This window comes from Roseateles sp. UC29_93 (assembly GCF_042695725.1).
GTDB classification, from domain to species: domain Bacteria; phylum Pseudomonadota; class Gammaproteobacteria; order Burkholderiales; family Burkholderiaceae_C; genus Roseateles; species Roseateles noduli_A.
The window spans coordinates 3,914,461-4,029,803 of record NZ_CP170545.1; the positions used below are offsets into that span (position 1 = coordinate 3,914,461).

88 protein-coding genes, 1 tRNA gene and 5 pseudogenes (2 of these 94 only partly in view) are annotated in these 115,343 nt (G+C 69.4%); 40 read left to right on the forward strand and 54 right to left on the reverse strand.

The annotated features are described in order from the left end of the window. The 9 genes in view from ACFJIX_RS18215 to ACFJIX_RS18255 are tightly spaced (at most 39 nt apart) and all read right to left on the reverse strand, a layout consistent with a single transcriptional unit that may run on beyond the window. Positions 1-211: the 5' end (the start) of a 3-deoxy-D-manno-octulosonic acid transferase gene (locus ACFJIX_RS18215; protein WP_377153436.1), read on the reverse strand. Its footprint begins 1,133 nt before the window's first position; 211 of the gene's 1,344 nt are visible here — the first part of the coding sequence; its start codon is at positions 209-211; its stop codon lies beyond the left edge, outside the window. Continuing rightward, positions 204-1,658, reverse strand: coding sequence for a lipopolysaccharide biosynthesis protein (locus ACFJIX_RS18220; RefSeq protein WP_377153438.1), 1,455 nt, complete (start codon positions 1,656-1,658; stop codon positions 204-206). The genes ACFJIX_RS18215 and ACFJIX_RS18220 overlap by 8 nt, the downstream gene beginning before the upstream one ends. A 10-nt stretch (positions 1,659-1,668) precedes the next feature. Continuing rightward, the gene (locus tag ACFJIX_RS18225; protein ID WP_377153440.1) at positions 1,669-2,943 is read right to left on the reverse strand and encodes a GNAT family N-acetyltransferase; all 1,275 of its coding nucleotides are present in this window, start codon (positions 2,941-2,943) and stop codon (positions 1,669-1,671) included. Further along, entirely contained in the window at positions 2,940-3,629 is a 690-nt protein-coding gene (locus ACFJIX_RS18230) for a hypothetical protein (protein ID WP_377153442.1), read from the reverse strand. Before ACFJIX_RS18230 ends, ACFJIX_RS18225 begins: the two co-directional genes overlap by 4 nt. Beyond that, positions 3,586-4,227 (reverse strand): glycosyltransferase, encoded by a 642-nt coding sequence (locus tag ACFJIX_RS18235; RefSeq protein ID WP_377153444.1) that lies wholly within the window; start codon positions 4,225-4,227, stop codon positions 3,586-3,588. The genes ACFJIX_RS18230 and ACFJIX_RS18235 overlap by 44 nt, the downstream gene beginning before the upstream one ends. Positions 4,228-4,237: 10 nt before the next feature. Next, positions 4,238-5,446, reverse strand: a complete 1,209-nt coding sequence (locus ACFJIX_RS18240; RefSeq protein WP_377153446.1) for a DegT/DnrJ/EryC1/StrS family aminotransferase — start codon at positions 5,444-5,446, stop codon at positions 4,238-4,240. Between the two features lie 16 nt (positions 5,447-5,462). Beyond that, entirely contained in the window at positions 5,463-6,308 is an 846-nt protein-coding gene (locus tag ACFJIX_RS18245; protein ID WP_377153448.1) for a tetratricopeptide repeat protein, read from the reverse strand. A gap of 39 nt (positions 6,309-6,347) precedes the next feature. Further along, positions 6,348-8,207: a hydrolase 1, exosortase A system-associated gene (locus tag ACFJIX_RS18250; protein ID WP_377153450.1), complete on the reverse strand. Its 1,860-nt coding sequence runs from the start codon at positions 8,205-8,207 to the stop codon at positions 6,348-6,350. A 30-nt stretch (positions 8,208-8,237) separates the two neighbouring features. After that, positions 8,238-8,489 (reverse strand): acyl carrier protein, encoded by a 252-nt coding sequence (locus tag ACFJIX_RS18255; protein ID WP_067274648.1) that lies wholly within the window; start codon positions 8,487-8,489, stop codon positions 8,238-8,240. A gap of 120 nt (positions 8,490-8,609) precedes the next feature. Between ACFJIX_RS18255 and ACFJIX_RS18260 the strand changes: the two genes are divergently transcribed. From ACFJIX_RS18260 to ACFJIX_RS18280, 5 genes are all read left to right on the forward strand, one after another. Next, the gene (locus ACFJIX_RS18260; RefSeq protein ID WP_377153452.1) at positions 8,610-10,250 is read left to right on the forward strand and encodes an acyl-CoA ligase (AMP-forming), exosortase A system-associated; all 1,641 of its coding nucleotides are present in this window, start codon (positions 8,610-8,612) and stop codon (positions 10,248-10,250) included. 82 nt (positions 10,251-10,332) lie between these two features. Continuing rightward, positions 10,333-11,538 (forward strand): pyridoxal-dependent decarboxylase, exosortase A system-associated, encoded by a 1,206-nt coding sequence (locus ACFJIX_RS18265; RefSeq protein ID WP_377161841.1) that lies wholly within the window; start codon positions 10,333-10,335, stop codon positions 11,536-11,538. Next, entirely contained in the window at positions 11,535-12,569 is a 1,035-nt protein-coding gene (locus ACFJIX_RS18270; protein WP_377153454.1) for an acyltransferase family protein, read from the forward strand. Before ACFJIX_RS18265 ends, ACFJIX_RS18270 begins: the two co-directional genes overlap by 4 nt. A gap of 168 nt (positions 12,570-12,737) precedes the next feature. After that, on the forward strand, positions 12,738-13,625 hold the full coding sequence (locus ACFJIX_RS18275) for a sialate O-acetylesterase (protein WP_377153456.1): 888 nt from the start codon (positions 12,738-12,740) through the stop codon (positions 13,623-13,625). 137 nt (positions 13,626-13,762) lie between these two features. Next, positions 13,763-15,550: a retroviral-like aspartic protease family protein gene (locus tag ACFJIX_RS18280; protein ID WP_377153458.1), complete on the forward strand. Its 1,788-nt coding sequence runs from the start codon at positions 13,763-13,765 to the stop codon at positions 15,548-15,550. Positions 15,551-15,613: 63 nt separating this feature from the next. Here the strand turns inward: ACFJIX_RS18280 and ACFJIX_RS18285 are convergent, their stop codons facing one another. From ACFJIX_RS18285 to ACFJIX_RS18300, 4 genes and pseudogenes are all read right to left on the reverse strand, one after another. Then, on the reverse strand, positions 15,614-16,084 hold the full coding sequence (locus tag ACFJIX_RS18285) for a DUF1203 domain-containing protein (RefSeq protein WP_377153460.1): 471 nt from the start codon (positions 16,082-16,084) through the stop codon (positions 15,614-15,616). 227 nt (positions 16,085-16,311) lie between these two features. Continuing rightward, on the reverse strand, positions 16,312-16,890 hold the full coding sequence (locus ACFJIX_RS18290) for a nucleotidyltransferase family protein (protein ID WP_377153462.1): 579 nt from the start codon (positions 16,888-16,890) through the stop codon (positions 16,312-16,314). Between the two features lie 166 nt (positions 16,891-17,056). Then, positions 17,057-21,178 (reverse strand): GH36-type glycosyl hydrolase domain-containing protein, encoded by a 4,122-nt coding sequence (locus ACFJIX_RS18295; RefSeq protein WP_377153464.1) that lies wholly within the window; start codon positions 21,176-21,178, stop codon positions 17,057-17,059. A 261-nt stretch (positions 21,179-21,439) separates the two neighbouring features. After that, positions 21,440-22,153 (reverse strand): annotated as a pseudogene (locus ACFJIX_RS18300) (glucoamylase family protein); the annotation flags it as partial. A 3,097-nt stretch (positions 22,154-25,250) separates the two neighbouring features. Here ACFJIX_RS18300 and ACFJIX_RS18305 point away from each other — a divergent pair. The 5 genes from ACFJIX_RS18305 (at position 25,251) to ACFJIX_RS18325 (ending at position 30,437) form a co-directional block, all read left to right on the forward strand. After that, positions 25,251-26,225 carry a hypothetical protein gene (locus tag ACFJIX_RS18305; protein WP_377153466.1) on the forward strand — a complete coding sequence of 325 codons (975 nt, stop codon included), beginning with the start codon at positions 25,251-25,253 and terminating at the stop codon, positions 26,223-26,225. A 526-nt stretch (positions 26,226-26,751) separates the two neighbouring features. Further along, entirely contained in the window at positions 26,752-27,285 is a 534-nt protein-coding gene (locus ACFJIX_RS18310; RefSeq protein ID WP_377153469.1) for a hypothetical protein, read from the forward strand. A gap of 141 nt (positions 27,286-27,426) precedes the next feature. Continuing rightward, a complete protein-coding gene (locus tag ACFJIX_RS18315) occupies positions 27,427-28,170 on the forward strand; it encodes a hypothetical protein (RefSeq protein ID WP_377153471.1) in 744 nt (247 codons plus the stop codon). A 23-nt stretch (positions 28,171-28,193) separates the two neighbouring features. Beyond that, positions 28,194-29,261, forward strand: coding sequence for a hypothetical protein (locus ACFJIX_RS18320; protein ID WP_377153473.1), 1,068 nt, complete (start codon positions 28,194-28,196; stop codon positions 29,259-29,261). Between the two features lie 90 nt (positions 29,262-29,351). After that, on the forward strand, positions 29,352-30,437 hold the full coding sequence (locus tag ACFJIX_RS18325; RefSeq protein WP_377153475.1) for a MauE/DoxX family redox-associated membrane protein: 1,086 nt from the start codon (positions 29,352-29,354) through the stop codon (positions 30,435-30,437). Between the two features lie 106 nt (positions 30,438-30,543). On the opposite strand, the gene ACFJIX_RS18330 is transcribed toward ACFJIX_RS18325, so the two are convergent. The 4 genes and pseudogenes from ACFJIX_RS18330 to ACFJIX_RS18345 form a co-directional block, all read right to left on the reverse strand. After that, on the reverse strand, positions 30,544-31,170 hold the full coding sequence (locus ACFJIX_RS18330) for a LysE family translocator (RefSeq protein ID WP_377153477.1): 627 nt from the start codon (positions 31,168-31,170) through the stop codon (positions 30,544-30,546). 131 nt (positions 31,171-31,301) lie between these two features. Continuing rightward, positions 31,302-31,392 (reverse strand) — tRNA-Ser (locus ACFJIX_RS18335). A gap of 124 nt (positions 31,393-31,516) precedes the next feature. Then, positions 31,517-32,444 (reverse strand): annotated as a pseudogene (locus ACFJIX_RS18340) (SPFH domain-containing protein). Between the two features lie 49 nt (positions 32,445-32,493). After that, positions 32,494-32,925, reverse strand: a complete 432-nt coding sequence (locus ACFJIX_RS18345) for an NfeD family protein (protein ID WP_377153479.1) — start codon at positions 32,923-32,925, stop codon at positions 32,494-32,496. Between the two features lie 300 nt (positions 32,926-33,225). On the opposite strand from ACFJIX_RS18345, the gene ACFJIX_RS18350 reads away from it, so the two are divergent. Beyond that, positions 33,226-35,505, forward strand: coding sequence for an Orn/Lys/Arg decarboxylase N-terminal domain-containing protein (locus tag ACFJIX_RS18350; protein WP_377153481.1), 2,280 nt, complete (start codon positions 33,226-33,228; stop codon positions 35,503-35,505). Positions 35,506-35,555: 50 nt separating this feature from the next. Here the strand turns inward: ACFJIX_RS18350 and fabI are convergent, their stop codons facing one another. Continuing rightward, on the reverse strand, positions 35,556-36,338 hold the full coding sequence (gene fabI / locus ACFJIX_RS18355; RefSeq protein WP_377153483.1) for an enoyl-ACP reductase FabI: 783 nt from the start codon (positions 36,336-36,338) through the stop codon (positions 35,556-35,558). 128 nt (positions 36,339-36,466) lie between these two features. On the opposite strand from fabI, the gene rimP reads away from it, so the two are divergent. From rimP to typA, 6 genes and pseudogenes are all read left to right on the forward strand, one after another. Beyond that, entirely contained in the window at positions 36,467-37,309 is an 843-nt protein-coding gene (gene rimP, locus ACFJIX_RS18360) for a ribosome maturation factor RimP (protein ID WP_377153485.1), read from the forward strand. After that, positions 37,227-38,705: a transcription termination factor NusA gene (nusA, locus tag ACFJIX_RS18365; protein ID WP_377153487.1), complete on the forward strand. Its 1,479-nt coding sequence runs from the start codon at positions 37,227-37,229 to the stop codon at positions 38,703-38,705. The genes rimP and nusA overlap by 83 nt, the downstream gene beginning before the upstream one ends. Positions 38,706-38,785: 80 nt before the next feature. After that, complete coding sequence (gene infB, locus ACFJIX_RS18370) at positions 38,786-41,749, forward strand: translation initiation factor IF-2 (RefSeq protein ID WP_377153489.1); 2,964 nt, start codon at positions 38,786-38,788, stop codon at positions 41,747-41,749. 75 nt (positions 41,750-41,824) lie between these two features. Continuing rightward, entirely contained in the window at positions 41,825-42,205 is a 381-nt protein-coding gene (gene rbfA, locus ACFJIX_RS18375; RefSeq protein WP_377153491.1) for a 30S ribosome-binding factor RbfA, read from the forward strand. A 49-nt stretch (positions 42,206-42,254) separates the two neighbouring features. Continuing rightward, positions 42,255-43,215 (forward strand): annotated as a pseudogene (truB, locus tag ACFJIX_RS18380) (tRNA pseudouridine(55) synthase TruB). Positions 43,216-43,300: 85 nt separating this feature from the next. Beyond that, complete coding sequence (typA, locus tag ACFJIX_RS18385; RefSeq protein WP_297528746.1) at positions 43,301-45,124, forward strand: translational GTPase TypA; 1,824 nt, start codon at positions 43,301-43,303, stop codon at positions 45,122-45,124. A 255-nt stretch (positions 45,125-45,379) separates the two neighbouring features. On the opposite strand, the gene xdp1 is transcribed toward typA, so the two are convergent. The 4 genes and pseudogenes from xdp1 to ACFJIX_RS18405 form a co-directional block, all read right to left on the reverse strand. Next, a complete protein-coding gene (xdp1, locus tag ACFJIX_RS18390; protein WP_377153494.1) occupies positions 45,380-46,213 on the reverse strand; it encodes an exosortase-dependent surface protein XDP1 in 834 nt (277 codons plus the stop codon). Between the two features lie 189 nt (positions 46,214-46,402). Continuing rightward, a complete protein-coding gene (prsT, locus tag ACFJIX_RS18395) occupies positions 46,403-48,145 on the reverse strand; it encodes an XrtA/PEP-CTERM system TPR-repeat protein PrsT (RefSeq protein WP_377153496.1) in 1,743 nt (580 codons plus the stop codon). 247 nt (positions 48,146-48,392) lie between these two features. After that, positions 48,393-49,229: pseudogene (locus ACFJIX_RS18400) on the reverse strand (tetratricopeptide repeat protein); the annotation flags it as partial. Positions 49,230-49,350: 121 nt separating this feature from the next. Beyond that, positions 49,351-49,845: a YajQ family cyclic di-GMP-binding protein gene (locus ACFJIX_RS18405; RefSeq protein ID WP_297528740.1), complete on the reverse strand. Its 495-nt coding sequence runs from the start codon at positions 49,843-49,845 to the stop codon at positions 49,351-49,353. 143 nt (positions 49,846-49,988) lie between these two features. On the opposite strand from ACFJIX_RS18405, the pseudogene murB reads away from it, so the two are divergent. After that, a pseudogene (gene murB / locus ACFJIX_RS18410) lies at positions 49,989-51,007 on the forward strand (UDP-N-acetylmuramate dehydrogenase). On the opposite strand, the gene ACFJIX_RS18415 reads toward murB, so the two are convergent. From ACFJIX_RS18415 to ACFJIX_RS18435, 5 genes are all read right to left on the reverse strand, one after another. Beyond that, positions 51,008-51,352 (reverse strand): hypothetical protein, encoded by a 345-nt coding sequence (locus ACFJIX_RS18415; protein WP_377153498.1) that lies wholly within the window; start codon positions 51,350-51,352, stop codon positions 51,008-51,010. Between the two features lie 118 nt (positions 51,353-51,470). After that, entirely contained in the window at positions 51,471-52,310 is an 840-nt protein-coding gene (locus ACFJIX_RS18420; RefSeq protein ID WP_377153500.1) for a hypothetical protein, read from the reverse strand. Further along, positions 52,307-53,758 carry an AAA family ATPase gene (locus tag ACFJIX_RS18425; protein ID WP_377153502.1) on the reverse strand — a complete coding sequence of 484 codons (1,452 nt, stop codon included), beginning with the start codon at positions 53,756-53,758 and terminating at the stop codon, positions 52,307-52,309. Before ACFJIX_RS18425 ends, ACFJIX_RS18420 begins: the two co-directional genes overlap by 4 nt. Before the next feature lie 128 nt (positions 53,759-53,886). Continuing rightward, entirely contained in the window at positions 53,887-55,812 is a 1,926-nt protein-coding gene (locus ACFJIX_RS18430) for an ATP-binding protein (protein WP_377153504.1), read from the reverse strand. 2 nt (positions 55,813-55,814) lie between these two features. After that, on the reverse strand, positions 55,815-56,360 hold the full coding sequence (locus ACFJIX_RS18435) for a molybdopterin-dependent oxidoreductase (protein ID WP_377153506.1): 546 nt from the start codon (positions 56,358-56,360) through the stop codon (positions 55,815-55,817). A gap of 361 nt (positions 56,361-56,721) precedes the next feature. Between ACFJIX_RS18435 and ACFJIX_RS18440 the strand changes: the two genes are divergently transcribed. Then, complete coding sequence (locus ACFJIX_RS18440) at positions 56,722-58,434, forward strand: long-chain fatty acid--CoA ligase (protein ID WP_377153508.1); 1,713 nt, start codon at positions 56,722-56,724, stop codon at positions 58,432-58,434. A 169-nt stretch (positions 58,435-58,603) separates the two neighbouring features. Here the strand turns inward: ACFJIX_RS18440 and ACFJIX_RS18445 are convergent, their stop codons facing one another. The 3 genes from ACFJIX_RS18445 to ACFJIX_RS18455 all read right to left on the reverse strand — a co-directional run bounded on the left by ACFJIX_RS18445 (position 58,604) and on the right by ACFJIX_RS18455 (position 62,290). Then, positions 58,604-59,452 (reverse strand): DUF924 family protein, encoded by an 849-nt coding sequence (locus ACFJIX_RS18445; protein WP_377153510.1) that lies wholly within the window; start codon positions 59,450-59,452, stop codon positions 58,604-58,606. Beyond that, positions 59,449-61,614 (reverse strand): prolyl oligopeptidase family protein, encoded by a 2,166-nt coding sequence (locus ACFJIX_RS18450; protein WP_377153512.1) that lies wholly within the window; start codon positions 61,612-61,614, stop codon positions 59,449-59,451. Before ACFJIX_RS18450 ends, ACFJIX_RS18445 begins: the two co-directional genes overlap by 4 nt. A 115-nt stretch (positions 61,615-61,729) precedes the next feature. Next, positions 61,730-62,290 carry a YaeQ family protein gene (locus tag ACFJIX_RS18455; protein WP_377153514.1) on the reverse strand — a complete coding sequence of 187 codons (561 nt, stop codon included), beginning with the start codon at positions 62,288-62,290 and terminating at the stop codon, positions 61,730-61,732. A 197-nt stretch (positions 62,291-62,487) separates the two neighbouring features. Between ACFJIX_RS18455 and ACFJIX_RS18460 the strand changes: the two genes are divergently transcribed. The 5 genes from ACFJIX_RS18460 (at position 62,488) to ACFJIX_RS18480 (ending at position 67,140) form a co-directional block, all read left to right on the forward strand. Beyond that, a complete protein-coding gene (locus tag ACFJIX_RS18460; protein ID WP_377153516.1) occupies positions 62,488-63,171 on the forward strand; it encodes a hypothetical protein in 684 nt (227 codons plus the stop codon). 19 nt (positions 63,172-63,190) lie between these two features. Continuing rightward, the gene (locus ACFJIX_RS18465) at positions 63,191-65,242 is read left to right on the forward strand and encodes a M3 family metallopeptidase (RefSeq protein ID WP_377153518.1); all 2,052 of its coding nucleotides are present in this window, start codon (positions 63,191-63,193) and stop codon (positions 65,240-65,242) included. A gap of 254 nt (positions 65,243-65,496) precedes the next feature. Further along, positions 65,497-65,772, forward strand: a complete 276-nt coding sequence (locus ACFJIX_RS18470; protein ID WP_377153520.1) for a hypothetical protein — start codon at positions 65,497-65,499, stop codon at positions 65,770-65,772. Between the two features lie 157 nt (positions 65,773-65,929). Continuing rightward, positions 65,930-66,760, forward strand: coding sequence for an SDR family oxidoreductase (locus ACFJIX_RS18475; protein ID WP_377153522.1), 831 nt, complete (start codon positions 65,930-65,932; stop codon positions 66,758-66,760). Between the two features lie 71 nt (positions 66,761-66,831). After that, entirely contained in the window at positions 66,832-67,140 is a 309-nt protein-coding gene (locus ACFJIX_RS18480) for a hypothetical protein (protein WP_377153524.1), read from the forward strand. A gap of 14 nt (positions 67,141-67,154) precedes the next feature. Here ACFJIX_RS18480 and rsgA read toward each other — a convergent pair whose 3' ends face one another. Next, the gene (gene rsgA, locus ACFJIX_RS18485) at positions 67,155-68,072 is read right to left on the reverse strand and encodes a ribosome small subunit-dependent GTPase A (protein ID WP_377153526.1); all 918 of its coding nucleotides are present in this window, start codon (positions 68,070-68,072) and stop codon (positions 67,155-67,157) included. Further along, on the reverse strand, positions 68,069-69,379 hold the full coding sequence (locus ACFJIX_RS18490; protein WP_377161843.1) for a M48 family metallopeptidase: 1,311 nt from the start codon (positions 69,377-69,379) through the stop codon (positions 68,069-68,071). Before ACFJIX_RS18490 ends, rsgA begins: the two co-directional genes overlap by 4 nt. 112 nt (positions 69,380-69,491) lie before the next feature. Here ACFJIX_RS18490 and orn point away from each other — a divergent pair, with 112 nt between their 5' ends. The 11 genes from orn to ACFJIX_RS18545 all read left to right on the forward strand — a co-directional run bounded on the left by orn (position 69,492) and on the right by ACFJIX_RS18545 (position 84,306). Beyond that, complete coding sequence (orn, locus tag ACFJIX_RS18495; RefSeq protein WP_377153528.1) at positions 69,492-70,094, forward strand: oligoribonuclease; 603 nt, start codon at positions 69,492-69,494, stop codon at positions 70,092-70,094. Positions 70,095-70,180: 86 nt separating this feature from the next. Continuing rightward, positions 70,181-72,142 carry a chorismate-binding protein gene (locus ACFJIX_RS18500; protein WP_377153530.1) on the forward strand — a complete coding sequence of 654 codons (1,962 nt, stop codon included), beginning with the start codon at positions 70,181-70,183 and terminating at the stop codon, positions 72,140-72,142. Next, positions 72,084-74,432, forward strand: coding sequence for a hypothetical protein (locus ACFJIX_RS18505; RefSeq protein ID WP_377153532.1), 2,349 nt, complete (start codon positions 72,084-72,086; stop codon positions 74,430-74,432). Before ACFJIX_RS18500 ends, ACFJIX_RS18505 begins: the two co-directional genes overlap by 59 nt. 498 nt (positions 74,433-74,930) lie before the next feature. After that, on the forward strand, positions 74,931-76,895 hold the full coding sequence (locus tag ACFJIX_RS18510; protein WP_377153534.1) for a DEAD/DEAH box helicase: 1,965 nt from the start codon (positions 74,931-74,933) through the stop codon (positions 76,893-76,895). A 34-nt stretch (positions 76,896-76,929) separates the two neighbouring features. After that, positions 76,930-77,682, forward strand: a complete 753-nt coding sequence (locus ACFJIX_RS18515; RefSeq protein WP_377153536.1) for a DUF1294 domain-containing protein — start codon at positions 76,930-76,932, stop codon at positions 77,680-77,682. Beyond that, a complete protein-coding gene (locus ACFJIX_RS18520) occupies positions 77,682-78,200 on the forward strand; it encodes a GNAT family N-acetyltransferase (protein ID WP_377153538.1) in 519 nt (172 codons plus the stop codon). The genes ACFJIX_RS18515 and ACFJIX_RS18520 overlap by 1 nt, the downstream gene beginning before the upstream one ends. A 122-nt stretch (positions 78,201-78,322) precedes the next feature. Then, on the forward strand, positions 78,323-79,912 hold the full coding sequence (locus ACFJIX_RS18525; RefSeq protein ID WP_377153540.1) for a hypothetical protein: 1,590 nt from the start codon (positions 78,323-78,325) through the stop codon (positions 79,910-79,912). Continuing rightward, positions 79,909-80,622 carry a hypothetical protein gene (locus ACFJIX_RS18530; RefSeq protein ID WP_297529563.1) on the forward strand — a complete coding sequence of 238 codons (714 nt, stop codon included), beginning with the start codon at positions 79,909-79,911 and terminating at the stop codon, positions 80,620-80,622. The genes ACFJIX_RS18525 and ACFJIX_RS18530 overlap by 4 nt, the downstream gene beginning before the upstream one ends. After that, the gene (locus tag ACFJIX_RS18535) at positions 80,622-83,441 is read left to right on the forward strand and encodes an ATP-binding protein (protein WP_377153542.1); all 2,820 of its coding nucleotides are present in this window, start codon (positions 80,622-80,624) and stop codon (positions 83,439-83,441) included. The genes ACFJIX_RS18530 and ACFJIX_RS18535 overlap by 1 nt, the downstream gene beginning before the upstream one ends. Before the next feature lie 174 nt (positions 83,442-83,615). After that, entirely contained in the window at positions 83,616-84,002 is a 387-nt protein-coding gene (locus ACFJIX_RS18540) for a type II toxin-antitoxin system RelE/ParE family toxin (RefSeq protein ID WP_377161845.1), read from the forward strand. 82 nt (positions 84,003-84,084) lie between these two features. Further along, a complete protein-coding gene (locus ACFJIX_RS18545) occupies positions 84,085-84,306 on the forward strand; it encodes a helix-turn-helix domain-containing protein (RefSeq protein WP_377153544.1) in 222 nt (73 codons plus the stop codon). 63 nt (positions 84,307-84,369) lie between these two features. Here the strand turns inward: ACFJIX_RS18545 and ACFJIX_RS18550 are convergent, their stop codons facing one another. The 8 genes from ACFJIX_RS18550 to ACFJIX_RS18585 all read right to left on the reverse strand — a co-directional run bounded on the left by ACFJIX_RS18550 (position 84,370) and on the right by ACFJIX_RS18585 (position 91,822). Continuing rightward, positions 84,370-85,140: an ABC transporter ATP-binding protein gene (locus ACFJIX_RS18550; protein WP_377153546.1), complete on the reverse strand. Its 771-nt coding sequence runs from the start codon at positions 85,138-85,140 to the stop codon at positions 84,370-84,372. Continuing rightward, positions 85,140-86,276, reverse strand: coding sequence for a succinylglutamate desuccinylase/aspartoacylase family protein (locus ACFJIX_RS18555; protein WP_377153549.1), 1,137 nt, complete (start codon positions 86,274-86,276; stop codon positions 85,140-85,142). Before ACFJIX_RS18555 ends, ACFJIX_RS18550 begins: the two co-directional genes overlap by 1 nt. Positions 86,277-86,353: 77 nt before the next feature. Continuing rightward, positions 86,354-87,040 (reverse strand): ABC transporter permease, encoded by a 687-nt coding sequence (locus ACFJIX_RS18560; protein WP_377153551.1) that lies wholly within the window; start codon positions 87,038-87,040, stop codon positions 86,354-86,356. Between the two features lie 12 nt (positions 87,041-87,052). Then, positions 87,053-87,745, reverse strand: coding sequence for an ABC transporter permease (locus ACFJIX_RS18565; protein WP_377153553.1), 693 nt, complete (start codon positions 87,743-87,745; stop codon positions 87,053-87,055). 98 nt (positions 87,746-87,843) lie between these two features. Continuing rightward, positions 87,844-88,650: an ABC transporter substrate-binding protein gene (locus ACFJIX_RS18570; protein WP_377153555.1), complete on the reverse strand. Its 807-nt coding sequence runs from the start codon at positions 88,648-88,650 to the stop codon at positions 87,844-87,846. Between the two features lie 148 nt (positions 88,651-88,798). Further along, positions 88,799-89,773, reverse strand: coding sequence for an alpha/beta fold hydrolase (locus ACFJIX_RS18575; RefSeq protein ID WP_377153557.1), 975 nt, complete (start codon positions 89,771-89,773; stop codon positions 88,799-88,801). An 8-nt stretch (positions 89,774-89,781) separates the two neighbouring features. Continuing rightward, positions 89,782-90,579 (reverse strand): sulfurtransferase, encoded by a 798-nt coding sequence (locus ACFJIX_RS18580; protein WP_377153559.1) that lies wholly within the window; start codon positions 90,577-90,579, stop codon positions 89,782-89,784. A gap of 226 nt (positions 90,580-90,805) precedes the next feature. Then, positions 90,806-91,822: a peptidylprolyl isomerase gene (locus tag ACFJIX_RS18585; protein WP_377153561.1), complete on the reverse strand. Its 1,017-nt coding sequence runs from the start codon at positions 91,820-91,822 to the stop codon at positions 90,806-90,808. Positions 91,823-91,902: 80 nt separating this feature from the next. Between ACFJIX_RS18585 and dnaE the strand changes: the two genes are divergently transcribed. From dnaE to ACFJIX_RS18605, 4 genes are all read left to right on the forward strand, one after another. After that, positions 91,903-95,466, forward strand: a complete 3,564-nt coding sequence (gene dnaE / locus ACFJIX_RS18590) for a DNA polymerase III subunit alpha (protein ID WP_377153563.1) — start codon at positions 91,903-91,905, stop codon at positions 95,464-95,466. Positions 95,467-95,530: 64 nt separating this feature from the next. Continuing rightward, positions 95,531-95,851, forward strand: coding sequence for an XRE family transcriptional regulator (locus tag ACFJIX_RS18595; protein WP_331614439.1), 321 nt, complete (start codon positions 95,531-95,533; stop codon positions 95,849-95,851). After that, positions 95,848-97,119, forward strand: a complete 1,272-nt coding sequence (locus tag ACFJIX_RS18600; RefSeq protein WP_377153566.1) for a type II toxin-antitoxin system HipA family toxin — start codon at positions 95,848-95,850, stop codon at positions 97,117-97,119. Before ACFJIX_RS18595 ends, ACFJIX_RS18600 begins: the two co-directional genes overlap by 4 nt. Before the next feature lie 105 nt (positions 97,120-97,224). After that, positions 97,225-98,535 (forward strand): patatin-like phospholipase family protein, encoded by a 1,311-nt coding sequence (locus tag ACFJIX_RS18605; RefSeq protein ID WP_377153568.1) that lies wholly within the window; start codon positions 97,225-97,227, stop codon positions 98,533-98,535. A 126-nt stretch (positions 98,536-98,661) separates the two neighbouring features. On the opposite strand, the gene ACFJIX_RS18610 is transcribed toward ACFJIX_RS18605, so the two are convergent. The 6 genes from ACFJIX_RS18610 to glf form a co-directional block, all read right to left on the reverse strand. After that, a complete protein-coding gene (locus tag ACFJIX_RS18610) occupies positions 98,662-100,050 on the reverse strand; it encodes an ATP-binding protein (RefSeq protein ID WP_377153570.1) in 1,389 nt (462 codons plus the stop codon). A 26-nt stretch (positions 100,051-100,076) separates the two neighbouring features. Then, positions 100,077-100,883 carry a response regulator transcription factor gene (locus ACFJIX_RS18615; RefSeq protein WP_377153572.1) on the reverse strand — a complete coding sequence of 269 codons (807 nt, stop codon included), beginning with the start codon at positions 100,881-100,883 and terminating at the stop codon, positions 100,077-100,079. A gap of 11 nt (positions 100,884-100,894) precedes the next feature. After that, complete coding sequence (locus tag ACFJIX_RS18620; RefSeq protein WP_377153574.1) at positions 100,895-101,782, reverse strand: intradiol ring-cleavage dioxygenase; 888 nt, start codon at positions 101,780-101,782, stop codon at positions 100,895-100,897. A 126-nt stretch (positions 101,783-101,908) separates the two neighbouring features. Further along, complete coding sequence (msbA, locus tag ACFJIX_RS18625; protein ID WP_377153577.1) at positions 101,909-103,714, reverse strand: lipid A export permease/ATP-binding protein MsbA; 1,806 nt, start codon at positions 103,712-103,714, stop codon at positions 101,909-101,911. 84 nt (positions 103,715-103,798) lie between these two features. After that, complete coding sequence (locus ACFJIX_RS18630) at positions 103,799-104,671, reverse strand: hypothetical protein (RefSeq protein ID WP_377153580.1); 873 nt, start codon at positions 104,669-104,671, stop codon at positions 103,799-103,801. A gap of 7 nt (positions 104,672-104,678) precedes the next feature. Further along, positions 104,679-105,782 carry a UDP-galactopyranose mutase gene (gene glf, locus ACFJIX_RS18635; RefSeq protein ID WP_377153582.1) on the reverse strand — a complete coding sequence of 368 codons (1,104 nt, stop codon included), beginning with the start codon at positions 105,780-105,782 and terminating at the stop codon, positions 104,679-104,681. Between the two features lie 187 nt (positions 105,783-105,969). Between glf and ACFJIX_RS18640 the strand changes: the two genes are divergently transcribed. Then, entirely contained in the window at positions 105,970-107,103 is a 1,134-nt protein-coding gene (locus tag ACFJIX_RS18640) for a glycosyltransferase (protein WP_377153585.1), read from the forward strand. A 58-nt stretch (positions 107,104-107,161) separates the two neighbouring features. Here the strand turns inward: ACFJIX_RS18640 and ACFJIX_RS18645 are convergent, their stop codons facing one another. From ACFJIX_RS18645 to ACFJIX_RS18680, 8 genes are all read right to left on the reverse strand, one after another. Next, positions 107,162-108,190 carry a glycosyltransferase family 2 protein gene (locus tag ACFJIX_RS18645; protein ID WP_377153587.1) on the reverse strand — a complete coding sequence of 343 codons (1,029 nt, stop codon included), beginning with the start codon at positions 108,188-108,190 and terminating at the stop codon, positions 107,162-107,164. Between the two features lie 77 nt (positions 108,191-108,267). Continuing rightward, positions 108,268-108,981 carry a glycosyltransferase gene (locus tag ACFJIX_RS18650; RefSeq protein WP_377161847.1) on the reverse strand — a complete coding sequence of 238 codons (714 nt, stop codon included), beginning with the start codon at positions 108,979-108,981 and terminating at the stop codon, positions 108,268-108,270. Between the two features lie 119 nt (positions 108,982-109,100). After that, positions 109,101-110,258, reverse strand: a complete 1,158-nt coding sequence (lapB, locus tag ACFJIX_RS18655) for a lipopolysaccharide assembly protein LapB (RefSeq protein ID WP_377153589.1) — start codon at positions 110,256-110,258, stop codon at positions 109,101-109,103. Further along, a complete protein-coding gene (locus tag ACFJIX_RS18660; RefSeq protein ID WP_377153591.1) occupies positions 110,248-110,547 on the reverse strand; it encodes a lipopolysaccharide assembly LapA domain-containing protein in 300 nt (99 codons plus the stop codon). The genes lapB and ACFJIX_RS18660 overlap by 11 nt, the downstream gene beginning before the upstream one ends. 182 nt (positions 110,548-110,729) lie before the next feature. Continuing rightward, positions 110,730-111,305 carry an O-acetyl-ADP-ribose deacetylase gene (locus ACFJIX_RS18665; protein ID WP_377161849.1) on the reverse strand — a complete coding sequence of 192 codons (576 nt, stop codon included), beginning with the start codon at positions 111,303-111,305 and terminating at the stop codon, positions 110,730-110,732. 1,083 nt (positions 111,306-112,388) lie between these two features. Further along, entirely contained in the window at positions 112,389-112,703 is a 315-nt protein-coding gene (locus tag ACFJIX_RS18670; protein WP_067282544.1) for an integration host factor subunit beta, read from the reverse strand. Between the two features lie 173 nt (positions 112,704-112,876). Continuing rightward, a complete protein-coding gene (rpsA, locus tag ACFJIX_RS18675; protein ID WP_377161851.1) occupies positions 112,877-114,562 on the reverse strand; it encodes a 30S ribosomal protein S1 in 1,686 nt (561 codons plus the stop codon). A gap of 208 nt (positions 114,563-114,770) precedes the next feature. Continuing rightward, a protein-coding gene (locus ACFJIX_RS18680; protein WP_377153594.1) for a bifunctional 3-phosphoshikimate 1-carboxyvinyltransferase/cytidylate kinase crosses the window boundary here: on the reverse strand, positions 114,771-115,343 show its final stretch. Its footprint extends 1,449 nt past the window's final position; the window shows 573 of its 2,022 coding nt (coding positions 1,450-2,022); its start codon lies beyond the right edge, outside the window; its stop codon occupies positions 114,771-114,773.

Here is a 115,343-nt window from a genome sequence, read left to right on the forward strand (position 1 = left end):
CCGCGTTGAGCTCGCCGATCGTCGTCACGTAGAACCACAGCGCCGGACCCGACGCGTCGGCCGGCGTCACCGAGAACGCGCCCAGCGTGTTGTTGCCGCGCAGGTCGCTGAGGCGCTCCAGCGCGCGGAACATCGCCCAGCGCAGCGCCTCGCCGGGGCGGATCGGCGCGGCGGTGGCGGGCACGGCCAGGGACGGTGTCAGCTCAGGCATGGCGGCTCCGCAGATGGGTCAGGGCGCGACGGACCTCGGTCATCGCCGGATGCCGCAGCAGCGCGGCGCAGGCCAGCCACGCACCGGCGCCGGCGACGACGCACAGGACGATGCGCGGGATCAACGGCAGGCTCAACTCATGGCTGGCCAGTTGCGCCAGCCCGAGGCCGGCACAGCAGCCCAAGGTCAGTTGCACGCTGACCCAGCTGGGCGCGAACAGCTCGCGCGGCGTGGCCTTCAGCACTTCGGTCAGGTGGCGCGTGTACATCGCGACCTGCACCAGGTTGCCGATGACGAACACCGCCGCCACCGCGTGCAGGTTCCAGAACGCGGCCAGCCCGACGCAGGCCAGGTGCGTCGGTCCGTACCAGAGCGCCACCGACAGCCGGCGGCGGATCTGGCCGGTGGCCGCCAGCGCGTTGGGCGCCAGCATCGTCAGCGCGTAGGGCAGGCCGGCCAGCGCGAGCAGCGTGGCCAGCGGCGCGGCCTCGTGCCATTGCGGGCCGAACAGCAGCGCGATGATGTCGCCCGACATCAGCGCCACGCCGCCCATGAAGGGCCAGGCGATGCCGGTGAAGATGGCCGTGCCCTTCGCGTACGGTCCGACCAGGCTGTGTCCGGCGCGGTGGTCCGCCGCCAGCGCGGGCGTCGCGACGCGCAGGATGGCCGAGCTCACCGTCTGCCCGAGCAGGTCGATCAGCCCCGTCGCGCGGCTGAACAGCCCCAGCGAGGTGAAGCCGAAGACCTTGCCGATGATCAGTTCATGGCCGTTGCGCGAGCCCGATTCCACCAGCCGCGAGCCGGTGAACATCGCGCCGAAGCGCAACTGCCGGCCCGCGCCACGCAGACGCGGCATCAGCAGCGCGTCGCGCGGCCGCAGCCAGACGAGGATCGCCACCTGCACGGCGATGCCGACCACCGGGCCCCAGGCCAGGCTCATCGCGCCATGGCCGCTCCAGGCCAGCGCGATGCTGGTGGCCGAGTTGGCGGCGTTGGCGCTGACCTGCACGAGGAAGACCTGGTGGAAGGCCATCTCGCGGTTGAGCAGCGCGAAGGAGGGCGACGCCAGCGGCAGCATCACGAAGTTGAGGCTCAGCACCAGCAGCAGGTCCGCCAGCAGCGGCTCGTGGTACCAGTCGGCCAGCAGGAAGCGGCCGCCCAGGATCACCAGCGCGATGCTCCAGGCCATCAGCAGCGTGATGGTGAAGGCGCTGCGCAGCTTCTCGCGGTCGAGCTCGCGCTCCTGGATGAGGTACTCGCTGACGCCGAAGTCGCGCAGGATGGACGCCAGGTTCGTGACCACCGCGCACAGCGAATAGACGCCCACCTGCGTCGGCGTCAGCAGCCGCGCCAGGATCATCGTGGTCGGCACGGTGATCAGCAGGCTCAGGTAGCGCTCGCCGAAGGACCAGGCCAGCGCGCCACGCACGGACGGGGTCTTGCTCATGAACCGGCCTTCACGACGCGGACTCCGCGCGCGCCGGGGGAGGCGTCGGCGATGTCGATGCCATCGCCGTAGCGGGCGTTGCTGCTGAAGCCGCCTCCGGCATTGCCGCAGAAGCCGCCTCAGGCATTCCTGCCGAAGCCGCCTCCGACGTCTTGGCCGCACTCTCCTGCGTCGCATCAGCGCCGGGTTCGGCGCCGCCGCGATGCAGCAGGCGCTTGAGCGCCGGCACCCAGCCCCAGCGGTACAGCGTGGCGTGATAGACCGGACGCGCGTCGGCGGTCCAGCGCGTGTGCCACTCCATGACCTTGCCGTAGAACTCGATGCGGCGGATCGGACCGCCGGCCGCGGCCGCGTCGAACAGCTGCTGGAACTGCAGCTGGCGCATCAGCGTCGACGGCGACACGGCCTTGTGCGCCTCGTCGTAGGCGGTCTTGAGGATCACGATCTTGCCGCCCGACTCGATGCACAGGTCCATCGCGACGACGGCGTCGTCGAACCAGTACTGGTAGAGCCGGACCCGGCCGGCGCGCGCGAAGGCTTCCAGCATCGCGCGATAGAACTCGTACTGCGGATGCCCCGGCGCGATCGCCGTGCCTTCGGAACCCTTCCAGCCGCTGGCCTCGAGCCGGCCATAGTGGGCCAACGCGGGGGCCACGTCCTCGGGCCGCGTCAGGCACTCCAGTCGCGTGATGGTGCCCGCCGTATCCAGCTTCTTCTGCTGCTTCTTCAGGTTCTGTCGCAGGTTCTTGCCGCGCGCTTCCCAGTAGGTCGCGAAATCGCCGGTCAGGTCGACCCAGGCGGTTTCGATGTAGTCCTGTCCGCGCCAGCGCGTGCCGTCGGCGGGGCGAGGGTGGAACAGGCTGTCGATCTGCGTCAGGCCCAGCGCGAGCGCGGGCAGCGGCAGCGCGCGCAGCAGGCCGTCCGCCAAGGGCTCGAGGGCTTCGCCGGCGGCGCTCAACCAGGCGCCCAGCGGCAGCTGCGAGGGCTGGAAGGTGGTCCATTGCGCGGTGCCGGCCGGCGTCACGATCGCCGCGGCCCGCGGGGCCTTCGGATCGCCGAGCAGCGCCAGCCGTTCGCGGCCGGTGCCGAAGACGCTCAGCAGCGGCGCGAGGAAGGCGCTCTCCAGGAACGGCAGGCCCGCAACGCGCGCCTGTAGCGCGTCCCATGCGGCGGCATGCGGCGCGAAGGCGGCCGCCGCGTCGGGCTGCGGCAGCGGGATCAGGGTCCAGCGCAGGGCGGCAGTGGCCGTCGAGGCAGTCGGGGAAGTCGGTGTCGTCGGGGTCATGGGCGGGCCTCGGCGGTAGGCATCTGGGGGGCGCAGGCCTCGTCGAGCACGCGGGCGAGTTCGCCGCTGCGGGACTCGCGCGAGGCTGCGGCGATGGCCGGCGCCGCGGGCAGCGCGGCATGGCCGTGGAACAGGTCGTCGAGGAAGCGGTCGAGCACGGCGGCCACGCCGGGACCGTCTTCCAGCGCCGCGTTGTGCGGCAGGCCGGCGCGGCGCATCAGCTGCGCGGTGTCGCCGGCCGGATCGGCCAGCGTCAGCACCGGCCGGCGCGCGCGCAGGTATTCGTAGGCCTTGGCGGGGATCTGGTCGTTGCAGTCGTTCGACTGCAGCAGCAGCAGGCCGTCGGCGCGCAGCATCTCGGCGAGCGCGTCGGCATAGGGGATTGGGGGCGCGAGTTCGACCAGATCGGCCACGTCCAGGCGCTGCGCGAGCTCGCGGACGAAGTCGTCGTGCGCGGTCGCGCGCAGGCGCAACTTCAGGCGCGAGGCATCGATGCGGCCCGCGGCTTTCGCGGCGGCCAGCGCCTCGAACAGCCGCACCGGACTGCGCCAGTCGGGATAGACGACGCCGCTGTGCAGCAGCACGCGCGGGCCGGTGCCGCCCACGCTCACGCCCACGCCCACGCCCACGCCCACTGTCTGTTCAGCCTGCCGGAACGCGTCCTCGCTGTAGCCGTTCTCGATCACGCGGATGCGGTCGGCGGCGGCGGGGAAGCGCTTCGCATAAAGGCGCGCAGCACCCGGTGTCGTGAAGGTGAATCGTGTGCGCGCGCGCGAAGACCTTGCGCTCGACCGCCGCGAAGCGCTGCCACAGCACCGGGTCGGCGGGATACCCGTCGTGGGCCATCGGATCGCGGAAGTCGGCGACCCAGGGCAGGCCGCTGAGGCGGGACAGCCAGTCACCGACCAGATGCGCGGTCGGGATCGGATAGGTGCTCCAGATCGCGTCGGGGCGGGTCTCGCGGATCAGCTTCAGACCGGCCGGCACGGCGCCGAGCAGCCAGCTGTGCCAACGGTCCGGGCGCGCCAGGAAACCGGGATAACGGCCCGCGATCGACAGGTGCCGCGCGGCGTCCAGCGCGAAGGCGCGGCGCACGATCAGGTCGGCCGGGATCTCCTCGACAAGGTCGGTGCCGGTCTGCGCATGCACGCGGGGATGCGCGGTCAGCACGCTCGGTGTCCAGCCCGACGCGGGCAGCTGCTGCGCGAAGCGCAACGCGCGCTGCACGCCGCTGGTCCCCGCCATCGGCGGGAACTGGAAGGAGACCATGAGCACGCGCCGCATTGCCTGGCTCTCAGCGCGCGGGCGCGATGAAGAGGCGCTCGACCTGCTCGACGATGCGGCGCAGGTCGGCGTCGCTGAGGTCCTGGTGGCAGGCGAGCTGCAGCACGTGGTGCGACCACGACTTGCCGGCGTCGCCGGGCAGCGCCGGCACGCCGGGCCAGAGCCGGTCCCAGCGCGACACCGGCACGCCGAGCTTGCGCATCTCGGCATAGCCCGGATCGGGCGTGCGCACCCACAGCGGGAAGACGTAGGGCGCGCAGTCCGCCGGCAGCGTCGGCAGCAGCGGATACACGCCCTCGCGCCGCAGGAAGGCTTCGGTGAAGAACGCGTAGTGGTGCCGGCGCGCCTCGACGATGCGACGCCGCGGCACGCGCCGCGAGATCCATCCGCTGGCGCGCGTCAACGCGCGGTGCGAGAGCGGCAGGTCGATCAGCGCCATGTTGGCGTCGATCTCCTCGGCCTCGTCGAGTTCGCCATGGCGGCTCGGCGTCGCGTCCGCGCCGCCCGGCCGGCCCTTCACCAGATGGCGCAGGGCGCTCTTGAGCGCGAACGCGCCGCGGATCAGCCGGTTCAGGCCGGTCAGCCGGTCGTGCGCGGCGCCCATGTGGAGGATGTCGGAGCCGGCCTTGACCTGGTCGATCCGCGAGGCCGGCGTCAGCGCCGGCATCGTCAGGTCGGCGCGGTTGAGCGCGAGGATGCCGCCCTCGGGGGTCGGGAAGAACTTGGTCAGGCTGGCGATGGCGACGTCGCCCCAGGAGCCGATCGGCCGCGTGCCGGCGCGACCGAACATCGCGTGCGCGCAGTCCTCGATCAGCGCGATGCCGCGCGCGTCGCACCAGGCGCGGACCGCTTCCATCGGCTGCGGCAGCCCGAAGTAATGCGGCACCAGCAGCGCCTTGGTGGCGGGCGGCACGTGGGCCGAGAGCCAGTCCAGTCGCGGCGCGCCGTGCTCGTCGATCGGATAGAAGGCGGCGTCGGCGCCGAGCGTCTTCACCGGCGAGACCATCGTCGGGCAGTGGTAGGTCGGCAGCAGCACCAGGTCGCCGGGACCGACGTCCAGGCATTCCAGGGCCAGCAGGATCGCCGCGCGGCCGCTGGTGGTCGACAGGTGGCGCGGATGGTCGAGCAGGCTGTGCTGGTCGATGTGCGCGGCGCCGGCGAAGGTGCGCCAGCCGATGACAGGCAGTCGCGGCGCGAGCATGGTGGGCGGCGGGCTCAAGTCGGCGGCCTCCCGGTCAGCGGGCGGTGGCCGGCGCGGCGGACTCTGGCGCCGACGCGGCGGACGCCGCGGCCGCGGCCGCCGGTGATGATGCGGGCGAGGACTCCGGCGCGAAGGCCGCTTCGCCGGGCAGCACGATGTCCGTGGGCCAGCGATTGATCGCCATCAGCCGCTGGCGCAGCACCGGGTGCGTCATGCCGGCGCCGTAGGCCTTGCGGGCGGACTCGACCGCCAGGTCGACCTGGTTGAGGTCCAGCGCGACCATGCCCACGTTGTAGACCGAGAAGGCGTTGTCGCCGGTCAGCTTGGACGCCGCTTCCAGCTGTTCCTTGGCGGGCGCGGGCTTGCCCTTGCCGTTCAGGTAGCCGGCGTAGATCAGGCGCACGATGACGTCGTCCGACTTCCAGGCCAGCGCGCGCTTGAAGTAGCAGTCGACGGTGAACAACGCGTCCGGCGGCTGGTCGCGCTTGGTGCGATCGCCGTAGAGCATCATCGCGACCAGCGCGCGATGGTGGTTGGGGAAGGCGCGCAGCGTGTAGTCGATGTCGCTGCCGATGGTGCCGCGCTTGCACTTGACCAGCGCCTCGCAGGTGTCGATGAAGTGGGCGCCCTCGACCATCTGCAGCGGCGACATCTGCCTGGTCACCGGGTCGATCTCGGGCGCGTCCTTGTACTGGCGGTAGTCGTACGGGCCGTAGTTGTTGGCCAGTCCGCCGCAGCCCGTGCCCTGCGCGACGGCGGCGTGGGCGGCAACGACGCCGGCCAGCGCCAGCACGAGGGTGCGCCAGCGGGCGCGAGGCGCTTGAGAAGCGCCAGGGGCACGGGGGGCACGAGGGGCGCCGGGGGTAGCAGGGACGGACATGGCGGGGCTCCGGTGGGGCCGGGTGTACCGGTCAGGCGGTCAGGCGGCGGCGGGCACGCCGCGCACGAAGGCGGCGGTCAGCCGTTCGACGTGGGCGCGCCAGGCGGCGGTCGAGAAGGTGTGGTCCGCGTCGGGCAGGTCCTCGCGGCGCAGGCCGGGGCGGGTCAGCAGGCCCTGCCAGGCGGGGCCGCCGTCGCGGCAACGGTCCAGGAATTCATTGGCGCAGACATCGTCGCCCGAGAGGATCAGCAGCACCGGGCCGCCGAACGCGCGCAGGCCGTCGGCCATCTGCTCGGTGTAGTGGCGGGTGTCGACCAGACTTGTCGCGCTCGACGAGCCGGCGGCGTGTGCCGGCGCGCGGCTCTGCGCGAGCTTGCCCAGCAACTCGCGCACGGCGCCCAGGCCCACGCGGCCGCTCAGCAGCTTGCGCCAGAACGCCGGCTGGCGCAGGCGGTCCAGGTAGTAGTGCTTGACCTGCGCGCGGGCCAGGCTGGTCGCGGTGCGGACCCAGGGATTGGCCAGGCACAGCCCGGCGACACGCGGGTCGCGACGGCGATGCACGTAGAGCAGGGCGGCGGAGGCGGCGTCGCACAGGCCCCAGAGCACCACGCGCTTCAGCGACGGGTGTTCGCGCTGCCAGGCATCGATGGCGGCGGCGATGTCGGCGTCGAGCTGTTCGAAGTCGCGTTGCTCGCCTTGCGCGTCGCCCATGCCGCGGTGGTCCAGCCGCAGGCAGGGCACGCCGGCGCCGGCCAGCGCGCGGCCGAGCAGCGTGAACTGGCGATGGCTGCCCACGCGGTACTGCGGGCCGCCGACGATCAGCAGCACGCCGGTGTCGGGAGCGGCCGCGTTCATCGACGCGGACGCTGAAGCGGATGCGGCGTTCGACGCGGCGGAGATCGCGACGACGGGCTCGCTCAGCAGTCCGACGAGCGCCTGGCCGTCGCAGTCGATGCGCAGCACGCTGTCGCGATGGGCGGGTGCGGCGGTCGCGTTCATGCGGGCACCGCCTCGACCGGGCGAGTCGCGAAGTCCGCGTCGGCGCTCAGCGCGGCGAGGCTGGCTTCGATCAGGCGCGGCGCTTCCTCGATCTCGGTGGCCGCCCAGAACGACGGGCCCTGGCAGACGGCGGCGCGCACCTCGGCGCCTTGCGCGGTCCAGGCGTCGACGGCCATCGCCGCGGCGGGCGTGAGCGTCGCGTCTTCGCGCGGCGAGAGCTCCAGCCACGCGACGCGGCGCACACGCGCCGACGGCTTCAACTGGGCGGATCGAGGCCTTCGGCCAGCGCGGGCGCGAGCAGGTAGCCGCGATCTCGACCGGCTCGCCACGCGCGAGCTGGTCGCGCATCGCCTGGACAGCGCCCTTGGCCTGGCCACCGATGAGGTCGGCCGCGACGCGCAGGCGCATGAATTGTTGGAGCTGGAGCTTGCCGGCCGCCAGCGGCTGCCAGAGCAGCAGATGCAGCGGCCGATCGGCCAACGCGTCGAAGGCCGCGGGCGCCAGCAGCGCGCCGGCGCGCAGGCCCCACAGCCACAGCGGCGGCTTCACGCCGTCGGGACCGGGGGGACCGGGCAAGGCGCGTGCATCCAGCCAGTCGACCGCCAGCCGCACATCGTCCTGCCAGTGCGACCAACTGGCGTCGCCGAAGTCGCCGCTGCTGTCGCCGCAGCCGAGCAGGTCGATCGTCAGCACCTCGAAGCCGGCGGCGGCGAACGCGCGCGCGGCGAGGGCGATCATGCGGCGGGACTTGTTCATCTCCTCCGCGAAGGGCGGCAGGAGCAGGATCTGGCCGCGCGCGGCGCCGGTCGCGGGGTAGTGGACGCACAGCCGCTGTCCGCCCGCGCCGTCATCCAGGAAGAACGGCGTGGATGGGGTGGGCGGCGTGGTGGCGGCGGCCATGGGCAGGTGGCGCGGCGGTCGCGGCGCCCGTCAGGCGGCGAGCTTGCCGTTCACGAAGTCGAGCAGCGCGCCGACGGTGGCGAAGGTGGCGCCGTCGATCTCGTCGTCGTCGACGACGATGCCGAACTGTTCCTCGAGCGCGGTGATCAGGCTGACGACCGCCATGGAGTCGAGCTCCGGGATCGCGCCCAGCAGCGCGGTGTCGACGGTGAAGTCCTTCGCCCGGCCTTCCAGGCTGAGGACGTCGTCGAGGATGGCGAGCAGGTGTTGTTGGCTGTTCATGGTCGGGGAGGATCTTAACTGTCGCCCTCTGGGGGGAACCCCCGGGGCGCCCCCTCATCCCAAGGGGATCCGGCGGGCTTCGTGCGGGATTGCCAGGGGACCGCGTGAGATACTTTTTTCATGACCGCCGCCACCGACAGCCACCTGCTTCCGCACCTGATCTGGCACAGCGCCGAGCGCGATCCGGCGGCCCCGGCGCTGCGCGACGGCGCCCGCGCGCTGGACTACGCCGGACTCGCCGCGCAGGTCCGCGCGCTGGCCAACGGACTGCTGTCGCTGGGCCTGCAACGGGCCGAGCGTGTCGGCATCTACCTCGACAAGCGGCTGGAGACGGTGGTGGCCAGTTTCGCGGCGCCGGCCGCGGGCGGCGTGTTCGTGCCGGTCAACCCCATCCTCAAGCCGGAGCAGGTCGGCTTCATCGTGCGCGACTGCGACGTGCGCGTGCTGATCACCTCGCGCGACCGCTTCTCGTCGCTGCGGACGGTGCTGGCCGAATGCCCGTCGGTGCGGCATGTCGTCGTGGTCGATCCCGCGCCGAATGCGTCGTCTGCGGCGTCGTCTGCGGCGGCGTCCGATGCGTCGCCGGACGGCGGGGTCCGCTACAGCGACCTGCTGGACGCACCGGCGCAGACCGCGCATCGCGTCATCGACACCGACATGGTGGCCATCCTCTACACCTCCGGATCGACCGGCCGGCCCAAGGGCGTGGTGCTGTCGCACCGCAACATGGTGGCCGGGGCGAAGAGCGTCGCGAGCTACCTCCGCAACCGACCCGAGGATCGCCTGCTGGCCGCGCTGCCGCTGTCCTTCGACGCCGGCTTCAGCCAGCTGACGACGGCCTTCCACGCGGGCGCGTCGGTGTCGCTGCTGAACTACCTGATGCCGCGCGACGTGCTCAAGGCGCTGGAGCGCGACCGCATCACCGGCCTGACAGCCGTGCCGCCGCTGTACATCCAGCTCGCACAGCTGGAGTGGCCGGCGGCGATCGACCAGCAGCTGCGCTACTTCGCCAACACCGGCGGGCGCATGCCGCGCGAGACGCTGAACCTGCTGCGCCAGCGCGCGCCGTCGGCGCAGCCCTTCCTGATGTACGGCCTGACCGAGGCCTTCCGCTCGACCTACCTGCCGCCGGAGGAGGTCGACCGCCGGCCCGATTCGATCGGCAAGGCGATCCCGAACGCCGAGATCCTGGTGCTGCGCGAGGACGGCTCGCCCTGCGCGCCGGACGAGCCCGGCGAACTGGTGCACCGCGGCGCGCTGGTCGGGATGGGCTACTGGAACGACGCCGAGAAGACGGCGGAGCGCTACAAGCTGCTGCCGCCCGGCGCGGCGGGCCGCGAGGCCGGACTGCAACTGCCGGAGTACGCCGTCTTCTCCGGCGACAACGTGCGCATGGACGCCGAAGGCTTCCTGTACTTCATCGGCCGGCGCGACGAGATGATCAAGACCTCCGGCTACCGCGTCAGCCCGACCGAGGTCGAGGAGATCCTGTACGCGACGCAACTGGTGGGCGAATGCGTGGCCTTCGGCGTGGACCACGCGACGCTGGGCCAGACGATCCAGGTGATCGCGACGCCGCCGGCCGGTGCCGACACCCTCGACAGCGCCGCGCTGCTGGCGCTGTGCAAGGCGCGCATGCCGGCCTACATGATTCCCGCCGGCGTCGAGCAGAAGACCGGCCCGCTGCCGCGCAACCCCAACGGCAAGATCGATCGCAAGCTGCTGAGCACCGAATGGGTGGCGAAGCAGGAAGCCCAGTGAGAACCTCGTGACGACTGCCGTGAACAACGACGACAAGACCTCTCCCGCCGCGCCTGCCAAGGCCGCGCCGCAACACGCGACGATGGACCAGTTCGTCGCGCGCGACGGCGTGCTTCAGATCGGCGGCCAGCCGCTGACGCGGCTCGCGGACCGCGTGGGCCGCACGCCGTTCTACGCGTATGACCGCGCGCTGCTGACGCGTCGCGTCGAGGAGCTCCGCGCCGCGATGCCCGCGAAGCTGGAGTTGCACTTCGCGATGAAGGCCAACCCGATGCCGGCGCTGGTCGCGCACCTCGCGACGCTGGTGGACGGCATCGACGTCGCCTCGGCCGGCGAGCTGCAGGTCGCGCTGGACGCCGGCGCCGACCCGCGCGAGATCAGTTTCGCCGGTCCCGGCAAGAGCGCGCTGGAACTGAAGCAGGCGCTGGCTGCCGGCATCCTGATCAACCTGGAATCGTTCCGCGAGGTCGAGCTGCTGCGCACGCTGTGCGCGGAGACCGGCTACGCGGCGCGCGTCGCCGTGCGCGTGAACCCGGACTTCGAGCTGAAGTCCTCGGGCATGAAGATGGGCGGCGGTCCGAAGCAGTTCGGCGTCGACGCCGAGTTGGTGCCGGAACTGCTCGCGCGCATCGGCGAGGCGGGCCTCGGTTTCGAAGGCTTCCATCTCTTTGCCGGCTCGCAGAACCTGAAGCCGGAGGCGATCGTCGAGGCGCAGCTCAAGAGCTTCGAGCTCGCGCTGCGGCTGGCGAAGGATGCACCGGCGCCGGTGAAGGTGCTGAACCTCGGCGGCGGCTTCGGCATCCCGTACTTCCCCGGCGAGCAGCGCCTGGACCTGACGACCATCGGCGCCAACCTCGCGGCGCTGATCGAGCGGGCCGCGGTCGAGCTGCCGCAGGCGAAGCTGGTCGTCGAGCTCGGCCGCTACCTGGTCGGCGAGGCCGGTGTCTACGTGTGCCGCGTCGTGGACCGCAAGGTCTCGCGGGGTCAGGTCTTTCTCGTCACCGATGGCGGCCTGCATCACCACCTGGCGGCCTCGGGCAACTTCGGCCAGGTGATCCGCAAGAACTATCCGGTCGCCATCGGCAACCGCGTCGGCGGCGAGGCCGAGCCGGGCGTGTCCGTGGTCGGGCCGCTGTGCACGCCGTTGGACCTGCTGGGCGAGCGCATGACACTGGCGCACGCCGAGCCGGGGGATCTGGTGGTCGTCTTCCAGTCCGGTGCCTACGGCATCACGGCGAGCCCGCAAGGCTTCCTGAGCCATCCCGGCGCGGCCGAGGTCCTGGTGTGAGTTCCGCTCCACGCCTGGCGCAGCTCGATGCCCTGCGTGGCATCGCGGCGCTGGCGGTGGTGCTGTTCCACTACACGACGCGCTATGACCAGCTCTTCGGTCACGCGCAGGCGCCGGTGGTCTCGTTCCCGTACGGGTACCTGGGCGTCAACCTGTTCTTCATGATCAGCGGCTTCGTCATCTTCATGACGCTGGAGCGCACCGCGCGGCCGATGAACTTCGTCGTCTCGCGTTTCAGCCGGCTATATCCGGCGTACTGGGGCGCGATCCTGCTGACCTTCGCGCTGACCCACGCGATCGGCCTGCCCGGCAAGACCGTGGGCTGGGACGTGCTGCTGGTCAACGTGACGATGGTGCAGGGCTTCTTCGGCGTGGCGCATGTCGACGGCGTGTACTGGACGCTGGAAGTGGAGCTGCTCTTCTACGGCTGGGCGCTGCTGAGCTTCCGCTTCGGCGGCGCGGCGGGCCTGCGGAACTTCCTCTTCGCGTGTCTGGCGCTGCGGCTGGTCTATGCGGCGGCCAAGACCTTCTGGGGCGTCGACCTGCCCTGGGTCGGGCAGCGATGGCTGCTGCTGCCCTACATCTGCTGGTTCGCGCTCGGCGTGACGGTCTACCGCTTGAGTCGCAGGGGCGCCGGGTCCGCCTGGGACTGGGCCCTGGCGGCGGCGGCGATCCTCGTGATCGGGCTGGTCGAGGACTGGGGCCTCGCGGCACTCGCGGCGGTGTTCTACGCGGTGCTGTTCGGCGCGGCGCGCGGGCGCTGGATCTGGCTGGAGCATCGGGTGCTGCTGTGGCTGGGGGCGATCTCGTACACGCTGTACCTGCTGCACGAGAACATCGGCTGGTCGGTGTTGCGGCGGCTCGAGTCCTGGGGCGTCGAGGTGCACCTCGCCATCGCGCTGACGATGGCCCTGTCGATGGCCCTCGCCCATGGGCTGACGACGTTGGTGGAACAGCCTGGGATGCGCTGGATCCGCGACCGCTATCGCGCGCGGCGGCAGACGTCGACACCCGCACCCGCCGGGGGCTGAGGCGCACTGCGCACGTCGCACCCCGCCCGCTTGGGGGCGCCGGTACCCCTCTCCGCTCAATCGCCTCCTCACGCTCGGCATTCGCTTCGAGGGGCACCGGCGCCCCCAAGCTCGAAGCGAGGCATGCGGAGACAATGCGCGTTCACTCTCCTCAGCACGACGCTCCTGATGACCGAAGAACGGAAGAATTCCCTGATCCCGCTGGCGATCGGCGCCGTGGCGCTGCTGTCCTGCGGCGGCATGATCGCGGCGGGCGTGGCGATGCTGCGCAACGGCAAGCCCTCGACGCCCGCCGACGATCTCGCGGCACGGATCGCCGCGATCCACGACATGCCGGTGACGGCACCCGACTGCGGCACGGTGTTCAAGAACGAGGAGCCCGTGGTGATCGTGGTGATGGGGCAGTCCAACGCCGCGAATCACGCCGACCCGATCCCGCCGGCCGCCGCACCGGTGCCGCCGATGCCGGTGCTGCATCTGGGTGGCTGCGGACTGGCGAGTTCACCGGTGCCGGGCGCGACCGGCACCGGCGGCAGCATCTGGCCGGCGGTGAATCAGGCCCTGGGCGGGCGATGGAAGGGCCATCCGATCGTGTGGGCGGTGGTGGCCGTGGACGGCAGTTCCATCGCCGAATGGACCGAGCCGAACAGCGCGCTGCGCAGCTACTGGCAGACGCAGATGGACCGCATCAAGGGCACGCGTTGGCCGGTGGCCGCGGTGCTGTGGCAGCAGGGCGAAGTCGATGCACGCGACCGCACGGCGATGGCCGACTACCGCGACGCACTGGCGGCGCTGCGCGCCGGCGTGGCCCTGCGGGGCATCGACGCGCCGTGGTGGATCGCGCGTTCGACCTATTGCCCGCCGCACGACGGCGGCCAGGTGCGCGAGGCCGTGCGCGAGCTGCTCGCCATTCCCGACAGCGGCTTCCGCGCGGGGCCGGACACGGACACGCTCAGCCTGCCGCTGCGCAACGGGTGCCACTTCACGGTGGACGGCACGGCCCGCGCGGCGGCGTTGTGGGCCGAGACGCTGAAGCCGGCGGCGGCCGGGCAATAAGGCCGCGTTGAGAAGTCGTTGAGAACGCGTTTGCCCCGCCGCCATCGTGTGGCGCGGACGTCGACACCCCCTTCGGAAGGAGCGTTTCCGGCGCTCGGGACGGGTATCGTCAGCCTCCTGAACCCAGGGAGGGAACATTGAACGCACGCCGACTTGCGCCGTTGCTGGCGCTGATCCTCGCGGCCACGGGGGCCGCCGCCGCGGACGAACCGGGCAAGGCCCGGTGCAGCATCGAGACGATGAACATCCCGGTGCGGCTGGTCGAGCACCGGCCGGTCGCCACCGTGCAGCTCAACGGGGTCGAGGTGCCCATGCTGGTCGACAGCGGCGCCTTCTACAGCATGATGAGCGCGGCCACGGCGGCGCAGCTCAACCTGAAGCTGCGTCGCCCGCCGCCCAACTTCACCATCAACGGACAGGCCGGCTCGGTCGAGTCGCTGCGGGTCACGACGGTGGACGAGGTCGGGCTGCAGCTGGCGACGCTCAAGCGGGTGGACTTCTTCGTCGGCGGCAACGAGCTCAACGCCGGGATCATGGGCATCCTGGGCCGCAACTTCCTGTCCGCGGCGGACACCGAATACGACCTCGCGCACGGCATGCTGCGCCTGGTCTTTCCCAAGGGCGATTGCGAGAAGGTGAACCTCGCCTACTGGGCCGGCGACGCGCCGGTGATCGAGGCGCCCATCGAGAACAACGGCCGCCGCAACGACACGGCGGTGCGCGTCCTCACCAAGATCAACGGGGAGCGCGTGACGGCGCTGATGGACACGGGGGCGCCGGGAACGTCGCTGTCGTTGAAGGCGGCGCGGCGGGCCGGGATCAAGCAGGAAGACATGAAGCCCTTCGGCCGGACCAGCGGGATCGGCAGCGGCTATGCGGAGCGCTGGATCGCCGACGTCGAGACCTTCGAACTGGCCGGCGAGAAGATCACCCGGAACCGGCTGCCGATCAACGACGTGGACACCTATGACCACGGGATGCTGCTGGGGCTGGACTACTTCCTGTCGCACCGGGTTTATGTGTCGCGGTTGCAGGGCAAGGTGTACGCGACCTGGAACGGTGGGCCGATCTTCGCGCAGGGGCGCGCCGATGCGACCCAGTACGACCAGCGATACGCCGCGAAGGCGGAGGAAATCGCTGCTGACGATGCCGACGGCTTGCTGCGGCGCGGTGCGGCGGCGCTGACGGCCGGCGATCCGAAGCGGGCGCTGGAGGACCTGAATCGCGCGTGTGAACTCAAGCCCGAGGTCGCGAGCTGTTTCGACGCGCGTTCGCGCGTGCACCAGGCGATGAAGCAACCCAAGCTGGCGCTGGCGGACCTGGACACGGCGCTGACGCTGGACCCCTCGCTGGCCGAGGCGCGCCTGCGCCGCGTGCCGCTGCGCGTGGGCGCCGGCGACCGGGATGGCGCGAAAGCGGATCTGGCGGCGCTCGATGCGGCACTGCCGACGGCGTCGAACCTGCGCGTCACGATGGCGGAATTCCACGCCCGCTTCAACCAGGTGCCCGACGCGCTCAGGCAGTACGAGCTCTGGATCAAGAGCCACCCGAACGACCTGCGACTGGCCGAGGCCTACAACGGCCGCTGCTGGTTGCGGGCGCGGATGAACGTCGACGTGGCGCAGGGGCTGGACGACTGCAAGGAAGCGGTCGACCTGGACGGCGACACGCCGGCGTACCGCGACAGCCTGGGCTGGACCTACCTGCGCCTGGGCGACGCGTCCCGGGCGAAAAAGGCTTTCGACAAGACGATCGAGCTGAGATCCTGGGCCTGGCCGCTGTACGGCCGCGGCCTGGCGCAGCTCAAGCTCAACGAGGCGGAGAAGGGCCGTCAGGACCTGGAGGCCGCGCGCAAGCTGATGCCGACGATCGATGAGGCGGTGAAGAAGGCCGGGTTCGACGCATTGGCGGAGGCCGTGCATTGAATTCGATACATCGCGCGGGGAAAGCATCGAATTCGATACTTTGCTCGCGCGCTGGATGTCGGGTCAGGTGGACCGCTCCACCCGCGCCGCGTAGCACCCCCGCTTTGCGAAATGCACCTGGAGGTAAGTGGTCTCGGGGTGGGCAAAGAGCCGCTCGATGAGGGGTTCGACCTGGTCGCCGTCGACGAGGTCCGCGTCGACCATCATCCCCGCCGTGTCGAACGCCCGGACCGACAGCATCCGGCCGCGCAGCGCCTTCGGCACCTCGTTGACGCGATCGAAGCGCTCGGCGTCGGCCTCGCGAATGTAGATCGCATGCGTGCCGCGGTACGGCGTGTCGACGTCCAGGTAGACGTAGTTGAGCAGCAGCACCGTTTCGCCGGGCGCGGCGTCGTCCAGCGTGACCCGGTCCGGCGCCGAGCGCGGGCTGTCGATGCGCACGCGCAGCACGCCGTGCTCGCGCAACGTCGCGTCGGTCATGCTGAACATCGGGCGGAACGGGGCAGGGTCGAGACCCAGGATGCGGAAATCCATGTGAGCGCGGCGCGGTGGCCGTCCGAGTGGTGGATGTACCCACGATAGGGACGCGAGCCGCGACGGTCGCGCCGTTTCCGGACATGGAATTGCAGGGCCGACATGCAGGGTTGGGCATCCTGCGGCGAGGCGAGGCGAGGCGAGGGCGCCGGAAGTGCTCGGCTTCAGCGCCGACGATCTGGAGGACCATCAGCGGCTGGCGCAATTGGCCCAACCGGGACCAGTGCCTATGCCGGCAACTTGATCGTCAGCCACGGCCAGCGCCGCTGGTACGACGCGGCCTTGCCCTCGAAGAGCTGGCGGTGCGGCACCAGCGGATTCATCGCGAGCACGCCCCGATACAGCCCTTCCAGGCCATACGGCGCGTAGACCTCGCCGGGTCGCACGCCCACGCAGGTCGACGGCACCAGGAAGCGTTCGATGCCGTCGCGCGAACTGCGCAGCGGCTCATAGGGTTCGCCGAAATCCGCTTCGTACCAGAGGTGCACGCGCGCCTGGTTCGCGACCTCGGTCGTGATGCCGAGATCCCCCAGCACCGCATCCACGCGGGCCTGGACGCGACGCTCGGCCTCGGCGCTCAGGTCGTCCGGATCGAAGTAGAAGAGGTCGTAGTCCTTGATGTCCGCCGTCGGCGGCCTGTCGTCCCGCAGGTTCCAGACGGTCTGGAACAGGCAGCCGGCGACCAGCCAGCCGTCGGGCAGCGCGAGCGCCTCCCAGCGCGCCAGGATCGCGCGGTTGTTCGGGTTGGTCAGCAGGTCCGCGACGAAGCGGTCCTGCAGGTTCGGCGACAGGGGTTCGAAGGACATCGTGCCATTCTGGCCGTACCGCCTGAGGCGCTCCGGTCAGTGGAATCCCTCTCTGGTGCCACTCTCTCTGCTGGCTCCCCCTCTCCGTGGGAATCCCTCTCCCGCTTGCGGGAGAGGGAAGGGGTGAGGGCCAGCAGCGGTGGAAAAGCTGGAGCCCTCTTGCGCCTCAACGTCCTGTCGTGCGCAGCTCCGGTGCCTCGGGCAAGCGCACCATCTCCGGCACGCTGACGACCACCAGCGTCTGGTCCGGCGACAGCGAGGACAGCTCGATCGATTCCCCCGCGTTCTCGCGCCGGGCGCCGGGCTCGCGCGTCTGCGCGGCGCGGCAGGCCGTCTCGTTGGCGCAGACGATCACGCGCAGCCAGCGGTCCTGGTGGCGGATGCGCACCTCCGCCTGGTCCCAGTGCACCGGCAGGCAGGCGGTGACGCGCAGCCGGCCCTGCTCGACGACGACGCCGCAGATCGACTCCAGCGACGCCCGCAGCAGCCACCCCGCCGAGCCGCTGTACCAGCTCCAGCCGCCGCGGCCGACCCAGGGCGCGTGCGAGTAGATGTCGCCGGCCATCACGTAGGGCTCGATCGCGTAGATTGGTCCCAGCCGCGGATCGGCCCATCGGTGCGCGGGGCTCAGCCCGGTGTAGACCTGCCACATCGTGTCGCGCTGCCCCAGCCGCGCCAGCGCCATCAGCGCCCACACCGCCGCGTGGTTGTACTGGCCGCCGTTTTCGCGCACGCCCGGCGCATAGGACTGGATGTAGCCCGCGCTCGGCTGCGCCATCGCCAGCGGCGGATGCAGCAGCCGCGCCAGCTTCGCCACCGGATCGAGCAGGTGCGCGCAGGCGCTCGACATCGCCTGCCGCGCATGCGCCGGATCGGCCGCCGAGGTCAGCACCGCCCAGCTCTGCGCGATCAGGTCGATCTTGCACTCCGCGTTCTCCGACGAGCCCAGCGGCGAGCCGTCGTCGAAGAAGCCGCGCCGGTACCACTGGCCGTCCCAGCCGGGACCGTCCAGCGCCGCCACCCAGCCGTCGCGCGCCGCCTTCCAGCGCTGCACGCGTTCATGCTCGCCGCGCGCGGTCGCGACCGGCGCGAAGTCCTCGATCACCTGCGCCAGGAACCAGGCCATCCACACCGATTCGCCCTTGCCCTCGTGGCCGACGCGGTTCATGCCGTCGTTCCAGTCGCCGGTGCCGAACAGCGGCAGGCCGTGCTGCCCGCTGCCCAGGCTGCGGTCGATCGCGCGGGCCGCGTGCTCGTAGACCGTGGCCATGGGACCATCGGTGCGGGGACTCTCGTAGATGTCCTCGGCGCCCTCGGGCACCTGCTGCCCGTTGAGGAAGGGCACCGCGTCCTCCAGCAGCGTCAGGTCGCCGGTCCGGACCAGGTAGTGCGCCAGCGCGTACGGCAGCCACAGCCGGTCGTCCGAGAAATGCGTCCGCACGCCCGCGCCGCCGGGTTCGTGCCACCAGTGCTGCACGTCGCCCTCGGGGAACTGCCGCGCCGCGCTGCGGCGGATCTGGTCGGCCAGCAGTTGCGGCGCGACGTCCGTCAGCGCCATCGCGTCCTGCAACTGGTCGCGGTAACCGAAGGCACCGCCCGCCTGGTAGAAGCCGGCTCGCGCCCACATGCGGCAGACCAGCGTCTGGTACGGCAGCCAGTGGTTGGTCAGCGCGTCGAAGCGCGGATCCGGCGTCGACACTTGCAGGCCGCCCAGCAGCTCCGGCCATTGCCGCCGCTGACGGTCCAGCCGGGTGGCCGGATCGAGCCTCCAGGCCGCTTCCATCAGCGCGTGCGCGGCCTCCGGCGTCGGGGCGTGACCCAGCAGGACAGTCAGTTCCGCGGGCTGCGTGCCGTCGAGTTCGAGGCGGGCGGCCAGCGCCGCGCAGGCGTCGAGCCCGCCGCCGCTGCGACGGCCCAGCGCCTTGGGCAGCACCATGCGGCCGGCGCTGTCGAAGAACTCCCGGCGATCGCAGGTCCAGTCCTGCTGGTCGAGTCGCACGCGAGTCGTGCCGGCATCGGCACCGCCGCGCGCAATCCCGCCGTCGGTCGGTTGTCGCGCGCGGATGCACAGCGCCGCCGTCGCGTCGCCGAATCCGCCGAGGTGGTCGAGCTGCGTCGCCTGCAACGCGAGCGCGCGTTCCGGCTGCGGCAGTCCGGCGCCGAGTTCACCGACCGTCAGCCAGTCGTTGTGCGTCGTCACCGACAGGCGCTCGCCGCGCGCGCTGCCGAGTTGCCACTCGGCCAGCGCCACGAGCCGCAGTCGGCGGCGTGATCGAGCCCCGGAATCGATGCGCACCTGCACCTGCTTCACCGAGGCGTCGCGGTCCACGCACCAGCACAGGTCCACCTGGAGATCGCCCAGCCGCTGCCGGCTGCGCGAGTAGCCGATGCCGTGCTCGATCGACAGCGGCGCCTCGCGGCGCAGTTGCCGGCCCAGCGGCCAAACGCGGTCGTTGTCCAGGTCGTGGAGCAGCAGCCACTCGCCGGGCGGATCGATCAGCGGATCGTTGGACCACGGCGTGACCTGGTGCATCCGGCTGTTGCCGGCCCAGGTGTAGCCCGCCGCGATCTCGGTGACCTGGCAGCCGAAGTCGCGGTTCGCGAGCACGTTGACCCAGGGCTTGGACGGATGACGGTCCGGCGACACCTCGAAGGAGAAGCCGCCGTGTTCCGGGTCGAAGCGGCCTTCCGGCGGCCGCGGCGTGGCTTCCGGTCTTGGCCGCTCGGCCAGCGCATGCGCCACCGGCAAAAGCGCCGAGTCGTTCGCCGGCGCGGTGTCCTCGATCCAGCGCTCGAGCTGCTGGGAGAGCGAGCGGCCATCGGCCTGCAGCCGCAGGCGCGTGAGCGTCTGCAGCGTGAAGCGCTCGTCGGGGTGCAGGTCGCCTTCGCGCAGCACATGCAGCGCCGAGCAGAGGTGGCCCGGCTTGCCCTGCGCCTGGCCCTGGAGCCGCGCCTGCAAGGCCTGCAGTGCCTGCTGCACCGGCGCGTTGTACGACGAAGGTTCCTCGTTGAGCACGACGAGGTCGACGCCCACCGCGTGCGTGGTCCACATGCGCAGCGCCTTCTTCAGCGCGCGGATCAGGTCGATGCCTTCCTCGCCGGTGACCGTGACCATCAGGATCGGCCGGTCCCCGGAGATGCCGAAGCGGTACAGCGCGCGCCGGTCGCAGCGGCCGCGCGGTTCGCGGACATGCGCGGGCTCACGCACCGCCTGGCCGGTGACCAGCGTGTTGAGCTGCAGCAGCGCGCCCCAGGTGGCCGTGTCGAACTGCAGTTCGCGCAGCCGGATGCCGCCCATCGTGTGCGACATCGAGGCGGAGCGCTCCACGTGCGCCGCCTGCCGGTACTTGTCGACCAGCGCGCGCAACAGGTCGCCATCGCGCGAGGCCGCCGTGCAAAAGGTCAGCCGCACGGTGGCGCCTGGCGCGATCTCCAGCCCGACGCGCAGGCCGGCGATCGGATCCAGGCCGGTGTCGAGCAGCCGGCCCGGTTCGCCGGCGGCGGTCACGTCGGCCTCGTCGTCGACGAACTCCGGCCGCGCATCGCCGACGGGCCGCGTCGTGCTGCCGTAGCGACCCAGCCAGCGCCCGCGATCGGCGATCGGCAACACCTCGCGCACCGTGTAGCCGTCGGCACCGATGTCGAGGCCGTCACGCCCGCCAGCGTCACGCGCTTCGCGGCTGTCGCGGCTGTCGCGGCTGTCGGCCGCGCGGACGTCGTCGCGGCGCGCGGCCTTGCCGCAGGCTGCGCCGCCGTCGACGCCGGCCAGGAAGAACACCGCGCGCATCGCCGCTTCGTCGAACAGCCGCGGCCGGCGACGCAGGTGCAGCGCGTGTTCCGCCTCGTCCCAGCGGGCCTGGATGAACAGGTTGGAGAAGGCCGGGTGCGCCTCGTCGCCGCGCTGCGGCGCGAGCGTGGCCTCGAAGGAGGACACCAGGTCCATCGACAGCGGCGTCGTGCCGCGGTTCGTGAGCTCGACCTGGCGCAGTTCGCAGTCGTCCTCGGGACTCACCCACACCGTGGTGCAGCTGTGCAGGTCCGGCCAGCCGGCCTCGAAGATCACGCGCTCGGCCTGCATGCGGGCCGCATAACGGGCGCGCGGATCGGGCGTCGGGCGGGCGGTGTTGCTGAACCAGTCGTCCTCGCCGGCGCGGCGCAGCATCGTGAAGCTGCCGTGCTGGTCGCGCAGCAGGTCGTCGCGCCAGCGCGTGACCGCGACGCCGTCCCAGTTGCTGTAGCCGCCGCCATGACTGCGCAGCACCACCGAATAGCGCCCGTTGGTCAGCATGTGCGTCAGCGGCAGCGTCTCGCTCAGCGGCTCGCTCTCGCGCACCATGCGCGTCTTGCGTACCTGGCGCGTGCGCAGCGTCGGATCCACGACCGCCGTCGACAGCGGCGCGACTTCGCGCGGTGCGCGCTCGTGCAGCAGCGTGGCGACGGCCTTCACGTGCGGATCGCTCATCAGCCAGCGGCGCGGCGCGTCGTCGGCCAGCAGGTTGGTCAGCGCGACGAATCCCATCGCCTGATGGTGGGCCATGTAGGTCTGCACCAGCGTGAATCCCGCGCCGGCGGTCTGCCGCTGCGGCGTGTAGTCGACGGCCTCGATGAAGCCGAACGCGCCGCGCGCGCCCAGCCGTTCGAAGGCCTGCAGGTTGGACACGACGCGCACCGGCGCCACGATCGCGGCCATCACGGCCGCATACGGCGCCAGCACGCGCTCGTCGACGGCCAGCCGCGCCAGCGCCAGCGTCTGCACGCCCTGCGGGCCGTACTGGTAGGCGAGGGTGTGGTCCTGTCCGGCGATCGCCGATTCCGAGATGCCCCACGGCGTGCCCTTGCCGCGGGCCTCGAAGCGCTGCTCGGCCACCGCCGTGCGGATGGCGCGGCCCAGCGCGCTGTTGGCCGGCTCGCGCAGCACCAGCGAGGGCATGAGGTACTCGAACATCGAGCCCGTCCAGGACTTCAGCCCCAGCGAGTCGCCGGCCGCTTCGCGCGAGAAGAACGGCCGCCCCAGCGAGCGCCAGTGCTCCGGCGGCAGATCGCCCTTGGCGATCGCGATCAGGCTGGTGAGCCGGGCCTCGCTGGCGAGCAGGTCGTAGTGGTTGTCGTCCAGCTGCTGCGCGTCGCCGCGCCAGCCGATGCGCAGCAGGCGCCGCTCGGGGATCGAACAGCGGGCGGTAGTCGGCCTCCAGGCCGAGGCGCCGCGCGCGCTGGGCGAGCTCGCGCAGGCGCTGCCGCGATTCGGCGAGGCCCGCGCCGTGATCGCGCCAGAACGACTCCAGCTGCGCGATCAGGTCGCGCAGCAGCCAATGCGCCGCCGTCGCCTCGTAGTGCTCGGCGGTGGCGAGGCCGTCGAGCTCCGCGCGCGCCGCCGCGACCTGCACGCGCAGCACGGCCTGCTGTTCCTCGGCGCCGGCGCCGGCGTTCTCGGGATCGATCAACGCGGCCACCAGCGAGGCGCCCGCGCCCAGCACGCCGTCATTGGCCAGCGGCGGCTGCATCACGCGCAGCCGGTGCAGCGTCTTCATCAACGCCTCGCGCGGGGCCGCGGCGAGCTGGTCCGGCGTCATCTCCGCCGCCAGCTCGCAGGCTCGCGCCACCGTCAGCAGGTGCGCCGAGCAGTTGCCGCTGTCGACCGCCGACACGTAGCCCGGCGCCAGCACGACCAGCGACTCCGTGTCGTACCAGTTGTAGAAATGGCCGTGCCAGCGGGGCAGGCGCTCGAGCGTGTCCAGCGTCGCCGACAGCCGCTCCGACATCGTCACGACGCCGATGAAGCCCATCTCGCGTGCGCAGGCCACGGCCAGCAGGTAGAGGCCGATGTTGGTCGGCGAGGTGCGGTGCGCGATGAGCAGGTGCGGCGTCAGCTGCACGTTGTCCGGCGGCAGGTGGTTGTCGGCCGCGCCGACGTGCGTGTCGTAGAAGCGCCAGGTGTCGCGCGCGAGCTGCCAGAGGTAGTCGCGGCCCTGCGGATCGAGCTCGGCCTCCCGGTTCAGCAGCGGCGCCCGCGGCGCGCTGGCCCACCAGATCCACAGCGGCGAGAGCGCCCAGACCATCAGCAGCACGACCGCCGCCGTGCCCTCGACCGGCGCGCCGGACAGGGCGGCGGCGGCCAGCACGCCGCCGAGCACCGCGGCCGCGATGGGCACGCGCAGATGCTGACGGACCAGGGCCGGCAGCTCGCGCCGCGCGGCGGCCTGCGCGGCCGCGGCCGTCGTCCATTCGAGCAGCCGGCGTCCCGACACGGTCTGCCGCCACAGGGCCCGGCCGATCGCGTCGAGGTACAGCAGCGACAGGTGCAGCAGCAGCGCGACATGCCAGGCCGCGAGGCCCAGCGCACGGCGCAGGTCGAGCGCGGTCTCGCGGTAGAAGTGCCGCCGCGCCAGGCCGTCGCGGCTGGGCACCAGCCCGGCCAGCGCGCCCACCAGCGGCCCGACCGCGAAAGCGCCGGCGACCACCGCCAGCGTCAGCCAGAAGGGCAGCACCTCGGTGCCCAGCACCAGCAGCATCAAGCCGAGCGACATGGGCGCGACCAGCGAGCGGCGCAGGTTGTCGATCAGTTTCCAGCGGTTGATCGGCGCGATGCCGTAGCGGCCCGCGCGCGCGATGAAGGGCAGCAGCTGCCAGTCGCCGCGTGTCCACCGATGCAGCCGCGCATGCGCGACGTCCGCGTGCATCGGCGAGTCCTCGACCAGCGTGATGTCGGAGATGCCGGCGCAGCGCGCGATGCTGCCTTCCAGCAGGTCGTGGCTCAACACCTGACCCTCGGGCAGCCGCGCATCGAGCACCGCATGGCAGGCCCGCACGTCGAGCAGGCCCTTGCCGGTGAAACTGCCTTCACCGAACAGGTCCTGGAAGATCTCCGAGCTGACCGCGCTGTACGGGTCGATGCCGAACTGGCCGACGAACAGGCGGTGGTACGGTGTGCTCTCCTTGTCGTCGGGCATGGGCGCGAGCACGCGCGGTTGCAGGATGGCGTAGCCCTCGACGACGCGACGCCGATCGGCGTCCACGCGGGGACGGTTCATCGGGTGGGCGGCGGTGCCGACCAGCGCGCGCAGGCGGCCCGGCGGCATGTCGGTGTCCGCGTCCAGCGTGATCAGGTGGCGCACGCCGTCGGCGGGCCGCGACATCGGGCCGAAGTCGACGAAGGGCGACGTCCCCGCGGAGGTCGCCAGCGTGCGCAGCAGCAGCTCGATCTTGCCGCGCTTGCGTTCCCAGCCGATCCAGCGGCGCTCGGTCGCGGACCACTCGCGCTGGCGGTGCAGCAGCAGGAAACGCGGCTGTCCGTCAGCCAGCGGGCCGTGGCGCTCGTTGAGCGCCGAGATCGCGTCCGCCGCGGTGACGACGATCATCGTGTCGCCGGGCTGGTGTTCCTCATAGGCATCGGCGTGATCGCTGAGCAGCGCGAACTGCACCAGGCGCTCGGGATTGGCGAGGTGGTGCTGCTCCAGCTGCGCGATCAAGGGCGCGATGGCGTCCTCGTTGGGCAGCAGCACCGGCATCACGACCAGCGTGCGTTCCGCGTCGGGCAGGCCGGCGGAGAAGTCCAGCCGCGGCAGGCGCGCGGGGCGGGCGAGCTCGCTGACCCAGCGGTTGGTCAAGGCCACGACGGCTTCGCTGATCGGTCCTGCGGCCAGCACGGCGGCGGTCCACAGCAGCCAGGTCGCCGCGCCGGGATGGGCCTGGCTCATCAGCCAGTACAGGCCGAGCAGGCCCAGCAGCGCGAGACCGCCGAGGTAGGCCACCGCCGCCCAGCGTTGGCCGGGCGCCGTGTCGTGCGGCGGCCAGCGGCGCTCCTGCAGGCCCAGCGCCGCCAGCAGCGTGGGCCGGCCGGCGCCGCGCCACCAGTAGACCGGCGCGCTGCGGCGGTCGGGCTCGCCGTCCTCCGGCGGGCTGGCGCGCTGCGTCAGTTCCAGCAACTGCCGGGCGATGTCGAGTTCGCTTTTGTCGCACTTGCGCGCGAGCGCTTCGATCTCGTGCAGCGTCATGTCCTGCGTGTCGGGCGCCTCGGCGGCGAACACCGGCGAACGGCCCAACGTCTGCATGACGGGACTGACGGTCTGGATCAGCCGGCGCCAGTCCGTCTGGTCGATGCGCCGCAGCGCGGTGATGGCATTGCGGATGCTCTGCAGGTCGCGGATCGATTCGTCCTGTTGCCGCGCGAGCGCTTGCGCGGGCGCGGGCAGGCGCGTGCTGAGCCAGGCGGCCAGTTCGCCCATCAGCGGCTGCGGCAATTCCTCGAGGCGATGATCGACCTGGAGCCAGAACGCTTCGAGCACGCCGCGTTCTTTCATGCGCGGCTCCAGCCGCGTGATCGCCTCGATGCCGGTCTCCGCGGGGCGGCCGTCGTACCAGTGATGGACGACGTCGCGCGCCGCCTGCAGCGTCGCGAAACGCTCGGCCAGCCGGCGCAGGTTCTCGACCAGCACGACGCGCAGCGTCGTCGGCAGCGCCCACAGCTCGGCCAGCGAGAGCGCGCGTTCCTCCTGGTACGCACGCAGGTAGGCGGCCAGCAGCTCGGTGTCGAAGCCGCCGTCGGTGTGCGCGACCCAGGCCCAGGCGATGCCGTAGATGCGGGGCAGGCCGGCCAGCGGTTCGTCGCGCAGTCGCGGCAGCAGCCGGAAGAAACCGCGCGGCAGGCCGCGCCGCACCTGATGGGTTTGTTCGTCGATCAGCGCGGCGTTGTCCAGCAGCCATTTGCCGGCGGCGCCGAGGTGGCGGAAGTCGCGATGGCGCTTCTCGATCAGGCGCCGCGCCTGCTGCAGCATCGCGACGTTGTCGTCGAGACGCGGGAAGAACTGGCCGGCGCCGGCCGTGCCCTGGACCGCCTGCGCCTGCGCGAGGCTGCGCCCGTGCTGCTCGAAGCGCGCCAGACCGAACAGCACGGCCCGGACCGGCGGCTCGATCGTGCCGAGTGCCGGGTCGAGCAGCGCAAGTTCTTCCGCAATTTCCGGGGAGGGGTCCGTCCCCGGCTCGGAGGAGCGGTCCGACGGTCCCTCCGACGGGGGCGCCGGAGGTCGATGTGGGTCGTTCGCGCTCCGGACTTCGGTCATAGCCAGTGGGCAAACAGGCCGAAGGTGATGGCGCTGAGGGCGGCCGTCGTGGCCAGCCGGGGCAGCACCAGCCCCCGTGCACGTTCGGCGAACAATGCGACGCCGAACCATCGCCCTCGGGCCTTCGCGCACTGCATCAGGTGGCGCTGCAGCGCTTTGGCCTGGTCGTTGATGTGCGGGACGGCGGTGCCGACCGGACCGACCTGGACGATCGGGCTGAGCGGGCCGACTGGGCTGTTCATGGTGGGAACCTCTCTGCAAGTGGATGAAGCGGTCTGAAACCGGACGTTTCAGCTTGGCAAGCCCCATGCCTGCGCAAGCATTCGGTCCGGGTGCCGCGGCTGGCCATCCACATACCCATGCCAAGGCATGAATTCGAGCGCGATGTCAAGCGCGCGGGAAGACCACGTCTGTCCCTGCTTTGTCCCTGGCTTGTCCCGTCCGCAAACCCCGACTGTCCCTTGCCTGTCACCGGGGTGGTGGTCGCGTGTGTCCCTCGCCCGGCCCCGTCGTGCCGGGGCGGGACACCCACCCGGCGAGGGGGACGATGCAGGGCTACAGAGGCGCGGGGATGTCTTGCAACCCCGATGAACACGGACCTTTCCGGCAGGCTGCCTCAAATGAGGGGGGCTGTCCCCGCTTAAGGAGTAGGGGGTGCGCGGGCCGCGGGTCGCCTCCTAGACTTCGCAGCAATCGCATCGCAACAGGGGCGCCATCGGCGCACGGGAGGGTGATCATGCTCGCGACAGCCTGGTTCCAGAGAAGTCGATACGCCTGTGCTGGCTTGTTGGCGAAAGGGCTCCTGATGGCGGCCTCCGCGGCCGGCCTGCTGGGCCTGTCCGCGGCGCCCGCCGCCGCCGCGCCGATCACGCTCACGACGACCCAGACCTCGGTGGTGCTGGATGCCGGTGACAACTTCGTGATCACCGGCCAGATCACCAACGTCAGCGGCGGTCCGCTGCTGACCACCGACTTCTTCCTCTCCCTCAGCGGCTATCCGTTCCCGTATGTCGACGTCACGCCGCTGCTGGGCGATCCCGAGGTGCTGATCCCGGACCGCACCATCAGTCCGGTGCTGGATTTGCTGATGATCGCGACGCTGCCCGACATCCTCGCGGACCTGAACTTCAACCTCTTCATCCTGCTGCAGGACATCAACGGCAACTTCGCCGACGAGGTGTCCGTGGCGGTGACGGTGCGCGCCGCGGCGGCGAGCGAGGTGCCGGAACCCGGCACGCTCGCGCTGGCGCTGATCGCGCTCGCGCCGCTGGTCGTCCGACGCGCCAGCCGCGCGTCGGGCCCGTCGGCGCCGACCGCGACGCTGCCCGCCGGCACCTGAAAACGGATGGCCGGCGGATCGCGCCGCCGGCCGGTTTCCTCTCCCGTCTCCAGCAGCGGACCGGCCCTCGGGCATCAGGCGGTCGCGGTCGGGCACGACGGGTCCACATCGACTCTCTTCGAGACATCACAAGGGGCAGGCATGGCCACAGTCGTCTCCGCGCGCGTGACCCTCGGCGCGCCATTCATCCAGCGCTTCGCCGGTCAGGTGAGGTTGAACATCCCGTTGATGAACATCGGTGAGTCGGCGCTCCAGGGCGTGCAGATCACCAGCATCACCTACGGCAGCGCCACGCGGCAGAGTCCGCCCAACGCGCCCATCGTGCTGGGCACGCTCGGGGCGTCGTCGTCGACAACCTTCGCCGGCCGCTTCTCCGATGCGGGGTTGGCCGACAACGCCAACCTGTTGCTGACGGTGCGCGGGTCCTACCTGGTCGCCGGGGTGGCCTACGGCCTGACGGTCAGCCGCTACGTGCGGGTGCCGGCCGCGGGGAGCTTCCCGGCCGACGAACTGCGCGCCTCGCTCGCGGTCACGACCACGCCCAACTACTGGAGCTACACGCTGACCAACAACGAGTCGGCGGGCAGCCCGCAGCGCATCGCGACGCTGTCGTTGACGGTCAACGCGCCGGTGACGGTGACGGGCACGCCGGCGGGATGGGAAGCGGACACCGACGGCATGACCTACGTGACCTGGGTCGCCTCCGACCTGCTGCCGCCGTATCCGAATCACGTGGCGCCCGGGGCGTCGTTGTCCGGTTTCCAGCTGATGAGCCCGCGCACGAGCTCCGAATCGACCGGCGCGAGCCTGGTCGCCTGGAACCACGCGGCCGACGACGCCGGCAAGGTGGCCGCCGACTACACGCTGACGCCGTCGCGGGCCTAAGCCGCGCCGGCAAGGAGTGATCCATGACAGAACGCACCTTCGGTTTCGGGCAACGCGTCGCCGCGCTCTTGCGGCGCGGCATGGGCGGTTTCTCCGCCAGCGACTCGCCCGCCTTGCGCTCGGATGACGCCATCGATCTCCAGGGACACCTGGCCGACAACGCCTTCGACAACTTCACCCGCTCGCTGGGCAGCCAGGGCTCGCGCCGCGACGTGCTGAAGGTGTCGGTGCTGGGGATGTTCTCGACGCTGGCTGGCGGTCTGCTGCCGCGACCGGCTCAGGCGGCGGCGGACTGCCTGTGCGGTCGCCAGCTCTACGACCCGGCGCTGCAGTGCTGCCTGCCCAGCGGCGCCATCGCCAACAAGCATCCGGTGGCGGATCTCGCGGCCTGTCCCAACCGGGTCGCGCATCCCGGCTACAGCTGCACGCCCAACGGCTGCGGCGCGGCGGGCGGCACGCAGTTCCCGTCGCAATACGGCGCGGCGAGCTTCCTGGGCTGCTGCAACGGCCACGATTGCTGCTACGGCGAGTGCAACCAGGCCAAGGCCGGTTGCGACAACACCTTCTACAGCTGCATGACGGGCTCCTGCGATGCGGCCTACCCGGTCAACCTGGTGCAGGTCGGACCGATCACGGTGGACAGCAACAAGATCAAGCGCGGCGCCTGCAAGGCGGCTGCGGGAGCCTATTACCAGGCGGTCAACAACGCGGGCGGCGATGCCTTCACCGCCGCGCAGCAAGCCGGTTGCGATTGCTGCGGCACGCAGCCTTGCCCGACCTGCCCCGGCGGCACCTGCGGCGCGTTGCCGAGTTGCCAGGACCCGGGCTGCGTCTGCTTCCAGACCATCGAGGGCCGCGGCTTCTGCCACCTGCCGCAGTCGTGCGCGGGATTGCCGACCTGCTCGTCGTCCGCCGGTTGCCCGTCGGGATGGGCCTGCGTGAGCGTGACCTGCTGCGGATCGACGCCGATCTGCATCCGGCCTTGCTTCGTCGTGGGATCGAGTCTGGCGAGCCGCTCGGCATCGGTGCCCAGCTTCGGCATGACGACGGCGGGTCCGGCATCCGGCTCGGAAGAAATGCGGGCGAAATAACGCAGCGCGCTGTCATGTCGCCCGGCCTCTCGGCCGGGCGCAACCATTGGTGGCGACACCGGACAAACGGAACGGGAAGGGAGACGTATCGTGGACATCCTGATCGTGTTGGGGGGTTGGTTCCTGGCGGGCGTGTTCGCGCTCGCGGCGTGGTCCAAGCTCTCGGAGCCGGACGCGACCGCGCAGGCGCTGCGCAGCTTCGGCGCGCCCGCGGCGCTGGCGCGCTCGGGCGCCTGGCTGCTGCCGCTGCTGGAATTCGCGGTCGCGCTGCTGGTGGTGCTGCCGTGGGCGCCGGCCCTGGGCATCGCATCGGCCGCCGGCCTGCTGGCCGTCTTCGCCGCGGCGATGGCGGTGCAGCTGGCGCAGGGCAACAAGCCCTCGTGCAACTGCTTCGGACAGACGCGCTCGCAGCCGATCTCGTGGGCCAGCGTGGTCCGCAACGGCCTGCTGGTGGCGTTGGCGGCCTGGTTGCTGTCCAGCGCGCTGGCGGGCGAGGGCGCGGCATCGTTGACCGGCACGCTGGTCTCCGGCGGACGGGGTCAGGTCTTGCTCTCGACGGTGCTGGTGCTGGCGGTGGGATTGCTGGGTTGGCTGGTGCTGCATTTGGCGCGCCAGCAGGGTCGACTGCTGCTGAAGATCGACCACCTGGAGCTGCGGCTGCAGTCGCTGGGCATCGAACCCGCGGGCGGCGTGCCCAGCCTGGAGACGCTGGTGTCCAACCAGGTGCTGCATGTCGGTCAGGCGGCGCCGGCCTTCGCCGCGCCAACGGTGGCGGGGAACACGCGCACGCTGGCGGACTACGTCGCGCAGTCGGGGTCGCAGCTGCTGGTCTTCGTCGGACCGCAGTGCGCGCCGTGCCACGAGGTCATGAAGGAGATGGCGTCCTGGCGCCGTCAGGACGGCGAGCCTGTGCACTGGCTGACCATCAGCAGCGGCAGCGCGGAGTCGAACCGCACGACCTTCAACAACCTCGCGCCGGATCGCGTGGTGCTGCAGTCGGGTCAGGACATCAACCAGCTCTTCGGCGTGATCGCCACGCCGAGCGCGCTGTGGGTGGGCGCCGACGGACGCATCCTGAGCACGGTGGCGGTGGGGCGCGACGCGATCCGCGCTTTGTACGACGCGCCGGTGCTGGCGCAGGGGGACGGGCACGCGCTGCCGTTGGCCTCGGCATGAAGGGCCAGCCCCGGCTCAGGCTGGGGCAGGCCGCTGGACGTCAGCAGCTTCAGGTGCGGCGCCAGGCTGCCTGGTGTCGCTTTCCCCGTTGGGTCTGCAGGCGCGCTCAGCGCGCCACGATGAGCCGCAGGCCCAACGCGACGAACACGGCGCCGGCGACGCGATCCAGCCACAGCCCCGCGCGCGGCTTGCGCTGCAGCCATTGGCCGATCGCGCCGGCGAAGTAGCCGAGCAGGCCGAACAGCACCGCCGCCTGCAGCGTGAAGGTCAGGCCGAGCAAGGCCGTCTGCGCCGCCACGTGGCCCTGCGCCGGCACGACGAACTGCGGCAGGAAGGACAGGAAGAACAGCACGACCTTCGGGTTGATCGCGTTGGCGAAAACGCCCTTGAAGAACAGGCGCGAGAGCGAGTCCTCCACCTGCGACGCATCGCCGACCGTCGCGCCGCCGCGGCTGCGCAGCGCCTTGATGCCGAGCCAGATCAGGTACAGCCCGCCGCAGACCTTCAGCGCGGTGAAGGCCACCGGCGACGCCGCGATCAATGCGCTGACGCCGATCGCCGCCAGCACCGTGTGGCTCAGGCAACCCAGCGCACAGCCCAGGCCGAAGGCCATGCCGTGTCGGCGGCCCTTCGACACGCCCATGCCCAGCACCATCAGGTTGTCGGGGCCGGGCGATGCGGTGATCAACGTGGCGGCGAGCAGGAAACCGAAGAATTGTTCGAAGGTCAGCATGGGGCGGGATGATAGATCGCACCGGAAGCCGACCGGGACAGTGCCCGAAGTGACGCCCTCAGTGACGCCCGACATTGCGCCCTGAAAAGCAAACGGGCCTCGATCACTCGAGGCCCGTTGTACTGGATGTCTGGCGGAGAGAGAGGGATTCGAACCCTCGGTAGGCTATTAACCTACACACGCTTTCCAGGCGTGCGACTTAAACCGCTCATCCATCTCTCCGAAGCCCGCCATCATAGCGCAGATTTTTGGCCCCGAATCAAACTTGCGGGTGTGAGTTGCCGAGCAACTTCCGGCGCAGCTTGCAGAGCGTTCGCGCTCAGGGCGGAGGAGGGGGGTCGAGTCCTCAGCGGCCCGGCTGGATCACCTTGTCGCTCTTGATCAGCGCCATCGCGGTGCCGATCAGGCCCGAGACCTCGCTCATGTTGGCCGGCACGATCATCGTGTTGTTCTTCTGGGCCAGTTGCGAGAAGGCCTCGACCGCCTTCTCCGCGACCTTCAGCTGCACCGCGTCGCTGCCGCCCGGCTGCTGGATCGCCGCGGCGACCTTGCGGATCGCCTCGGCGCTCGCCTCCGCCACCGACAGGATGGCGGCGGCCTCGCCCTGAGCCTTGTTGATCTCGGCCTGCTTCTCGCCCTCGGAACGCGCGATCGCCGCCTCGCGCTCGCCGGTGGCGATGTTGATCTGCTCCTGGCGGCGGCCTTCCGAGGCCGCGATCAGCGCGCGCTTTTCGCGCTCCGCGGTGATCTGCGCCTGCATCGAGCGCAGGATCTCCGCCGGCGGCGTCAGGTCCTTGATCTCGTAGCGCAGCACCTTCACGCCCCAGTTCAGCGCGGCCTCGTCGAGCGCCTGCACGACGGAGCTGTTGATCACGTCGCGTTCCTCGAAGGTCCGGTCCAGTTCCATGCGGCCGATCACCGAGCGCAGCGTCGTCTGCGCCAGCTGCGTGATCGCGATGATGTAGTTGCTCGAGCCGTAGCTGGCCCGCATCGCGTCGGTGACCTGGAAGTACAGGATGCCGTCCACCGTCAGCTGGGTGTTGTCCCGCGTGATGCAGACCTGGCTGGGCACGTCCAGCGGGATCTCCTTGAGCGAGTGCTTGTAGGCCAGCCGGTCCACGAAAGGCACCAGGATGTTCAGGCCGGGCGTCAGCGTGCCGTGGTACTTGCCCAGGCGTTCCACGACCCAGGCGTTCTGCTGGGGGGACCACCTTCACCGACTGGATGACGAAGACGATGGCGACGATCAAGATGACCAGGGCGATGATTTCCATGAGCGGGGTTCTCTCTCGGGAAGGGAATTGAAACGGAGGGGGCGGCGGATCAGCCGGCTTCGACGAGCAGGCAGCTGCCCTCGACCGCGCGGATGACATGGCGCCCGATGGCCGGGGTGCCGGTGCCGACGAAGCGGGCCTGCCAGGCGGCGCCGCGATACCGGACCTCGGCGGTGCCGTCAGCGCGCCAGTGCGCGACCTCCAGGCTCTGGCCGATGTCGAGGTTCACGTTGGGGTTCTCTGCAGCCGGCAGTCTTGGATGGCGACGCAGGCGCAGATGCCACCAGGTCACCGCGCCGCCGCCGATCAGCGCGGCGAGGACCAGCTGCGCCGAGAACGGTCCGCCGACATGGGCGGTCAATGCCGCCGCGGCGGCGCCCAGCGCCAGCATCAAGAGATAGAACGTCGTGCCGGTCGCGAGCTCCGCCGCCACCAGTACGCCGCAGATCACCCACCACCAGGTGGCGAGACTCCAGTCCATCGATTCCTCCTAGCTGATTGCCGGGCGATCCGTGATTCGCCCGGTCCTTCGAGTCGGGTCAGTGTACGCCCCGGGCCGGTGCTTGCCAGGGCGCTCCAAAGGGGGCTTGCCTCCTGCTTTTCCGGGCCGTCGGCCAGTGGGCGAGGGGTGATCGACGGCCCGTCGGCAGGTCGTCGGCAGGCGGTCGGCGGCATGGCCGTTCTGTTTCTGCGACAACCCCCGATCAACACTTGCGTGACACGGCTCTAGCCCTACACTTCGCGCCTTTCTTGTTTGACCTGCCCCGATCCGGAGGCTTCCATGACGCCGCGTTTCCGCTTTCCCATCGTCATCATCGACGAGGACTATCGCTCCGAGAACACCTCGGGTTTGGGCATCCGCGCGCTCGCGGAGGCCATACAGAAAGAGGGCTTCGAAGTCCTGGGCGTCACGAGCTACGGCGACCTGAGCCAGTTCGCGCAGCAGCAGAGCCGCGCCAGCGCCTTCATCCTGTCGATCGACGACGAGGAGTTCTCCGGCAACGGCGACGGCGCGGAACTCGACCCGGCCGTCCTGAACCTGCGCAAGTTCATCCAGGAGATCCGCTTCAAGAATGCGGACATCCCCATCTACGTGTACGGCGAGACGCGGACCTCGCAGCATCTGCCCAACGACGTGCTGCGTGAACTGCATGGCTTCATCCACATGTTCGAGGACACGCCGGAATTCGTGGCGCGTCACATCATCCGTGAATCGAGGAGCTACCTCGACGGTCTGGCGCCGCCGTTCTTCAAGGCGCTGATGGCCTACGCGCAGGATGGCTCGTACTCGTGGCACTGCCCGGGGCACTCCGGCGGCGTGGCCTTCCTGAAGAGCCCGGTCGGACAGATGTTCCACCAGTTCTTCGGCGAGAACATGCTGCGCGCCGACGTGTGCAATGCCGTCGAGGAACTCGGCCAGCTGCTGGACCACACCGGCCCGGTCGCCGAGAGCGAGAAGAACGCCGCCCGCATCTTCAATGCGGACCACTGCTTCTTCGTCACCAACGGCACGTCGACGTCCAACAAGATGGTCTGGCACCACACGGTGGCGCCGGGCGACATCGTGGTCGTGGACCGCAACTGCCACAAGTCCATCCTGCACAGCATCATCATGACCGGCGCGGTGCCGGTCTTCATGACGCCCACGCGCAACCACTACGGCATCATCGGCCCGATCCCGGAGAGCGAGTTCTCGCCCGAGACCATCCGCAAGAAGATCGCCAAGAATCCGCTGCTCAAGGGCGTGGACGCGAAGAAGGCCAAGCCGCGGATCATGACGCTGACGCAGAGCACCTACGACGGCGTGCTCTACAACACCGAGACCATCAAGTCGAAGCTGGACGGCTGGATCGACACGCTGCACTTCGACGAGGCGTGGCTGCCGCACGCGGCGTTCCACAACTTCTACGGCTCGTACCACGCGATGGGCAAGCACCGTCCGCGTCCGAAGACCGCGATGGTCTACGCCACGCAGTCGACGCACAAGCTGCTGGCGGGCATCTCGCAGGCCTCGCAGGTGCTGGTGCAGGACTCGCAGAACGTGAAGCTGGACAAGCACCTGTTCAACGAGGCGTACCTGATGCACACCTCGACCAGCCCGCAGTACTCGATCATCGCCAGCTGCGACGTCGCGGCCGCGATGATGGAGCCCCCGGGCGGCACGGCTCTGGTGGAGGAATCCATCAGCGAGGCGCTGGACTTCCGCCGCGCGATGCGCAAGGTCGAGAAGGACTACGGCAAGGACTGGTGGTTCAAGGTCTGGGGGCCGGACAAGCTCGCCAACGACGGCATCGGCAAGGCGGCCGACTGGATGCTCAAGGCCAACGAGAAGTGGCACGGCTTCGGGCCGATCGAGGCCGGCTTCAACATGCTGGATCCGATCAAGTCCACGGTCATCACGCCGGGGCTGGACATGAGCGGCAAGTTCGCCAAGACCGGCATCCCGGCCAGCATCGTCACCAAGTTCCTGGCCGAGCACGGCGTGGTGGTGGAGAAGACGGGGCTGTACTCGTTCTTCATCATGTTCACCATCGGCATCACCAAGGGCCGCTGGAACACGCTGCTGACCGCGCTGCAGCAGTTCAAGGACGACTACGACCGCAACGCGCCGATCTGGCGCATCCTGCCGGACTTCGTGGCGGCGTTCCCGCGCTATGAGCGCATGGGCCTGCGCGATTTGAGCCAGAGCGTGCACGAGGCCTATGCGTCGGGTGACATCGCGCGCCTGACGACCGAGGTCTACCTGTCCGAGCTGGAGCCGGCGATGAAGCCGTCGGATGCGTATGCGCACATCGCGCATCGCAAGACGGAGCGCGTCGAGATCGACAAGCTGGAAGGTCGTGTCACCACCGCATTGCTGACGCCGTATCCCCCGGGCATCCCGCTGCTGATCCCGGGCGAGCGCTTCAACAAGCGGATCGTGGACTACCTGAAGTTCACCAGAGACTTCAACGCCAAGTTCCCGGGCTTCGCCACCGACGTCCACGGACTGGTGGCGGAAAAGGGAGAGGACGGCGTGACGCGCTACTACGTGGACTGCGTGATCGACACCAAGAAGTAATCCCAAAAGAAACAGGCCCCTCGGGGCCTGTTTTCATGGGGTTGGGAGATTCACTCCGTGCCGGCCATCGCCCCGTGGCTGAACCCGCCGTCCACGTAGACGATCTCCGAGCTGATCCCGCCCGCCAGGTCCGACAGCAGGAAGGCGGCCGTGTTGCCGACGTCCTCGATCGTGACGTTGCGCTTGATGGCGGCGCTGTCGGCGAACTGCTTGAGCAGCTTGCCGAAGTCCTTGATGCCCGAGGCGGCCAGCGTCTTGATCGGACCGGCGGAGATGCCGTTCACGCGGATGCCCTTGCCGCCCAGACCGTAGGCGAGGTAGCGCACGCTGGCTTCCAGCGAGGCCTTGGCCAGGCCCATCGTGTTGTAGTTGGGAACGAAGCGGTCCGCCCCCAGATAGGACAGCGTCAGCAGTGCCGAGCCCGCGCGCAGGCGCGGCTGGGCGGCCTTGGCCATCGCCGGGAAGCTGTACGCCGAAATGTCGTGCGCGATGCGGAAGTTCTCGCGCGTCATGCCGTCCAGGAATTCACCGGCGATCGCCTCGCGCGGCGCGAATCCGATCGAATGGACGAAGCCGTCGAATTCCGGCCAGTGCTGACCGAGGTCCGCGAACAGGCGATCGATCTGGGCGTCGTCGCTCACGTCGCAGTCGAACACCAGTTTGGAGTCGAATTCGGCGGCGAATTCGGTGATGCGATCCTTGAAGCGCTCGCCCTGGTAGCTGAAGGCCAGTTCAGCGCCCTCGCGGTGGCAGGCCTTGGCGATGCCGTAGGCGATCGAACGGTTGGACAGCACGCCCGTGATCAGCAGTCGCTTGCCGGCGAGAAATCCCATGTCTGCTCCTGGTATTCATAGATTCAAGGAAGGCAGGGATTCTCGCACGTCATGCCGTGAAGGATGACGCAGCCTTGTCGGCACGCTGTTTGCATAGTACACTTCTAGCTTCGCTGAAAAAGTGAACGGTGGGCGGATTCATCCAGCCCATTTTTTTTGGCTGTACCTACGTGCCTGTCACAGGGCAAATACTTTCGTCGATGAATTTGAGCTGGCAAGCCGTTGTTGAAAAAACCGTGACCGGACTCGGTTACGAGGTGGTGGGCTGCGAACGCAGCGCCGGGGGCTTGCTGCGCGTGTACATCGACAAGGCGCTCGTGAACGGTCAGGAGCCGGAGCAGCCGGTCAACGTCGAGGACTGCGAGCGCGTCACGCGCCAGTTGCGCTACGTGATGGAAGTCGAGGAAGTCGACTACACGCGCCTGGAAGTGTCGACCCCCGGCCTGGACCGTCCGCTGAACAATGCCGGCGACTACGCCCGGTTCCGCGGTCACGAAGTGGAAATCACATTGCGCGAGGCTTTCCAGGGTCGCAAGAAGTACCGGGGTGTCCTGGTCGCGGCCGAAGGCGTGGCGCAGGACGACTGGAACGCGCTGGCGCAGAACACCGCCTGGCGCGTGATCTTCATGGACGGCAAGACCGAGCAGGTGCTGGACTTCGCGCTGGACGAAGTGCGCTCGGCCAAGCTGGTGCCGGAGATCGTTTTCAAGGGTCGCCCGCCGAAGCCGGCGGGCGGCGCTGCCGCGGATGACGCGGCGAAAAGAACACGGGCTTGGCGCCCGGATCGGAATCTGCTGACGGAGCGGCTGCGAAGCCCAAGGCGTCGAAGAAGAAGAGCAATGCCAAGTCCCGGCAGACGGATGACAAGGTTGACGGAGGTCTCGATCAATGAACCGCGAACTGTTGATGCTGGTGGACGCCATCTCGCGCGAGAAGAGCGTGGAGCGCGATGTGGTGTTCGGCGCCGTTGAGGCGGCGCTGGCTTCGGCCACCAAGAAGTTGTATGGCGGCGAGGTCGACATCCGCGTGGCCATCGACCGCGACACCGGCGAGTATGAGACCTTCCGCCGTTGGCACGTCGTGCCCAACGAGGCCGGCCTGCAGAACCCCGATTCCGAGATCCTGCTGTTCGAAGCGCAGGAGCAGATCGCCGACATCGAAGTCGACGACCACATCGAGGAAGGCGTCGAGTCCGTGCCGATCGGCCGCATCGGTGCCCAGGCCGCCAAGCAGGTCATCCTGCAGAAGATCCGCGACGCCGAACGCGAGCAGCTGCTGAACGACTTCATGTCGCGCGGCGAGCGCATCTTCGTCGGCACGGTCAAGCGCCTGGACAAGGGCGACATCATTGCCGAGTCCGGCCGCGTCGAGGGCCGCCTCAAGCGCAACGAGATGATCCCGAAGGAAAACCTGCGCACCGGCGACCGCGTCCGCGCGGTGATCCTGGGCATCGACCCGACGCAGCGCGGTCCGCAGATCATGCTGTCGCGCTCCTCCGGCGAGTTCATGAAGGAACTCTTCGCGCAGGAAGTGCCGGAGATCGAGCAGGGCCTGCTCGAGATCAAGAACGCCGCCCGCGATGCCGGCAGCCGCGCCAAGATCGCCGTCGTCTCGTACGACAAGCGCGTCGACCCGATCGGTACCTGCGTCGGCGTGCGCGGTTCTCGCGTCAACGGCGTGACCAACGAGCTGGCCGGCGAACGCGTGGACATCGTGCTGTGGTCGGAGGATCCGGCGCAGTTCGTGATCGGCGCGCTGGCGCCGGCGAACGTGCAGTCGATCGTCGTGGACGAGGAGCGCCACGCGATGGACGTCGTCGTCGACGAGGAGAACCTCGCGATCGCGATCGGTCGCGGCGGCCAGAACGTGCGTCTGGCCTCGGAGCTGACCGGCTGGAAGATCAACATCATGACCGCCGAGGAATCCGCGGCCAAGCAGGCCGAGGAATCCGACGGGGTGCGCAAGCTGTTCGTCGAGAAGCTGGACGTGGATGAGGAAGTCGCCGACATCCTGATCGCCGAAGGGTTCGCCTCGCTGGAAGAAGTCGCCTACGTCCCGATGCAGGAGATGCTCGAGATCGAGTCCTTCGACGAAGAGACCGTCAACGAGCTGCGCACCCGCGCCAAGGACGCCCTGCTGACGATGGAAATCGCCCGCGAGGAAAAGGTCGAGGAGGTCTCCCAGGACCTGCGCGACCTGGACGGCGTGACCCCCGAGCTGATCGCCAAGCTGGCGGCCGGCGACATCCATACCCGTGACGACCTGGCAGACCTGGCCGTTGACGAATTGGTCGAGATTTCGTCCCTGGACGAGGCAGCGGCACGCGCTTTGATCATGAAGGCGCGCGAGCACTGGTTCAACGCATAACGCCCGAGCAGACACGCTCTGAAGCGACTTCAAGCGAAACCAGACCGCTCCGCCCCACACAAGATTTAAGGATTTCAACAATGGCCGTGACCACCGTCGCCCAGCTGGCCGCAGAGCTCAACAGGCCTGCGACCACGTTGCTGGAGCAGCTCCAAGCTGCGGGCGTCAAGAAGGCGTCCGCCGAGGACACCTTGAACGAAAGCGACAAGGAACGTCTGCTGGATCACCTGCGCACCGCGCACGGGACCGCCGGCGGCGCCGAGCGCAAGAAGATCACGCTGACCCGCAAGTCGACCAGCGAGATCAAGCAGGCCGATGCCTCGGGCAAGGCTCGCACGATCCAGGTCGAGGTGCGCAAGAAGCGCGTCTTCGTCAAGCGCGAGGACGGTGTCGATGACGCCACCGCCGCCGCCGCCGAGGAAGCCGAGCTGAAGCGCCGCGAGGAAGAAGTGCAGGCGCAGGCCGAGGCGCTTCGCCAGCAGGAAGAAGAACTCGCCCGCAAGGTGCGTGAGCGCGAGGACGCCGAGCGCGCCGCGCGCGAAGCCGAAGAGAAGCGTCGCGAGGAAGAGCGCGCCGCGCGCGAAGCGGCTGAACAGGCCGCCGCCGAAGCCGCGGCCAAGGCCGCCGCCGACGCCGAAGCGCGCAAGATCGCCGACGCCGCCAAGTCCAAGGCCGAGAAGGCCGCCGACAAGGCGGCCGAGAAGGCCGCGGCTGCTGCCGCGCCCGCACCGGCGCCGGCTCCCGTGGCCGCTGCTCCGGCACCGGCTCCGGTCGAACCCGCGAAGCCCGTGCTGCGCGTGGTGAAGGCCGCCGACGTCGCCGCCGACGAGAAGGCGCGCCAGGTCGAGCTGGAGCGCCGCCGCAAGGCCGCCGAAGCCGAGGCTGCCGCCATCCGCGCGATGATGAATGCACCCAAGAAGGTGCTGGTCGCGAAGAAGGAAGAGCCCAAGCCCGAAGCCACGCCGGCTGCCGGCATCAAGGGCACGATCCACAAGAAGCCGGGCGGTGCTCCTGGCGCCGCCGGCACGACGGCCGCCGCGGGCGCGAAGCCCGGCGACAAGAAGTCGGTCAAGTCCGAGAAGCTGTCGTCCAGCTGGGCCGATGACGCCAAGAAGCGTGGCGTCGCCGGTAAGCCGGGTGGCGGCCGCACCGATGGTCCGGCCCGTCCTGGCGGCGGCACGGGTTGGCGCGCGCCGGGCCGTGGCGGTCCGTCGGGCCGCCGTGGCGGTCGCGACGATCGCGGCGCCTCGCAGTCCAATTTCCAGGCTCCGAACGAGCCGGTGACCCAGGAAGTCCACGTCCCCGAAACCATCTCGGTAGCCGATCTGGCGCACAAGATGTCGGTGAAGGCCTCCGAGGTCATCAAGCAGCTGATGAAGCTGGGTCAGATGGTCACCATCAACCAGCAGCTGGACCAAGAGACGGCCATGATCCTGGTCGAGGAAATGGGCCACAAGGCCTTCGCGGCCAAGCTGGACGATCCGGACGCGTTCCTCGAGGAAGAGGGCGCCGCCGCCGAAGGCCAGCACGAGCTGCTGCCCCGTGCGCCGGTCGTCACCGTCATGGGTCACGTCGACCACGGCAAGACCTCGCTGCTGGACAGCATCCGCCGCGCCCGCGTGGCGGCGGGCGAAGCCGGCGGCATCACGCAGCACATCGGCGCTTATCACGTCGACACGCCGCGCGGCATGATCACCTTCCTCGACACCCCGGGTCACGAGGCCTTCACGGCCATGCGCGCCCGCGGTGCCCAGGCGACGGACATCGTCATCCTGGTCGTGGCCGCCGATGACGGCGTGATGCCGCAGACCAAGGAAGCCATCCACCACGCGAAGGCGGCCGGTGTGCCGATCGTGGTCGCGATGAACAAGATCGACAAGCCCGATGCCAACGCCGAGCGCGTGAAGAGCGAGCTGGTGGCCGAGCAGGTCGTGCCGGAAGAGTTCGGCGGCGAGTCGCCGTTCGTCCCGGTGTCGGCCAAGACCGGCCAGGGCATCGACGATCTGCTGGAGCAGGTGCTGCTGCAGGCCGAAGTGCTGGAACTGAAGGCCGCGAAGGATTCGATGGCCAAGGGTCTGGTCATCGAAGCCAAGCTGGACAAGGGCCGCGGCCCGGTCGCGACGGTGCTGGTGCAGTCGGGCACGCTCAAGCGTGGCGACGTGGTGCTGGCCGGTTCGACCTACGGTCGCGTCCGCGCCATGCTGGACGAGGACGGCAAGGCTGCCGCCGAAGCCGGTCCGTCGATCCCGGTCGAGATCCAGGGTCTGACGGAAGTCCCGCGCGCCGGTGACGAGTTCATGGTGCTGGGCGACGAACGCCGCGCCCGTGAAATCGCGACCTTCCGCGCCGGCAAGTACCGCGACGTCAAGCTGGCCCGCCAGCAGGCCGCCAAGCTGGAGAACATGTTCGCCGACATGACGGCCGGCGACGTGCAGACGCTGCCGCTGATCATCAAGGCCGACGTGCAGGGTTCGCAGGAAGCGCTGGCCTCCTCGCTGCTCAAGCTGTCGACCGACGAGGTCAAGGTGCAGATCGTGCACGCCGCGGTGGGTGCCATCAGCGAGTCCGACATCAACCTGGCGATCGCCTCCAAGGCCGTCGTGATCGGCTTCAACGTGCGTGCCGATGCCGGCGCGCGCAAGGTGGCCGAGCACAACGACGTCGACCTGCGCTACTACAACATCATCTACGACGCCGTGGATGAGGTGAAGGCGGCGATGGCTGGCATGCTGGCGCCGGAGCAGCGCGAGGAGATCATCGGTACCGCCGAGATCCGCACCGTGTTCGTGGCGACCAAGATCGGCACCATCGCCGGTTCGATGATCACCAGCGGTCACGTGACGCGCAACGCGCGCTTCCGTCTGCTGCGCGACAACGTCGTGGTCTACACCGGCGAGATCGAGTCGCTCAAGCGCCTGAAGGACGACGTCAAGGAAGTCCGCGAAGGCTTCGAGTGCGGTATCAAGCTGAAGAACTACAGCGATATCAAGGAAGGCGACCAGCTGGAAGTCTTCGAAATCAAGGAAGTGGCGCGCACGCTATAAACCAGCCTGCCGCAGCTTCATGCCCGGCGGTTCGCACCGCCGGGCTTTGTTGTTTGAGAGAGTGAGGAAAGAGCCATGCGTCACAAGCGATCTATCCCCAACCGCGGTCTGCGCGTGGCGGACCAGATCCAGCGCGACCTGGCCGAGCTGATCCGGGACCTCAAGGACCCGCGCGTCGGCATGGTGACGATCAACGCGGTGGAGGTCACGCCCGACTACGCGCACGCGAAGGTCTACTTCTCGCTGCTGGTCGGCGATCCGGAAGCGACCGGCGCGGCGCTGAACGAGGCGGCGGGATTCCTGCGCAACGGCCTGTTCAAGCGGCTGCAGATCCACACCGTGCCGAGCCTGCATTTCCATTTCGACCGCACGATCGAGCGCGCCGCCGAGATGAGCGCGCTGATCAGCAAAGCGAACCTGTCCCGAGCCAAGGACGACGAGACCACCGAGGACTGAGGTCCTCCGAGCCAGAAAGACGGCGTCCCGAGAGGGCCGCCGCGTTGTGATGAGCGCAGTAGCCCCCCGCCCCAAGATCGTGAAGCGCGCCGTGCATGGCGGTGCTGATGCTGGACAAGCCGATTGGCCTGACCAGCAATGACGCATTGCAGAAGGTCAAGCGCCTGCTGCGCGCCGAGAAGGCCGGTCATACCGGCACGCTGGATCCGCTGGCGACCGGGCTGCTGCCGCTGACCTTCGGCGCGGCGACCAAGTTCAGCCAGGTCTCGCTGGAGGCCGACAAGGGCTACCGCGCCACCTTGCGCCTGGGCATCACGACCACGACCGGCGACGGCGAGGGCGAGATCCTCGAGCAGCGCGACGAGGTCGCGAAGTCGCTGGACCTCGACGCGATCCGCGCCGCCTGCGAAAGTTTCCGCGGCGCAATCTCGCAACTGCCGCCGATGTATTCGGCGCTCAAGCATCAGGGTCGCGCGCTGTACGAGCTCGCCCGCGAAGGCGTGACCGTCGAACGGCAGCCGCGCAATGTGACCATTCATGCGCTGGACATCGTCGACTGGCAACCTGCCGAGCTGCTGCTCGTGATCGACGTGCGCTGCACCAAGGGCACCTACATCCGCACGCTGGGCGAGGACATCGGCGCCAAGCTGGGCTGCGGCGCGCACCTGGCCGGCCTGCGCCGGACGGCGAGCGGTCCGGTGTCGATCGAACGGGCGGTGACGCTGGAACAGATCGAGGCGCTGGACGAAGATGCCCGCCTGTCGCTGCTGACCGCGCCGGACAGCCTGCTGGGCGAATGGCCCGAGGTCGAGCTGAGCAACGACGAGGCCGGCCGTTTCCTGTCCGGCATGCGCCGACGCGTGACGCTGACGGACATGCCGCAGGTGCGGGTGTACGGCCAGGCGCCGCGCGCCTTCCTGGGCAGCGCCCACGTGGCCGGCGGCGAGCTGATCGCCGACCGGCTGCTGAGCCCGACCGAAATCGCTTCCATGCTGATGCAGGCCGCCTGAGCCCGCATCGCCTAAAAGATCCGAGACATCCCGAGTTCCCCGACTTCCTCCGAATCCAGAGAAAGCCCCTAGCGAAAGCCGCCCCATGAGCAAGCAAATCCGCAACATCGCCATCATCGCCCACGTCGACCATGGCAAGACCACCATGGTGGACCAGCTCCTTCGCCAGAGCGGCACCTTCGCCGAGCACGAGAAGGTCGTCGACACCGTGATGGACAACAACGCCATCGAACGCGAGCGCGGCATCACCATCCTGGCGAAGAACTGCGCGGTCAGCTGGGAAGGCACGCACATCAACATCGTCGACACCCCGGGACACGCGGACTTCGGCGGTGAAGTCGAGCGCGCGCTGTCGATGGTCGACGGCGTGGTGCTGCTGATCGACGCGCAGGAAGGCCCGATGCCGCAGACGCGCTTCGTGACCAAGAAGGCGCTGGCGCTGGGCCTCAAGCCCATCGTCGTCGTGAACAAGGTCGACAAGCCGGGCGCCAAGCCGGACGCCGTCATCAACGCCGCGTTCGACCTGTTCGACAAGCTCGGCGCCACCGACGAACAGCTGGACTTCCCGGTCGTGTACGCCTCGGGCATCAACGGCTGGTCGTCGCTGGAAGAGGGCGCGCCGGGCGAGAAGTGGGGCGAGGACATGTCCGCCCTGTTCAACACCGTGCTCAAGCACGTGCCGGCGCAGAAGGGTGATCCGGATGCGCCGCTGCAGCTGCAGATCTCCGCGCTGGACTTCTCGACCTTCGTCGGCCGCATCGGCGTGGGCCGCATCAGCCAGGGCACGATCAAGCCGTCGATGGACGTGGTCGTCATGGAAGGTCCGGACGGCAAGGCCACCAAGGGCCGCATCAACCAGGTGCTGACCTTCCAGGGGCTGGACCGCGTGCAGGCCACCGAGGCGGGTCCCGGCGACATCGTGCTGATCAACGGCATCGAAGAGATCGGTATCGGCGTGACCGTCACCAGCCCGAGCAACCCGGCCCCGCTGCCGATGCTCAAGGTCGACGAGCCGACGCTGACGATGAACTTCTGCGTCAACACCTCGCCGCTGGCGGGCCGTGAAGGCAAGTTCGTCACCAGCCGCCAGATCTGGGACCGCCTGCAGAAGGAACTGCAAGCCAACGTCGCGCTGCGCGTGAGCGAGACCGACGAAGATGGCATCTTCGAAGTGATGGGCCGCGGCGAACTGCACCTGACCATCCTGCTGGAAAACATGCGCCGCGAAGGCTACGAGCTGGCGGTGTCGAAGCCGCGCGTGGTGTTCCAGGACATCGACGGCGTGAAGTGCGAGCCGATCGAGCTGGTCACTGCCGACGTGGAAGAAACCCATCAGGGCGGCGTCATGCAGGCGCTGGGCGAGCGCAAGGGCGAACTGGTCAACATGGAGCCGGACGGCCGTGGCCGCGTGCGCCTCGAGTACCGCATCCCCGCCCGCGGCCTGATCGGCTTCTCGAACGAGTTCCTGAACCTGACGCGCGGCTCGGGCCTGATCTCCAACATCTTCGACGGCTACGAACCCCACAAGGGCGACATCGCCGGTCGCAAGAACGGCGTGCTGATCTCGATGGACGCGGGTGAAATCTTCACCTATGCGCTGGGCAAGCTCGACGACCGCGGCCGCATGTTCGTGAAGCCGAACGATCCGGTCTACGAAGGCATGATCGTCGGCATCCACAACCGCGACAACGACCTGATCGTCAACGCGACCCGCACCAAGCAGCTGACCAACTTCCGCGTCAGCGGCAAGGAAGACGCCATCAAGGTGACGCCGCCGATCGACCTGACGCTGGAATACGGCGTTGAATTCATCGAGGACGACGAGCTGGTGGAAATCACGCCGAAGTCGGTGCGGCTGCGTAAGCGCCACCTGTCGGAAAACGAGCGCAAGCGCGCGCTGCGGAGCTGATCTTCGGGGGCGCTTGGACTGCGGAGGTCCGGGCATTGGTCGCCGAGGCATGAGGCCTTGGCGGCAAGCGCCAAAACCTCACGCCTCACCGCCCCCCACCATCACCGTCCTTCAACGGTTTTGCGACCGAGGACGATGTGAGATGAAAACGCCCGGTGCATTTGCATCGGGCGTTTCTCTTTGGGGTTCGGGTGGGTTGTGCTTCGGCAAAAAGAAAGGCGACCCATCGGGTCGCCTTTCGCGGAGCAGGGAGGCTCAGCTTTGAGATTGCTTGCGGCGGCGCACGCCGACCAGGCCGAGCAGGGCGACGGAGGCCAGAGCCAGCGAGGCCGGTTCCGGGACGTTGCCGTTGTTGCTGCCGCCGCCGGGCGCCTTGTTGCCCGAGACGGAGAACAGCTTGACGAAGTCGTAGCCGTTGTAGCTGGTGGTGCCCGTGCCACGGGTCAGCCCGCTGGTGCTGCCGTCGTTGCCCGTCGCCGCGCCGCCCAACTGCGAGTTGTAGGCGGTGATGATCCACCAGCTGGAGGTGAGGCTCGTGTTCAGGTTGAGCGAATTGGCACTGCCGACATCCGCATAGCTGTTCACCAGCGACCAGCCGTTGGCCGACTTCAGGTTCGCTGCCGTCTTGCCTGCGATGGTGCTCGCGGCGTCGCCGCCACTCGTGTTGCCGGTGTAGGCCAGCACGGTGATGTCGCTGTCGTATTGCCACCAGCCCAGCTTCAGCTGGGTCAGGTTCACGGCGGAGTCGAACTTCAACAGGATCAGGTCTTGGTAGCCGAAATTGTCCAACGCATGGTTGGGCGACTGCGAGTCACCGCCCGGCGCCGTGACGCCAAAACCGCTGCCGCTGTAGTACGCCAACGTGCTCTGCGCGAAACCGCCAGTGCTGGAATACGCGCCGCCGCTGGTTTGGTTGATCACGGCCGAGTAGGCGGCGTAGCTGACGTTGGGCGCCGCGTCGCCGGTCTCGCTGCAGTTGCTGACGCAAGAGCCCGCGGTCCAGGTGGAAAGCGCATGCGCGCTGAACGGCAGCAGCGACGCAAGCGCCACGGCAGCCATTCCGATCAGTCGTTGTTGAACTTTTTGCATGGTTTCCCCTCGGTGCCCCGACGTGATCGGAGTGTCAGATTCGTTCGACCTTCATTTAGCAAGGCCCGGGCCAACATCTTGAATGCCTTGCGGCACAAGCACTTGCCGTTGGATGTGTCCGCTTCTGGAACGGGACTGTAAGTTCTTCCGACAAGCGCAGGAACCCCTCACCAGAGGGGCTTTCCGCCCTCAGCGCAGGGTCTGGCTCAAGGCCAGCGCCTCCTTGTGACTGTCGAACGCGGTGCTGCGCAGCGCGGCATCCAGTTCCTCGCGCGCTTCGGTCTTGCGCCCCGCCTTGGCCAGCGCCGCAGCGAGGTGATAGCGGATGTCCGGGCTGTTGGGCTCCCGCAGGCGCGCATCGCGCAGCAGGGGCAGCGCGCGCTCGCCGTTGCCGGCCAGGTGGTAGGCCCAGCCGGCGGTGTCGATGACGGACGGATTGCGCGGGTCCAGCGCCAGGGCCTTCTCGGCCATCGCCGCAGCAGCCGCCGCCTCGCCCTGGCGGATCATCGTGCTCGCCAGGTTGTTCAGCGTCTCGACATCATTGGGCCTGAGCCTCAGCGCAGCCTCGTAGCTGCGCCGGGCCGCCGGGAACGCCCCGGCGCGTGCCTGGGCGTCGCCCAGCGCCTTCCAGGCCGCGAGGTCGGCCGGATGCGTCTTCAGCCAGCGTTCGGCCAGGTCCTGAGCGGCCTTGCCGCCCGCGTCCTGCCGGCTCAAGGCCCGCATCAGCGCCAGCAGGCTGCCGCTGGTGGGCTGGATCTCATGGGCCTTGCGCAGCGCTTCCAGCGCCTGGGCGGGCTGCTTGCGAGCCTGCGCGACGTCCGCCAGCAGCGAATATCCGAGCGCCATCTGCGGCCGCAGCTGGACCACCTGCTTCGCCTGCTTCTCGGCCAGCGCCAGATTGCCCTGCTGCATCGCAACCGTCGAGGACAGGGCCAGGGCGCCGACATGCTGCGGCGCGGCCTGCAGCGCCTTGTCCAGGCTGTAGGCGGCGCCGACCAGGTCACGCGCATCCAGTTGCAGCCCGGCGATTTGCGCGAGCGGATCCGCGCCGAATCCCGACCGCCGCGCCGCGCTGGTCAGCGTCGCCGTGGCGCCCTTGACGTCGCGGTTCGCGAGCTGCGCCCGGGCGTAGGTGATCAGCGTCTGCGGATCGTCGGGCGCCTTGCCGAGCAACTTGCGGGCCGCTTCCAGTGCCGGTCCCGGCTGCTCCTGCTTCAGCAGCCAGGCGACCAGGGCCTGGTCCGCCCGCGTGTTGCGCGAGGTGCTCACGTCGGTGGCCTTGGACAGCCAGCGCTGCACCTCGGCCGTCTGGCCGCGGGCCTCGCTCAGCAGCGCCATCTCGTAGAGCGCCTCGGCGTTCTTCTCGTCCGTCTTCAGCAAGGCCGTCAACCGCGTCTGGGCCGCGTCGAACTGGCGCTCGGTGATGTCGACGCGCACCAGCCCGAGCTGCGCCTCGACCAGGCCGGGGTCGAGCTGACTGGCCTTCTGATAGGCCTCGCGCGCGCCGGCCGCGTTGTTGGCCGCCCGGCGCGCCACGCCGAGCTGGATCCACGCCGTGGGGTTGTTCGGGTCCTGCTTGACCAGCTTGTCCGCGATGCCGACCGCCTTGGCCGTCTGCCCGCCGCGCAGGTAGAGCGAGACCAGCGCCATGCCCGCGTAGACCTGGCGCGGGTCACGCTGGAAGGCCTTCTCCAGCTCGCCGACCGCATCGCCGGACTGGCCGCCGCGCAGCAGCGACAGGCCGAGCGCGGTGCGGAACTCCGGCGCGTCACGGGACTTCAGCGCCTCCTGCATCAGCGTGGCGGCGCGTGCATGGCGGCCCTGTGCCATCTGCAGCGTGGCCATCATCACGAGCGCCTGGCCGTCGCCGGGGTAGGCCTTGAGGTAGGACTCCAGCACCTCGCCGGCGCGGTCGAGGTTGGGCTCCGCCACATAGACCTGCGCCAGCAGCTTGGACAGCGGGCTGTTCGGGCGTCTGGCGCTGGGCGTACTCGAGGTAGGGCTTGGCCTTCTCCATCTCGCCCAGGCCGAAATGGGCCAGACCGTTGAGCATCAGTGCCTGGGGGCGGAAGCGGATGAACTCGATCGGCACCGGATCCAGCTCGTTGGTGACGGCCTTCAGCGCGGCCTTGGCCGCAGCGGCGTCGTTGCGGCGCTCGGCGAGCACGGCGCTCAGGTAGAGGGCGCGGGGCTCGCTGGGGACCAGCTTCAACGCGGACTGGACCTGCGCCAGCGCTTCCGCGTCGCGGTTCAGGTCGATCAGCAGGCCGCCGCGCGCCAGTTGCGCTTCGAGGTGGCGCGGATCGGCCGCGATCGCGCGTTCGTAGCCCTTGAGCGCTTCATCGAGCTTGCCCTGCACATGCGGCACGGTGGCGCGCTGGTAGAGCGCCTCGCTGTGGCCCGGTGCCAGCCGCAGCGCCTGGTCGGCGGCGGCGGTGGCCTGGTCGAACTGGCGCGCGCGCAGGCGCAGCGGCACCTCGGCCAGCCAGGTGTCGGCGTTGTCCGGAGGAATGGCGCGCGCCAGGTCGATCTGGGCCTGCGCCCGCGTCGGGTCGCCGAGGTCCGAGGCCGCCGCTGCGCGCACCAGCAGCAGCGGCTTGCGGATGTTGTCGGGCAGGCCGTCGGGGACCAGCGCCGGCTGCTTGAACACTTCGGGCTGCTTGCCCTGCGCGACCAGCGCCTGCGCCAGCGGCACGGCCACTTCGGCGCGGTTGATGCCTTGCGACAGCGCCTCGTTGAACTCGATCTCGGCGGCCGCGGCCTCGCCGCGCATCAGCAGCGCCTTGCCCAGCAGCACATGCACCGCCAGCATCCGGGCGTCCTGCTGCAGCGCGTTCTTGAGCTGGATGACGGCGCCGTCGAGGTCCTGGCGTTCGAAGCGCTTGAGCGCGTCCTCGTAATAGCGTGCGGCCTTGGCGCTGTCCGCCTGCGCCGCCGGAGCGCACAGCGCCAGCAGCGCCGCCGTCAACGCCGCAGCGGCGGGACGTCGCCAGCCAGGCTTGCGAAGAGTGCTCATGTCGTCCCCCGGGGATGTTGTTCTGTTGCGCGGCGGATGCCGTCGCGGCGCGCATGCGGGCAGGGCGCCCGCGTGGCGGAGCGGGACCGGCGCCCGACAGGCGCCCGGTCCTCGCCGAAGATCACTTGCGGTAGTTGTCGAAGCTCAGCGGCAGATCGGGGAGTGCCTTGCGCAGCGCGGCCTGCGCGCCCTGCAGGTCGTCCAGCGACTTGCCGGTGATGCGCACGATGTCGCCCTCGATCTGGGCCTGCACCTTGAGCTTGCTTTCCTTGATCGCGGCGACGACCTTCTTGGCCTCGGGCGCCTCCAGGCCGTTCTTGATCTTGTAGACCTGCTTGACGCGGTCGCCGCCGAGCTTCTCGATCTTGTCCTGCTTGTCGACGAAGCCGAGCACGACGCCCTGCTTGGTCAGCTTCGAATAGAGCACGGCCTCGATCTGCTCGAGCTGGAACTCGGCGTCGCCGGTGGCGTGGACTTCCTTTTCCTTGTCCTTCCACTCGATGGCGGCGCTGGTGCCCTTGAAGTCGAAGCGGGTCGCGATTTCCTTGGCGCTGGCGTCCACGCTGTTGCGGACCTTCACCATGTCGGGTTCGAGGACGGTGTCAAAGCTGGGCATGTGTACGGCTCTTTCAGAGGGGGAGGGCGGCGACCGGTCGTCGGGGGCCGTCCTCCGGGGGGATCCTTGGGGATATGGGCGAGAATTCTAGCCATGCAGTCTCCCGCCATCCCCCCTCGACCGAGCGCCGCGAGGGCGTCGTCATCGAGCACGACGTCAACCTCAAGCCCTACAACACCTTCGGCCTGCCCGCGACGGCGCGCCGGCTGGTGCGCATCCGCGAGGAACTGGACGTCCGCCGCGTCGTCGACCACCCGGAACTGGGCCGCGCGCCGAAGTTCGTCCTGGGCGGCGGGTCGAACCTTGTGCTGACGCGGGATGTCGATGCGGTCGTGCTCAAGATAGAGATCATGGGCCTGAGCGTCGAGGAGCGCGACGACTGCTGGATCGTCGAGGCCGGCGCCGGCGTGCCCTGGCACGAGGTGGTGGCTGGGTCGCTGGCGCAGGGCGTGCCGGGGCTGGAGAACATGGCGCTGATCCCCGGGACCGTCGGGGCCGCGCCGGTGCAGAACATCGGTGCCTACGGCGTCGAGCTGAAGGACCGGCTGGAGAACGTGGACGTCGTCGACCTGACGACGGGGCGCCGCGTGACCCTGCCCGCGGCGGTGTGCCGCTTCGGCTACCGCGACAGCGTGTTCAAGCAGACCGGCTACGGCGGCCTCGCGGGCAAGAGCGTGATCACCAAGGTGCGCCTGCGCTGTCCCAAGCCGTGGCAGCCGCAACTGGGCTACCTGGACATCGAACGCAAGATGGCCGAGACCGGCATCACGGCGCCCGACGCGCGCCAGGTGTTCGAGTGGATCTGCGAGATCCGGCGGGCCAAGTTGCCGGACCCGGCGCGCATCGGCAACGCGGCAGCTTCTTCAAGAACCCGGTGGTCAGCGCGGAGCAGTGCCGCGACATCATTGCGCGCGACCCGCACATCGTGCATTACCCGATGCCTGACGGCAGCTTCAAGCTGGCCGCGGGCTGGCTGATCGATGCCTGCGGATGGAAGGGCAAGAGCGTCGGCGGCGCGGCGGTGTACGAGAAGCAGGCGTTGGTGCTGGTGAATCGCGGCGAGGCCCGCGGTGCCGAGGTCGTCACGCTGGCGCGGGCGATCCAGGAAAGCGTCTACGGCCGCTTCGGTATCCGGCTGGAACCGGAGCCGGTGGTCGTCTGATCAGATCCAGTGGAAGCCTTTGGCCATGACGGCGACGAGGCTCAGCGCGACAGTGATGAGCGCGCCGAACAACAACCGGAAGTCGTGGGTGCGGATCGCCGAGATGTCGGCGCGCATCTCCTTTCGGAACTCGCGAAACTCACTCTTCAACTCGCTGACTTCGTTCTTCAATCCATGCACGTTGGTCTCCAGGACCGCCACCCTGACGGCAAGGCCGCGATCGTGGGTCGGCACCGAGGCGCGGTCAATGGCCTCGACAGGTAGAGTCAGGTGATGTGGCGACGTCATGCGAGGATCTCCGGCAACGCCTGACCCCATGAACTCATTGGACATGAGACTGCTCATCGGGTGGCTCCTGATATGGGACGAAGGGAATGCGTCCAATGTCTGCCGAATCGGCGCGAGCCGCTAGTCGGAAAGCCGCCCTCCGAAGAGGGGTTGAAGGGTGCAGACCTTTGGGGGATCAGGAGAGCAATCCCCACGTCCGCAGAAAATGCCGCGTCATCGCCGCGAACGGCTGATCGCCGTCGGCGCGGCGGCGGATGCCGGCGAGGACCTTCGCCGCGTTCGGTGACGTCGGCTCCATCTCCTGGAACGCGAGCGCCAGCGTGCGCAGCAGGTCGTAGTGATTCCAGCGCAGGCGCAGCAGCTCCGTGCGGTTGAGGCCGAGCACCTCGTCGGCCGCCTTCGCCGCGGCCTTGGCTTTCGCTGAACGTCCTCGCGCGATGAGCCAGACCTCCTTGGTCTCTTCGATCGCGTTCCACGACAGCAGCTTCTCGGGATCGACGAGGTAAGGATCCGGAAGATGCGGCTGCTCGCCCGCGAAGAAGCGCTTCAGCGATGCGTCCGTGGCGCCGGCCGGATCGAGGCAGAAGCTCGCGGCGAGCGCCGCCGCCTTGGCCGCGTCGACGGGCTGTGCGGCCGGCATGCGTGGTGGCTTCAATCGCGCGCCGGTGACCGGAAAGCTGTTGCCCTTGTAGACCTGGTTGCAGACCTGGCAGCTGAAGGTGTAGTTGTCGACGCAGTAGGCGAGCCACCAGTACAGGTCCTTCGGCCTGAAGTGCTCGACGTCCCCATGCGCGACCACGGCCGTGTCGGCCTCGCAGTACGCGCACTTGCCAGCCGAATCGAGCTTGAGCGCGGGCTTCGCGGTCGACCAGATCTGGCGCGCCTTGGGCTTGAAGTCGACCCGGCCGCCGTCCTCGTAGAAGTAGCCCTCGAGCTTAAGCAGCCGCTGCTGCAGCTTGGCGCCGGTGAATGCGCCCAGGCTCGCGGCGTCGCGGCCGCGCCGCAGTCGGATCACTTCGAGCGCTCCACCCGCTTCACCGCCGCCCTCAGCTTGGTCGGCGACAGCGCCGGTGCCGGTGCCGGCTTGGCCGGCTTCCGATCGGCTGCGGTGCCAGAGGACTTCTTCGCGACGGGCTTGCCGGCCGCGGCCTTCGTGGCGGGCGCGGACTTCGCCGCCTGCTTCGCGATCGTCGTCTTGAGTTCCTTCAGCAGCGCGGACTGCTGCCGCGCGTAATCGGGCACCGCGTCCCATTCGGGCGCGACGCGAAGCACCTCGGCGCTGCGCTGCAGCTGCGTGCGCTCGCGCGAGGTCAGCGCCTTGCCTTGCGTCTTCGTTTTCGTGTGCAGCTTGCGCGCCGTGTTCCGCGCGGTTTCCACCGCCACCGAGTCCATCGACTCCAACCCGAACATCGGGCTCATCAGCAGCTGGTGCAGCATCATGAGCCGCGGCTCGCCGACGAAAGGCACCAGCGTCGGCCGCTGCTTCGGTCCTTCGCGTCGGATGACGAAGAGCTCGCCTTCACCGCTCTGCTGCGCGGTCAGCGCCGAGTGCGTCGTCGCGATGAACTGGAAATGCGGCAGCAGGGTCGACAGGAAGTCCACCAGTTGCCGCCGCCACACCGGGTGCAGGTGCAGGTCGAGCTCGTCGATCAGCAGCACGCCGCGCGTGGCCAGCGGATCCTTGCGATCAGGGAAGGCTTCGGTGATGCGGAAGAGCAGGTCGCCGCACCATGCCGCCATGTTCTGGTAGCCGTCGGACAGCTGGTTCAACGGCACTTCGCCGTCGACCGTCTTGAACATCAACTGGCCCGACTCCTTGTCGATGCGCGAGAAGTTCATGCCCCGCATCAACTGGTTGAGTGCCGCGCGGATCGGCGCCAGCGCCGCATCGCCGCGCCGGTAGTCGAGGTCCATGGCCCAGCGCTGCAGCGACACCAGCGACGCGTCCGGCGAGAACATCGAGGCCAGCGCGCGTGCCCGCGACGAGCGCGCCGAATCGTCCAGCGGACCGCTCGAGCGCTTGCCGCCCTCCGGCGGGCGGCGGGAGACGCCGTAGCCCAGCACGAAGTAGTTGCGGTCGGCATGGCGGATCGCCGCGTCCAGCGCTTCCAGCGTCTGCGCGTTGCGCTCGAAGATCTCGCGCAGGCCGTCGCCGCGATGCAGCTCCAGCACGATCTCGCGCGGGTCACCCTTGGCCGTCACCAGCGTGCCGGCGATGCGGCACTGCCGCGCGCCATTGCGGATCCAGCTGTCGGTGTCGCCGAGCAGCTCGGGCAGGGCCTCGCTGCCCGCCAGCAGCAGGCCGATCGCACGCAGCACGGTGCTCTTGCCGCAGCCGTTCTCACCGAGCAGGAGCGTCCAGCGCCGGTTCGTGCCGGCCGGCGCGTCCGGACCGGCGCCGAAGTCGATCGCCAGCGACGCCATCGAGCGCACGTTGGTCAGCGCGATCCGGGACAGGTACATGGGCGGGGCTCTCCGTGGTGGAGAGGGACTATAAGAGAAGGCTCGTGGGCTTCGGCGAAGACGGCCCGCCGTGCCGTCGGCGCGGCCGGGCCACTTTCAAGCCACTTTCATGCCGCTTCCAAGCCGTTTCAGGCAGCTTCAGGTCTCGCCCGCGACGGCGCCAGCGTCTGCAGGCACGCGCGCAGGGTCTCCAGCTCGACCGGCTTGGCGAGGAAGGCGCTGATGCCGGCCTCGTCGGCCTTCCGGCGCGACTCCTCGAACGCGTCCGCCGAGAACGCGATGATCGGCAGCCGGCCGCGCGGCGCCGGCAGTTCGCGTATCAGCCGGGTCGCCTCGAAACCGTCCATCTGCGGCGTGTGCAGGTCCATCAGCACGATGTCGAACGGTTGCTGACGCAACGCATGCAGCGCCTGCAAGCCGTTCTCGCACAGGGTCGGATGATGGCCGAGCCGCTCCAGCATCGCCTCGATGACGATGCGGTTGGTCGGGTTGTCCTCGCTGACCAGCACGCGCAGGCCGGTGACCGGCTGGGCGGCGGCCGCCGCGTCCTGCGCCCCAGGGTAGGCGTTGGCCGCATTCGAGGCCTCCGCAACACCTGGCACGATGCGCCCCGGTGGCAGCTCCGCACCGGCGCGCAGCGGCAGTGCGAGCGTGAAGCGGGCGCCTTGGCCGACCGCGCTCTGCACGTGGATGTCGCCGCCCATCGCACGCGCCAGCCGGCGCGAGATCTCCAGCCCCAGCCCCGCGCCGCCGTGACGCCGCGAGGTGCTTGCGTCGCCCTGGCTGAAGCGCTGGAACAGCCGCGCCTGCGTCTGCGCGTCGATGCCGGGCCCGGTGTCGCTGACTTCGACCATCAGCAGGTCCTCGCCCAACGCGCCCACACCGCACCGCATCTGGCAGCCGACCTGACCGCGGTCGCAGAACTTCAGCGCGTTGCTGAGCAGGTTCAGCAGGATCTGGCGCAGCCGCGTCGGATCGGCCAGCAACCAGCCGGGCACGTCGTCGTCGACGCCGAAATGCAGCGACAGGCCCTTGGCCGCCGCCTGCGGCCGGCTCAGCGCCTCGAGTTCCTTCATCAGCGCGCCCGGCTGCAGCGGCTCCGGCGCGATCGACAGGCCGCCGGCTTCCATGCGCGTCACGTCCAGGATGTCGCCCAGGACCGCCAGCAGATGGCGCGCGCAGTCGTTCGCGGCCTTCAACTGCTCCTGCTGCGCGGACGTCAACGGCGCCTCCTTGATCAACCCCAGCATGCCCAGCAGCCCCTGCAGCGGCGTGCGCAGCTCGTGGCTCATGTTGGCAAGGAACACCGTCTTGGCGTGGTTGGCCGCGTCGGCCTCGCGCTGCGCGTCGGTGAGCCGGGCGGCCAGCGCCTTCTGCTTGTCGCCGTAGCGCTCCAGCCCGCGGAACTGGCGGTAGATGACGGCCGCGAACAGCAGCGTCATCGCCGACAGCGCCGCCGTCAGGCCCAGGCTCACGCGGCTCTGGTTGCGCACGATGTCGTTGCGCCGGGTGACGTCCTCGGCGACGTGGTGGGTCGAGGTCAGCGACAGGTCACGGATGGGATCGGCCAGCGGCTCCAGCCGGTCGATGATCGCGACGATGCGCTCCGGATGCTCGCGGATCAGCGCGCCGTTGAGCGGCAGCGCGTCGGCCCAGCGCACGAAGTCCTGCGTGCGCGCGAGCGTGCGCTGGTAGTCCGGGTGATGCGCCAGCACGAGCGCGGCGTGTTCGCTCTCCACCAGGTTCAGGCGGCTGACGAAGATCTCGTAGCGTTGCGCGACCTGGTCGGGATCGACCGCCACGCTGGGCCCGGCGGCCTGCTCGAGCGCCAGGCGCAGCTTCAGGTATTCGGTCTCGAACTGGAACAGGCTCCAGACGAGGTAGTCGTCCTGGTAGCGCCGCGTGCCGTTGAGCGCCTCGTACTGGCGCGCCTGCAGCCAGGCGACGCCCGCGAGCGCCAGCACCAGCAGCAGGCCCATCGCGGAGACGGCGATGCGCCAGCGGCGCTTGGCGTTGGCCTTGGCGCTCACGAGGCGGGCGGCGTCGCGTGTCATGCTCAGCGCAGCTCCAGGTGGGTGAGCTGCCACGCCGAGCGACCGTAGAAGATGCTGCTGCGCAGTTCGGGCGCGCGGTCGAACGGGTAGATCAGGAACAGCGGGCCCTTGTCGCGCACGGCCATGGGCTTGTCGTCGATCAGCCGCGCGACGATCACGTCGTAGCGCGCGCTGTCGTCGACGGGAATGCTGACGCGGTAGTCGTTGAGCGCGCGGGCTTCGATCGTGCGGCCCTGCGCGCCGGCGGCGGCGAGCACGTCGCGCAGCAGCGGGCCGGTGAACTTGCGCGGGCTCGGGTACCAGGGGGTCTGTGTGCTGAAGCTGACCTGCGGCAGCTTTTCGAGCATGGCCATGTCGAAGGCGGCACGGCCGTCGCGGTTGGCGTTGCGCAGCGCGCCGCCGACGGTCAGCACGACCGGACCGGCGGGCAGGTCCAGCGGCGGCGCGGCGGGGAGCGCCCACGCCGTTGATGCGTCGGTGGATCCCAGGACACAGGTCAACAGCCCCAGCAGGGTGGAACGGCGCGCGATCAGCATGGACGGAGGCACGACCCGGCCTCGCATCGACGCTGCCGGATCGGAAGCGGATGCCGTACGGGACATTGGTGAAAGCCCGCATGCTACGCGCGGCGCCCGGGCGGAGCATCTACGGGACCACCCCAATGGCGGGGATGCAGTCTGGTTTACGCCACACGTGGGCGTGGAACGCGCGGGCTGGGCGCTTGGACTGCGGTGGGCCAGGCGCGGGCACTCCACGGCGCAGGGGGCATCCCTCCGGGAACCCCCAGCGCCATTCCGGCCCCATCGGCGCTCGCTGTCCTCGCGCTCCATCGGGGGTTGTCGCTGCCGTGACAAGGTGGGTCGTGAGACCGACTGAAGATCGGTCCAAACAAAGACAGGAGACAGATCGATGACGCGCGTGGTCACCCCCCGTCCCGAGAACGCCGACGTGCAGTACAGCCATTGGCCGGCCAGGTTGCCGCGGCGGCTGGCGATTCCGCGGACCTCGCTGTGGTTCAACCTCGAGGTCGCCGCGAACCGTTATCCAGACAAGGCGGCGACGCAGTTCCTCGGTGCGACGCTGAGCTTCCGCGAGATGCGCCGCCAGGCCGAGGCGCTCGCCGGCTGGTTGCGGGCGCAGGGCGTGGGCAAGGGCGACCGCGTCGCGCTGTTCCTGCAGAACTGCCCGCAGTACCTGATCGCGTTCTATGCGATCAACCGCGCCGATGCGGTCGTGGTGCCGGTCAATCCGATGAACCGCCAGGACGAGTTCGGCCATTACCTGACCGACCCCGAGACCAAGGTCGTGATCTGCAGCGGCGAGCTCGCCGGCATCGTCGCGAAAGCCGCGGAAACCCTGCCGGTGTCGCAGCGTCCGCGCGCGGTGCTGGTGACGCAGTACTGGCAGATGCTGCCGCCCGCCGGCCCCGATCCCGCCTGCGATGCGCCCGAGGCGATGCGCGCCTGGTTGACCGCCGTGCACGAGCTGCCGCCGGGCGCGACCGACTGGCGTGAGGCGATCGCCGCCGGCCTCGTGCCGGGGCCGCACACCGCGGGGCCCGACGATCTCGCGATGCTGCCCTACACGTCGGGCACCACCGGTCTGCCCAAGGGCTGCGTGCACACGAACGCGACACTGATGGCCAACAGCTGCGGCGGCTGCCAGTGGGGCTATGCCAGCGCGGAATCGGTGGGACTGGCGGTGGTGCCGATGTTCCACATCACCGGCACGCTCTACGGGGTGCTGGGCCCCGTGTTCATCGGCATGACGCTCGTGATCATGCCGCGCTGGGACCGCGAGCTCTGCGGGCGGCTGATCTCGCGCTACCAGGTCACGCACTGGACCTGCATCCCGACGATGATCATCGACCTGTTCGCCAGCCCCAACTACAAGTCCTTCGACCTGCGGAGCCTGCGCTACCTGAGCGGCGGCGGCGCGGCGATGCCCAAGGCCGTGGCGGAACGGCTGCAGGAAGAGTTCGGCCTGACCTTCGCCGAAGGCTACGGCCTGACCGAGACCGCCGCGCCCAGCCACGGCAATCCGCCCGAGCGCGCGAAGCTGCAGTGCCTGGGCATCCCGATCTTCGGCGTCGATTCGCGCATCGTGGATCCGACGACGCTCGAGGAACTGCCGGTCGGCGAGGTGGGCGAGATCATCACGCACGGCCCGATGGTGTTCCAGGGCTACTGGCGGCAACCGGAAGCGACCGACGCAGCCTTCGTCGAGCTCGACGGCAAGCGCTTCTTCCGCACCGGCGACCTCGGACGCATGGACGAGGAGGGCTACTTCTTCATCACCGACCGGCTCAAGCGGATGATCAACGCCAGCGGCTACAAGGTCTGGCCGTCGGAGGTGGAGATGCTGCTGTACCGCCATCCTGCCGTGCAGGAAGCCTGCATCATCGCGGCCAAGGACGCTTATCGCGGCGAGACGGTGAAGGCCGTCGTCGTGCTGCGCGCCGAGGCCAAGGGCAAGACCACCGACAAGGACATCATCGATTGGGCCCACGAACACATGGCAGCCTACAAGGCGCCTCGCATCGTGGAGTTCGTCGACGCGCTGCCCAAGTCGGGGTCGGGGAAGGTCATGTGGCGGCTGCTGCAGGAGAAGGAACCGACGTAAGAGCACCTCGCCGACTGCCCTCGGGCAGGGCCGGGGCAGGCGACTCCCGTCGTGCCTCGGGCGCTCAACTCCCTTCGCTCACCTTCGGCTCGCTGCGGTCAGACAGAACGCGCCTGGTCAGTCTTGACGGCACGACTTCGTCGCTTGCCCCGGCCCTGCCCGAGGGCAGTCAGAATCGCGAACCGGGCTGTTGCAGGAACTCAGTCTCCTCAGGGGTGCTCTCGCGGGCGAGGATCTCGTTGCGATGCGGGAAACGACCGAAACGGACGATGACGTCGCGGTGCCTGCGCGCGTAGTCCAGCGCGTCCTTCAGGCGCTCGTCCTCGGCAGCCAGCGCCTCGAAGATCGCGACGCTGCGGTCCTGCATCGCGAGGTCCTCGGCGTGCTCCAGTGGCATCGCAACGAACCAGCGCTCCAGCGTGCCGAGGTCCTGCGCGCGCGGCAGCAACGTCAGCGCGGCCTCCAGCGCCAGCGCGTCACCAGCGAAGGACGTCGGCGTGTCGCGGTGGACGTTGCGCGTGAATTGGTCCAGCACCAGGATTCGCGCCAGCGCGCCCCAGGCCGTGGAGTCCCATTCGCGCAGGCCGCCGCGCAGCGCCTGCTCGATGACGGGTCCGAAGCGCTCGCGCAGCGCCGCGTCGAAGGCCGCATCCTTCTTGAACCACTTCATCTGGACCTGGCCGTCCTGCTCGCTGCCGGGCAGGCCGAACCATTCGTTGAGCACGCGCTGCGCCGGTGCCGGCGTCAGCAGCCGTTGCCAGCGCGGATGTCGCAGCAGCCAGTGCCGCACGTAGCTGCAGCCCGGCACCAGCTGCAGCGGGAACTCCGCCAGCCAGCGCGCGGCGGCCTCCACCAGCGCGGCGGCGAGGCCTTGCCCGCTCAACTGCGCCGGCACGCCGGTGTGGGTGATGATCAGCTGTTCGCCGTGGCGCTCATAGTCGAGCCGGCATTGCAGTCCGGGTTGCGGCTGCGCAAGAAAGCATCTCGCGTCGGGATGATGCTGGATGACCAGATTCAAGATACGTCTCCACGAGGGGACTCCCTGCCGAGTTGCCGCCACAGGTAGGCGAACTCGAGGGCTTGCAACAGCGCCCGCTGCTGGTTGTCCGCAGCGCCGCCGTGGCCGCCCTCGATGTTTTCGTAATAGAAGCACGCCTGGCCCAAGGCCAGCATGCGAGCCGCCATTTTCCTCGCATGGCCGGGATGCACGCGGTCGTCGCGCGTCGAGGTGGCGAACAGCGCCCTCGGATACGTGACGCCCGGCTTGAGCTGCTGGTACGGGCTGTATGCGGCGATGTGCGCCCAGTCGTCGGGGTCGTCGGGGTCGCCGTACTCGGCCATCCAGGAGGCGCCCGCCAGCAGCAGGTGATACCGCTTCATGTCGAGCAGCGGCACCTGGCACACCACCGCGCCGAACAGCTCCGGCCGCTGCACCATGCAGGCCCCGACCAGCAGCCCGCCGTTGCTGCCACCCATGATGCCCAGCCGTTCAGGCCGCGTCAGGCGGTGGGCGATCAGGTCCTCGGCCACGGCGATGAAGTCGTCGAAGCTGCGCTGCTTGTGCTCGAGCGTCGCCGCCTGGTGCCAGCGCGGACCGTACTCGCCGCCGCCGCGGATGTTGGCGACCACCAGTTGCCCACCACGCGCGAGCCACGCCCGGCCGTTGCCGCCCGAGTACCACGGCTGCAGCGAGACCTCGAAGCCGCCGTAGCCGTAGAGCAGCGTCGGCGTCTCCTGTTGCGCCTGCGCGCTGCGGCCGCGCTTGCCGATGACGAAGTAGGGCACCGTCTCTCCGTCGGCGCTGGTGGCGAAGCGTTGCTCGACCGTCATGCCGTGGGCGTCGAACTGCGCGCCGCGCTGCTTCAGCGTCTCGCGCGTGTCGACGCCGGCCTGCGCCAGGCAGACGACGTCGGGCGTGAGGAAATCGCAGTAGTGCAGCAGGTAGCGGTCGCCGAGCGCGTCCTCCAGCAGCTCCGGGTCGTGCAGGCTCTGCACGCTCAGCGTGCCGGGGAAGGGCGCCTTGACCTGGCGCAGCGTCGGCGGCCGGTGCGAGAGGTCCCATTCCTCGAGCCGGCTCGCGACGTGCTCGCTGACGTTGATCAGCAGGTGGTGGCGCGTCAGCGTGTAGTCCTCGAGCGAGCGCCCCGCCGTCGGCGAGAACATCACCCGGATGTGCTTGTCGTGCCGCTCGTTCTTCCAGAACGAGGCTTCCTCCATCAGCAGCAGCGAGCCCGACGGATAGGTCGGCCCGTGCGGGATGGCCCAGTCGGTGCGCGGACGCAGCAGCATCCATGGACCTTCCAGGTGGACGCTCATGTCGCTGGGCAGGTCGATCGGGACAAAGGCGCCGTCCTTCCAGAGGAAGCGCGCTTCGTTGTAGAAGTCCAGCGCGCGGCTGAAGACGACACGCTCGAAGCCCGGCGTGCGGTCGACCGACGCGGAGACGGAGACGTCCGCCTTCTCGCCTTCGAAGATCACCGGCGCGGCTTCGAGCGGCGTACCGCGCGCCCAGCGCCGGACCTGCCGCGGATAACCCGACTCGGTCAGCGAGTCCGGCCCGAAATCGCTGCCGACCAGCAACGTGTCGGCGTCCAGCCATTCGACGTCGCTCTTGGCTTCGGGCACGAAGAAACCGCCGTCGGTCGGCGCAATGAAGCGCAGCGTCTCCAGGTCGAATTCGCGCAGCTCGTGTGCGTCGGCGCCACCGTCGGACAGCGACACCAGGCAGCGCCGGTACTCGGGCGCCAGCGCCGTCGCGCCGTGGAAGACCCAGCTGCGGCCCTCGTCGCGACCCAGCGCGTCCAGGTCCAGCACCAGGCGCCAGGGCGGTTCGGCGAGCTGGTATTCCTCCAGCGTGCAGCGCCGCCACAGGCCGCGCGGATGGGCCTCGTCCTGCCACAGGTTGTAGAACCAGTCGCCGCGCCGCGCGACGTGCGGGATGCGGTCGCGGGCGTTGAGGATCTGCAGCAGCTCCTCGCGCACCGGTTCGAACTCGGGCTCCGCCTTCAGCGCGGCGAGGGTGGTCTCGTTACGCTCGCGCACCCATTGCAGCGCGCGTTCGCCCTCGTCGCCCTCGAGCGCTTCGAGCCACAGGAACGGATCGTCCCCGCCGGCGTGGGCCGCGACGGGGTCGATGGAGGCCGTGGGTTCGGCGGAAGCGGAAGGCACGGATTGCGACACAACGGTCTCCTGATCAAGCAACTCCCCGGGCAACTCCCTTTCCCGCCTGCGGGAGAGGGCAGGGGGAGGGCAGGGGTGAGGGCTGGGGTCTGCGCACCTCACCTTACTCCAGGTCTTACTCCTCGCGTTCCTTCAGCAATTGCGGCGTGATCTCCACCGCGCCCTTCTCGGTGCTGACGTACGCCGTTCCATCCTGGATGCTGACCTGCCACTGCATGCCGCGCTCGGCGAGTGCGGCCAGCGCCTGGGCCTGCTCCGCCGGAATCTGCCACACGGCCAGCTTGGGCGTGCGCTGCAGCTTGTTCTGGATGCCGGCCCACCACACGGGCGTGCTGGACGCGTAGCCGATGACGGTGACGCGGTCCGCCCGGCCATGCGCCTGGCGCAGGCGGCGTTCGTCGGGCTGGCCGAGTTCGATCCAGTGGACGACCTGGCCGGTCAGGTCGAGCTGCCACAGCGGCGGTTCGTCGACGTCGGACAGGCCCTTGCTGAACTCCAGCTTGCCGTGCAGGTCGTCGGCCGGCACGTTCAGCGCGTACGCGAGGATGCGCAGCATCATCCGCTCGTCGGTTTCCGACGGGTGGCGGGCGACGGTCAGGGAGTGCTCGCCGTAGACATGGCGGTCCATGTCGGAGAGCTGCAGCTGGGCTTTGTGGATGGTGGCCTTGAGCGCCATGGTGGGGTGCCGCCCGAGGCGGTCGTGTGCGGGGTGGACAGCCTGCCGTGCGGGCTGCACGCGGGCCGGAAACGATCTGAAGCGGCGCATTATCCGGGTCGTGGCATCATGCCGACCCGCACAGCGGACCGGTCGCGAGCCGGACGGTCCGTACCGACGAGACAGCGCCCATCCGGCGCAATGACTTGAGAGACGACATGAACACTCTTCGCACCTCCCTCGCCGTCGCGGCATTGCTGGCCTGCGGTCTGGCCTCCGCCCAGACGAGCGGCCAGACGAGCGCGCCGGCCAAGCCCGCCGCCAAGCCCGCCACGTCCGCCGCTCCGGCCGCGGCCACGACCACCAAGGGTGGCAAGGGCAAGCTGATGACGCGCGACGAGCTGCGCACCTGCATGAACACCAATCAGCAGAACGAAGCCACCGCCGCGGAACTCGACAAGAAGAAGGCCGAGGTCCTGAAGGAGCGCGACGAGCTGCGCGCCGCCAAGGCCGACTCCGACAAGTTCGAGGCCGACATGCAGGCGCAGAGCACGGCCCTGAAGGCCGAGATCGACGGCGTCAAGGCGTTCGGCGCGGAGATCGAGGCCGGCGCCGCCAAGATGGAGAAGGCGGAACTGAAGGCCAAGCAGGAGGAGTACCAGGCCCGCGCGAACGCGCTGCAGCCGAAGATCGACGCCTTCAACAAGGCCCGCAACGACCGCGTCGAAGGCAACAAGGCCTTCAACGTCCGCGTCGAGGCGCACCAGAAGCTCGCCGACGACTTCAACGAGGCCGTCGAGGATCTGAACGACAAGCGCAACGACTGGAAGTTCAAGTGCGGCAACCGTTCGTACGACGAGGCCGACGAGATCGCGATCAAGAAGGAACAGAACAAGAAGTGATGAGGAAGGGGCAGACCCGATGAGCACCAATCCGCTGCTGTCCGCCTGGACCGGCCCGTACGGGCTGCCCCCGTTCGACGCGATCCGCGCCGAACACGTCGAACCCGCCTTCGACGCCGCGCTCGCCGCGCACCGCGCCGAGCTCGACGCGATCGCCACGAATCCGGCCGCGCCGGACTTCGACAACACGCTGGCCGCGCTTGATCGCGCGGGCCGCGCGCTGACGGCGCTGGAACATCTGTTCTCGACGCTGAGCGCCTCGGCCAGTTCGCCCGAGCTGCAGGCCGTGCAACGCCGCATGGCCGCGCCGCTGGCGGCGCACACGAACGCGATCTACCTGAACGCGGCGCTGTTCGAGCGCGTCGAGCGGCTGCATGAACAGCGCGCGTCGCTGGGCCTGCCGGCCGAGTCGCTGCGGCTGCTCGAACGCGTGCACCTGGACTTCGTCCGCGCCGGCGCCCGCCTGCAGGGAGAGGCGCGCGCGCGTTACGCCGCGATCATGGAGCGGCAGGCCGAACTCAACACCCGCTTCGCGCAGAACGTGCTCGCCGACGAAAGCGGCTACCAGCTGGTGCTGCGCGGCGAGGCCGAACTGGCCGGGCTGCCGGACTTCGTCCGCGCCGCCGCGCGGCAGGCCGCGCTGGAACGCGGGCAGGCGGAAGCGGGCGTGCACGTCGTGACGCTGTCGCGCTCGCTGATCGTGCCCTTCCTGACCTTCAGCGAACGCCGGGACCTGCGCGAGCAGGCCTGGCGCGCCTGGGTTGGCCGCGGCGAGATTCCCGGCGAGACCGACAACCGAGCGCTGGTGCGGGAGCTCCTCGCGCTGCGCCATGAGCAGGCCGCGCTGCACGGTCACCGCAGCTTCGCGGACTATGCGCTCGCCGACACGATGGCCGGCCGGCAGTCCGCTGTTCAAGGCCTGCTGGACCAGGTCTGGGAGCCGGCCAAGGCAGCCGCCGCGCGCGAGCGGGCGATGCTCGACGAGGTCCGTGCGCAACTCGGCCACGACCTGACGATCGAGGCCTGGGACTGGCGCTGGTACGCGGAGAAGGTCCGCCAGCAGCGCTTCCAGCTCGACGAGGCCGAGGTCAAGCCCTACTTCCCGCTGGACGCGATGGTGCAGGCGATGTTCGACTGCGCCTCGCGGCTCTACGGCCTGCGCTTCGTCGCGCAGCCGCAGGTCGCCGGCTACCACCCGGACGTGAAGGTCTACGAGGTGCAGCGGCCGGACGGCTCGCTGCGCGGGATCTTCGTCCAGGACAACTTCGCGCGTCCGACCAAGCGCAGCGGCGCCTGGATGAACGCGCTCCGATGGCAGGCCCGCAACGGCATCGACGCGCTGCCCATCATCCTGAACAACAACAACTTCGCGAAGGGCGCGCCGGGCGAACCGACGCTGCTGTCCTTCGACGACGTGCGCACGCTGTTCCACGAGTTCGGCCATGGCTTGCACGGCCTGCTGTCGGACGTCGAGTTCGAGCGCCTGTCCGGCACGCAGGTGCTGCGCGACTTCGTCGAGCTGCCGTCGCAGCTGATGGAGCACTGGATGGCCGAGCCCGAGGTGCTCAAGCGGCACGCGCGGCACTACAAGACCGGCGAGCCGCTGCCCGATGCGCTGCTCGACCGTCTGAAGGCGGCCGCGACCTTCAACCAGGGCTACGAGACGGTGCGCTACTGCGCGTCGGCGCTGGTGGACCTCGCGCTCCACGGGCGGGAACAGGCCGACGCGCCGGATCCGGTCGCCTTCGAGCGCGAGACGCTGGAACGCCTGGGCCTGCCGCCGGCGATCGGCATGAACCACCGGTTGACGCACTTCCAGCACCTGTTCTCGGGCAGCTATTACGCGTCCGGCTACTACGTCTACCTGTGGGCGGAAGTGCTGGACTGCGACGCCTTCGAGGCCTTCGTCGAAGCCGGCGATCCGTTCGACGCGGCGACCGCGCAATCGGTACTGGCCAACATCCTGTCGGTCGGCAACAGCCGCGAACCAGGCGCGACCTATCGTGCCTTCCGTGGCCGCGATGCGCGCGTGGAGCCGATGTTGAAGGGCAGGGGACTGATCCCCGCCTGATGCGCGTGCGCTGACATCACGCGGATACCGCGTGGATATCAGTCGGATATCAGGCGGTCATCCGACTGACGAGGGGCCCCGGAAGGGGCCCCTAGTTCATGGGGTAAACCCTTCCGACGGGTGTCATTCATCGCGCCCTGCCGCAGTTCATCGCCGGCTGGCACGGGTTGGTCGCAGCCGACTTTCGCTAGGGGTTAACCCAGGTAATCATTCGTCCCATGCCGCAAGAGCAACCCGCGGCCCCGGAGGACGAGATGAACACCATTCGCTGCTACGACCGATTCACGAACGTCAAGCGCGTCGCCGCGCTGATCGGCGTCGCGACCGGCATCGCCGCGGGCCTGCTGCTGGCGCTGCCCAGCCGCGCCGAAGAGCCGCAGCGACTGCCCACGGTGGTCATCAACGGCAAGTCGACCCAGACACTGGCCGCGCTGCGCGCTGCCGGCGACGTGCGGACGCTGCCGACGGTCGTCGTCACGTCCCGCCGCGCGGATCGTCCGATGGACGGCGAACAGGTGGCCGCGCGATGAGCGAACACGACGTCCTGTCCGGCATCCGCCTGTCGTGGCCGGCTCCGCTCCAAGGCGCGATGCAGGGGGCGACCCCAAGGGCGATGGCGGGCGCAGAGCGCGCCGCCGCTTCAGCGTCGCGTCAGCCGATTTCCCCCGTGCTCCCTATGATGGGGGGATGGACTCTGCCCACGCCGCCCTCGATTCCGTCGCTGCCGACGTGACCCCCTCGCCCGAGGTCGTCCCGCTCGCCGCAGCGACGCCCTCCAAGCTGCGATTCGCCGCCGTGACCGGCGCCGGGTCGGGCATCGGCCGCGCCGCCGCGCAGGCGCTGATGCAGGCCGGCTGGCAGGTGGCGCTGCTGGGCCGCCGCGACGAGATGCTGCGCGAGACCGCCGCGTTCGCCCCGGAGCGCGCGCTCGTGCTGCCCACCGACGTCGCCGACGAGGCACAGGTCGCCGCCGCCTTCGACGCCATCGAACGCCGCTGGGGCCGGCTCGATTTCCTGTTCAACAACGCCGGTCGCGGCGCGCCCGCGTCGGACATCGACGAGCTCAGCATCGAGACCTGGCGCGCCGTCGTCGACATCAACCTGACCGGCAGCTTCCTGTGCGCCCGCGCCGCCTTCGGGCTGATGAAGCGGCAGTCGCCGCGCGGCGGACGCATCGTCAACAACGGCTCGATCTCGGCGCATGCGCCGCGGCCGGGGTCGATCGCCTACACCTCGACCAAACATGCCATCACCGGCCTGACGAAGACGCTGGCGTTGGACGGCCGCAAACATGACATCGCCGCGGGCCAGCTCGACATCGGCAACGCCGAGACCGACCTGACCGAGCGCTTCGTGCACGGCGTGCCGCAGGCGCACGGCGGCACGATGGTCGAACCGCGGATGGACGTCGCGCATGCCGCCAGCGCGCTGCTCTACATGGCGGAATTGCCGCTGTCGGCCAACGTGCCGTTCCTGACGGTCATGGCCACCAAGATGCCCTACATTGGTCGAGGATGATTTTTGGGGGATCCGGGGCGTGATGGCCCCGCGGACTTGAATCCGCGCGATCGCCCCGATCTGAAGGAACGATGAACGCTCTCTCCACGCTTTTCTCGATCGCCGCCCGCCTCGTGCTGGCGGTGGCTTCCATCGTGCTGTTCCTGGTGGTGCTCGCCGCCGGGCTGGTGATCTTCGGCGTCGTGCTGCTGTGGAGCCTGATCCGCGGCCGCAAGCCGACGCTGCACACGGCCACGTTCCGCCGCGCGGCGCAGTTCCGTTCGCAGGCGTTCCGACCAGGTGCGATGAACGGAATGAACGGCAGCCGTGCGCCGCAGGGCGAAGTGATCGACGCGGAAGTCCGCGAAGTCCCGAACAGCGATCCCCGACTGGAACGCTGACTGCGTCGCCCCGCTCAATACTTCGGCGGTGCGCTGAGCTCGTCCCAGAGCTCGTCGTAGATGCGGTAGCGCGAGGGGCTGATCTTTCCCGCCTCGACGGCAACCAGCACCGCGCAGCCCGGCTCGTGCCGGTGGCTGCAGTTGTGGAAGCGGCACTCGCCCAGATACGGCTGGAAATCGGGCATGTAGCTCGCCAGGTCCGGGGCCGTGATCTGCCGGAGTCCGAATTCCTGGAAGCCCGGCGAGTCAAGCAGTGCGGCCTCTCGTGCCGCGTCCATCCAGTACCACTGCGTCGTGGTCGTCGTGTGGCGGCCCGAGTTCAGCGCCTGCGAGATCTCGCCCACCTGCGCCTTCGCATCCGGCACCAGCAGGTTGATCAGTGTGCTCTTGCCGGTGCCGCTGGGGCCCAGCACCAGCGTCGCCTGGCCGTGCAGCAGCGGTCGCAGCGTGTCGCTCGCCTCGTCCGGCCGGCCCTTGAAACTGAGCTCCAGCACGCGCTGGCCCATCGCCTTATATGGGGCGAGGCGCTCGCGCGCCGCGTCCGCGCCGGGCAGGTCGGTCTTGTTCAGCACGATGTCGGCGGTGATGCCGGCGCTGCGCGCCGCGATCAGCGCGCGGGTGAGCTGCGACTCCGAGAACTGAGGGTCCACCGCCACCAGGATCAGCAGCCGGTCCAGGTTGGCCGCGAAGCTCTTGGTCTTCCACTCGTCCTGGCGGAACAGCAGGTTGCGGCGCGGGTCGACCTTCTCGATGACGCCCTCGTGATCGCTGCTGCGCTGCCAGCGCACGCGGTCGCCGACGACGCAATCGCTCTTCTTGCCGCGCGTCAGGCAGTGGATGCGCTGGCCGTCGGTGTCCTCGACGACGTAATGCCGGCCGTGCCCTCGCACCACCAGGCCGGTCTGGACGTCCTTGCCCGTGCTCGTGCTCATGCGGGTTGTCCCGTCGGCGTGGCGGGCATCGATGGCGTCACGAGCGACGCGATCGCCGCCAGCCGCTCACTGGCCGGCGGATGCGAGTAGTAGAAGCGCGCGAACACCGGGTCCGGCGTCAGCGTGCCGGCGTTGTCCTCATGCAGCTTCAGCAGCGCGTTCGACAGATCGGTGCCGCTGGCCTGCGCGCAGGCGTAGGCGTCCGCCTCGAACTCGTGCTTGCGCGACCACAGCGACATCAGCGGCGTCAGGAAGAACGCGAACGGCGGCAGCGCCAGCATGATCAGCAGCAGCGCCAGCGCGTCGTTGGGCGCTTCCAGGCTGGGCCGCACACCCAGGCCCAGGTAGAAGCCCGCCTGCGTGCTGAGCCAGCCCAGCAGCGCGAAGCCGGCCAGGCTCAACGCGAACATCAGCACCATGCGCTGCGGCACGTGGCGGCGCTTGAAATGACCCAGTTCGTGCGCGAGCACAGCCTCGACCTCCGGCGGGTTCAGGCGTTCCAGCAGCGTGTCGAAGAAGACGACGCGCTTGGCCGCGCCCAGACCGGTGAAATACGCATTGCCGTGCGCCGAGCGCCGGCTGCCGTCCATCACGAACAGGCCCTTGGCCGCGAAGCCGCAGCGTTGCATCAGCGTCTGGACGCGCTCGCGCAGCACGGCGTCCTCCAGCGGCTGGAACTTGTTGAACAGCGGCGCGATGACGGTGGGGTAGATCACCAGCATCAACAGGTTGAAGCCCATCCACGCGCCCCAGGCCCACAGCCACCAGCCGCTGCCGGCCTTGGCCATCAGCCACAGGATCAGCGCCGCGATCGGCAGGCCCAGCAGCGCGCCAACCGCCAGTCCCTTCACCCCGTCGACGAGGAACAGCTTGAGCGTCGTGCGGTTGAAGCCGAAGCGTTCTTCCAGCCGGAAGGTGTTGTAGATCGACCAGGGCAGGTCCAGCACGCCGGACAGCATGGCGAACGCGGCCAGCAGGCCGAGCTGGTAGCCCATGTCGCCGAGCTCGGGGCGCCACGACAGCATCCACTGGTTGAGCAGGTCCAGCCCGCCCAGCAGCGTCCATCCGACCAGCAGTGCGGTGTCCCAGGCCAGGTGCAGCGTGCCGAAGCGGCCGCGGGCGACGGTGTAGTCGGCCGCCTTCTGATGGGCCGACAGAGGCACCGTCCCGACGAACGCGGAAGGGACTGCGCCGCGATGCCGCGCCACATGGCGCATCTGGCGCGAGGACAGCCAGAGCTTGACCAGGAAGGACAGCATCACCGCGGCGACGAAGGCCGCGGTCAGCATCAGCGGGGAGTGGCTCAGCGCCGAGGGCGACGGAGCGGCGGCGAGCGCCGCGGGAGAGATCTGCATGGACGCAAGTGTAGAGGGGCCCGACTCGGCGACAATCGCGCCCAACCTGAAGGACAAGAACCCCATGACCACCGACACCACCGTCGCCCCCGCCGCTGGCGCCGGCGCCAATCCCGTGCTGCCGCTCAACGACCAGAACCTGATCTGGATCGACCTGGAGATGACCGGCCTGTATCCGGACAAGGACCGCATCATCGAGATCGCCGTCGTCGTCACCGACGCCCAGCTGACGGTGCGCGTCGAAGGCCCGGTCTTCGCGATCCACCAGTCCGACGCGATGCTGGACGGCATGGACGCCTGGAACAAGGGCACGCACGGCAAGAGCGGCCTGATCGACCGCGTCAAGGCATCGACGATCGCCGAGGCCGACGCCGAGCAGCAGGTCATCGATTTCCTGAAGGCCTACATCCCGGCCGGCAAGTCGCCGATGTGCGGCAACTCGATCTGCCAGGACCGCCGCTTCCTGGCCAACTACATGCCCAAGCTGGAAGACTTCTTCCACTACCGCAACCTGGACGTGTCGACGCTCAAGGAGCTCGCCCGCCGCTGGAAGCCCGCCGCGATGGAGGGCTTCGAGAAGGCCCAGAAGCACACGGCCCTGGCCGACATCCACGAATCCATCGACGAACTGCTCCACTACCGCGAGCATTTCCTGAAGCTGGATTGAGTCCGGCTTCAGGCGTGCCCGCCGCTCCCGCTTCCGTCCCCCTCCCGCTGTTGACGAGGAACGCGCCCCCGCGCGACTGAGACACGATGGACACCCCGCGCCGCCCTCAGGACCTGTGGGCGGCCTTCGACTTTCCGCGTCATCCGCTGGCGCGCGAGGACGGCGAACGCCTGCGTGGCGCCTTCTTCGCGCCGCCGTCGGAGCGCCTGATCGCGCGCGATCCCGATCGCCTGCGCGCCGTGCTGCGGCTGGCGCATGCCGCGTCGCGCGCCGGGGCGTGGGTGCTGGGCGGCCTGCGCTATGAGGCGGCGGGCGCGCTCGACGCGGTGCTGCGCACGCGGCCGGCGGGCGAGGCGCCGCTGGCGGAATTCCACGTCTGGCATGAAGCGCCGGCGCCGTGGCCGGAAGACCTGGCGGCGGCTGGCGCATCCCGCGCGCATCCGATGACGGCGTGGCGCGACACGCAGGCCGAGACCGATGAGCAGGCGCAGGTCGAGCGCATCCGCGAGTACATCCGCGAGGGCGACTGCTACCAGGTCAACCTCACGGCGCGGCTGAGCGCCGAGGCGCTCGACGGCTTCGACGAGGTCGCCCATTTCTTCGCGCTGCATGCGTCGCAGCCGGGCGGGTTCTCGATGTTCCTGCGGACCGGGACCGGGACCGGCGCCGGTACTGAAGGCGACGGCGGTGCCGTGGCGAGCGTCTCGCCGGAACTCTTCTTCGACTGGCGTCCGCTGCCCGAGACGCCGCAGGCCAGCCACACCTGGCTGCTGTCGGCGCAGCCGATGAAGGGCACGGCGCCGCGCGGCCGCGACCGCGCCGGCGACGAGGCCGCGCAGGCCTACCTGCGCACCAGCGCCAAGGAACGCGCCGAGAACCTCATGATCGTCGACCTGCTGCGCAACGACCTGTCGCGCGTGGCGGTGCCGGGCTCGGTGCGTGTGCCGCGCCTGTTCGAGCTGCACGCGCTGCCGACGGTCTGGCAGATGACGTCGACGATCGGCGCGGTCACGCGCTCGGGCCTCGCGCTGGACGAGGTCATGACCGCGCTGTTCCCCTGCGGCTCGATCACCGGCGCGCCGAAGAAGCGGGCGATGGAGGTCATCGACGAACTGGAGCCCGGCCCCCGCGGCTGGTACTGCGGCGCGCTCGGTCTGCTGCAGCCGGGCGGGGCCGTGACCTTCAACGTGCCGATCCGCACCGTCGAGCAGACGGGGCGTGCGCTGCGCTGCGGCGTGGGCAGCGGCATCACGCTGGACTCGCGGCCGGGGGACGAGATCGACGAGTGGCGCGCCAAGGCGCGCTTCCTGGCGCGTGCCCAGGCGCCCATCGAGGCCCTGGAAACGATGCGGCTCGACGACGGCGAGTTCGCCCGTGCCGGCCGGCACGTGGCGCGGATGCAGCGCACGGCGCGGCATTTCGGGCTGGCGTGGTCGGCGGACGCGGCGAAGGCGTGCCTCGTCGACATCGCGCGGCGCCATCCGCGTGGCGCGTGGCGCGTCCGTCTGACGCTGGCCCGCGACGGCACATTCAATGACACGGTGCAGGCCCTGCCGGCACCGATGGCCCCGGCGGCACCGACGGACAAGGGCGAGCCACTCATGGTGGCGCTGGCCCGGACGCCGATCGACACGCGCGGTGCGGGGGCGGAATTCATCCAGCACAAGACGACGCGTCGCGAGGTGTACCAGGTCTTCCTGGACGCCAAGCCGGCGGACTGCTTCGACGTGCTGCTGTTCAACCGGGATGGCGAGCTCACGGAGGGCTGCCTGACCAACCTCGCGCTGCAACAGGCGCCGGACGGGCCGTGGCTGACGCCGCGCGCCGCGGCCGGCCTGCTGCCCGGCACGCTGCGCGAGGAACTGCTGGAACAGGGCCGGCTGCGCGAGGCGCGGCTGACCCTGGACGATCTGCGGCGGGCGCATGCGCTCGCCATCTTCAACGGTGTCCGCGGCTGGCGTGAAGTGCGGCTGCGGCACGAGGATCCTCATGACGACGACTTCCCAACGACGCCGCCCCGCGGCGCGCAAGACCCGAGCGGTCAATGAAGCGGCCGCGCCGGTTGCGATCGACGCCGCCGTGGACACGGTGATCGAGCTCGCGCCCGAAGCGGTGGCCGAGGCGGTGCCGACCCCGGCGAGCGAAGCGCTCAAGCCCGCACGCAAGCGGCCTGCCCGCGCCAAGGCGATTGAAGCTGCTGCACCGGCGGCGTTGTCTGAGGTCGCTCCCGTGGCGACGGCAGAAGCCGCTGAAACGCCGGTCGTGATGGTGGCGGAGGCCGTCGTCGACGCCGATGCGCCAGCACCGAAGCGGCCGCCGCGCAAGCGCGGTGCCGCACCGAAGACCGCGGCGGTCGAGGAGCCCGCCGTCGCGGTCATGCTGGAGGCCGTCGAAGTTATGGCGGTCGCCGAGGCGCCAGCACCGCCGGCCGAGTCCGTTGCCGCCGACGATGCCGTTGCCCAGTCCGCCCCCGCCCGCAAGGGGCGCCGCAAGCCCAAGGCCGAGGCCGCCGTCGAGGAAGTTCCGGCGGAGCCGCCACGCTTCACGCTCGGCGCCCGCGAGGACGACGGCGTGTTCGGCGACTACGAACTGCGCGACGGCGAGACCGGCGGTACGTTCCGCCTGCGCCTGCTGGGTCGCCACACCTGGCGCTGCGATTGCGCTGGCTATCGGGATCAAGGCGCGTGCGAGCACGGCGGCCAGCTGCTGTCGCTATTCGACGCGGATCAGCACGCGGCGCTCGATGCCGGCTGGCCGGCGCGCGAGGCCGAGGTCTGGCTCGTGCCTGGCGACGAGCGCGAGCTTCAGTGGGTCTGCGGCCGCGAGGTGCCGCAACGATTGCGCGAGCAGGCGGGCCTGGACGTTCAACAACGCCGTCGTGCCGAGGGCGGCCACGCGTGGCTGCAGCAGGTGCTGAGCGATGCCCGCGCGCTGGGCGTCGTGCTGCGCGTCGATGCGCCGGTGTGGCCGCAACTGGCCTGCGGACGGGATGCGCAGGCGCGGGTGCAGCGCCTCGAAACCTTGATGGCCGACGGTGCCGCGATGCGCGCGCTGCTGCGCGACGAGCTGCCGACGCATGCGTGGGAGGCCGCGCTGTTTGCCGTCTGCGCGGGGCGTGCGTTGATCTCCGACGACCTCGGGCTGGGCCAGCGCGGCGCCGCCATCGCCGCGATCCAGCTGTGGGCGACGCTGTTCGGCGTGACGCCCGCCGTCGTCATCGCGCCGGAGTCCGCGCATGCCGCCTGGCAGCGCGACCTGAAGCGCTGGCTCGGCGACGACGCGAAGTCGGTGACGGTGGCCGCCGCGCCGCCCGCGAAGCCGCAGGCCGCGTTGCTGATCGTCGACGGCATCGAGTTGATGGGCGCGGATCGTCTGGCCGCGCTGCGCGCGCTGCCGGCCGCCCAGTTGCTGCTGATCGCGCACGAGGAGCCGCTGGGCGACGCGCGTCTGGGCGAGTGGGTCGACTGGCTCGACGACATGCGTCGCGGCCCGCTGTCCGATCTGCGGGTGCTGCCGGACGACGCCGGCAAGAAGGTCAGGCGCGACGCGCTGGAGCCAGTGTTGCTGTCGCGTCGCAAGCGCGAGCTGGACGAGCAATTGCCCGCGGCGTTGCTGACACCGCTGTGGCTGGATGGGGCGGGATCCACAGGCGCCAGCCTGCCGGCCGCGCCGCTGAAGCAACTGCGTCAACTGGTCGAGCGCTGGACCGCGCTGCGCTTCCTGTCGAGCGCCGAGCAGCAGCAGTTGCTGGAGGCGCTCGCGCTGCTGCCGCCGGCCTCGCGCCAGGCGCTGGCGGCCAAGGCCGAGGCCGTGCTTGCGTTGCGCCGCGAATGGATCCAGGCCGCCGCCGTGCCGGCCGCCGCGCGCTTGGTGATCTGCGCGCGCTCGGAGACGCTGCTCGACAGCCTCTCGATGTCGCCCCAGTTGCGCCGCCTGCCGCCGCAGCGCCTGCGCGCCGGTGATGCGACCGACGTCCGCGAGGCGGCGCTGTCGGCCTGGCGCGGCGCCGAGGCCGGCGTGCTGCTGGCCAGCGATGACGCGCTCGGCAGCCTGGACGAGGGTGCGCTCGCTGGCGACCGCGTCGCGATCGTCCACGCGGACCTGCCCTGGCAGCCTGCCGTGCTGGCGCGCCGCATCCAGGCGGCCTGCGGTGAGGACGCCTGCGGCGTGCCGTCGGCGCTGCTGCTGATCGAGGACTCCCTCGACGCGGCCGTGCTGCGCGCGCAGCGCGACGGCGTCGCCTTCCCCGACTGGCTGGATGCCAGCCCCGCCTGGCTGGCGGGCGATCAGCTCGACGCGCTGATGGCCGTGCTGCCGAAGCTGCTGGAAGGGCTGTGAGGCCCTGAGCGGCCTCATGGCGTCACCATGAGGCCGCTCCAAAGCCCGTCGCAATGATGCGCTAGGTGAAAACCCCGAACGCTGTTATAGTCGTGGGCTTCACCGCTTCTGGCGGTGCTTCGTACGTCTCCTCTGACCTCTTGCAGACCGCTGCGTCGGGCATCCGAATGGACTCCCACGCAGGCTCCGGCTCTCCGCCGAAGCTGTTTCCCGCCACGGGGAGCGCGCACTGCATGCCCTCGGGTTCGGTCGGCGGCGATGCCGTCGCTTTGACTGTTCCCCGGCGCCTCACCAGGCCCTTCATGCCGACCACGGCGGTTGCTCTGCAATCGCGCCGCGCATGTGTCTTTCTTTCCTGGTGATCGACGCGAGCTTTCTCCCAGCGACATCACGGTTCTGCCGCGATCACATCGATCTTGCGCGGCGACCAGGCGCTCCGGCGCGGACTCCGTTTCGACGGCGTCGGCCCGGCTGTGCACCTTTGGATTGCAAAGACAAATGAGTTTCGACCACGACAAGAACACCGCCGCCGACACCCTGGACACGAACGAGGCGCTGGACAGCGGACTCGAGCAGGTGATCGAGGCCGGCGAACTCGGCGCCGACGCCGAGACCACCGGCACGCCGTTCTCGGCCCTGGGCCTGCACGACGCGCTGCTGCGCGCCGTCAAGGATTCCGGCTACGAGAACACCACCGAAGTGCAGGCGCAGGCGATCCCGCCGGCGCTCGACGGCAAGGACCTGATGGTCTCGTCGCGCACCGGTTCGGGCAAGACCGCCTCGTTCATCCTGCCCGCGCTGCAGCAGGTGCTGACCGCCCGCGCCGAACGCGCCGCCACCAACAACAAGACCCGGACCGTCGGCCCGCGCGTGCTCGTGCTGGCTCCGACCCGTGAACTGGCGATGCAGGTCGCCAAGTCCGCGATGACCTACGGCCGCCACATCCAGGGCCTGCGCGTCGCCACCGTGCTGGGCGGCATGCCCTACGCGCAGCAGCTGCGCGCGCTGAGCGGTCCGCTGGACGTCCTGATCGCCACCCCGGGCCGTCTGCTGGACCACATCAACAGCGGCCGCTGCAAGCTGGACAACGTGACGATGTTCGTCCTCGACGAAGCCGACCGCATGCTGGACATGGGCTTCATCGACGACATCAACTTCGTCGCCCAGCAGATCCCGGCCGAACGCCAGACGCTGATGTACAGCGCGACCTTTGCCGGCAACACCGGCCGCCTGGCCTCGCAGCTGATGAAGGATCCGCAGCGCATCGACGTCTCGGGCCACACCGACTCGCACGAGAACATCGAGCAGCGCCTGCACTGGGCCGACAACGGCCAGCACAAGCGCAAGCTGCTGGAACACATCCTGGGCCTGCGCGACGTCGACCAGGCCGTGGTGTTCACCAGCACCCAGCAGGACACCGAGTGGCTGGCCGAACAGCTGGAGGCCATCGGCCACCGCGTCGCCGCGCTGCACGGCGGCATGCCGCAGGGCAAGCGCACCCGCACGCTGATGGCGCTGCGCCGTCGCGACCTGCGCGTGCTGGTCGCCACCGACGTGGCCGCCCGCGGCATCGACGTGCCGACGATCTCGCACGTCATCAACTTCGGCCTGCCGATGAAGGCGGAGGACTATGTCCACCGCATCGGCCGCACCGGCCGCGCCGGCCGCTCCGGCCTCGCGGTGACGCTGGCCGAGCGTGGTGACATCTCGATGATCAAGCGCATCCAGCAGTTCACGACGCAACAGATCCCGGTCTCGCGCATCGAGGGCCTGGAGCCGCGTAACGAAGATCCGAAGATCTACCCGGCGCGCCCGGGTTTCGACCGCGGTGATCGCGGCGGCGACCGTGGCGGTTTCGGCGGCAATCGCGGCGGCTACGGTGGCAACCGTGGCGGCTTCGGCGGCAACCGTCCGCAAGGCGGTGGCTATCGTGGCGGCGACAACCGCTTCGACAACAGCGCGCGCTTCGAGCGTCCGGAAGGCCAAGGCCGTCCGCCGTTCGGCGAGCGTCGTGAAGGCGGTCAGGGTGGCCCCGGTGGTTTCGGTGGCGGCCAACGCTTCGAGCACCGCAACGAGCGCCCGCAAGGTGACCGCCCGTTCGGCGATCGTCCGCAAGGCGACCGTCCGCGTTTCGGTGATCGTCCGCAAGGCGGTCAAGGCTTCGGCGGCGCGCCGCGCAGCTATGGCGACCGTCCGCAGCGTGACTTCGGCGGCCCGCGCGAAGGCGGCAACGGCGGTGGTTTCGACCAGCGTCGTCCGGACCCGCGCTTCGACCGTTCGGCCGAGAACAACGACCGCTACGCACCGCGCGCCGAGCGTCCGGCCTTCAACAAGGGCGACGACAACCGCTTCGAAGGTCGTCCGGCCAAGCCGGCGTTCAGCAAGGGCCCGCGTCCGCAAGGTGGCGACGACCGCGGCGAGCGCGGTGGTTTCGTGCCGCGCAAGGGTCCGCGCAAGTTCTGAGCCTCACGGCTCGGCTGACGAGGGGCGCTGAGGGATGCGCGTCGAGGGTCGGATCGTCCAGTGGGACGACGCGAAGGGCTACGGCTTCATCGCGCCGTCCGACGGCGGGCCGAAACGCTTCGCGCACATCAGTGCCTTCGGCATGCGCCCCCGCCGACCCTTCGTCGGCGAACGCGTCGACTACGAGCCTGGATCCGATGCGCAGGGCAAGCCCCGCGCGCTGAAGGTCCGGAGCCTCGAGCCCAAGCCGGCGCCCGCCGGCCCCGCGCCCCGGCGTGGTCCGTCGTCCGGCTCTGCCGACGCGGCCCGCGCTGGCGCGCGATCCAGGCCCGCGCCGTCCGCGCGCGGTGCTTCCGCTGCTTCCTCCCCCAAGACCTCGGCCGACACCGGTGCCTCGCTGTGGCTGGTGCCAGGCTTTGCCTCGCTGGTGCTGTTGACGCACCTGGCGTGGCCGTTGCCGCGCGGCTTGTGGGGCGTCTACGTCGCGATGAGCTTCGCGACCTTCATCGTCTACGCGCTGGACAAGCGCGCGGCGCGACTGGGCCAATGGCGCGTCAAGGAATCGACGCTGCATGTGCTCGCGCTGCTGTGCGGCTGGCCCGGCGCGTTGCTGGCACAGCACTTGCTGCGGCACAAGAGCGCCAAGCCGGCTTTCCGGCGGGTGTTCTGGTTGAGCGTCGCGCTCAACATCCTGGCCTTCGTCTGTCTTTTTACGCCGCTGCTGACGCCGTTCTTTTCGGGGATCTCCGACCACTGGAACGCGCGATCGGCCGGCTCATTCGTTTGATGCTGCAGTTGAAAGTGATTGGCACCGAGGACGTCCCGCACGTGCTCGCGTTGCAGGCCCAGTGCTACGGGCCCGAGTTCCTGGAAAGCGCCGAGGCCTTCGAGGCCAAGCTGAACGCGGCGCGCCATCTCCACTGTTCCTACCTGGCCGTCGAGGCCGGCGAGCCGCTGGCCTACGTCGTCAGCCTGCCGGTCGACGATGGACAGCTGCCGGCGCTCGACGCGCCGTCGATCACGCCCGCGCGCGCCCCGCGCACGCTGTACCTGCACGACCTCGCGGTCTCGCCGGCGGGTCGCGCGAAGCGCCTGGGCCACAAGCTGGTGCAGCAGGTGGTGCATCGCGCCCAGGACATGGGCCTGACGCAGGTCGCGCTGGTGGCGGTGCAGGGCTCGCGCGCCTACTGGGAGCGCCACGGTTTCTCCGACGCCGAGGCGCCGCTGAGCGCCGCGCTGACCGAGAAACTCGCCAGCTTCGGCTCCGGGGCAACCCTGATGCGCAGGTCCCTGACACCCGTGTGATGGGTGGAGGGGCGATGGCGGGCCGAGCGCCGGGCCGCCCCAAGCCGGCCCGCGCCCCCTCGGGGGGCGGGACCGAACGTCCCGCAGGGACGGGCGGTCCGGGGGCGCCATAATCCGCCCCTATGACAGTGACCCCGGGAGGCGTGGACGACGTGCTGCGCGACGATCTCCCCGAACCCTCTTTCGAAGACCATTTCCGCGAAGGTCAGCTCCCGCAGGATTCGCTCCTGTGGTGGCAGCTGGAACGCAACGAGGCCCTGCTGGGCGCGCAGCGCGCGCTGTTTCACGGCCCGGCCACGCTGGTGCGGCTGCGCGTCTGGGTGTTCATCGAGCTGATGAGCCTGCCGCATTCGCGGCTCTCGCGCGACGACCTGAACCGCCACTTCCACGTGCTGCGCGACGAGGCGCTGGAGCTCGTGCTCAAGCGCCTGCGCGACGCGCAGTTGCTGGCCTGGGACGCGTCCAACCAGCAGTACGGCGTGACGCCGCTCGCGCAGCAGCTGATGGCGATGGTGTCGCCGCTGACGCAGGGGCAGGCCGCGGACGAGGACGGCGACCTGGCCGGCCTGCTGGCCAACGTGGCCGGCGCGCAGCAGCTCGGCACGCTGGAGCCGGCGCAGCTGCAGCATCTGCTGGCGCAGCTCTCGCGGCTCTACAACGAATTCGCCGACGCGATCGCGTCCGGTTCCGAGTTCCACCTGCGCCGCGCGCGCATGCGCTTCGAGCGCGCGCTCAAGCTGGTCGAGCGGGCCAGCGAGGCGCTGTCCGCGATCATCCGCCAGGCGGAGGACGACGGGAACGCGCGGCTCGAGCGGCTTGCGCGCGAGCTGGGCCTGGCGCAGGCGCGGCTGCTCGCGATGGCGAGCCAGTTCAACCGCGCGCTGCAGCAGGCCGACCGCCAGCGCGTCACGCTCGGCTCCACCGGCATCACGACGACCGATGTGCGGCGCTGGCTGCAGGAGGTCCCGTTCCTCGAGAACCTCGCGCTGGGCGCGCTGTCGCGGCCCGTCCATCCGGTCTTCGTCGCGCAGCATGAACTGCTGGACGGCTGCGAGGCCGAGTTCGAACGCGACCGCCCGGTGCCGCCGACACCGGAGCCGCTGCCGACCGGCCTGGCCGCGCCGCAGGGCGAGCTCGCCGTCATGAGTCTGCCGCCCGAGATGAACCAGCTGCAGGCGCTGCTGGGCCTGTGGACCGGCGACAGCGTGCAGATGAACGACCTGCGGCCGGCGGTGCTCGGCGGCAGCTATGCGCGCGCGGCCTACCGCGCGCAGCTGCTGCCGCTGCTCGGCGACGTGCAGGCACAGCATCTGGCCGGCGCGACCGGCGACATGGCGCGCCAGCCGTGGCGTGTGCGCTGGTCCGCGCAGCAGGGCGAGATCGACGACGAGCACGTCCGCTGGATGAGCCAGGGCGTGCTGCACTCGACCGAGGTCGAGCCGCCCGTCGAGCCTGAACCCGAACCCAAGTGGCGCCCGCCCGAGCCGCCCGCGCCCAGGCGCGGCCGCCGCAAGGCCGCCGCCGGGGCCGCCGACACGTCCTCGGACGCGGGCGCGCAAGCCCTGACCCCCGATGCCGCCGCCGACACGGCCGTGGCGACGCCCGATTCCCCCGCATCGATCGCCGACACGACGCCGTCTCCGGACGCGCGGAGTGCGGTCGACGTCGATGCCGACACCCCTTCCCAGGCCTCCCAGGCTTCCCAGGCATGAGCAATCAACTCGACGACGCCGCCCAACTGGCGGCTCAACTGCTGGCGCGCCGCTGGCTGCCGCGGAACCAGCCGCTGGTGCGCCGCGCGCTGATCGACCAGGAACTCTGGCGCGCGGTCAACGAGCGCGTCGCCGCCGTCGGCCTGCGCGTCGTGGACAACGTCTACGCGGACCACATCACGCTGGCGATGCTGCGCCCGGCCGAGGTCGCCGTGTTCGGCGAGACCGGCCTGGCGTCCAACAACAACCTCGACCTGCCGCGCGACGGCGTTGCGCTGCTGGTGGTCGTGTGGGCGCTGATCGTGCTGCCCAAGCGCCAGCGCCAGCTCTCGCGCGCCGAGGAGGCCGCCGAAGGGCAGGGCGAGATGTTCTCCAAGGACAAGCCGCTGCCCAGCGCCGCGAGCAGCGCGCCGACGCTCTCCTATCGCAGCCTGCTGGCCGACTTCGGCAACCAGCTGGGCAAGAAGATGCGGCTCGATTCCAACCTCAAGCTGCTCGAGCGCCAGGGCTTCATCACCCGCAAGGGCGAGGACATCTGCGAAGGCCCGCTGTTGGACCTGCTGCTCGACTACGACACGCTGGCCCCGCGCATCCTGGACGGCGCGCTGGCCGACGTGCTCGCGCGCAGCACGGACGCCGAGTCCGGCCCGATGCTCACCGCCATCCTGGCCGCCCGCCACAACGAAGAATCCGATCTGAGCGACGCCTGATGTTTCACCTGCAATCCCTGGAACTGCTGCACTGGGACTACTGCCGCCGCGTCTCGATGCCGCTGGACGGCAACATCATCACCATCGCCGGGCCGAACGGCTCGGGCAAGACGACGCTGCTCGACGCGATGCGGACGCTGCTGGGGCTGGAGTGCTCCGGCGGCCGGACCTACAAGACCTACGCCCGCCACGCCAACGCCGAGCACGCCTGGCTGCGCGCGCTGGTGGACAACCGGCCGCGCAACCGCCAGAACAGCAGCCGCCCGTTCGCGAGCTCGCTGCTGTACTCGGACCAGGTGACGCTGGCCTGCCGCATCTCGCGCCAGGGCGGCGACTGGGTGCGCCGCTACACGCTGGTCGACGGCGTGCAGGAGATCGAGGAGCTCGACACCCGCGCCGACAAGGACTGGCTGGGCATCGAGGCCTGGAAGAAGCGCCTGGAGGCCGCCGGGCTGACGCGCGCGATCGGCCGCGTGCTCGCGCTGGAGCAGGGCCAGACGGACCGCCTCTGCGAGCTGTCGTCCAAGGAGCTGCTGCGACTGGTGTTCGAGGTCTTCGGCGACCAGGAAGTGCTGGACCGCTACGAGCTCGCGCGCAACCACCAGCAGCAGCTGCTCAAGGAAGTCGACCAGTCGACGCATGAGCTGTCGCATGCCCAGGCGCAGTTGTCGGACCTGGCCAACCGCGTCAACAGCTACCAGCAGTACCAGCTGCGGCTGAAGGAGCGCGAGCGGCTCGCGACCGAGGTCGTGCCCGTGATGCAGTGGAGCGAGCAGCGCCAGCGCACCGCGCAGCAGCTGCGCGAGCTGCATCGTCAGCGCCTCTTCGCCCGCTCCGACGAGCGCGGCATCAGCGACAAGCGCGCGCATCTGCTGGCGCTGTTCAAGGCGCAGGAGGCGGCCAAGGACAAGCTGGCCGACCTGGAGCAGCAGCGCAAGGAAGCGCGCCAGGCCTTCGAGGCGGCGCGTGACGGCGAGCGGCCGATGGAGCAGCTCGCCAAGCGCGAGGAGGACCTGAAGGCGCTTGCCGCCGTCGAGACCGACGGCGCGGCGCTGACGGCGAAGCTGGAGGAGCTCGGCACGCGCCAGCACCAGCTGCGCGAGAGCTTCACGCGCCAGAACGACCAGCAGCGCAAGGCGCAGGCGGCGATGGACGAACTGACCGGGCAGCGGCTCCCGCCGCCGCCGGTCGAGGTCACGCGTTTCCGCAAGGCGCTGGACGAGGCCGGCATCGCGCACCACGTGCTGGCCGACGCGATCGACATCGCCGACGACCAGTGGCGCGCCGCCGCCGAAGGCTTCCTGCGGCCCTCGCGCTGGGTCGTGGTGCTCGCGCATGCGAGCGACGAGGGCCAGGCCTACCGCCTCGCGTCGCGCGAGCGCTACCGGCACTACGTCGTCGCCGACGGCGAGTTCGCGCCGACGGTGAGCCCGAAGGACAGCCTGTTGTCCGTGCTCAAGTTCAACGCGAAGGCGCCTGGCTGGCTGCTGCGGCAGCTGGCGTCGATCCGCTGCGTCGCGGACACCGACAAGGGCGCGCAGTCCGGCGGCGAGTGGATCACGCCGGAGGCCTACTACCGCGACGGCCGCGGCGGCCGTAGCCTGTGGGTCGAGCCGCGCGAGTACCAGTTCGGCGACTCCGCGCTGGACACGCGTCGGGCCTCGCTGGACAAGGAACTGACGCGCTACGACCTGGAGCTGTCCAAGCTCGCCAAGGAGCAGCTCGAGATCGAGCGCCAGCTCAAGGACGCGCAACGCGCGGCGCAAGGCCACAAGGCGGCGCAGGAGCTCGTGGAGCGCTCCGAGGAATTCGCCGAGGCGCGTGCGCGCCTGCCCGGCCTGCGCCAGTCGCGGATCGAGGCGGCGACGCGCATGGGCGCGCTCGACCAGGAGCACGACCGCACGGTGGCCGCGGCGACGCGCACCGAGCGCGACTACGAAGCCGCGCAGGCCAGCCTGAAGGCCAGCGAGGACAACGTGTCGCGCGCCGAGCGCGACTGGGCGTCCCGGCGCGACGACCTGATCGCGACGGCGAAGGCGTCGCGCGAGGCCCGGGCGAAGTTCCCCGCGATCTGGGTGCACCCGATGCGCCTGAACGCCTTGCGCGATGAATTCGAGAACGCCAAGCAGGCGGAGATCGCGTCGCGCCATGTGCAGCAGGAGCTGGATACCGGCGTGTGGGAAACCGATGCCGGCGTGCAGGAACGCCATGCGCGGATGCAGATGGCGGTGCTGGAGCAGACCACGCAGCTCGACGACCGCCGCGCGAGCAACGAGATGGCGCGCATCGCCGCGTTCAACGCGCGCGAGCGCTACATCGACGTGCTGCGCGCGACGGTGCGGCGCTACAAGAAGAACGTGCAGGAGCTGGGCGAGCTCGCCGGCGTGCATGCGCAGGCCGAGCTGCCGCACCTGGACAACGACGACACGGTGCTGGCGCAGGCCGGGCTGCACGTGAAGTTCAACTTCGACGGCAAGGGCGAGGTGGGCATGAACGACGGCGAGGCCTCGGGCGGGCAGCAGGTGCTCAAGAGCCTGATCCTGCTGGTGGGCCTGATGAAGGACGACGACGCGCCCGGCGGCTTCGTCTTCATCGACGAGCCCTTCGCCCACCTGGACGTGCGCAACATCCAGCTGGTCGGCCACTTCCTGAAGAGCACGCGGGCGCAGTACCTGCTGACGACGCCGATCACACACAACGTCGAGGTCTTCGAGCCGTCGGAGATCACGCTGGTCACGAGCAAGAAGCCCCGCGGCGAACGCTGGGCGCCCCCGATCGCGGTGCTGGCGCGACGGCCGGAGAAGTCGGTCTACGGCTGATCCATCGGCCCCTCGATCCCACGAAAGCCGCGCCTCTGCGCGGCTTTTCTTTGCGCGTCTGCGGGGTGTGCCCCCCATCAGAGGGCCGACTTCAGGACGAGACCTCAGACGGCAAGACTTGGCACTGACGCCTGTCGCAATGATGCGAGGAGGTCCACGTGACGGGGGCTGTCTATCTGGTCGAAGGCTTTCAACGCTGGATGCGCAAGCAGGCGCTGGCAAGACAGCGACCTGTGCCGCGCCGTGGCTGAAATGGAAAGTGGCTTGATCGATGCAAATCTCGGTAGTGGACTTTTCAAGAAGCGGATCGGACGATTCGGTGCTGGGAAACGCGAGGGCTATCGCGTGATCGTCGCGAGGCATCCCGCGGGACGGTGGTTCTTCGTGGATGGCTATGCAAAGAACCGACTGGACAACATCGAGCCGAAAGCACTCCGCGCGTTGCGAGAGGAGGGCGCCTGGCTCACAGGCCTGTCGCAGAAGGAGTTGGCCGCGGTCGTCGGCCATGGCCACCTGAAGGAGGTGATGTGTGATGAGGAAAAGGAAGTCCGCCATCGTTGAGCGCGTACTTGCGGAAGGCCGCTTGTGGCACGCTCACGGACTGATCAGCGATGAGCGTCGTCGGTCCTGCGAGATCGTCTGCATGCCCGCGCCGATGCCGCTGGAGCCGGAGGAAGTGCGCGCCATCCGCGAGCGGGACCAGTTGGAACTGGCCGTGTTTGCGGATCTGATCAACACGACGTCGCGACAACTGCGACGGTGGGAGCAGGGCCTGGGCCGCCCGCAGGGGCCCGCGCTCCGTCTGCTGCATCTGGTCCGGGAGCGCGGCGTCCATGCCATCTTTCTGCCAGCGGAGCTTCAATGAGCTCGTCGAGATGCGCGAAGGCCCGGGCATGCCCGGGCCTTCTGCTGATGGCGTGCGCGAGGCCTACTTGAGCCCGCCGCTCAGGAACGCCTTCAAGCGCTCGCTCTGCGGCTTTGCCAGCACCTCGCGCGGGTTGCCCTGTTCCTCGACGCGCCCCTGGTGCAGGAACATCGTGTGCGACGACACCTCGCGCGCGAAACCCATCTCGTGCGTGACGACGATCATCGTCCGACCTTCCGCCGCCAGATCGCGCATCACCTTCAGCACTTCGCCCACCAGTTCCGGATCCAGGGCCGAGGTCGGCTCGTCGAAGAGCATCACCTCCGGCTCCACCGCCAGCGCGCGCGCGATCGCCACGCGCTGCGCCTCGCCGCCCGACAGCTGCGCCGGATAGACGTCCTTGCGGTGCGACACGCCCACGCGCGCCAGCAGCGCCTCGGCCTTCTCGATGGCCTGCGCGCGCGGCTGCTTCAGCACGTGGATCGGCGCCTCGATGACGTTCTGCAGCACCGTGCGGTGACCCCAGAGGTTGAAGTTCTGGAACACCATCGCCAGCCGCGCGCGCCAGCGCTGCAACTGCGCCGCGTCGGCGGACTTCAGGCTGCCGTCGCGGTCGCGCACGAGCTTGAGTTCTTCGGTGCCCAGCTTCAGCGTGCCTTCGAAGGGCTGCTCCAGCAGGTTCAGGCAGCGCAGGAAGGTGCTCTTGCCCGAGCCGCTGGATCCGATCAGCGTGATGACGTCGCCCGGCTTCGCGGCCAGGGACACGCCCTTGAGCACTTCACGATCGCCGTAGCGTTTATGGAGGTTGTCGACAACAAGACTGGCCGCGGACATCAACGGGCTCCCAGGAGTTTTCCGGTGCGGGTCGCTTCGCGCCCCGCGACTTTCGCGACACGCGCCCCGGCCGTGACCAGGCGCAGCGTGTCGCGTGCAAACAGCAGCCCGTCGGTGGGGCTCTTCAGGTCGGTCACCGATCCGCTGATCGGATCGATGACCTGCGCGATCACGTCGCCGGCCTTCACCGTCTCACCGACCTCGCGCAGGAAGGTCAGCACGCCGCCGACCGGCGAGGGGACCGGGATCGATCCCGCCAGCGGGCGCGCATCGCCGACCGGCGCGGGCACCGGAGGCGTCGCGCCGTCCGGAGCGTCGGAAGCGATCACGCCGCGATGGGTCAGGAAGTCCACGATCGCCTGCGCGTCCTTCGCGGCCAGGTCGTGGTGCACGTCCTGCTGGCCGCGAAGTTCGACCGTCACCGACAGGCAGGCCTGCGGGATCGGGAAGCGGTCGCCGAACTGCTTCGCCCACTTCCACCAGACCTGCGAGCAGGCCTCGTCGAAGGGGTTGTCGCCGGAGTCCGTCGCCAGCAGCGTCACGCCGGCGCCCAGGTAGGCGGCCAGCGGCTCGCATTGCGGCCAGCATGGCGTCTCGGTGTAGAGGTGCATCACCGCCTGCGCGTCGCAGTGCAGGTCCAGCACCACGTCCGCGTCGCAGGCCATCAGCATCAGCGTCTTGCGCAGCGCCTTGAGTTCGGTGTCCGCGGGCGACGCCTGGACTTCGGTCTTCAGCGCGGCGCGCAGCACGGCCACGTTGCGCGCCGGATCGGCGCCCAGGCGCGGCTCGGCGTGTCGCGCGGCGGCCTCGATGTGCTCCGGGTAGTGGCGGTTGAAGTTCTCGCCGGACAGGCCTTCGAAGCGGCCCAGGTGCGTCTGCAGCCACCATTGCGACAGGCCGATCGGATTGGCCATCGGCACGAGGATGATCTCCCCACGCAGGCGGCCCGCGGCCTCCAGCGCATCGAAGTGGCGGCGCAGGTGCCAGGCGGTGAGCATGCCCGGCAGCTCGTCCGCATGCAGCGAGGCCTGGATGTAGACCTTCTGGCCCTGGCCGGGCTGGCCGTAGTGCAGCGAGACGAGCTCGCGCTGCGTGCCCGGCGTCGGGCTCGGAAGCGGGTGTTGTCGGAGTTGCATGGGATGTGTTCCGTTCGGGGCGGCGGCACTGCCGTGTCAGCGGGGCACTGCCGTGTCAGCTGGGTATCAGTGGGGCGTCAGCGGGGCATCAGTGGTTTGAGCCAGCGCTTCTCGGCCTGGTGGAAGAGACCGACCAGCACCAGCGTCATCGTGAAGTAGAAGATCGCGGCGGTGATGAAGGCCTCGAACGGGATGTAGTAGGTGGCGTTGACGTCGCGGGCGACGCCGGTGACGTCCATGATCGTGACGAGGCTGGCCAGCGCGGTGCCGTGCAGCATGAAGATGACCTCGTTGCTGTAGGCGGGCAGCGCGCGGCGCAGCGCGTGCGGCACGACGATGCGGCGCAGCATCACCCAGCGGCTCATGCCCAGGGCCTTGGCGGCTTCGACCTCGCCGTGCGGCAGCGAGCGGATCGAGCCGGCGACGATCTCCGTCGTGTACGCGGCGGTGTTCAGCACGAAGGTCAGGCAGGCGCAGAACCAGGCCGAGCTGAACAACGGCCACAGTGCGCTCTGCTGCATCCACTCGAACTGGCCCAGCCCGTAGTAGATGAGGAAGAGCTGCACCAGCATCGGCGTGCCGCGGAAGACGTAGGTGTAGGCCCAGACCGTGCGCGACAGCCATTGGATCGGCAGCGTGCGCAGCACGCCGAGCGGGATGGCCAGGACCAGGCCGATGAGCAGCGAGATGGACAGCAGCTCGAAGGTGATGAGCGCGCCCTCGAGGTAGCGCGGGAGGTTCTCGACGATGGCGTCCAGGTTCATGGGGAATCGTGATTACAGCGAGTGGCGACGCACACCGATGGACAGGCGCTTCTGCAGCTGGTCGAAGACCAGCTCGGACACGGACGTGAAGAGCAGGTAGATCAGCGCCACGGCGAGATAGAAGACGAAGGGCTCGCGCGTGCCGGCGGCGGCCTGCGAGCCGCGCATCATCAGGTCGTGCAGCCCGATGACCGAGACGATGGCCGTGCTCTTGATCAGCACCAGCCAGTTGTTGGACAGGCCCGGCAGCGCATGCCGGAACATCTGCGGCAGCGTGATGCGCCACGCGACCTGCGCGGGGCTCATGCCGAAGGCCAGGCCCGCCTCGCGCTGCCCCGGCGGGATCGCCAGGAAGGCGCCGCGGAAGGCCTCGGTCAGGTAGGCGCCGAAGATGAACGCGATCGTCACCACGCCGGCGACGAAGGGGTTGATGTCGACGGGGTCCTCATGCCCCAGCGACAGCGCGATGGCGTTCACCGCGACCTGTCCGCCGAAGAAGATCAGCAGCACCAGCACCAGGTCGGGCACGCCGCGGATCAGTGTCGTGTAGACGGTGGCGACGCCCTTGGCGACGCGGGACTTCGACAGCTTGGCCATCGCGCCGATCAGCCCCAGCACCATGGCCAGCGCCATCGAGCTGAGGGCCACGCCCAGGGTCAATACGGCGCCCTCGAGCAGGCTGGGCAGATAACCGTGCAGGAACATTCGACGGACCTTGTTCGTTCTGAAGGGAAGAGGCCCGGCGGTGCCGGGCCACAACGCACAGGGGCGGAGGCACCGCGAGCGCGGCGCCTCCGGTGGGATCACTTGCCCGTCTTGCCCGAGATGTCGTACTCGAAGTACTTGTCGTTGAGCTTTTTGAAGGTGCCGTTGGCCTTCACCGCGGCGATGGCGTCGTTGAACTTCTTGCCCAGCGTCTTCTCGTCCGCCTTGCGCAGGCCCACGCCGCTGCCGGTGCCGAAGTACTTGACGTCGTCGTAGCTCGGGCCCACGAACGCGTAGCCCTTGCCGGCCGGCGTCTTCAGGAAGCCCATGTCGGCGGCCACCAGGTCGGCCAGCGTCAGGTCCACGCGGCCCGACTTCAGGTCCAGGAAGGCCTGGTCCTGCGTCGCGTAGCGGACGATCTCGCTCTGCTTGAAGGTGTCGGCGGCAAACTTCTCATGGATGGTCGCGCGCTGCACGCCGATCTTCTTGCCCTTCAGGCCGGCGGGCGAGAAGTCGAACTTCGCGTCGGCCTTGGCGGTGAAGCGGGCCGGGGTGTTGTAGTACGGGTTGGAGAAGGCGATGACCTTCTTGCGCTCGTCGGTGATCGACACCGACGCGATGATCGCGTCCACCTTGCGCGACTGCAGCGCGGGGATCAGGCCGTCGAAGTCCTGCTGCACCAGCGTGCACTCGGCCTTGATCTCGGCGCACAGCGCGAGGGCCAGGTCGATCTCGAAGCCCTTGAGCTTGCCGTCCGCGCCGACTTCGGAGAACGGGGGGTAGGCGCCCTCGACGCCGATGCGGATCTTCTTCCATTCAGGGGCCTGGGCGTGCGCGGCGCCGGCGGTGGCCAGCAGGGCGCAGGCCGCCAGGGCGGCGCGGGCGATCAGTTGTCGTCGTTGCATGTGGGCTCCTTGTGATGAGCAGGAAAGCGTGGAAACGCGTGGAATGGACATCCGGTGACGACCTCGGGCGGTTCGAGCCCGCCTCGTGAGGAGGTCGTCCGGACTGGGGGGCATTGTTGCAATGCCGCACGTGCGGCGGCCATCAGGGTTAAGGAGAGTGCAAAAACGTGTGAACGGCCTGGACGGTGGACGCGGGGTCCTCCTCCTGGGGGACATGCCCTAATTCGGGGAAGACCTGCACGGTGCTGTGCGCGATGGCCTGATGGAAGCGCTCGGCCGCCGCGGGCGGGATGAGGCGGTCCTTGCCGCCCCACAGGATCAGGGTCGGGACCTGGATGCGCGGCAGCAGATCGGCGTACCGGCCGGGCGCGCGCTGTGCCAGTCGTTGCGCCAGCGCCTCGCGGTTGCCTTCGCGCAGCGTCAGTTCGAAGTAACGATCCACCAGCGCCGCGGAAACCTGGGTCGGATCGCCGTAGACCTCGCGCAGGCTGCGGTCCACCAGCGGCCGTGGCAGGAACACGCCGGCCAGCCAGTGCAGCACGCGCGAGTCGGGCACGCGGAACCCCGCGGGCACCGCTTCGCTGCGGACATCGAGCCCGCCGGCGTCGACGAGCACCAGCGCCGCGACCTGTCCGGGATGCCGTGCCGCATACAACCAGGCCAATCCGCCGCCCATCGAATTGCCGCCGAGGACCATGCGGTCAATCTGCAACTGTCGGAAGAACGACAACAGGAACGAGTCATAGGCATCGTCGCTGTAATCGCCTAGGACGGAAGGGCCGGTGAGGCCGAAGCCCGGCAGGTCGAGCGTGATCACGCGGCGCGTTGCGCTGAGCGACTTCACCCAGCCCTCCCAGGTGTGCAGGCTCGCGGCGGTGCCGTGCAGCAGCACGACGGGCGTGGTGTCGGTCTTCGGGCCCTCGTCGCGGAAGTGGACCAGCTGGACCTGCCCGCCGGGCAGCTTCAGTTCGAGGAAGTCCGACGGCGGCGGCGCCCAGCGGGCGACCAGCCCTTCCAACGGCCGTTCCGGCGCGCGGAAGGCCATCGCGAGCAGGGCCGTCGCCAGCACGGCGAACCCCAGCAGCTTCATCAGCCGGGCGCCGACGGTGGGACGCTCGGTCATGCGCTCGATCATTCGACGACGGAGTCGGGCGAGGGCGCCAGTTCGGGGTCGACCGCGCGGCGCTCGTCGAACACGAAGCAGTCGCCGTGGTAATGCGCGTTGCCGACTTCCTCGAAGTACTTGAGGATGCCGCCCTCGAGCTGGTAGACCTTCGCGTCGAGGCCGTGGCGGCCGGCCTCCTGCTCGAGGTAGAGCGCGGCCTTTTCGCAGCGGATGCCGCCGGTGCAGTAGCTGACGACGGTCTTGCCGGCGAGCTCCGCGCGATGGGCCTGGAAGGCGTCGGGGAACTCGCTGAACTTCGTGATGCGCCAGTCGATCGCGCCGTCGAAGGCGCCCACGTCGACCTCGAAGCCGTTGCGCGTGTCCAGCGTGACCACCGGCCGTCCCTCGTCGTCATGGCCCTGGTCCAGCCAGCGCCGCAGCGTGGCTGCGGGCAGCGCGGGCGCGCGGGGCGCCTGGTCCGGGCGGATCGTCGGGTGGTTCATCCGGATGATCTCCGGCTTCACCTTCACCAGCAGCTTGCGGAACGGGACCTCGTCGCTCCAGCTCTCCTTGGGCGCCAGCGCGGCGAAGCGCCGGTCCTCACGCAAGGCGTTCACCCAGGCCTTCACCGCGTCCGGCGCGCCGGCGAGGAAGAGGTTGATCCCCTCCTCGGCGATCAGCACCGTGCCCTTCAGGCCCAGCGCCTGGGCGCGCTCGTGCAACGTGTCCCGCAGTACCTCCGGCGCGTCGATGGCGACGAACTGGTAGCAGGAGATGTTGAGGACAGTCTTGAAGTCGGAATCGGTCGGGACAGCAGTGTTCATGCCGTTGCGGCGGCCAGTGGCCGCGCAGGGTCAGGAAAACAGAAGATTGTAGGCGGGGTGCGAAGAGAGCCTGCGGGTTGCGTGGCGCGGGCACTCCACGATGCAGGAGGCCTCGCGTCCGCGAACCTCCAGCATCATTCCGGCCCCACAGGCGCTCGCTGACCTTGCCGGCGCTCCACGCCGGTTTCTCATCGCTTGGCTTCGGGGGACTTGGGTTCGTTGAGCTTCACATCGGGCGCGGGCACGGGCTTGATGCGCACCGGCACGGCGGCGCTGCACAGGTCCGTGTAGCCGGGACTGTGGACGACCAGCCGCCGCGGTTGCGGCGCGCGTTCAGCAGTTCGGTCCAGGTGGGCGTGTCGGTGCGCAGGACCTGCAGGGCAGGGCGCTGCTCGGCCGGCAGCGCGGAGGCGAGCGAGACGCGCTCGATGCCCAGCCGCTGCTCGGGCTTGTCGTAGAAGCCCATCGCCGCGCCACCGCGCGGCAGTGCCGACAGGAACTCCATGCCCTTGAGCACGCGACCGACCACCGTGATGTTGAGGTCCAGCCCGCGCGGCGCGTGTCCGATCACCGCGTAGAGCTCGGCGCCGGTGCTGGAGTCCTTCGCGTTGCCGCGACCCGCGCCGACGGTGCCGTAGCAATGCGCCAGCCAGGCCTGGCCGGTCTTCGGATCCGCGGCGGCCGGGAACCCGTCCACCTGCCCGGCGCGCGGCGCCCAGCCCTCGACATCCGGCAGCAGCGTCATCGGCACGCCCTTCAGGGGGATCGAGAACTCCGCCGGAAGATGGGACTTGGCCCCCGCCGGGAAGGGCTTGCCCTTGCCCTTGAGACCGGTGTCCTCGTCGTCCGCGTTGGGGTCGCCCCATTGGGTGACGAAGTTGTCCTGCACGCGGACGATCGCCAGTCCGTCGTAGTAGCCGCCGCGAGCCAGCGCGCGGATGTTGTCGACGTGCGCCGGTGCGAAGCGCGGCGCCAGCTCGATGAAGACCTGACCCTGCGGCAGTGCCATCACCAGCAGGTTGTCCGGATCGACATCGCGCCAGACGGAGGCGGGCGCGGTGGCGAGGATGTCGGCGCTGCTGCGCGGCGGCTGCGCGGGCTTCTTCGCCGCCGCGGTGGATGCCGCCGTTGACGTCGCCGTCGATGCCGCGGCGGGCTTGGCGGCCTTTGCCGCGGGCTCGGCCGCGTGGGACGGCAGCGGGGCGCACAGCGCCAGGGCCGCCATCAGGGGAAGGGCCTTCATCGTCGTCATGCTCATCGTCATCCGGGCGCTCCGCGAGAGTGTTCGATGGGGGGCGAGCATAGCCTTCTTACAATCGCGCAATGGCTTTCGTTCACCTCCGCACCCACACCGAGTTCTCCGTCGTCGACGGCACGCTGCGCATCGATGACGCCGCCGCCGCGGCCGCCAAGGACGGCCAGGTCGCCTTGGGCCTGACCGACCTCGCGAACATGTTCGGCGGGGTGAAGTTCTACAACGCCTGCCGCAAGAAGGGCGTGAAGCCCATCCTCGGCGTGGAGGCCTGGCTGGAGCCCGAAGCGGTCGACCGTCCGCCGTCGCGGGTGCTGCTGCTGGTGCAGGACATCCAGGGCTACCTCAACCTGAGCGAGCTGCTGTCGCGGGCCTGGATCCAGAACGTGCAGCGCAACCAGGCGCTGCTGAAACTGGAGTGGATGCAGGAGCTCAACGCCGGCCTGATCTGCCTGGGCGGCATGCAGTTCGGCCCGATCGGCCAGGCGCTGATCGCCGGCGACGAGGCTCGCGCGCTGGACGTGGCGCAACGCCTCGCCGCGATCTATCCGAACCGCTTCTACATCGAGCTGCAACGCGCCGGCCTGCCGGGCCAGGAGGCGCTGCTGCGCCAGCTTGTGCCGCTGGCCGCCAAGGCGGGTCTGCCGGTGGTGGCGACGCACCCGATCCAGTTCCTGGGCGAAGAGGACTTCGAGGCGCACGAGGCCCGCGTCTGCGTGGCCGACGGCGAGACGCTGGCCAACCCGAAGCGGGTCAAGCGCTTCCTGCCCAGCCAGCACTTCAAGAGCCAGGCCGAGATGGAGGCGCTCTTCGCCGACATCCCCAGCGCCATCGCCAACACGGTGGAGATCGCCAAGCGCTGCAGCCTGACGCTGGTGCTGGGCAAGCCGCAGCTGCCGAACTTCCCCACGCCGATCCAGGCCGACGGCACGCCGATGCCGATGGAGCAGTACTTCCGCATGCTCTCGCACGAGGGGCTGGAGGATCGGCTGCAGCTCCTCTACCCCGATCCGGCCAAACGCGAGGCGGTGCGCCAGCGCTATGTGGACCGGCTGGAGTTCGAGCTCGAGACCATCATCAAGATGGGCTTCCCCGGCTACTTCCTCATCGTGGGTGACTTCATCCGCTGGGCGAAGAACAACGGCTGCCCGGTGGGCCCGGGCCGGGGCTCGGGCGCGGGCTCGCTGGTCGCCTACGTGCTGCTGATCACCGACCTGGACCCGCTGCAGTACAACCTGCTGTTCGAGCGCTTCCTGAACCCGGAACGGGTCTCGATGCCCGACTTCGACATCGACTTCTGCCAGGGCAACCGCGACCGCGTCATCGAGTACGTCAAGGACAAGTACGGCCGCCCGGCGGTGAGCCAGATCGCGACCTTCGGCACGATGGCGGCCAAGGGCGCGCTGCGCGACATCGGCCGCGTGCTGGGCATGGGCTTCGGCCATGTGGACTCGATCGCCAAGCTGGTGCCGGCGCCTCCGGGCAAGACGGTGACGCTGGCCAAGCTGCCGCCGGACTTCGATCCGGACAAGGCCAAGATGGTCTACGCGCGCCACGAGTCGCCGGAGATCGAGGAACGCGAGGCGCAGGACGAGGAAGTCGCCGGCCTGCTGGAGATGGCGGCGCGCGTCGAGGGCACGGTGCGCTCGATCGGCATGCATGCCGGCGGCGTGCTGATCGCGCCGGGCAAGATCACCGACTTCTGCCCGCAGTACCAGCAGCCGGGCTCGACCTCGGCGGTCAGCCAGTACGACAAGGACGACGTCGAGGCCATCGGCCTGGTCAAGTTCGACTTCCTGGGTCTGGCGACGCTGACCATCCTCGAGCTGGCCAAGAACTTCATCGTCGACCGGTATCCCGAGCACAAGGACTTCGCGTTCGAGACCATCCCGCTCGACGACAAGCGGACCTACAAGCTGTTCTCCGACGGCCTGACGGAGTCGGTGTTCCAGTTCGAATCGAGCGGCATGCAGCGCATGCTCAAGGACGCGAAGCCGTCGCGCCTGGAAGACCTGATCGCGCTGAACGCGCTGTACCGGCCGGGCCCGATGGACCTGATCCCGAGCTTCGTCGCGCGCAAGCACGGCAAGGAGGTGGTCGAGTACCCGCATCCGCTGGTGGAGCCGGTGCTGTCCGAGACCTACGGGATCATGGTCTACCAGGAGCAGGTGATGCAGACCGCCCAGGTGCTGGGCGGCTACTCGCTCGGCGGCGCGGACATGCTGCGCCGCGCGATGGGCAAGAAGAAGGCCGAAGAGATGGCCATGCACCGCGACCTGTTCCGCAAGGGCGCCGCGGAAAAGGGCATCGGCCAGGACAAGGCCGACGAGGTCTTCGACCTGATGGAGAAGTTCGCGGGCTACGGCTTCAACAAGTCGCACGCGGCCGCGTACTCGCTCCTCGCTTATCACACGGGCTGGCTGAAGGTGCATTTCACGGCGGAGTTCTTCGCCGCGAACATGACCATCGAATCGGACGACACCGACAAGCTCAAGGTGTTGATGAACGATGCCAAGCTGTTCGGCATCGAGTTCGAGCCGCCCAACATCAACCTGGGCGTCGGCCGCTTCGAGCCGATGGCCGCGGACGAGGGCACGTCGAAGTCGGTGGCCAAGGAAGGCAAGGCCGGCACCAGGCCGCGTGCGCGCAAGATCAACTACAGCCTCGGCGCGATCAAGGGCACGGGCGCGGGCGCGATCGAGGCGATCGTGCGCGCCCGCACGGAAGGCGGTCCGTTCACCAGCTTCTTCGACTTCTGCGCGCGCGTCGACCGCAAGGCGGTCAACAAGCGCGTCGTGGAGGCGCTGATCAAGGCCGGCGCCTTCGACGCGCTGCACCCGAGCCGCGCGCGGCTGCTGGCCAGCGTCGCGCTGGGCTACACCTACGCCGACAACCTGGCGCAGAACGTCAACCAGGGCGGGCTGTTCGACTTCGACGGCGGGCACGGCTCGTCGACGGCGGAGCCGGACTTCGTCGACGTCCCCGAGTGGGGCATCAAGGAGCGCCTGAGCCTGGAGAAGACGGCGATCGGCTTCTACCTGTCGGGGCACCTGTTCGACCAGGCGGAGACGGAGCTGCGCCGGATGGTCAAGCGCCGCATCGTCGACCTGCAGGACAGCCGCGAGCCGACGACGGTGGCGGGCATCGTGTCGGACATGCGGGTGATCAACGGCTCGCGCGGTCGGGTGGCGATCTTCAAGATCGACGACAAGACCCATGCGATCGAGGCGGTGGCCAACGAGGAGATGCTCAACGCCAACAAGGAGCTGCTGGCCGAGGACGAGCTGATCATCGCGGTGGGCAAGGTGCAGAACGACCGCTTCTCCGGCGGGCTGCGGATGAACGTGCAGCAGGTGTTCAGCCTGGCGGCGGCGCGGGCGCGTTTCGGGCGCTACCTGCGCACGGCGCCGAACCTGCCGGCGTCGACGGTGCTGGAGCTGGTCAGGAGCTGGCCGGCCAAGCGCGTGGAGACGGAGCAGGGCGTGCTCAGCCAGGGGCTGGAGCTGCGCATCCCGATCAAGCGCAACGGCGCGGTCGCGGAACTGGGCCTGGGCGGCGCCGGCAAGTTCTGGCCCAGCGACGAGGCGCTGGAGCAGCTCAAGCCGGCGGAGATCGTGTACGACGCGGGCGGGTGAAGGAAGGAGCGGCTCTTGGATAACAGTTGTTATGGCAGTTTTTTTGAGCTATAACAATTGTTCCATGAGTCTTAAAACCTTCCCGTTCATCGTCGAAGACTCGCTCGCCGCTCTCGGCGAACGGATTTCGCTTGCCCGCCGTGCTCGGCGGTTGACGCGGCCGGATCTGGCGGCCCGAGCGGGTATCGGCCTCAGCACGCTGGTGGCGATCGAGACCGGTGCCCCCACCGTTCAGATCGGCTCCGTATTGATGGTGCTTTGGGGGCTTGGATTGGAAGGGACGTTCGATACCCTGTCCAACCTGGGATCTGACAAGGAACTATCCGCATTGATGGCCGACGCCGTGCCGCTGCGCGTTCGTACGCCCAAACGGAGGACCCCATGAGCGCTGACGCCAAACCCGTGTGGGTCTGGCTTCCTCACAGCCCGGACCCGGTCGAATGCGGCGTGTTCTCGTTGAAGGACGGCGTCGGCATCTTTGAGTATCGGCAAGCCTATCTGGACGCGCATGGCGTCGCTCTGGATCTGGCACACCTCGCCTTGAGCTCACGCGCTCGGCCGATCAGGGAAACCAGACAGGACGGACTCTTCGGTGTGATTCGCGATGCCAAGCCAGAAGGCTATGGGCTGGATCTGCTGGCGCATGTGCGGCAGGTCCGCGTCGAAGATCACATGGCCGTGCTGGAAGAGTCTGAAGGCGATTCGGTCGGGGCCATTGCCGTCTGCGACGACGTGTCGCGAAAGCAGGAGTTCCACTGTCCACCCTCTCAGGATCTGCTCCAGATCCTCGCTGATGTGCCGGACACGCGGCCAGCCAGCGATGCCGTGCGCGAAGTGAAAGGCATCGTCGGCACGAGCGCCGGCGGTGAACGTCCCAAGCTCACGGTGCTGCATGAGGGGCAGCAGTGGCTGGCCAAGCTGCAAGACCGAGGAGATCGACCCCACTCACCGCTTCGCGAATTCGTGGCGATGAAAGTGGCGGCAGAACTCGGCGTGAATGCGGCCGAAGTGCAGTTCAAGCGGGTCGAGCAACGCGAAGTGATCCTCGTCCGACGTTTCGATCGCCATGTGGATGCGCAGCGGCGAGTGACGCGGCGTCTCTTCGCCAGCGCACATACCGTGCTGGGCCTGGACAAACAGGTGCGAGGAAGTCGGGAGCGTTCGTATCTGGCTCTCGCGCATGAGCTGCAGCGGTGGCGGGGGCGCGCCGACAGCGACACGGTGCTGGCGGGAAAGCGCGAACTGTTCCGTCGCATCGTGATGAACGCGATCCTGGGCAACGGTGACGATCACCCACGCAACACGGGCTTCCTGTTCGACGGAACGGGCTGGACTCTTTCTCCAGCGTTCGACATCGCGCCCTATGGCATGGGCTTTTCGGGCACGCAGTCCATGGACATCTCCCGCTCTCGAACGCACGCGGCGTCCGCCGCGGTCTTCAACCTGATCGACGCCTGCACGGAATATGGCTATGTCGAGGACGAGGCGCGCGAGTACATCGCGTCCGCCCGTCGCCAAGCGCCGGCTCTGTGGACCGAGCAGGTGATCGCTGCCGGTTTCCAGGAAGACGAACTGCCGTTCCAGACGCCAACCTGGCTGGACGCAGAGGCACCGGCAGGCACGACGTCACGCCGGCGTCCGCGGGGGCGTTGACCTCCGTCGCCGGTGGGCCACTGTGGCTCGGGTCACTCGCCTATCCCCCATTTGACGGGTACTGACGCCACCCCACGCCGGGGGCGTCAGGCGTAAGCTGCCCCCATGCAGGATGCCAAGCCCCGGACCGGCCTGATCCTTACCGGAGGAGGCGCACGCGCGGCCTACCAGGTCGGCGTGCTGGCCGCCATCGCGCAGCTGCGCCGCGACGCCTGCACCACCGGCGACAACCCCTTCCAGGTGATCTCCGGCACCTCCGCCGGCGCCATCAATGCCGCCACGCTCGCCTGCCAGGCCGACGACTTCTGCTCCGCCGTCGACGGCCTCATGTACATCTGGCAGAACATCCACGTCAACCAGGTCTACGCCGCCGATTCCTTCGGCGTGATCCGCTCCGGCGCGAAGTGGCTCAGCATGCTCTCGCTCGGCTGGGCGCTGAACCGCTGGCGCCGCACCCGCCCGCGCAGCCTGCTGAACAACACCCCGCTGCGCGCCCTGCTGGACCAGTGGATCAAGTTCGACCGCCTCGACGAGATGCTCGCCAAGGGCTACATCGACGCGCTCGCGGTGACGGGCTCCAGCTACACGTCCGGCCACCACGTCACCTTCTATCAGACGCACCAGCAGCGCGATCCCTGGGTCCGCACGCAACGCATCGCCACCCGCATCCCGAAGCTCTCGATCGAGCATCTGGTCGCCTCGTCCGCCATCCCCTTCATCTTCCCCGCCGAGCCGCTGGAACTCGGCGGCGAGGTCGAATGGTTCGGCGACGGCTCGATGCGCCAGACCGCGCCGATCTCGCCGGCCGTGCACCTGGGCGCGGAGAAGGTCCTCGTCATCGGCGCCGGCCGCATGCACGAGGCCGGCGGCGAGGGCCAGCACGGGCCGACGCCCACCGGACATCCCAGCCTGGCGCAGATCGCCGGCCACGCGCTGTCCAACATCTTCCTGGACGCGCTGGCCGTCGACATCGAGCGCCTCAAGCGCATCAACAGCACGCTCGCGCTGCTGCCGGAAGAGGCGCTGCGCAACACGCCGCTCAAGCCGATCGAGGCCCTCGTGATCGCGCCGAGCCGGCCGCTGGACAGCCTTGCCGCCGAGCACCAGGGCGCGCTGCCGCCGCCGATCCGCGCGCTGTTGCGCAGCGTCGGCGTGTCGGGCGAGGGCGCCACCGCCAGCGGCTCGGCGCTGGTCAGCTACCTGCTCTTCGAACCCGAGTACACGAACGAGCTCATCACGCTCGGCATGTCGGACACGCTCGCCCGCCGCGTCGAGATCCAGCGGTTCTTCGACTGGCCCGCGCAGGCGCCGCAGATGGACCCCGCGGCGATGCGCAAGCGCGCCGGCGGCTTCGCGCTGCAGGTCCCGCCCAATCCCCCCGGACCGCCCCGCCTGGTGGCCTCATCGGGGGCCTGAATCGAGACCTGAATCGGGGCCTGAATCGAGCCCACATCCGCATCCGCACCCGCATCTCACTGCACCGCACCACGCCATGCCGAATGGGGCCGGAGGAGATGGATCTTTGCAAGGGACGGTGACGTCTCAGGTCGTCAGGCGGAGTTCCGCCATGAGCCCGCCTTCCGGGCGATTCGACAAGGTCAGCGATCCCCGCTGCCTCAGCGTCAGCTCCCGCGCGATGTAGAGCCCCAGTCCCGCGCCGCCGGTGTGACGGTTGCGCGAGTCCTCCAGACGGTAGAACGGCTCGAACACCGCTTCCAGCTTGTCCTCCGGAATGCCGGGGCCCGGATCGGTCACGCGCAGCCAGGCGCCTTGCGCGTCCCGGCCGACGCGGACCTCCGCGCTGCCGCCGTAGCGCACCGCGTTGCCCACGAGGTTGCCCAGCACGCGCCGCAGCGCCATCGGCTGGCCTTTGGCGAGCACCGGCGCGCCGTTCATCGACTCATCGTCAGGCGACGCGCTGTCGTCTTCGAAGCGCACCGGCATCGCCTGCTCGATCAGGTCGTCGGTCAGCGCCTGCGCCAAAGCGCCGAGGTCGACGTCGACCAGTGGCTCCGCCGCGCCCGGCCCGTCGCCGCGGAACAGCTCCATCACCGCGTCCACCAGCGCATTCATCTCGCGGATGTCCTCGACGGAACGCTGGCGCTGGATCTCCTCGATGTCCAGCGTCTCCAGCCGCATGCGCAGCCGCGTCAGCGGCGTGCGCAGGTCGTGGGAGATCGCCGCCACCATCAGCCCGCGCTCGTTGAACTGCCGCCGCAGCTGGCGCGCCATCGCGTTGAAGACCTGCGCGCTCTCGCGGACCTCCAGGGTGCCGCGCTGCTCGTCGAGCAGCGGCAGCCGGTCCTGCTTGTGCAGCGATTGCCCCAGTTCCTGCGACGCCCGCACGAGATCGCGCATCGGGCGCGACAGCCAGCGCGAGGCGATCCAGGCCGCCAGGCCGGTGACGAGCAGGCGGATGCCGTAGTCGAGCGTCAGTTCCCAGGCGGTCAGCGCGCGGAACGGGCCTCGCCACTGCGGCTGCGGTCCTGGGGGCTGCGCGCCCTGCGTCTGCGAGGGCGGCGGAAAGCCGCGGAAGCCCTCGCGCGGTGGCATCGGCATGTCGCCCGGGAGGGGCGGCTCGTCGCGCAATTCGGGGTCGGCGCCCATGCCTTGCGGTCCCGGTCCCGGTCCCGGGCCAGGCCCGGGTTCGGTTCCGGGTATTGGTCCGGGTATTGGTCCGGGTCCGGGCACCTGAGGCCCGCGCACGAGTGCCGGCATCGGCGGCAGCGACGGCACGCCGTGCATGCGCAGGGCATAGGGATCGCCGCGCGTCCAGGTCACGACGCCGATCGCCAGCGCCTGCGCGACCACCAGCGTGACCCACAGCAGGAGAAAGATCCGCCGTGCGAGCGTGTCGCCGAAGGCCCGCGCGAATCCGTCGCGGATCACGACGGCCCGCCGCTTCAGGCGATGCGTCATTCGGTCCGTCATGCGGTCCGTCCCGGGATCCGGAGCGCTCAAGTCTGCACCTGGGCGTCGAAGAGGTAGCCTTCGCCGCGCATCGTGCGGATCAGGCGCGGCTCCTTGGGCGAGTCGCCGAGCTTCTGCCGCAGCCGCGAAATCGTCAGGTCCACGCTGCGATCGTTGACCTCGACGCCGGGGGCGCGTGTCAGCTCGATCAGCTGCTCGCGGCTGAGCACGCGTCCGGGCCGCTCGACGAGCGCGCTCAGCATGCGGAATTCGGCGCTCGACAACGGCACCACCACCTCCTGCGGCGAGACCAGCTGCCGCAGCAGCCGGTCGAAGGCCCAGCCCTCGAAACGGAACTCTCGGCGCGTCTGCGCTTCGTGTTCACCGCGACGCGCGCGGCGCCGGATCGCGTGGATGCGGGCCACCAGCTCGCGGGGCTCGAAGGGCTTGGCCAGGTAGTCGTCGGCGCCCATCTCCAGGCCGAGCACGCGGCTGATCGGATCGCCGTGCGCCGTCAGCATGATCACCGGCACCGACGGGTGGTGCTGCTGGATCCACTGGCACAGCGTCAGCCCGTTCTCGTCGGGCAGCATCAGGTCCAGCACGACGACGTCGAAGACCTGCGTCGCCATCAGGCGGCGCATCTCGCGGCCGTCGCCGGCGGTGCTCACCGCGACGCTGAACTTCTGCAGATACTCGTCGAGCGACCGGCGGATCTCCGCATCGTCGTCGACCACCAGACACCGCGTCATGCGCACCTCCACCGGCGCCACCGGCGGCATGCCGGGGCCAGCCTCGGACGATACACCGGGGTCCGCGGCGCCGGCACGGGTCGTCGGGATGAAGCGCGGCATGGGCGTCCGGATCAGGCGGCGATGCCCACCGTCAGCGTCGCGGCGTAGCCGCTCGCGACGTCGCCGGTGAGCGTGGCCAGTTGGGTCGTGTAGCCGTCGCTGAAGACGTTGTCGGAGGCGAAGGTGATGCGGTTGAAATTCGTCAGGCTGCTGCTGTAGCCCGAGGCGGTGCTGTAGACCGTCGTGCAGACCGCCGTCGGGAACGCGATCTGCGAGGTCTTGATCTTGTTGGCGTACGAGGTCGCGACGTCGGCGCTGCGGTAGACCTCGAAGTGCATGTGGGGCATGCGGCCGTCGTAGCAGCCGGGGAAGATGGTCGTGAAGGTGACCGTGCCGTCGCTGCCGGTGCTCTGCACGCCGCGCAGGTAGTTCTCGTTGACGACGCTGGCGCTGTAGAGGGAGTAGCGGCCCTCCCGGTCGCAGTGCCACAGGTAGATCGCGTAGCCGGACAGGTCCGCGCAGCTGCTGCTCGCGTTCACCAGCTTCAGCGTGAGGGTCAGCGGCACGCCGCCGGCGGTACCGCTCGCGGTGCCGATGCTGGTGCGGATGTCGCTGCGCACGATGCCGCTGAGCGCCAGCGCGTTGGTGATCCCGCTGCCGTTGCTGTTGGAACCGTCGCCGGGATAGGGGCCCGCGGTTTCCTCGGGGATCACCGAGCAGCTCGCGGTCGATCCCGTGGAGCCGGTCGATCCCGTGGAACCCGTACCCACGGTGCTCGTGCCGGCGTCCGCGCCGCCACCACCGCAGCCGAGCAAGGTCAGGCCGCCGAGGCCGGCGACACCCGCCAGCAGGCCCAGCGCGCGGCGGCGCTGCTGGAGCACGGCAAGGTCGTGCGCGAGGCCTTGATCATGGTCGTGGCCGTGGCCGGATTCGTGCGGGGTGTGGCGGTGTGGCTGCATGCGGAGCTCCTGAAGGGGATGCTCCGCATTGGATCGATCGGCCTTGTCGGGGGCTTATCGTCTTTGTGTCAGCGTTGACAAGACGGGCTCGGACCGAGGACAGGTCCGAGGCGCGGTGGGCGACGCTCAGTGCTGGACCTTCACCATGCCGGCGTAGACGCCGTCCCTGGCCACCAGCTCGTCGTGGTCGCCGGACTCGACGACCTGGCCGTCGGCCATGACCTGGATGCAGTCGGCCCGCCGGATCGTCGACAGGCGGTGCGCGATGACGATCAGCGTCTTGCGACCCTGCCATTGCTCCAGCGCCTGCTGCACGGCGCGCTCGCTCTCGGTGTCCAGCGCCGAGGTCGCCTCGTCGAAGATCCACACCGGCGCGTCCTTGTACAGCGCGCGCGCGATCGCCAGACGCTGGCGCTGACCGCCGGACAGCTTGCTGCCGTTGGCACCGACGGTCGTGTCCAGGCCTTCGGGTAGCGATTGCGCGAAGTCCCACAAGGCCGCGGCCCGCAACGCCTGTTCCAGTTTCGCGTCGTCGCGTATCTGGCCGTAGGCGATGTTGTCCGCCACCGAGGCGTCGAACAGCACGATGTCCTGGGACACCACCGCGAACTGGCGCCGCAGGTTGGCCTTCGTCAATTCATCGATCGAGACGCCGTCCAGCAGGATGCGGCCACTGTCCGGACGCTCGAAGCCCAGCAGCAGGTTGACCACCGAGCTCTTGCCCGCGCCCGAGCTGCCCACCAGTGCCGTCGTCCTGCCGGCCGGGATGTTCAGGTCCAGCGCGGCCAGCGCGTCGCGGTTCGCGCCGGGATAGCGCAGCGTGACCTGCTGCAGGGCGATGTCGCCGCGCACGTCGCTCAGCTCGCGCGTGCCGGTGTCGGGCTCGGCCGGCGTGTCCAGCAGACCGATGCAGCCGCGCGCGACGACGAGGGCGTTCGTGATGGGCTGCATCACGTCGCTCAGATGCCGCAGCCGCGAGCTCATCAGCAGCAGCGCCGCGACGAAGGCCGCGAAGTCGCCCACGCCGGTGCCGTTCACCCGCGACTGGTAGAGCGCCAGGCTCACGATGAGCGAGATGCCGATGCTCGCCATCAGCTGCGAGAGCGGCTGCGCCATCGCATTGGACGCCGCCGTCTTCAGCGAGCTGCGCTGCACCTCGCGCGCCCGGTCGGCGAAGCGCCGCGTTTCGTAATCGGCCGCGTCGAAGCTGCGCACCACGCGCCAGGCGCGGGTGACGTCCTCGACGACGGAAACCAGCCGCAGCTGCGCGTCATAGGCCCAGGTGCCCATGCGCCGGACCCGCTTGTTGACCTTTCGCACCACGAAGGCCAGCCCCGGCACCGTGATCAGCGACAGCAGCGTCAGCTTCCAGTTGATGAAGAACAGGTAGCCCATCAGCGCCAGCGCCGGCAGGCCGTCGCGCAGGATGGTGACCAGCGCGCCGGCGATCAGCGTCACGACATGCTGCGGGTCGTTGACGACCTTGGTCACCGCGGTGGCCGGCTGCAGGCTCGTGTAGACGCGGGCGTCGGCGCGCAGCAGCACCTGCAGCAGCGCCGCGCGCAGATCCATGACGGTGCGCGAGATCGTCCAGTTCAGCATGTACTGGCCGCAGAAGCTGAACAGGCCGCGCAGGGCGAACAGGCCGATCAGCACGATCGGGACCATCCAGATCGGGAAGCTGTACTGGACGTGCATGCTCGGCACGGCCGCGCCACCGGGCAGCGTGGTCGCCGCGGCGCTCTTTCCCTGGAAGCCCTCGCCGAGCGCGAAGCCCAGCAGTTGCGGGATCAGCGGTTCGGTCAGCGCCACCAGCACGAAGGAGACCACCGACAGCAGCAGCCCCCAGCGGTGCGGCTTCATGAAGCGCCACAGGCGGCTCGCGGTGGGGCCGAGCGATTCGTTGTCTTTGGCGGAGGCTTGGTCGGTCATGGCGCAGGTCGGCGCCGGACGCGATGCGCCGGCCCCGGCCAGGGGATCGATGGGAGGAAGCGGCGATTGTGCCGGAGTCGCGGCTCAGCTCGATTCGTCGAGCCAGGCCGTCACGACGCGCGCGGCGCGCCGCTTCCAGCGGATCCACTTGTTGGGCGTTTCCCGCTCGACGAACGTGCGGCGGTACCACGCGCCGTTCACCAGCCCGGGCGCTTCCCGGGCAATCAGGTCCATGCTGGCCTGGCGCAGGATCTGGCGTTCCTGCCACGCGGTGCGGCCGTTGCGATAGACCTTGCCGCCGCTGGTCACCGGGCGGCGGTGACTGGCCATCACCGCGTCCAGCAGCGCCGTGCGGGTCTGGCCGCGCAGCTGTTGCAGCGTCGGGATCAGGAAGCGGTCCAGCCCCCAGGACGAGACGTTGTCCTGGTAGTACGCGCGCGCCGCCATGAACAGGTCGCCGCGGTAGAAGGGCATCATCACCTCGACCCAGTCCACCTCGCGGTAGATGCGGTTGGGCTGGTGCCGCATCCACTGGTGGGAGTACGGGCTGTCGTGGCTCAACGAGGGCGAGAACACGTCCAGGCGCTCGACGCGCCCCAGGTGCAGCGCGGTGTTGAGCTGGCTGACCGACAGCAGGATGTCGTCGTCGATCACGCCGACGTACTCCGGCCAGGGACCGGCGCCGGCATCCGCCGCCGTGGCGGCGAGGTGATCGGACAGGTGCTTGAAGATCTCGCCCTTGCACTCGGTCTTCGCCGCGAGCACGGTCGTCGGCTGACCGCGCAGCAGGCGCGCACCGGCGGCTTGCCGGCCGGTGTAGTCGAACAGGATCCAGTCGAACTCGGGCGAGGCGTCCAGGTGGACCAGGCTCAGCGGTTCGCTCGTGCCGTCCCAGGACACCAGCACGACGGGTCGCCGGATCGCGGGCGGCGTCCGGTCTTCGGAATAAACGCTCATCCCGCCATTATGTTGGCGGCGTCTCCAGCAGGTCCTGGGCCGTCTTCAGCGCGGCGGCCACGATCTGGTCCATGTTGTAGTAGCGGTATTGCGCCAGCCGGCCGACGAAGGTGACGCCCTGGGCCTGCTCGCCCATCTCGGCGTACTTCTTGAAGAGCGCCTCGTTCTCGGGCCGTGGCACCGGGTAGTACGGATCGCCCTCGGCCTGCGGGTACTCGCGCACGATGGACGTGCCCGCATGCGTCTCGCCGGTCAGGTGCTTGAACTCGGTGATGCGGGTGTACTCATGGTCGTTCGGGTAGTTGACCGTGCCCACCTGCTGGACCTGCGCGGTCGTCGGCAGGTGCTCGTGGTCGAAGCGCAGGCTGCGGTAGGGCAGGGCGCCGTGGCAGTGGCCGAAGTAGGCGTCGATCGGGCCGGTGTAGATGATGTGCACGCCGGGGAAATCGCCGCGGACCTCCTGGAAATCGACGCCGGTGCGGACGGTGATGCCTGGATGGTCGAGCAGCCGCTCGAACATCGCCGTGTAGCCGTCCGCCGGCATGAACTGGAAGGTGTCGCTGAAGTAGCGGTCGTCGTCGTTGCTGCGCGTCGGGATGCGCGCCGCGACGCCGGCCGACAGCTGCGACAGGTCCAGTCCCCATTGCTTGCGCGTGTAGCCGCGGAAGAACTTGTCGCACAGGTCGCGGCCGACACTGTTCAGCACCACGTCCTCGCTGGTCTGGATCGGGTCGCGCGGCTCGCGCACCGTCTCGAGGTAGCCCTGCACCTCGTCCTCCGTCAACGACAGGCCGTAGAGCGTGTTGATCGTCGTGCGGTTGATGGGGATGGGCACCAGTTGCTCGCCGACCTTGGCCAGCACGCGATGCTCGTAAAAACGCCAGGTGGTGAAGCGGGACAGGAACTCGAAGACCTTCTTCGCGTTCGTGTGGAAGATGTGCGGCCCGTACGGATGGATCAGCACGCCGTGGGCGTCGCGCTCGTCGTAGGCGTTGCCGCCGATGTGGGGGCGCTTGTCGATCAGGTGGACGGTCTTGCCGGCATCCGCCAGCACGCGCGCGCAGACCGAGCCGGCAAAGCCGGCGCCGACGATCAGGTAATCAGTCTTCATGGTCGAGCCCGGTGGGCTGTCTCCTGCATTCAATTCGTTCGGATTGTGATCTCCGCTGCGGCCGCGATCCTCCGGAACAACCCAGCTTTAGCGGGGCTTCTCAGCGCCCAGTCGACCGTCTTCGGCAGCCGTCGTGCCCGCGGCGTTCCTCGCCGGTAACCGAACGTGCCCCGCATACACTGCCGCGATGTCTGAGATTTCCCCGAGCGGCCCGGCGGCGCCCGAGCGCCGCCGCGTGCTGCACTTCGTGACCGGCGGCTTCTCCGGCGCCACGCAGGTGGCGGTCGATCTGTGCCTGGCGCAGCTGAAGAGCGAGCGCATCGCGCCCATCCTGGTCCTGCGCCGCAAGATGCGCACCGAGAACGCCACCAAGCTGGCCCGCATCCAGGCGCTGCGCGAGCAGGGCCTGCCCGTGTACGTCGTGCCCGGCTGGGCGCACCTGGCGACGATCTGGGCGCTGCGCCGCCTCTGCGAGCAGTTGCACCCCGACGTGCTGATGGCGCATGGCTTTCCCGAACACCTGCTGGGCCGTCGCGCCGGGCGCCTGGCCGGCGTGCCGGTGCTGGTGCAGGTCGAGCACAACTCGCGTGAGCGCTACACGCGCTGCAAGCGCGCGCAGGCGCGTCGGCTGAGCGAGGTCAGCGCGCGGCTGGTCGGCGTGTCGGAGGGCGTTCGAAGACGCCTGGTCGACCTGGGCATGCCGGAAGAGAAGACCACGGCGATTCCGAACGGCATCCGGCTCGATCGCTTCGCCGCCGCCGACGGCCGTCCGGCCGAGCGCCGCGAGCCCGGCATCGTGATGTCGGCGCGCTTTGCGCGACAGAAGGATCCGCAGACGCTGATCCGCGCGCTGGCGTTGCTGCGCGAGCGCGGCCTGCGGCCGGTGCTGCACCTGGCCGGCGGCGGCAAGGAGGCCTACCGGCGCGCCACCGAGCGCCTGACCCGGCAACTCGGCTTGGGCGACCAGGTGCGCTTCCTGGGGCATCACGGCGACATTCCGGGCCTGCTGATGAGTCAGCAGATCTTCGTGCTGTCGACGCATTGGGAAGGGATGCCGCTGGCCCTGCTGGAGGCGATGGCGGCGGGCTGCGCCTGCGTGGCGTCGCTGGTGCCCGGCGTCGAAGGCGTGATCGAGGACGGGCGCACCGGCCTGCTCGTGCCGGAGGCGGATCCGGCGGCGCTGGCCGACGCGCTGGAGCGGCTGCTGCGCGATCCGCCGCTGGCCGGACGGCTCGGCGCCGCGGCGCGTGCGCGGGCAATCGAGGAGCACGGCGTCGACCTCATGATGCGGCGCTACGAGGACATGCTGCTGGCGCTCTGAGGTGGAAGGGCGGCGTAGGCCGGTTTCGTCCGGCCACGCGGTGGCGTGATCGCCCGCCTCAGGCCGTGGCGGCGCTGCGCTGGTCCTCGGCGCGACGCAGCCAGTAGCGCAGGCGCATCGCACGGATGAACCAGCCCCGGCGCTTGTAGGCGCGATCCAGTTCGCGCAGCGGGATCGGCGATGCTTCCTCGAAGGCCTGGCGGAACATCGCCACCATCCCCGCACAACCTTCGGGTTGCGCCTTGTCGGCCATGCGCGAGGCGCCGATGAAGTTGCGCGCCGCGAAGTGCGCCCAGGCGAAACGCGCCGCATCGTCCAGCGGCGCTCCGAGCGCCGCGTCGCGCAGGTTCGCGAGCGCATGGGCCAGGTGCTCCGCCTTGGTCATGTTGGGCGTGCTCAGGATGGAACCGGCCCGCTGGCGGTAGGCCACCCACACTTCCGGCTCGTACCACGAGCTCTCGGCGAGCAGCGCCAGCAAGGGCGTGGTCGCCATGTCCTCGAAGTAGCGGCCGACCGGGAAGCGCACCTGTTCGCCCCAGACGCTGCGCCGTGCGATCTTGGACCAGCTGTGCATCTGGCCCGCCTCGAACAGGCCACGGATCAGCAGCGACGGATCGCGCAGCAGCTGGCGTTCCGGACCGGCGAAGGTGCGCCGATGCAGTTCGCCGCGCAGGCGGTGCTTGAGCTTCATCCGCTCGCGCAACATGAAGAAGTCGCACAGCACCAGCGCCGGCGCGTGCCCCTGGACCACCTGTCTCAGCCGCGGGATCGCGCCCGGCATCAGGTAGTCGTCGGAGTCGAGGAACCACACGTACTCGCCGCGGGCCTCCTGCAGCATGGTGTTGCGTGCGCCGGAGAGTCCCTGGTTCTGCCCGTGGAAAAGGCCCCGCACGCGCACCGGGCCGTCGGCGTGCGCCGCGACCAGCGTGCGCACGAGCTCGTCGGACCCGTCGGTGGAGCAGTCGTCCACCATCAGCACCTCGACGCCGGCATCCGCCTGCGAGAGGACGGAGTCCAGGCACTCGCGCAGGTAGTCCTTGACGTTGTGCACGGGAATGAGCACGGACAGCCAGGGCGTCGCCCCCACCGACCGGGCTCGCAGTGTCCTGGGCCTGCCGGTCGGGTGACGGTGTGGACGGAAGGGGGCCGTTCATGGTGCGTGGCTCACTCGTGCCAGTGATCGGCGATCCACGGCGCAGGTTTCGGACGGCGCCAGTTGCCGTTGCTGCGGCCGGCCAGTGCATCGGGCGGGTTCATGACGCCGTGGAAGATCAGGATCCGCGCGCCGTCGGGGATGAAGGGCGCCTGGAAGTAGTTCATCGGCCAGCGCGGGATGCTGTGGTACTTGAAGCTCGCGCACCAGCGGTCGTCCCAGTACTTCAGCAGGCCCTTGCGATGCATCTCGTCGGACAGGTAGGCCTGCTCGTTGCGGAACTGCCGGCGGACCGCGTCGAACTCGCGCCGGAACTTGACCAGCACCTCCGGGTGCGCGCCCAGCGTGAAGCGGTAGACCGAGGAGTTGCCCGTGATGCGCCAGGGGCGCTTCCAGTCATGGATGATGAGGAACTCGCCGGGCTCCTCGAAGAAGGGTGTGATGTCGTCGACGATCACCACGTCCAGGTCGAGGAACAGGGCCGTGCCGCGCAGGCCGTACTTCTGCACGAGGTCGTCGCTGAAGGTCGTCAGCTTGGTCCAGCCGCGCTCCGGGCTGCCGGGCGGCAGGTCCAGCGGCGGGATCGGCAGGCATTCGACCTCGGCACGCACGCCTTCGCCGCGGTCGGTCAGGCAGACGAAGCGGAAGTCGCCGCGCAGGTGCCGGCGCACCATCGCGTACAGGCGGTTGACGTACTCGGGGCCGTACTTCGTGCCCCACTTCATGCACAGGATGACGCGGTCGCCGGACGCGGGGACAGGTGTTGCCGGGGTGCCGGCCGGTGCAGTGGCCGGCGTGTGGGCGGCCGGGGCCGGAGCGGAGCTCATCGGGGTGGTCATCGGTGTCAGAGCTCTTCGACGTGGCGGGGCGGATAACTGTCCCAGCTGAGGCAGCCCGGGCATTGCCAGAAATAGTGCTGCGACTCGAAGCCGCACGCGGCGCAGCGGTAGCGCTGCAGCGGCCGCACGGCGCGTTGCAGCGCGGTGCCGACCAGTTGGGCCTCGTCGTCGTTGAGCGGCTGCTGGCGCGTCTGGCTCTGCTGCAGCAGCTGCGTCGCAGCCGACAGGGCCGGCTCGACGCGCAGGTGCTCGGTCAGGCGGCGGCGCTGCGCGTCGGGCGCGGGCTCCAGCAGCGCGATGGCCTGCAGCAGCGCCATGCTCGGATGGCGGCGGTACTGGGCCTCGATCAGCGCCAGCGCCTGGGGCGCCGTGCCGGTGGCCTGAGCGGCCTGCGCGTAGTCGCGCGCGACGAGGTTGAAGGCGTCGGGGTTGGCTCGCAGCAGATCGCCGTAGAGGCCCATCGCACCGGCCTGGTCGCCCTGGCGTGCCAGCATCTGGCCGAGCAGCACATAGGCCCGCGCCGATTGCGGCGCACGTTCGCGGGCCTGGTCCAGCCAGCGGCGCGCCTGCGGCTCGTCCTGACGGGCCTGGGCTTCCAGCGCCAGTTCGCACCAGTAGTTGGCGATGCGGCTCGCGAAGCTGCCGGTGCCGGCCGCCTCGAGCTGCTCGGAGACTTCGGCCGCCTTCGCCCACTCGCGCGAGCGCTCGTACAGCGACAGGAGCGCCAGCGCGGCCTCGTGGTCGAAGGCCGTGCCCTTGAGCGCCTCGTAGGCGGACTCCGCGCGGTCGAACAGCCCGGCCTTGAAGAAATCCTGCGCCAGCGCGTACTGCGCGCGATCGCGCTCGGACTTCGGCAGGTCGCCGCGCGACAGCAGATGCTGGTGCACGCGCACGGCGCGCTCGTATTCGCCGCGGCGGCGGAACAGGTTGCCCAGCGCGAAGTGCAGCTCGGAGGTGTCGGGGTCGGCCTGCACCGCTTCGATGAAGGCGTCGATGGCCTTGTCCTGCTGCTCGTTCAGCAGCAGGTTCAGGCCTTTGAAGTAGGCGCGCGGGGCGTCGCGCTGTTCGCGCTTCCATTGGCGTGCGTCCAGCTTGGACGCGAGCCAGCCCAGTCCGAAGACCAGGGGCACGCCGATCAGCAGCCAGCTGAGATCAAATTCCATCGGGGATCTTGGGGTCGTTGGCGGTCGCGGTCGCCGAAGGGGGCGGCAGGTCGTCCGCCGGAGGGAGCGATCGCGCGGCGGCGCGCTTGTGGCGCCACCAGGCCGGGACCATCGCCAGCACGCCGAAGGCGCAGCCCATCCCGAAGGTGAGCAGCACCACGATCACCAGCGGAGCGCGCCAGGACTGGCCGAAGAACCAGTGCACGACGACCTCCTGGCTGTTGTTCAGCGCGAAGGCGAAGAGACAGAAGAACAGGAATGCTCGGAAGAGCCAGACCAGGATTCGCATGGGGGGCGATTCTAGGCGCGTGCGGAGTACGCCATGACCGATGGCAGGGCGAGTTAACCCCTGCATACATTCGGCCAACGATCGATCGACCGAGCGTTCCTAACCGGGGCCTGGATCAGGCGGCGCTTGAAATCTCCGTGCCGCGCGTGCCTGACGGGTCATCGACGGGCCGGCCTGCAAGGTCACGCTGGCAGCTTGTCCAGTTCCTGCAAGTAGAGTTCGAGATGCCTGTCGGAGGAGCAGCAGAAGATCACCTCCTTGATCGACGTGGATCTGGTCAGGAAGTCGGTCACCGTGCGCACCGCGATCTGGGCGGCTTCCGGCGCAGGGAATCCGTACGAGCCTGTGCTGATGCACGGGAAGGCCACGCTGCGAGCGCCTTTCCTGGACGCCTCTTCCAGGGAGCGGCGGTAGCAACTGGCGAGCAGACTGGCCTCGTCACGGTGGCCGTTCTGCCATTTCGGTCCCACGGTGTGCACGACATACAGCGCCGGAAGGAGGAAGGCGCGGGTGACCTTGGCGTCGCCGGTGTCGCAGCCGCCCAGCGGCTTGCAGGCTTTGAGCAGATCCTTTCCAGCTGCCTGGTGGATGGCGCGATCGACACCCCCTCCGCCCAGCAAAGAGGGCTTGGCGGCATTGACGATGGCATCGACCGACAGTGTGGTGATGTCCGCGCGAATGGCCTGAAGCTTGGTCTGCGCCGGTGTCTGCGAGACTTCGCCACTGACCGCGCTCGCCGAGGCCGGATCCTCGCGCAGCGCAGAGGCGTCGCCGGACGCGCGCCGGGCGGCTGTCGGTGGGCCCCGCCTTGTCTGCGCCAGTGCGAGATGGTTGAACGCAACCAGCGTCGTGAGGTGAAGCGATTCGAAAATGTCGACGTTGCGGTAGGCCCGCACCTCCGCGCACTTGTTGAAAACAAAGTCGTTGAGATCGTCGATGCTGGGTTCATCCCCCCGCTTCAGACGGCGGTAGGCAGACAAGGCCACGGCCATCAGGGCGGAGGCGTGATCGTCCGCGCACTGGAAAGCGACGGCCTCGCCGTCGCCCTGAGCTTCATCATCAATCGCCTTCACGAGATCCAGCATCCGCTGGGGGGTGAGGGGGTCATGGGGATCCATGGGCGCCGCCTGCAGTCGTCGAACCCGCTGCGTGCGCGCCGTGTTGGCGTCCTGACCGGCGCGCAGCAACGACACCTCGAAGTTCGCCTCCGCGTGGCTTCCCGAGGTCGGATTCGCGTTGGCTGCCCGCTCGAAATCCACACGATAACGAGCCGCGCCCCACGTGGTTGTGCCGCGATTCATGCAATGCCCCTGCCGCTTCTCTGGCGCGTCCAGGTCGACCAGGCAGGAAACCCGGTTGCTGATGCAGGCGTCGGCCCAGGCCACGGCCTCCGCGAACCCGGGGGGTCTCATGAGGATGAGGCGGTCCGCCGGCAGCAGATTGGCATGAAGATGGATGCACCCTCCGGGCATCTCGAAGTCCGGCTTCAGCAGCGTCGACTCGCACACCGGCGGCGCCGTGGCGTCATGGCCCCCCGGTGTGACCTGGCGCTCCCTCGTTCCTTGGAACTGCAGGTGGTCGAGTTCGCGGTACAGCGCCTCGCCGACCTCCCGATGTCGCTCGAGGTCGCGGTGAAGCGGCTGCGATTTCTTCAGGAAATCGGCAGTGTTGGAGGCGCTCGGGGGCGAGTCGAAGACCGTCTTCAGGAGTTGCAGCATGAGCCCGGGCCGACGAGTCCGGCACTGGAGGTTGGATGATGCAAATCAGTGGGCGCCTGCCGGTGCATCGTTCGAAAAAAAAGCGCCGCGGAACGCGGCGCTTCTGTTCGAGCGGTGAGGTGCTCAGGCGGCCTGCTGGTCGTCGTCCGTGACGGGCAGTTGCGCGTCGACGGCTTCGCGCAGGGCCTTGCCCGGCTTGAAGTGAGGCACCAGCTTCTCGGGGATCAGCACCTGCTCGCCGCTGCGTGGATTGCGACCCATGCGCGGCGGACGGCGGTTGATCGAGAAGCTCCCGAATCCGCGGATCTCGATGCGGTGGCCGCGGGCCAGCGCGTCGGACATCGCGTCCAGGATGGTCTTGACCGCGAACTCGGTGTCTCGTTGCGTGAGCTGGCCGAAGCGCTCGGACAAGTGGGCCACCAGGTCGGATCGGGTCATGGTCGTCGGCATCTGAAGAAAAACAGGCTCGCTGCGGAGCGAGCCTGTCGAAGCGCTTGTGCGTCGATTTGGCGTCTGGGAAACAGGCTAACTCAGCCCGCCTCCAGCCAGAACAAGGGATTCTCTTGAGACCGGGCGCGACGCTTGCGCGCCACGCCCGGCGTTCAAGAAGATCAGCCGTTGTTCTGGTTGTCCAGCTTGGCGCGCAGCAGGGCGCCCAGGCTGGTCGTGCCGGCGTTCTCACGCTCGTTGTTCTGCGACAGACGCTGCATGGCTTGCTGTTCGTCGGCGCTGTCCTTGGCCTTGATCGACAGCTGGATGCTGCGCGACTTGCGGTCGACGTTGACGATCACGGCGGAGACTTCGTCGCCTTCCTTCAGCACGTTGCGGGCATCTTCCACGCGGTCGCGGCCGATTTCCGAAGCACGCAGGTAGCCGGTGACTTCCTCGCCCAGGTCGATCTCGGCGCCACGGGCGTCGACGGTCTTGACCTTGCCGGTCACGATCATGCCGCGGTCGTTGACCGAGACGAAGGTCGTGAACGGGTCGCCGTCCAGCTGCTTGATGCCCAGCGAGATGCGCTCACGCTCGACGTCCACGGCCAGAACGATGGCGTCGACTTCCTGGCCCTTCTTGTAGTTGCGGACGGCGGTTTCACCCGGCTCGTTCCACGACAGGTCGGACAGGTGCACCAGGCCGTCGATGCCCTGGGCCAGGCCCACGAACACGCCGAAGTCGGTGATCGACTTGATCGGGCCCTTGACGCGGTCGCCGCGCTTGACGTTCTCGGCGAACTCTTCCCACGGGTTGGCGCGGCACTGCTTCATGCCCAGCGAGATGCGACGCTTGTCTTCGTCGATCTCCAGGACCATGACTTCCACTTCGTCGCCCAGCGAGACGACCTTGGAGGGCGCCACGTTCTTGTTGGTCCAGTCCATTTCGGAGACGTGCACCAGGCCTTCGATGCCGGGTTCGATCTCGACGAACGCGCCGTAGTCGGCGATGTTCGTGACCTTGCCGAACAGGCGGGTGTTGGCCGGGTAGCGGCGCGACACGCCGAACCACGGATCGTCGCCCAGCTGCTTCAGACCCAGCGAGACGCGGTTCTTCTCGGCGTCGAACTTCAGGACCTTGGCGGTCAGTTCCTGACCGACCGTCACCACTTCGCTCGGGTGACGGACACGGCGCCAGGCCATGTCGGTGATGTGCAGCAGGCCGTCGATGCCGCCCAGGTCCACGAACGCACCGTATTCGGTGATGTTCTTGACCACGCCATTGACGATGGCGCCTTCGGTCAGCGTCTCGAGCAGCTTGGCGCGCTCTTCACCCATCGAAGCCTCGACCACCGCGCGACGCGACAGCACAACGTTGTTGCGCTTGCGGTCCAGCTTGATGACCTTGAACTCCATGGTCTTGCCCTCGAACGGGCTCATGTCCTTCACCGGGCGGGTGTCGAGCAGCGAACCGGGCAGGAAGGCGCGGATGCCGTTGACCAGGACGGTCAGGCCGCCCTTGACCTTGCCGGAGACGGTGCCGGTCACGAACTCGCCGGATTCCAGCGCGTTCTCCAGCGACAGCCACGAGGCCAGACGCTTGGCCTTGTCGCGCGACAGGATGGTGTCGCCGTAGCCGTTTTCGATGGCGTCGATCGCCACCGAGATGAAATCGCCGACTTGGACTTCGACTTCGCCCTGGTCGTTCTTGAATTCTTCGACCGGCACGTAGGCTTCAGACTTCAGGCCGGCATTCACCACCACGAAGTTGTGCTCGATGCGGACCACTTCGGCCGAGATGACCTCGCCGGTGCGCATGTTGGCCTTCTGCAGCGATTCCTCGAACAGGGCGGCGAAAGATTCCATTTGGGACATGTGAGATTTCCTTGCCAGGCACAGAGCGTCCGGCGGCTTGAGCACTGACAAGTGACTCAGGCAGCCTGATCCGAGAGGTGCGTGGGCGTGTGTTGCAAGCGGACTTGCGGGTTAGGTTGTAGAACGCATCACCCCCAGTGGACTGACGTCCGGAGGGAGGGGTGACGCTCCTGATTGCGCTCGACCCTGCCGGTGAGGGTCAGGCCTTGAACGGACGCCGTTCGTTCCACCAGCTCAGCACCAGATCACGGGATTCCCCGATGGTCTGCTGCGAGTTGTCCAGTTCGATCGCGTCCGCGGCGGCCTGCAGCGGGGAGGCGCTGCGACCCTTGTCGCGTGCGTCCCGCGCTTCAAGATCAGCGCGCAAGCTTTCGATATTAGCCGAAATGCCCTTGGAAATCAATTGCTTGTAGCGCCGCTCGGCCCGCGTGGCCGCACTCGCGGTCAGGAAGACTTTCAACGCCGCGGCGGGGAAGATCGCGGTGCCCATGTCGCGTCCGTCGGCAACCAGCCCGGGCAGGCGGCGGAAGTCGAGTTGCAACTGATGCAGCGCGCGGCGCACCGCCGGGTGGGCGCCGACCTGCGACGCCATCAGGCCGGTCGCCTCCTGGCGCAGATCGCCGGAGACGTCCTCGTCGTCGAGCAGCACGCGGCCGGATTCGAACTTCAGGTCCAGCGTCGGGACGATGGCCGCCACGGCCTCGCCGTCGTCCAGCGAGATGCCCCTGCGCGACGCCGCCAATCCGGTCACCCGGTACAGCGCGCCCGAGTC

Coding starts and splice junctions, on each gene's coding strand:
- ACFJIX_RS18220 (WP_377153438.1), bottom strand. CDS start 1,658: ATGAGCAAGACCCCGTCCGTGCGTGGCGCGCTGGCCTGGTCCTTCGGC.
- ACFJIX_RS18225 (WP_377153440.1), bottom strand. CDS start 2,943: ATGACCCCGACGACACCGACTTCCCCGACTGCCTCGACGGCCACTGCC.
- ACFJIX_RS18235 (WP_377153444.1), bottom strand. CDS start 4,227: ATGCGGCGCGTGCTCATGGTCTCCTTCCAGTTCCCGCCGATGGCGGGG.
- ACFJIX_RS18245 (WP_377153448.1), bottom strand. CDS start 6,308: ATGTCCGTCCCTGCTACCCCCGGCGCCCCTCGTGCCCCCCGTGCCCCT.
- ACFJIX_RS18250 (WP_377153450.1), bottom strand. CDS start 8,207: ATGGCCGCCGCCACCACGCCGCCCACCCCATCCACGCCGTTCTTCCTG.
- ACFJIX_RS18255 (WP_067274648.1), bottom strand. CDS start 8,489: ATGAACAGCCAACAACACCTGCTCGCCATCCTCGACGACGTCCTCAGC.
- ACFJIX_RS18260 (WP_377153452.1), top strand. CDS start 8,610: ATGACCGCCGCCACCGACAGCCACCTGCTTCCGCACCTGATCTGGCAC.
- ACFJIX_RS18265 (WP_377161841.1), top strand. CDS start 10,333: ATGGACCAGTTCGTCGCGCGCGACGGCGTGCTTCAGATCGGCGGCCAG.
- ACFJIX_RS18275 (WP_377153456.1), top strand. CDS start 12,738: ATGACCGAAGAACGGAAGAATTCCCTGATCCCGCTGGCGATCGGCGCC.
- ACFJIX_RS18285 (WP_377153460.1), bottom strand. CDS start 16,084: ATGGATTTCCGCATCCTGGGTCTCGACCCTGCCCCGTTCCGCCCGATG.
- ACFJIX_RS18290 (WP_377153462.1), bottom strand. CDS start 16,890: ATGTCCTTCGAACCCCTGTCGCCGAACCTGCAGGACCGCTTCGTCGCG.
- ACFJIX_RS18295 (WP_377153464.1), bottom strand. CDS start 21,178: ATGCTGACCAACGGGCGCTATTCGGTGGTGCTGCGCAGTCATGGCGGC.
- ACFJIX_RS18305 (WP_377153466.1), top strand. CDS start 25,251: ATGGACGACGTCGCGCGCCGCCTGCAGCGTCGCGAAACGCTCGGCCAG.
- ACFJIX_RS18310 (WP_377153469.1), top strand. CDS start 26,752: ATGGCGGCCTCCGCGGCCGGCCTGCTGGGCCTGTCCGCGGCGCCCGCC.
- ACFJIX_RS18315 (WP_377153471.1), top strand. CDS start 27,427: ATGGCCACAGTCGTCTCCGCGCGCGTGACCCTCGGCGCGCCATTCATC.
- ACFJIX_RS18320 (WP_377153473.1), top strand. CDS start 28,194: ATGACAGAACGCACCTTCGGTTTCGGGCAACGCGTCGCCGCGCTCTTG.
- ACFJIX_RS18330 (WP_377153477.1), bottom strand. CDS start 31,170: ATGCTGACCTTCGAACAATTCTTCGGTTTCCTGCTCGCCGCCACGTTG.
- ACFJIX_RS18345 (WP_377153479.1), bottom strand. CDS start 32,925: ATGGACTGGAGTCTCGCCACCTGGTGGTGGGTGATCTGCGGCGTACTG.
- ACFJIX_RS18350 (WP_377153481.1), top strand. CDS start 33,226: ATGACGCCGCGTTTCCGCTTTCCCATCGTCATCATCGACGAGGACTAT.
- fabI (WP_377153483.1), bottom strand. CDS start 36,338: ATGGGATTTCTCGCCGGCAAGCGACTGCTGATCACGGGCGTGCTGTCC.
- nusA (WP_377153487.1), top strand. CDS start 37,227: ATGAACCGCGAACTGTTGATGCTGGTGGACGCCATCTCGCGCGAGAAG.
- infB (WP_377153489.1), top strand. CDS start 38,786: ATGGCCGTGACCACCGTCGCCCAGCTGGCCGCAGAGCTCAACAGGCCT.
- rbfA (WP_377153491.1), top strand. CDS start 41,825: ATGCGTCACAAGCGATCTATCCCCAACCGCGGTCTGCGCGTGGCGGAC.
- typA (WP_297528746.1), top strand. CDS start 43,301: ATGAGCAAGCAAATCCGCAACATCGCCATCATCGCCCACGTCGACCAT.
- xdp1 (WP_377153494.1), bottom strand. CDS start 46,213: ATGCAAAAAGTTCAACAACGACTGATCGGAATGGCTGCCGTGGCGCTT.
- ACFJIX_RS18405 (WP_297528740.1), bottom strand. CDS start 49,845: ATGCCCAGCTTTGACACCGTCCTCGAACCCGACATGGTGAAGGTCCGC.
- ACFJIX_RS18415 (WP_377153498.1), bottom strand. CDS start 51,352: ATGAGCAGTCTCATGTCCAATGAGTTCATGGGGTCAGGCGTTGCCGGA.
- ACFJIX_RS18425 (WP_377153502.1), bottom strand. CDS start 53,758: ATGTACCTGTCCCGGATCGCGCTGACCAACGTGCGCTCGATGGCGTCG.
- ACFJIX_RS18430 (WP_377153504.1), bottom strand. CDS start 55,812: ATGACACGCGACGCCGCCCGCCTCGTGAGCGCCAAGGCCAACGCCAAG.
- ACFJIX_RS18440 (WP_377153508.1), top strand. CDS start 56,722: ATGACGCGCGTGGTCACCCCCCGTCCCGAGAACGCCGACGTGCAGTAC.
- ACFJIX_RS18455 (WP_377153514.1), bottom strand. CDS start 62,290: ATGGCGCTCAAGGCCACCATCCACAAAGCCCAGCTGCAGCTCTCCGAC.
- ACFJIX_RS18460 (WP_377153516.1), top strand. CDS start 62,488: ATGAACACTCTTCGCACCTCCCTCGCCGTCGCGGCATTGCTGGCCTGC.
- ACFJIX_RS18465 (WP_377153518.1), top strand. CDS start 63,191: ATGAGCACCAATCCGCTGCTGTCCGCCTGGACCGGCCCGTACGGGCTG.
- ACFJIX_RS18470 (WP_377153520.1), top strand. CDS start 65,497: ATGAACACCATTCGCTGCTACGACCGATTCACGAACGTCAAGCGCGTC.
- ACFJIX_RS18475 (WP_377153522.1), top strand. CDS start 65,930: ATGGACTCTGCCCACGCCGCCCTCGATTCCGTCGCTGCCGACGTGACC.
- ACFJIX_RS18480 (WP_377153524.1), top strand. CDS start 66,832: ATGAACGCTCTCTCCACGCTTTTCTCGATCGCCGCCCGCCTCGTGCTG.
- rsgA (WP_377153526.1), bottom strand. CDS start 68,072: ATGAGCACGAGCACGGGCAAGGACGTCCAGACCGGCCTGGTGGTGCGA.
- orn (WP_377153528.1), top strand. CDS start 69,492: ATGACCACCGACACCACCGTCGCCCCCGCCGCTGGCGCCGGCGCCAAT.
- ACFJIX_RS18500 (WP_377153530.1), top strand. CDS start 70,181: ATGGACACCCCGCGCCGCCCTCAGGACCTGTGGGCGGCCTTCGACTTT.
- ACFJIX_RS18505 (WP_377153532.1), top strand. CDS start 72,084: ATGACGACGACTTCCCAACGACGCCGCCCCGCGGCGCGCAAGACCCGA.
- ACFJIX_RS18510 (WP_377153534.1), top strand. CDS start 74,931: ATGAGTTTCGACCACGACAAGAACACCGCCGCCGACACCCTGGACACG.
- ACFJIX_RS18515 (WP_377153536.1), top strand. CDS start 76,930: ATGCGCGTCGAGGGTCGGATCGTCCAGTGGGACGACGCGAAGGGCTAC.
- ACFJIX_RS18520 (WP_377153538.1), top strand. CDS start 77,682: ATGCTGCAGTTGAAAGTGATTGGCACCGAGGACGTCCCGCACGTGCTC.
- ACFJIX_RS18525 (WP_377153540.1), top strand. CDS start 78,323: ATGACAGTGACCCCGGGAGGCGTGGACGACGTGCTGCGCGACGATCTC.
- ACFJIX_RS18530 (WP_297529563.1), top strand. CDS start 79,909: ATGAGCAATCAACTCGACGACGCCGCCCAACTGGCGGCTCAACTGCTG.
- ACFJIX_RS18535 (WP_377153542.1), top strand. CDS start 80,622: ATGTTTCACCTGCAATCCCTGGAACTGCTGCACTGGGACTACTGCCGC.
- ACFJIX_RS18545 (WP_377153544.1), top strand. CDS start 84,085: ATGCCCGCGCCGATGCCGCTGGAGCCGGAGGAAGTGCGCGCCATCCGC.
- ACFJIX_RS18550 (WP_377153546.1), bottom strand. CDS start 85,140: ATGTCCGCGGCCAGTCTTGTTGTCGACAACCTCCATAAACGCTACGGC.
- ACFJIX_RS18555 (WP_377153549.1), bottom strand. CDS start 86,276: ATGCAACTCCGACAACACCCGCTTCCGAGCCCGACGCCGGGCACGCAG.
- ACFJIX_RS18560 (WP_377153551.1), bottom strand. CDS start 87,040: ATGAACCTGGACGCCATCGTCGAGAACCTCCCGCGCTACCTCGAGGGC.
- ACFJIX_RS18565 (WP_377153553.1), bottom strand. CDS start 87,745: ATGTTCCTGCACGGTTATCTGCCCAGCCTGCTCGAGGGCGCCGTATTG.
- ACFJIX_RS18570 (WP_377153555.1), bottom strand. CDS start 88,650: ATGCAACGACGACAACTGATCGCCCGCGCCGCCCTGGCGGCCTGCGCC.
- ACFJIX_RS18575 (WP_377153557.1), bottom strand. CDS start 89,773: ATGACCGAGCGTCCCACCGTCGGCGCCCGGCTGATGAAGCTGCTGGGG.
- ACFJIX_RS18580 (WP_377153559.1), bottom strand. CDS start 90,579: ATGAACACTGCTGTCCCGACCGATTCCGACTTCAAGACTGTCCTCAAC.
- ACFJIX_RS18585 (WP_377153561.1), bottom strand. CDS start 91,822: ATGAAGGCCCTTCCCCTGATGGCGGCCCTGGCGCTGTGCGCCCCGCTG.
- dnaE (WP_377153563.1), top strand. CDS start 91,903: ATGGCTTTCGTTCACCTCCGCACCCACACCGAGTTCTCCGTCGTCGAC.
- ACFJIX_RS18595 (WP_331614439.1), top strand. CDS start 95,531: ATGAGTCTTAAAACCTTCCCGTTCATCGTCGAAGACTCGCTCGCCGCT.
- ACFJIX_RS18600 (WP_377153566.1), top strand. CDS start 95,848: ATGAGCGCTGACGCCAAACCCGTGTGGGTCTGGCTTCCTCACAGCCCG.
- ACFJIX_RS18605 (WP_377153568.1), top strand. CDS start 97,225: ATGCAGGATGCCAAGCCCCGGACCGGCCTGATCCTTACCGGAGGAGGC.
- ACFJIX_RS18610 (WP_377153570.1), bottom strand. CDS start 100,050: ATGACGGACCGAATGACGCATCGCCTGAAGCGGCGGGCCGTCGTGATC.
- ACFJIX_RS18615 (WP_377153572.1), bottom strand. CDS start 100,883: ATGCCGCGCTTCATCCCGACGACCCGTGCCGGCGCCGCGGACCCCGGT.
- ACFJIX_RS18620 (WP_377153574.1), bottom strand. CDS start 101,782: ATGCAGCCACACCGCCACACCCCGCACGAATCCGGCCACGGCCACGAC.
- msbA (WP_377153577.1), bottom strand. CDS start 103,714: ATGACCGACCAAGCCTCCGCCAAAGACAACGAATCGCTCGGCCCCACC.
- ACFJIX_RS18630 (WP_377153580.1), bottom strand. CDS start 104,671: ATGAGCGTTTATTCCGAAGACCGGACGCCGCCCGCGATCCGGCGACCC.
- glf (WP_377153582.1), bottom strand. CDS start 105,782: ATGAAGACTGATTACCTGATCGTCGGCGCCGGCTTTGCCGGCTCGGTC.
- ACFJIX_RS18640 (WP_377153585.1), top strand. CDS start 105,970: ATGTCTGAGATTTCCCCGAGCGGCCCGGCGGCGCCCGAGCGCCGCCGC.
- ACFJIX_RS18650 (WP_377161847.1), bottom strand. CDS start 108,981: ATGAAGTGGGGCACGAAGTACGGCCCCGAGTACGTCAACCGCCTGTAC.
- lapB (WP_377153589.1), bottom strand. CDS start 110,258: ATGGAATTTGATCTCAGCTGGCTGCTGATCGGCGTGCCCCTGGTCTTC.
- ACFJIX_RS18660 (WP_377153591.1), bottom strand. CDS start 110,547: ATGCGAATCCTGGTCTGGCTCTTCCGAGCATTCCTGTTCTTCTGTCTC.
- ACFJIX_RS18670 (WP_067282544.1), bottom strand. CDS start 112,703: ATGACCCGATCCGACCTGGTGGCCCACTTGTCCGAGCGCTTCGGCCAG.
- rpsA (WP_377161851.1), bottom strand. CDS start 114,562: ATGGAATCTTTCGCCGCCCTGTTCGAGGAATCGCTGCAGAAGGCCAAC.